Origin of the sequence: Pseudomonas alcaligenes, from assembly GCF_041729615.1 — a bacterium.
Taxonomy (GTDB): domain Bacteria; phylum Pseudomonadota; class Gammaproteobacteria; order Pseudomonadales; family Pseudomonadaceae; genus Aquipseudomonas; species Aquipseudomonas alcaligenes_B.
In genome coordinates this window covers 1,340,385-1,452,745 of sequence record NZ_CP154874.1, presented here as the reverse complement: position 1 = coordinate 1,452,745, position 112,361 = coordinate 1,340,385, and the positions used below count along the sequence as shown (strand labels likewise).

At 66.9% G+C, this 112,361-nt stretch carries 103 protein-coding genes and 3 tRNA genes (2 of these 106 cut by a window edge); 65 read left to right on the top strand and 41 right to left on the bottom strand.

The features are described from left to right. The 11 genes from secG to AAG092_RS07000 form a co-directional block, all read left to right on the top strand. On the top strand, positions 1–62 hold the 3' end of the coding sequence (gene secG, locus AAG092_RS07050) for a preprotein translocase subunit SecG (protein ID WP_110680901.1). 319 nt of this gene lie to the left of the window's left edge; only the last 62 of its 381 coding nucleotides appear in the window; its start codon lies off the left edge, out of view; its stop codon occupies positions 60–62. A 10-nt stretch (positions 63–72) separates the two neighbouring features. Further along, positions 73–158, top strand: a tRNA-Leu gene (locus AAG092_RS07045). Between the two features lie 94 nt (positions 159–252). Then, a tRNA-Val gene (locus AAG092_RS07040) sits at positions 253–327 on the top strand. 129 nt (positions 328–456) lie between these two features. Beyond that, entirely contained in the window at positions 457–915 is a 459-nt protein-coding gene (rimP, locus tag AAG092_RS07035) for a ribosome maturation factor RimP (protein WP_110680902.1), read from the top strand. A 47-nt stretch (positions 916–962) separates the two neighbouring features. Next, positions 963–2,444: a transcription termination factor NusA gene (gene nusA / locus AAG092_RS07030; RefSeq protein WP_110680903.1), complete on the top strand. Its 1,482-nt coding sequence runs from the start codon at positions 963–965 to the stop codon at positions 2,442–2,444. Positions 2,445–2,471: 27 nt separating this feature from the next. Next, complete coding sequence (gene infB / locus AAG092_RS07025; protein WP_110680904.1) at positions 2,472–4,973, top strand: translation initiation factor IF-2; 2,502 nt, start codon at positions 2,472–2,474, stop codon at positions 4,971–4,973. A gap of 99 nt (positions 4,974–5,072) precedes the next feature. Next, positions 5,073–5,450, top strand: coding sequence for a 30S ribosome-binding factor RbfA (rbfA, locus tag AAG092_RS07020; protein ID WP_110680905.1), 378 nt, complete (start codon positions 5,073–5,075; stop codon positions 5,448–5,450). Between the two features lie 2 nt (positions 5,451–5,452). Continuing rightward, entirely contained in the window at positions 5,453–6,373 is a 921-nt protein-coding gene (truB, locus tag AAG092_RS07015) for a tRNA pseudouridine(55) synthase TruB (protein WP_110680906.1), read from the top strand. Positions 6,374–6,516: 143 nt separating this feature from the next. Continuing rightward, positions 6,517–6,786, top strand: coding sequence for a 30S ribosomal protein S15 (gene rpsO, locus AAG092_RS07010; RefSeq protein ID WP_011914369.1), 270 nt, complete (start codon positions 6,517–6,519; stop codon positions 6,784–6,786). A gap of 165 nt (positions 6,787–6,951) precedes the next feature. After that, positions 6,952–9,057, top strand: coding sequence for a polyribonucleotide nucleotidyltransferase (gene pnp, locus AAG092_RS07005; protein WP_110680907.1), 2,106 nt, complete (start codon positions 6,952–6,954; stop codon positions 9,055–9,057). 104 nt (positions 9,058–9,161) lie between these two features. Beyond that, the gene (locus AAG092_RS07000; RefSeq protein WP_373389116.1) at positions 9,162–10,577 is read left to right on the top strand and encodes a hypothetical protein; all 1,416 of its coding nucleotides are present in this window, start codon (positions 9,162–9,164) and stop codon (positions 10,575–10,577) included. A 1-nt stretch (position 10,578) separates the two neighbouring features. Here the strand turns inward: AAG092_RS07000 and AAG092_RS06995 are convergent, their stop codons facing one another. The 20 genes from AAG092_RS06995 to dksA form a co-directional block, all read right to left on the bottom strand. Then, entirely contained in the window at positions 10,579–12,033 is a 1,455-nt protein-coding gene (locus AAG092_RS06995; RefSeq protein WP_373389115.1) for a rhomboid family intramembrane serine protease, read from the bottom strand. Between the two features lie 18 nt (positions 12,034–12,051). Next, positions 12,052–12,345 (bottom strand): DUF2845 domain-containing protein, encoded by a 294-nt coding sequence (locus AAG092_RS06990; RefSeq protein WP_373389114.1) that lies wholly within the window; start codon positions 12,343–12,345, stop codon positions 12,052–12,054. Positions 12,346–12,374: 29 nt separating this feature from the next. After that, positions 12,375–12,674 (bottom strand): DUF2845 domain-containing protein, encoded by a 300-nt coding sequence (locus tag AAG092_RS06985; protein WP_110680911.1) that lies wholly within the window; start codon positions 12,672–12,674, stop codon positions 12,375–12,377. Between the two features lie 51 nt (positions 12,675–12,725). Then, the gene (locus tag AAG092_RS06980; protein WP_373389112.1) at positions 12,726–13,013 is read right to left on the bottom strand and encodes a DUF2845 domain-containing protein; all 288 of its coding nucleotides are present in this window, start codon (positions 13,011–13,013) and stop codon (positions 12,726–12,728) included. Then, positions 13,013–16,021 (bottom strand): DUF748 domain-containing protein, encoded by a 3,009-nt coding sequence (locus tag AAG092_RS06975; protein WP_373389111.1) that lies wholly within the window; start codon positions 16,019–16,021, stop codon positions 13,013–13,015. Before AAG092_RS06975 ends, AAG092_RS06980 begins: the two co-directional genes overlap by 1 nt. 90 nt (positions 16,022–16,111) lie before the next feature. After that, positions 16,112–17,125, bottom strand: coding sequence for a class I SAM-dependent rRNA methyltransferase (locus tag AAG092_RS06970; protein ID WP_373389110.1), 1,014 nt, complete (start codon positions 17,123–17,125; stop codon positions 16,112–16,114). 215 nt (positions 17,126–17,340) lie between these two features. Beyond that, on the bottom strand, positions 17,341–18,519 hold the full coding sequence (locus tag AAG092_RS06965; protein ID WP_373389109.1) for an acetyl-CoA C-acetyltransferase: 1,179 nt from the start codon (positions 18,517–18,519) through the stop codon (positions 17,341–17,343). A gap of 43 nt (positions 18,520–18,562) precedes the next feature. Continuing rightward, positions 18,563–19,462 (bottom strand): oxygenase MpaB family protein, encoded by a 900-nt coding sequence (locus tag AAG092_RS06960; protein ID WP_373389108.1) that lies wholly within the window; start codon positions 19,460–19,462, stop codon positions 18,563–18,565. Between the two features lie 59 nt (positions 19,463–19,521). Further along, positions 19,522–21,459 carry an acetate--CoA ligase gene (gene acs, locus AAG092_RS06955; protein WP_373389107.1) on the bottom strand — a complete coding sequence of 646 codons (1,938 nt, stop codon included), beginning with the start codon at positions 21,457–21,459 and terminating at the stop codon, positions 19,522–19,524. Positions 21,460–21,581: 122 nt separating this feature from the next. Continuing rightward, a complete protein-coding gene (gene pgi / locus AAG092_RS06950; protein WP_373389106.1) occupies positions 21,582–23,246 on the bottom strand; it encodes a glucose-6-phosphate isomerase in 1,665 nt (554 codons plus the stop codon). Positions 23,247–23,333: 87 nt separating this feature from the next. Next, a complete protein-coding gene (gene panD / locus AAG092_RS06945; protein WP_110680919.1) occupies positions 23,334–23,714 on the bottom strand; it encodes an aspartate 1-decarboxylase in 381 nt (126 codons plus the stop codon). An 82-nt stretch (positions 23,715–23,796) separates the two neighbouring features. After that, complete coding sequence (panC, locus tag AAG092_RS06940; RefSeq protein WP_373389105.1) at positions 23,797–24,645, bottom strand: pantoate--beta-alanine ligase; 849 nt, start codon at positions 24,643–24,645, stop codon at positions 23,797–23,799. Continuing rightward, complete coding sequence (gene panB, locus AAG092_RS06935; protein ID WP_373389104.1) at positions 24,642–25,442, bottom strand: 3-methyl-2-oxobutanoate hydroxymethyltransferase; 801 nt, start codon at positions 25,440–25,442, stop codon at positions 24,642–24,644. The genes panC and panB overlap by 4 nt, the downstream gene beginning before the upstream one ends. A gap of 150 nt (positions 25,443–25,592) precedes the next feature. After that, positions 25,593–26,084 carry a 2-amino-4-hydroxy-6-hydroxymethyldihydropteridine diphosphokinase gene (folK, locus tag AAG092_RS06930; RefSeq protein ID WP_373389103.1) on the bottom strand — a complete coding sequence of 164 codons (492 nt, stop codon included), beginning with the start codon at positions 26,082–26,084 and terminating at the stop codon, positions 25,593–25,595. Further along, the gene (locus tag AAG092_RS06925) at positions 26,084–27,490 is read right to left on the bottom strand and encodes a polynucleotide adenylyltransferase PcnB (protein WP_373389102.1); all 1,407 of its coding nucleotides are present in this window, start codon (positions 27,488–27,490) and stop codon (positions 26,084–26,086) included. Before AAG092_RS06925 ends, folK begins: the two co-directional genes overlap by 1 nt. A 671-nt stretch (positions 27,491–28,161) precedes the next feature. Then, positions 28,162–29,577 (bottom strand): sigma-54-dependent transcriptional regulator, encoded by a 1,416-nt coding sequence (locus AAG092_RS06920; RefSeq protein WP_373389101.1) that lies wholly within the window; start codon positions 29,575–29,577, stop codon positions 28,162–28,164. Between the two features lie 65 nt (positions 29,578–29,642). Further along, on the bottom strand, positions 29,643–32,597 hold the full coding sequence (locus AAG092_RS06915; RefSeq protein ID WP_373389100.1) for an ATP-binding protein: 2,955 nt from the start codon (positions 32,595–32,597) through the stop codon (positions 29,643–29,645). Continuing rightward, complete coding sequence (locus tag AAG092_RS06910) at positions 32,581–32,757, bottom strand: hypothetical protein (RefSeq protein WP_110680926.1); 177 nt, start codon at positions 32,755–32,757, stop codon at positions 32,581–32,583. The genes AAG092_RS06915 and AAG092_RS06910 overlap by 17 nt, the downstream gene beginning before the upstream one ends. A 58-nt stretch (positions 32,758–32,815) precedes the next feature. Beyond that, the gene (gene gluQRS, locus AAG092_RS06905) at positions 32,816–33,703 is read right to left on the bottom strand and encodes a tRNA glutamyl-Q(34) synthetase GluQRS (RefSeq protein ID WP_373389099.1); all 888 of its coding nucleotides are present in this window, start codon (positions 33,701–33,703) and stop codon (positions 32,816–32,818) included. A 93-nt stretch (positions 33,704–33,796) separates the two neighbouring features. After that, positions 33,797–34,240, bottom strand: coding sequence for an RNA polymerase-binding protein DksA (gene dksA / locus AAG092_RS06900; protein WP_043308772.1), 444 nt, complete (start codon positions 34,238–34,240; stop codon positions 33,797–33,799). 197 nt (positions 34,241–34,437) lie between these two features. Here dksA and AAG092_RS06895 point away from each other — a divergent pair, with 197 nt between their 5' ends. Genes AAG092_RS06895 through AAG092_RS06885 form a run of 3 tightly spaced genes read left to right on the top strand, consistent with a single transcriptional unit; the run spans position 34,438 to position 36,831 of the window. After that, positions 34,438–35,619, top strand: a complete 1,182-nt coding sequence (locus AAG092_RS06895) for a pyridoxal phosphate-dependent aminotransferase (protein ID WP_373389098.1) — start codon at positions 34,438–34,440, stop codon at positions 35,617–35,619. Then, the gene (gene sfsA / locus AAG092_RS06890; protein WP_373389097.1) at positions 35,609–36,313 is read left to right on the top strand and encodes a DNA/RNA nuclease SfsA; all 705 of its coding nucleotides are present in this window, start codon (positions 35,609–35,611) and stop codon (positions 36,311–36,313) included. The genes AAG092_RS06895 and sfsA overlap by 11 nt, the downstream gene beginning before the upstream one ends. Next, positions 36,313–36,831, top strand: a complete 519-nt coding sequence (locus tag AAG092_RS06885) for a GNAT family N-acetyltransferase (protein ID WP_373389096.1) — start codon at positions 36,313–36,315, stop codon at positions 36,829–36,831. The genes sfsA and AAG092_RS06885 overlap by 1 nt, the downstream gene beginning before the upstream one ends. Here AAG092_RS06885 and AAG092_RS06880 read toward each other — a convergent pair. Beyond that, a complete protein-coding gene (locus AAG092_RS06880; protein WP_373389095.1) occupies positions 36,828–37,145 on the bottom strand; it encodes a Rieske (2Fe-2S) protein in 318 nt (105 codons plus the stop codon). The genes AAG092_RS06885 and AAG092_RS06880 overlap by 4 nt on opposite strands. A 72-nt stretch (positions 37,146–37,217) precedes the next feature. Further along, complete coding sequence (locus AAG092_RS06875) at positions 37,218–39,518, bottom strand: TonB-dependent hemoglobin/transferrin/lactoferrin family receptor (RefSeq protein WP_373389094.1); 2,301 nt, start codon at positions 39,516–39,518, stop codon at positions 37,218–37,220. A 201-nt stretch (positions 39,519–39,719) separates the two neighbouring features. On the opposite strand from AAG092_RS06875, the gene AAG092_RS06870 reads away from it, so the two are divergent. The 5 genes from AAG092_RS06870 (at position 39,720) to AAG092_RS06850 (ending at position 44,492) form a co-directional block, all read left to right on the top strand. Next, positions 39,720–40,787 (top strand): hemin-degrading factor, encoded by a 1,068-nt coding sequence (locus AAG092_RS06870; RefSeq protein ID WP_373389093.1) that lies wholly within the window; start codon positions 39,720–39,722, stop codon positions 40,785–40,787. Between the two features lies 1 nt (position 40,788). Then, positions 40,789–41,676, top strand: a complete 888-nt coding sequence (locus AAG092_RS06865) for a hemin ABC transporter substrate-binding protein (RefSeq protein WP_373389092.1) — start codon at positions 40,789–40,791, stop codon at positions 41,674–41,676. Next, entirely contained in the window at positions 41,673–42,710 is a 1,038-nt protein-coding gene (locus AAG092_RS06860) for a FecCD family ABC transporter permease (protein ID WP_373389091.1), read from the top strand. The genes AAG092_RS06865 and AAG092_RS06860 overlap by 4 nt, the downstream gene beginning before the upstream one ends. Continuing rightward, entirely contained in the window at positions 42,710–43,477 is a 768-nt protein-coding gene (locus tag AAG092_RS06855) for a heme ABC transporter ATP-binding protein (RefSeq protein WP_373389090.1), read from the top strand. Before AAG092_RS06860 ends, AAG092_RS06855 begins: the two co-directional genes overlap by 1 nt. A 127-nt stretch (positions 43,478–43,604) precedes the next feature. Then, entirely contained in the window at positions 43,605–44,492 is an 888-nt protein-coding gene (locus AAG092_RS06850; protein WP_373389088.1) for a ChaN family lipoprotein, read from the top strand. A 201-nt stretch (positions 44,493–44,693) separates the two neighbouring features. On the opposite strand, the gene AAG092_RS06845 is transcribed toward AAG092_RS06850, so the two are convergent. Further along, positions 44,694–45,452 (bottom strand): SDR family oxidoreductase, encoded by a 759-nt coding sequence (locus tag AAG092_RS06845; RefSeq protein WP_110680939.1) that lies wholly within the window; start codon positions 45,450–45,452, stop codon positions 44,694–44,696. A 108-nt stretch (positions 45,453–45,560) separates the two neighbouring features. Here AAG092_RS06845 and AAG092_RS06840 point away from each other — a divergent pair, with 108 nt between their 5' ends. From AAG092_RS06840 to AAG092_RS06815, 6 genes are all read left to right on the top strand, one after another. Further along, complete coding sequence (locus AAG092_RS06840) at positions 45,561–46,292, top strand: HugZ family protein (RefSeq protein ID WP_373389565.1); 732 nt, start codon at positions 45,561–45,563, stop codon at positions 46,290–46,292. A gap of 65 nt (positions 46,293–46,357) precedes the next feature. Further along, complete coding sequence (locus AAG092_RS06835; RefSeq protein WP_373389087.1) at positions 46,358–46,807, top strand: FxsA family protein; 450 nt, start codon at positions 46,358–46,360, stop codon at positions 46,805–46,807. A 231-nt stretch (positions 46,808–47,038) separates the two neighbouring features. After that, the gene (locus AAG092_RS06830) at positions 47,039–47,332 is read left to right on the top strand and encodes a co-chaperone GroES (protein ID WP_021700385.1); all 294 of its coding nucleotides are present in this window, start codon (positions 47,039–47,041) and stop codon (positions 47,330–47,332) included. Positions 47,333–47,378: 46 nt separating this feature from the next. Beyond that, positions 47,379–49,019, top strand: a complete 1,641-nt coding sequence (gene groL, locus AAG092_RS06825; protein ID WP_110680942.1) for a chaperonin GroEL — start codon at positions 47,379–47,381, stop codon at positions 49,017–49,019. A 150-nt stretch (positions 49,020–49,169) separates the two neighbouring features. Next, positions 49,170–49,862, top strand: coding sequence for a lipopolysaccharide kinase InaA family protein (locus AAG092_RS06820; protein WP_373389086.1), 693 nt, complete (start codon positions 49,170–49,172; stop codon positions 49,860–49,862). Between the two features lie 137 nt (positions 49,863–49,999). Further along, on the top strand, positions 50,000–50,236 hold the full coding sequence (locus AAG092_RS06815; RefSeq protein WP_110680944.1) for a hypothetical protein: 237 nt from the start codon (positions 50,000–50,002) through the stop codon (positions 50,234–50,236). Positions 50,237–50,287: 51 nt separating this feature from the next. Here AAG092_RS06815 and AAG092_RS06810 read toward each other — a convergent pair whose 3' ends face one another. The 7 genes from AAG092_RS06810 to AAG092_RS06780 form a co-directional block, all read right to left on the bottom strand. After that, positions 50,288–53,341: a multidrug efflux RND transporter permease subunit gene (locus AAG092_RS06810; RefSeq protein WP_373389085.1), complete on the bottom strand. Its 3,054-nt coding sequence runs from the start codon at positions 53,339–53,341 to the stop codon at positions 50,288–50,290. A 90-nt stretch (positions 53,342–53,431) separates the two neighbouring features. Further along, positions 53,432–54,583: an efflux RND transporter periplasmic adaptor subunit gene (locus tag AAG092_RS06805; RefSeq protein ID WP_110680946.1), complete on the bottom strand. Its 1,152-nt coding sequence runs from the start codon at positions 54,581–54,583 to the stop codon at positions 53,432–53,434. Positions 54,584–54,795: 212 nt separating this feature from the next. Then, positions 54,796–56,421 carry a methyl-accepting chemotaxis protein gene (locus AAG092_RS06800; RefSeq protein WP_373389084.1) on the bottom strand — a complete coding sequence of 542 codons (1,626 nt, stop codon included), beginning with the start codon at positions 56,419–56,421 and terminating at the stop codon, positions 54,796–54,798. A 186-nt stretch (positions 56,422–56,607) separates the two neighbouring features. Further along, positions 56,608–57,702, bottom strand: a complete 1,095-nt coding sequence (locus AAG092_RS06795) for a DUF1513 domain-containing protein (protein WP_373389083.1) — start codon at positions 57,700–57,702, stop codon at positions 56,608–56,610. Next, complete coding sequence (locus tag AAG092_RS06790) at positions 57,703–58,764, bottom strand: imelysin family protein (protein WP_373389081.1); 1,062 nt, start codon at positions 58,762–58,764, stop codon at positions 57,703–57,705. A 10-nt stretch (positions 58,765–58,774) separates the two neighbouring features. Further along, positions 58,775–60,187 (bottom strand): di-heme oxidoredictase family protein, encoded by a 1,413-nt coding sequence (locus AAG092_RS06785; protein WP_373389080.1) that lies wholly within the window; start codon positions 60,185–60,187, stop codon positions 58,775–58,777. Between the two features lie 204 nt (positions 60,188–60,391). Next, positions 60,392–61,720 carry an imelysin family protein gene (locus AAG092_RS06780; protein WP_373389079.1) on the bottom strand — a complete coding sequence of 443 codons (1,329 nt, stop codon included), beginning with the start codon at positions 61,718–61,720 and terminating at the stop codon, positions 60,392–60,394. 170 nt (positions 61,721–61,890) lie between these two features. Between AAG092_RS06780 and AAG092_RS06775 the strand changes: the two genes are divergently transcribed. Both AAG092_RS06775 and AAG092_RS06770 read left to right on the top strand, forming a co-directional pair. Further along, the gene (locus AAG092_RS06775) at positions 61,891–62,463 is read left to right on the top strand and encodes a LemA family protein (RefSeq protein ID WP_110680952.1); all 573 of its coding nucleotides are present in this window, start codon (positions 61,891–61,893) and stop codon (positions 62,461–62,463) included. 1 nt (position 62,464) lies between these two features. Continuing rightward, the gene (locus tag AAG092_RS06770; protein WP_373389078.1) at positions 62,465–63,388 is read left to right on the top strand and encodes a GIDE domain-containing protein; all 924 of its coding nucleotides are present in this window, start codon (positions 62,465–62,467) and stop codon (positions 63,386–63,388) included. Between the two features lie 6 nt (positions 63,389–63,394). Here the strand turns inward: AAG092_RS06770 and AAG092_RS06765 are convergent, their stop codons facing one another. The 3 genes from AAG092_RS06765 to AAG092_RS06755 all read right to left on the bottom strand — a co-directional run bounded on the left by AAG092_RS06765 (position 63,395) and on the right by AAG092_RS06755 (position 64,548). Further along, a complete protein-coding gene (locus AAG092_RS06765; RefSeq protein ID WP_110680954.1) occupies positions 63,395–63,889 on the bottom strand; it encodes an RDD family protein in 495 nt (164 codons plus the stop codon). A gap of 108 nt (positions 63,890–63,997) precedes the next feature. Further along, positions 63,998–64,210, bottom strand: a complete 213-nt coding sequence (locus AAG092_RS06760) for a cold-shock protein (protein WP_021700367.1) — start codon at positions 64,208–64,210, stop codon at positions 63,998–64,000. Positions 64,211–64,463: 253 nt separating this feature from the next. Continuing rightward, a tRNA-Leu gene (locus AAG092_RS06755) sits at positions 64,464–64,548 on the bottom strand. A gap of 290 nt (positions 64,549–64,838) precedes the next feature. On the opposite strand from AAG092_RS06755, the gene AAG092_RS06750 reads away from it, so the two are divergent. The 7 genes from AAG092_RS06750 (at position 64,839) to AAG092_RS06720 (ending at position 71,794) form a co-directional block, all read left to right on the top strand. Then, positions 64,839–65,507 (top strand): substrate-binding periplasmic protein, encoded by a 669-nt coding sequence (locus AAG092_RS06750; RefSeq protein ID WP_373389077.1) that lies wholly within the window; start codon positions 64,839–64,841, stop codon positions 65,505–65,507. A 72-nt stretch (positions 65,508–65,579) separates the two neighbouring features. Beyond that, positions 65,580–66,635, top strand: coding sequence for a tRNA preQ1(34) S-adenosylmethionine ribosyltransferase-isomerase QueA (gene queA, locus AAG092_RS06745; protein WP_373389076.1), 1,056 nt, complete (start codon positions 65,580–65,582; stop codon positions 66,633–66,635). A gap of 5 nt (positions 66,636–66,640) precedes the next feature. Continuing rightward, positions 66,641–67,759 carry a tRNA guanosine(34) transglycosylase Tgt gene (gene tgt, locus AAG092_RS06740; protein WP_373389564.1) on the top strand — a complete coding sequence of 373 codons (1,119 nt, stop codon included), beginning with the start codon at positions 66,641–66,643 and terminating at the stop codon, positions 67,757–67,759. Positions 67,760–67,878: 119 nt separating this feature from the next. Continuing rightward, positions 67,879–68,220, top strand: a complete 342-nt coding sequence (yajC, locus tag AAG092_RS06735) for a preprotein translocase subunit YajC (RefSeq protein WP_110680957.1) — start codon at positions 67,879–67,881, stop codon at positions 68,218–68,220. 60 nt (positions 68,221–68,280) lie between these two features. Next, entirely contained in the window at positions 68,281–70,149 is a 1,869-nt protein-coding gene (gene secD, locus AAG092_RS06730) for a protein translocase subunit SecD (RefSeq protein ID WP_373389075.1), read from the top strand. 13 nt (positions 70,150–70,162) lie between these two features. Further along, on the top strand, positions 70,163–71,071 hold the full coding sequence (secF, locus tag AAG092_RS06725) for a protein translocase subunit SecF (RefSeq protein ID WP_373389074.1): 909 nt from the start codon (positions 70,163–70,165) through the stop codon (positions 71,069–71,071). Positions 71,072–71,245: 174 nt separating this feature from the next. Next, entirely contained in the window at positions 71,246–71,794 is a 549-nt protein-coding gene (locus tag AAG092_RS06720) for a glycine zipper 2TM domain-containing protein (RefSeq protein WP_110680960.1), read from the top strand. Between the two features lie 52 nt (positions 71,795–71,846). Here the strand turns inward: AAG092_RS06720 and suhB are convergent, their stop codons facing one another. After that, positions 71,847–72,662, bottom strand: coding sequence for an inositol-phosphate phosphatase (gene suhB, locus AAG092_RS06715; RefSeq protein ID WP_373389073.1), 816 nt, complete (start codon positions 72,660–72,662; stop codon positions 71,847–71,849). Positions 72,663–72,810: 148 nt separating this feature from the next. Here suhB and trmJ point away from each other — a divergent pair, with 148 nt between their 5' ends. From trmJ to AAG092_RS06610, 21 genes are all read left to right on the top strand, one after another. Next, positions 72,811–73,590: a tRNA (cytosine(32)/uridine(32)-2'-O)-methyltransferase TrmJ gene (gene trmJ, locus AAG092_RS06710; RefSeq protein ID WP_373389072.1), complete on the top strand. Its 780-nt coding sequence runs from the start codon at positions 72,811–72,813 to the stop codon at positions 73,588–73,590. Then, positions 73,583–74,362: a serine O-acetyltransferase gene (gene cysE, locus AAG092_RS06705; protein WP_110680963.1), complete on the top strand. Its 780-nt coding sequence runs from the start codon at positions 73,583–73,585 to the stop codon at positions 74,360–74,362. The genes trmJ and cysE overlap by 8 nt, the downstream gene beginning before the upstream one ends. A 134-nt stretch (positions 74,363–74,496) precedes the next feature. Continuing rightward, positions 74,497–74,988, top strand: a complete 492-nt coding sequence (gene iscR, locus AAG092_RS06700) for a Fe-S cluster assembly transcriptional regulator IscR (RefSeq protein WP_110680964.1) — start codon at positions 74,497–74,499, stop codon at positions 74,986–74,988. Between the two features lie 32 nt (positions 74,989–75,020). After that, complete coding sequence (locus AAG092_RS06695) at positions 75,021–76,235, top strand: IscS subfamily cysteine desulfurase (RefSeq protein WP_373389071.1); 1,215 nt, start codon at positions 75,021–75,023, stop codon at positions 76,233–76,235. A gap of 48 nt (positions 76,236–76,283) precedes the next feature. Then, the gene (gene iscU / locus AAG092_RS06690; RefSeq protein ID WP_021700354.1) at positions 76,284–76,670 is read left to right on the top strand and encodes a Fe-S cluster assembly scaffold IscU; all 387 of its coding nucleotides are present in this window, start codon (positions 76,284–76,286) and stop codon (positions 76,668–76,670) included. Positions 76,671–76,685: 15 nt separating this feature from the next. Next, positions 76,686–77,009 carry an iron-sulfur cluster assembly protein IscA gene (iscA, locus tag AAG092_RS06685; RefSeq protein WP_110680966.1) on the top strand — a complete coding sequence of 108 codons (324 nt, stop codon included), beginning with the start codon at positions 76,686–76,688 and terminating at the stop codon, positions 77,007–77,009. Positions 77,010–77,020: 11 nt separating this feature from the next. Next, the gene (gene hscB, locus AAG092_RS06680; protein ID WP_110680967.1) at positions 77,021–77,542 is read left to right on the top strand and encodes a co-chaperone HscB; all 522 of its coding nucleotides are present in this window, start codon (positions 77,021–77,023) and stop codon (positions 77,540–77,542) included. A gap of 42 nt (positions 77,543–77,584) precedes the next feature. Next, on the top strand, positions 77,585–79,453 hold the full coding sequence (gene hscA / locus AAG092_RS06675; RefSeq protein WP_373389070.1) for a Fe-S protein assembly chaperone HscA: 1,869 nt from the start codon (positions 77,585–77,587) through the stop codon (positions 79,451–79,453). After that, on the top strand, positions 79,453–79,794 hold the full coding sequence (gene fdx / locus AAG092_RS06670) for an ISC system 2Fe-2S type ferredoxin (protein WP_373389069.1): 342 nt from the start codon (positions 79,453–79,455) through the stop codon (positions 79,792–79,794). Before hscA ends, fdx begins: the two co-directional genes overlap by 1 nt. A 14-nt stretch (positions 79,795–79,808) precedes the next feature. After that, a complete protein-coding gene (gene iscX / locus AAG092_RS06665) occupies positions 79,809–80,009 on the top strand; it encodes a Fe-S cluster assembly protein IscX (RefSeq protein WP_373389068.1) in 201 nt (66 codons plus the stop codon). A gap of 98 nt (positions 80,010–80,107) precedes the next feature. Beyond that, positions 80,108–80,539 carry a nucleoside-diphosphate kinase gene (gene ndk, locus AAG092_RS06660; protein ID WP_110680971.1) on the top strand — a complete coding sequence of 144 codons (432 nt, stop codon included), beginning with the start codon at positions 80,108–80,110 and terminating at the stop codon, positions 80,537–80,539. A gap of 24 nt (positions 80,540–80,563) precedes the next feature. Then, positions 80,564–81,706 (top strand): 23S rRNA (adenine(2503)-C(2))-methyltransferase RlmN, encoded by a 1,143-nt coding sequence (gene rlmN / locus AAG092_RS06655; RefSeq protein WP_110680972.1) that lies wholly within the window; start codon positions 80,564–80,566, stop codon positions 81,704–81,706. Positions 81,707–81,720: 14 nt separating this feature from the next. After that, positions 81,721–82,482 carry a type IV pilus biogenesis/stability protein PilW gene (pilW, locus tag AAG092_RS06650; protein ID WP_110680973.1) on the top strand — a complete coding sequence of 254 codons (762 nt, stop codon included), beginning with the start codon at positions 81,721–81,723 and terminating at the stop codon, positions 82,480–82,482. Continuing rightward, on the top strand, positions 82,482–83,528 hold the full coding sequence (locus AAG092_RS06645) for a RodZ domain-containing protein (protein ID WP_373389067.1): 1,047 nt from the start codon (positions 82,482–82,484) through the stop codon (positions 83,526–83,528). Before pilW ends, AAG092_RS06645 begins: the two co-directional genes overlap by 1 nt. Before the next feature lie 8 nt (positions 83,529–83,536). Then, positions 83,537–84,649, top strand: coding sequence for a flavodoxin-dependent (E)-4-hydroxy-3-methylbut-2-enyl-diphosphate synthase (gene ispG / locus AAG092_RS06640; RefSeq protein WP_076580592.1), 1,113 nt, complete (start codon positions 83,537–83,539; stop codon positions 84,647–84,649). A gap of 12 nt (positions 84,650–84,661) precedes the next feature. After that, a complete protein-coding gene (gene hisS, locus AAG092_RS06635) occupies positions 84,662–85,948 on the top strand; it encodes a histidine--tRNA ligase (RefSeq protein WP_110680975.1) in 1,287 nt (428 codons plus the stop codon). Between the two features lie 33 nt (positions 85,949–85,981). Then, positions 85,982–86,617 carry a tetratricopeptide repeat protein gene (locus tag AAG092_RS06630; RefSeq protein ID WP_110681365.1) on the top strand — a complete coding sequence of 212 codons (636 nt, stop codon included), beginning with the start codon at positions 85,982–85,984 and terminating at the stop codon, positions 86,615–86,617. Continuing rightward, positions 86,610–87,761: an outer membrane protein assembly factor BamB gene (bamB, locus tag AAG092_RS06625; protein WP_110680976.1), complete on the top strand. Its 1,152-nt coding sequence runs from the start codon at positions 86,610–86,612 to the stop codon at positions 87,759–87,761. Before AAG092_RS06630 ends, bamB begins: the two co-directional genes overlap by 8 nt. Positions 87,762–87,829: 68 nt before the next feature. Further along, entirely contained in the window at positions 87,830–89,320 is a 1,491-nt protein-coding gene (der, locus tag AAG092_RS06620) for a ribosome biogenesis GTPase Der (protein ID WP_110680977.1), read from the top strand. A 118-nt stretch (positions 89,321–89,438) separates the two neighbouring features. Continuing rightward, the gene (locus AAG092_RS06615; protein ID WP_373389066.1) at positions 89,439–90,587 is read left to right on the top strand and encodes a pyridoxal phosphate-dependent aminotransferase; all 1,149 of its coding nucleotides are present in this window, start codon (positions 89,439–89,441) and stop codon (positions 90,585–90,587) included. 78 nt (positions 90,588–90,665) lie between these two features. Further along, positions 90,666–91,448, top strand: a complete 783-nt coding sequence (locus AAG092_RS06610; protein WP_373389065.1) for an amidohydrolase — start codon at positions 90,666–90,668, stop codon at positions 91,446–91,448. A 1-nt stretch (position 91,449) separates the two neighbouring features. Here the strand turns inward: AAG092_RS06610 and AAG092_RS06605 are convergent, their stop codons facing one another. The 5 genes from AAG092_RS06605 to xseA all read right to left on the bottom strand — a co-directional run bounded on the left by AAG092_RS06605 (position 91,450) and on the right by xseA (position 97,680). Then, entirely contained in the window at positions 91,450–92,199 is a 750-nt protein-coding gene (locus tag AAG092_RS06605; protein ID WP_373389064.1) for a substrate-binding periplasmic protein, read from the bottom strand. 86 nt (positions 92,200–92,285) lie between these two features. After that, complete coding sequence (locus AAG092_RS06600) at positions 92,286–93,329, bottom strand: NAD(P)-dependent alcohol dehydrogenase (RefSeq protein WP_373389063.1); 1,044 nt, start codon at positions 93,327–93,329, stop codon at positions 92,286–92,288. A gap of 146 nt (positions 93,330–93,475) precedes the next feature. Next, complete coding sequence (leuA, locus tag AAG092_RS06595; protein ID WP_373389062.1) at positions 93,476–95,152, bottom strand: 2-isopropylmalate synthase; 1,677 nt, start codon at positions 95,150–95,152, stop codon at positions 93,476–93,478. 278 nt (positions 95,153–95,430) lie between these two features. Beyond that, positions 95,431–96,252 (bottom strand): peptidoglycan DD-metalloendopeptidase family protein, encoded by an 822-nt coding sequence (locus AAG092_RS06590; RefSeq protein ID WP_373389061.1) that lies wholly within the window; start codon positions 96,250–96,252, stop codon positions 95,431–95,433. 48 nt (positions 96,253–96,300) lie between these two features. Further along, positions 96,301–97,680 (bottom strand): exodeoxyribonuclease VII large subunit, encoded by a 1,380-nt coding sequence (gene xseA / locus AAG092_RS06585; RefSeq protein ID WP_373389060.1) that lies wholly within the window; start codon positions 97,678–97,680, stop codon positions 96,301–96,303. 84 nt (positions 97,681–97,764) lie between these two features. Between xseA and AAG092_RS06580 the strand changes: the two genes are divergently transcribed. The 7 genes from AAG092_RS06580 (at position 97,765) to tadA (ending at position 105,004) form a co-directional block, all read left to right on the top strand. Beyond that, positions 97,765–98,313 carry a sugar ABC transporter ATPase gene (locus AAG092_RS06580; RefSeq protein ID WP_373389059.1) on the top strand — a complete coding sequence of 183 codons (549 nt, stop codon included), beginning with the start codon at positions 97,765–97,767 and terminating at the stop codon, positions 98,311–98,313. A gap of 80 nt (positions 98,314–98,393) precedes the next feature. Further along, positions 98,394–99,863, top strand: a complete 1,470-nt coding sequence (gene guaB / locus AAG092_RS06575; protein WP_373389058.1) for an IMP dehydrogenase — start codon at positions 98,394–98,396, stop codon at positions 99,861–99,863. A gap of 75 nt (positions 99,864–99,938) precedes the next feature. After that, on the top strand, positions 99,939–101,519 hold the full coding sequence (gene guaA / locus AAG092_RS06570) for a glutamine-hydrolyzing GMP synthase (RefSeq protein ID WP_373389057.1): 1,581 nt from the start codon (positions 99,939–99,941) through the stop codon (positions 101,517–101,519). Between the two features lie 159 nt (positions 101,520–101,678). Next, complete coding sequence (locus AAG092_RS06565; RefSeq protein ID WP_110680986.1) at positions 101,679–102,317, top strand: DUF1326 domain-containing protein; 639 nt, start codon at positions 101,679–101,681, stop codon at positions 102,315–102,317. Positions 102,318–102,354: 37 nt separating this feature from the next. Continuing rightward, a complete protein-coding gene (locus AAG092_RS06560) occupies positions 102,355–103,053 on the top strand; it encodes a DUF2182 domain-containing protein (RefSeq protein WP_373389056.1) in 699 nt (232 codons plus the stop codon). Positions 103,054–103,148: 95 nt separating this feature from the next. Further along, the gene (locus AAG092_RS06555; RefSeq protein ID WP_373389055.1) at positions 103,149–104,519 is read left to right on the top strand and encodes a multicopper oxidase family protein; all 1,371 of its coding nucleotides are present in this window, start codon (positions 103,149–103,151) and stop codon (positions 104,517–104,519) included. Continuing rightward, complete coding sequence (tadA, locus tag AAG092_RS06550; RefSeq protein WP_110680989.1) at positions 104,519–105,004, top strand: tRNA adenosine(34) deaminase TadA; 486 nt, start codon at positions 104,519–104,521, stop codon at positions 105,002–105,004. Before AAG092_RS06555 ends, tadA begins: the two co-directional genes overlap by 1 nt. 68 nt (positions 105,005–105,072) lie before the next feature. On the opposite strand, the gene mltF is transcribed toward tadA, so the two are convergent. Then, on the bottom strand, positions 105,073–106,548 hold the full coding sequence (gene mltF / locus AAG092_RS06545) for a membrane-bound lytic murein transglycosylase MltF (RefSeq protein WP_373389054.1): 1,476 nt from the start codon (positions 106,546–106,548) through the stop codon (positions 105,073–105,075). Between the two features lie 146 nt (positions 106,549–106,694). On the opposite strand from mltF, the gene purL reads away from it, so the two are divergent. From purL to AAG092_RS06530, 3 genes are all read left to right on the top strand, one after another. After that, positions 106,695–110,591, top strand: coding sequence for a phosphoribosylformylglycinamidine synthase (purL, locus tag AAG092_RS06540; RefSeq protein WP_373389053.1), 3,897 nt, complete (start codon positions 106,695–106,697; stop codon positions 110,589–110,591). 36 nt (positions 110,592–110,627) lie between these two features. Next, positions 110,628–110,921, top strand: coding sequence for a CDGSH iron-sulfur domain-containing protein (locus AAG092_RS06535; RefSeq protein ID WP_373389052.1), 294 nt, complete (start codon positions 110,628–110,630; stop codon positions 110,919–110,921). A gap of 172 nt (positions 110,922–111,093) precedes the next feature. Next, positions 111,094–111,411: an NGG1p interacting factor NIF3 gene (locus AAG092_RS06530; RefSeq protein ID WP_373389051.1), complete on the top strand. Its 318-nt coding sequence runs from the start codon at positions 111,094–111,096 to the stop codon at positions 111,409–111,411. Between the two features lie 57 nt (positions 111,412–111,468). On the opposite strand, the gene AAG092_RS06525 is transcribed toward AAG092_RS06530, so the two are convergent. Further along, a protein-coding gene (locus AAG092_RS06525; RefSeq protein ID WP_373389050.1) for an alpha/beta hydrolase crosses the window boundary here: on the bottom strand, positions 111,469–112,361 show its 3' portion. 127 nt of this gene lie beyond the right edge of the window; the window shows 893 of its 1,020 coding nt (coding positions 128–1,020); the start codon falls outside the window, past its right edge; its stop codon occupies positions 111,469–111,471.

Here is a 112,361-nt window from a genome sequence, read left to right as displayed (position 1 = left end):
TCGAAGAGCAGAAGACGGCAGTCGAACAGGCTGATGTTCCGCAGGCTCCGGAGCAGAAGTAATACCCTCTTTGCCGAGGTGGTGGAATTGGTAGACACGCTACCTTGAGGTGGTAGTGGCCATAGGCTGTAGGGGTTCGAGTCCCCTCCTCGGTACCATACAAGACAGAGCCCGCTTTCGCGGGCTCTGTCGTTTCCAGGGCGTTGGTTGACCCTGTGGGTCATGATCCGTATACTTCTGGCCCAGCTTTGGCGCGGGGTGGAGCAGTCTGGTAGCTCGTCGGATTCACTATCCGAAGGTCGTTGGTTCATCCAGCCCCCGCAACCAGTAGTAGTGAAGCCCCTTTTCAGGGGCTTTTTGCTAGCTGGACAGTCCGCCGCCGACTCTGGTCGGGCGGCACGATGGATGGGCGTTTCGCCCATTTTTTATTTCTACGACATGCGCGGAGGGCTTCGGGTGTCGAGCAAGCTGGAACAGTTGCAGGCCATGCTGGCCCCGGTGGTCGAGTCTCTCGGCTACCAGTGCTGGGGGATCGAGTTCATTTCCCAGGGGCGGCATTCGTTGCTGCGTGTGTATATCGATCGCGAAGGCGGCATTCTGGTAGACGACTGCGAGGTGGTTAGTCGCCAGGTCAGTGCTGTGCTGGATGTCGAGGATCCGATCAGCAGTGAGTACACCCTGGAGGTGTCGTCGCCGGGCATGGATCGGCCGCTGTTCACTCTCGAGCAGTTCGCCCAGCATGCCGGAGAGCAGGTGAAGATCAAGCTGCGTTCGCCCTTCGACGGGCGGCGCAATTTCCAGGGCCTCCTCCGCGGAGTGGAGGAGCAGGACGTGGTGGTGCTGGTGGATGACCACGAATTCCTGTTGCCGATCGATCTGATCGACAAGGCCAATATTATCCCCCGTTTTGACTGAGACGCGGATCCCGCGGGTCCAATGGATTGCGAAAGGCGAGGCGTACGATGAGTAAAGAAGTACTGCTGGTTGTAGAGTCGGTATCCAACGAAAAAGGCGTACCGGCCGGTGTGATTTTCGAGGCACTGGAACTGGCGCTGGCGACAGCGACCAAGAAACGTTTCGATGACGAGGTCGAGCTGCGCGTGGCGATCAATCGTCATAACGGCAGCTATGAGACTTTCCGCTGCTGGACCGTGGTCGAGGAAGACGATCTGGAGAACCCGGCGGCCCAGCTGACCGTGGAGCAGGCCCAGGAGCGTCAGCCCGGCGCCAAGGTCGGCGATGTCATCGAGGAGCCTGTCGAGTCCATCGAGTTCGGCCGCATCGCCGCGCAAACCGCCAAGCAGGTGATCGTGCAGAAAGTGCGCGAGGCCGAGCGTGCCCAGGTGGTCGATGCCTACCGCGAGCGCGTCGGCGAGATCATCTCCGGCACCGTGAAGAAGGTCACCCGCGACAGCGTGATCGTCGACCTGGGCAATAACGCCGAGGCTCTGCTGGCCCGCGAGGACATCATCCCGCGCGAAACCTTCCGTGTCGGCGCCCGCGTGCGCGCCCTGCTCAAGGAGATCCGCACCGAGAACCGCGGTCCGCAGCTGATCCTGTCGCGCACTGCGCCGCAGATGCTGATCGAGCTGTTCACCATCGAGGTTCCGGAAATCGCCGAAGGTCTGATCGAAGTGATGGCCGCCGCTCGTGACCCGGGTTCGCGCGCCAAGATCGCCGTGCGCTCCAAGGACAAGCGTATCGATCCGCAGGGCGCCTGCATCGGCATGCGTGGCTCGCGCGTACAGGCCGTTTCCGGCGAGATCGGTGGCGAGCGCGTAGACATCGTGCTGTGGGATGAGAACGTCGCCCAGTTCGTGATCAACGCCATGGCTCCGGCCGAAGTGGCGGCGATCATCGTCGACGAAGATGCCCATGCCATGGACATCGCCGTGGCCGAGGACAACCTGGCCCAGGCCATCGGTCGCGGTGGCCAGAACGTGCGCCTGGCCAGTCAGCTTACGGGCTGGACCCTGAACGTGATGACCGAGGCCGACATCCAGGCCAAGCAGCAGGCCGAGACTGGCGACATCCTGCAGCGCTTCGTCGAAGAGCTGGATGTCGACGAGGAGCTGGCCCAGGTACTGGTCGAGGAAGGCTTCACCAGCCTGGAAGAGATCGCCTACGTGCCGATGGAGGAGATGCTTAGCATCGACGGTTTCGACGAGGACATCGTCAACGAACTGCGTGCTCGTGCCAAGGATCGTCTGCTGACCAAGGCCATCGCCAACGAAGAGAAACTGGCCGATGCGCAACCGGCCGAAGACCTGCTGTCCCTGGACGGCATGGACAAGACCCTGGCCCAGGAACTGGCGGTGCGTGGTGTGGTTACCCGCGAAGACCTGGCCGAGCAGTCGATCGACGACCTGCTCGACATCGACGGCATCGACGAAGAGCGTGCCGGCAAGCTGATCATGGCCGCCCGAGCCCATTGGTTCGAGTAAGCGGTTGCGGCCTGAGGAGAGAAATGCATGACGCAAGTCACGGTGAAAGAACTGGCCCAAGTGGTCGACACACCGGTGGAGCGCCTGCTGCAGCAGATGCGTGAGGCGGGACTGCCGCACACCAGTGCCGAGCAAGTGGTGACCGATAACGAGAAGCAGGCCCTGCTGGCCCATCTGAAGAGCAGCCACGGCGAGAAGCTGGAAGAGCCGCGCAAGATCACCCTGCAGCGCAAGACCACCACCACCCTGAAGGTTGCCGGTAGCAAGACCATCAGCGTGGAAGTGCGCAAGAAGAAGACCTACGTCAAACGCAGCCCGGCCGAAATCGAGGCCGAGAAGCAGCGCGAGCTGGAAGAGCAGCGTGCCGCCGAAGAGGCCGCGCGCCTGAAGGCCGAGGAAGAGGCGCGCAAACAGGCCGAGGCGGAAGCCCGCAAGCAGCAGGATGCAGCTGCCCTGGCCGCTGTTGCGCCTGCTGCGGGCGTTGATGCGCCGGCCCCCGCCGTGGTGGTCAACGAAACCGCTGCTGCGGCCGTGGAGCGCAAGAAGGAAGAGGCGCGTCGCGCCGAGAAGGACAAGCCTGTGCGCAGCGACGATGACGAGCGCCGCGACCGCAAGCATGCTCAGCACCGTCCGACCCTGAAAGACAAGGCACCGGCTCCGCGTGTCGCTCCGCGTAGCACCGACGAGGAAGTCGATGACTTCCGTCGTGGCCGTGGCGGCCGGATGAAGCCGAAGAAGCGTAATCAGCACGGGTTCCAGAGCCCGACAGGACCTATAGTGCGCGAAGTTGCGATCGGCGAGACCATTACCGTTGCCGAGCTGGCCGCCCAGATGTCGGTCAAGGGCGCCGAAGTGGTCAAGTTCATGTTCAAGATGGGCTCCCCGGTGACCATCAACCAGGTCCTGGACCAGGAGACCGCGCAGCTGGTCGCCGAGGAAATGGGCCACAAGGTCAAGCTGGTCAGCGAGAACGCCCTCGAAGAGCAGCTGGCCGAGTCGCTGAAGTTCGAAGGCGAGGCTTTCTCCCGTGCGCCGGTGGTGACCGTGATGGGTCACGTCGACCACGGCAAGACCTCCCTGCTCGACTACATCCGTCGCGCCAAGGTGGCCGCGGGCGAAGCCGGCGGTATCACCCAGCACATCGGTGCCTATCACGTGGAAACCGACCGCGGCATGGTCACCTTCCTCGACACCCCCGGCCACGCCGCGTTCACCGCCATGCGTGCCCGTGGTGCCAAGGCCACCGACATCGTCATCCTGGTGGTGGCGGCTGACGACGGCGTGATGCCGCAGACCCAGGAAGCGGTGCAGCACGCGAAAGCGGCTGGCGTGCCGATCGTGGTTGCGGTGAACAAGATGGACAAGCCGGAAGCCAACCCGGACAACATCAAGAACGGCCTGGCCGCGCTGGATGTGATCCCGGAAGAGTGGGGCGGCGATACCCCGTTCGTGCCCGTTTCGGCCAAGGCCGGTACCGGCGTCGACGAGCTGTTGGAGGCAGTGCTGCTGCAGGCCGAGATGCTCGAGCTGAAAGCCACTCCGGCGGCCCCGGGCCGCGGCGTGGTGGTCGAATCGCGCCTGGACAAGGGCCGCGGCCCGGTGGCCACCGTGCTGGTGCAGGACGGTACCCTGCGCCAGGGCGACATGGTGCTGGTCGGCGTCAACTACGGCCGCGTGCGCGCCATGCTCGACGAGAACGGCAAGACCATCAAGGAAGCCGGTCCGTCCATCCCGGTCGAGATCCTCGGCCTGGACGGCACCCCGGATGCCGGTGACGAAATGATGGTGGTGGCTGACGAGAAGAAGGCCCGCGAAGTCGCCCTGTTCCGCCAGGGCAAGTTCCGCGAGGTCAAGCTCGCCCGCCAGCACAGCTCGAAGCTGGAGAACATCTTCGAGACCATGGGCCAGGACGAGAAGAAGACCCTCAACATCGTGCTCAAGTCCGATGTGCGTGGCTCCCTCGAGGCCCTGCAGGGTGCCCTGGCCGACCTCGGCAACGAGGAAGTCCAGGTGCGCGTGATCGGTGGCGGCGTCGGTGGTATCACCGAGTCCGATGCCAACCTGGCGCTGGCCTCCAATGCCGTGCTGTTCGGCTTCAACGTGCGTGCCGATGCCGGTGCGCGCAAGATCGTCGAGCAGGAAGGCATCGACCTGCGCTACTACAACGTCATCTACGACATCATCGAGGACGTCAAGAAGGCGCTCACCGGTATGCTCGGCAGCGACGTGCGCGAGAACATCCTGGGCACCGCCGAGGTGCGCGACGTGTTCCGTTCGCCGAAGTTCGGCGCCATCGCCGGCTGCATGGTCATCGAGGGCACCGTCTACCGCAACCGTCCGATCCGCGTGCTGCGCGACGACGTGGTGATCTTCGAAGGCGAGCTGGAATCCCTGCGTCGCTTCAAGGACGACGTCGCCGAAGTGCGTAACGGCATGGAGTGCGGTATCGGCGTGAAGAGCTACAACGACGTCAAGGTCGGGGACAAGATCGAGGTGTTCGAGAAGGTCCAGGTGGCTCGTACGCTCTAAGCGCGAGTTGCAACACGCGACGCCCGGCCCCGCATGTGCGCGGCCGGGCGTTTGCCGCTTTTGAGCCCGCACGCGAAGGCGGCGGGAGAGGTAGGAAAAATGGCCAAAGAATACAGCCGTACCCAGCGCATTGGTGACCAGATGCAGCGCGAGCTGGCGCAGATGATCCCGCGCGAGGTGCGCGACCCGCGCCTGGGCTTCGTCACCGTCACTGCCGTGGATGTCAGCCGCGACCTCGGTCACGCCAAGGTGTTCATCACCCTGATGGGCGAGAACGCTGCCGAGAAGATCAAGCTCAACCTGGAAATCCTCAACGAGGCCGCCGGCTACCTGCGCATGCTGCTGGGCAAGTCGATGAAGGTGCGCAGCGTGCCGCAGCTGCACTTCCACTTCGACGAGAGCATCTCGCGTGGCGTGCACCTGTCGGCGCTGATCGAGCGCGCCGTGGCCGAAGACAGCAAGCATCAGGACGATTGAGCGTGGCCCAGGTCAAACGTATCCGCCGCCAGGTCAGCGGCATTCTGGTGCTCGACAAGCCGCGTGGCATGAGCTCCAACCAGGCCCTGCAGAAGGTGCGCTGGCTGCTCAACGCCGAGAAGGCCGGGCACACCGGTAGCCTCGATCCGCTGGCCACCGGCGTGCTGCCGCTTTGCTTCGGCGAGGCGACCAAGTTCTCCCAGTACCTGCTGGACGCCGACAAGGGCTACGAGACCCTGGCCCAGCTCGGCGTCACCACCACCACCGGCGATGCCGAGGGCGAAGTCCTCGAGCGCCGCGAAGTGACCGTCGGTCGGGAGGCCGTGGAGGCTGTCCTGCCGCGTTTTCGTGGTGAAATCAAGCAGATACCGCCGATGTACTCGGCCCTGAAGAAGGACGGCCAGCCGCTCTACAAGCTGGCCCGCGCCGGCGAGGTAGTGGAGCGCGAGCCGCGATCTGTTACTATCGCGCGCCTGGATTTACTGGCCCTGGAGCAGGCGCAGCTGCGCCTGGCCGTAGCCTGCAGCAAGGGTACCTATATCCGTACCCTGGTCGAGGACATCGGCCAGCAGCTGGGCTGCGGTGCCCATGTGGCCGAGCTGCGGCGTACCCAGGCCGGGCCTTTCGGCCTGGCCCAGGCCATCAGCCTGGAGACGCTGGAGAAGGTCCATGCCGAAGGCGGCAGCGAGGCCCTCGATCAGTTCCTCCTGCCGGTGGACAGCGGCCTGGAGCACTGGCCGCTGCTGCAGCTGTCCGAGCACAGCGCCTACTACTGGCTGCACGGTCAGCCGGTGCGGGCGCCGGAAGCGCCCAAGTTCGGCATGCTGCGGGTGCAGGATCATACCGGCCGCTTCATCGGCATCGGTGAGGTGAGCGAGGACGGGCGCATCGCGCCCAAGCGTCTGATTTCGACCGGCGCCTAGCGTCGGCAGGCGCCCCGGGTTGCGGCTCGGGGCGATGGATTCGGTCGGTGCGACCGGAGCGAGGGTGGCTGTCAGCAGGCACGGTCATTCCTCTTTTTAAAACACGGGACTGGTTCCCGGCCTGTTCACTCAAGGAGCCCATCATGGCACTGAGCGTTGAAGAAAAAGCCCAGATCGTTAACGAGTACAAGCAAGCTGAAGGCGATACCGGTTCTCCGGAAGTGCAGGTTGCCCTGCTGACCGCCAACATCAACAAGCTGCAGGATCACTTCAAAGCCAACGGCAAAGACCACCACTCCCGTCGTGGCCTGATCCGCATGGTCAACCAGCGCCGCAAGCTGCTGGACTACCTGAAGGGTAAGGACACCACTCGTTACAGCGCCCTCATCGGTCGCCTGGGTCTGCGTCGCTAAGACGTGCACCTGAAGTGAGAAGCTGGGAGCACGGGGTTGCAGGACGGTTGATACCGGCCGGCGGCTTCGGGCTTCCAGCTTCTGGCTTTTCAGGGGTATGACAACGGGTCCGACTCCCGGCATTCCCCCCGATTTCCCCAAGGCAACAAAGAGAAGGAAAACACCGTGAATCCGGTTATCAAGCAATTCAAGTTCGGTCAGTCGACCGTCACCCTGGAAACCGGCCGCATCGCCCGCCAGGCCTCTGGCGCCGTGCTGGTCAGCATCGACAACGACGTCAGCGTGCTGGTCACCGTGGTCGGCGCCAAGCAGGCCGATCCGAGCAAGGGCTTCTTCCCGCTGTCCGTGCACTACCAGGAAAAGACCTATGCCGCCGGCAAGATCCCGGGTGGCTACTTCAAGCGTGAAGGCCGTCCGAGCGAGAAGGAAACCCTGACCTCGCGCCTGATCGACCGCCCGATCCGCCCGCTGTTCCCGGAAGGCTTCATGAACGAAGTGCAGGTCGTCTGCACCGTGGTCTCCACCAGCAAGAAGACCGATCCGGACATCGCCTCGATGATCGGTACCTCGGCCGCCCTGGCCATCTCCGGCATCCCGTTCAACGGCCCGATCGGCGCCGCCCGCGTGGCCTTCCACGAGGACACCGGTTACCTGCTGAACCCGAACTACGAGCAGCTGAAAGCCTCCAGCCTGGACATGGTGGTGGCCGGTACCGAGACCGCCGTGCTGATGGTCGAGTCCGAAGCCGACGAGCTGACCGAAGACCAGATGCTGGGCGCCGTGCTGTTCGCCCACCAGGAATTCCAGGCCGTGATCCAGGCCGTCAAGGAATTTGCCGCCGAAGCCGGCAAGCCGACCTGGAACTGGACCGCCCCGGCCGAGAACACCGCGCTGCTCAGCGCCATCAAGGCCGAGTTCGGCGAGGCCATTTCCCAGGCCTACACCATCACCATCAAGCAGGACCGCTACAACCGTCTGGACGAGCTGCGCGACCAGGTCGTGGCCAAGTTCTCCGGCGAGGAAGGCCAGCCGTCCGCCGGCGAGGTCAAGGATGCCTTCGGCCTGATCGAATACCGCACCGTGCGCGAGAACATCGTCAACGGCAAGCCGCGTATCGACGGTCGTGACACCCGTACCGTGCGCCCGCTGAAGATCGAAGTCGGCGTGCTGGACAAGACCCACGGCTCCGCCCTGTTCACCCGTGGCGAGACCCAGGCCCTGGTGGTCGCCACCCTCGGCACCGCCCGCGATGCCCAGCTGCTGGACACTCTGGAAGGCGAGAAGAAAGACCCCTTCATGCTGCACTACAACTTCCCGCCGTTCTCGGTGGGCGAGTGTGGCCGCATGGGCAGCGCCGGTCGCCGCGAGATCGGCCACGGCCGTCTGGCCCGCCGCGGTGTAGCCGCCATGCTGCCGAAGGGCGACGAGTTCCCCTACACCATCCGCGTGGTGTCGGAGATCACCGAGTCCAACGGTTCCTCCTCCATGGCCTCCGTGTGCGGCGCCTCCCTGGCGCTGATGGACGCCGGCGTGCCGATGAAGGCGCCGGTGGCCGGTATCGCCATGGGCCTGGTGCTGGAAGGCGAGAAGTTCGCCGTACTGACCGACATCCTGGGTGACGAAGACCACCTGGGCGACATGGACTTCAAGGTCGCCGGTACCGCCAAGGGCGTCACCGCCCTGCAGATGGACATCAAGATCCAGGGCATCACCGAGGAAATCATGGAGATCGCCCTGGGCCAGGCCCTGGAAGCCCGTCTGAACATCCTCGGCCAGATGAACCAGGTCATCTCCCAGTCGCGCAGCGAGCTGTCGGCCAACGCCCCGACCATGCTGGCGATGAAGATCGACCAGGACAAGATCCGCGACGTGATCGGCAAGGGCGGCGCCACCATCCGCGCCATCTGCGAAGAGACCAAGGCCTCGATCGACATCGAGGACGACGGTTCGATCAAGATCTTCGGCGAGACCAAGGAAGCGGCCGAGGCGGCCAAGCAGCGCGTGCTCGGCATCACCGCCGAGGCCGAGATCGGCAAGATCTACGTCGGCAAGGTCGAGCGCATCGTCGACTTCGGCGCCTTCGTCAACATCCTGCCGGGCAAGGACGGTCTGGTGCATATCTCGCAGATCAGCGATCAGCGCATCGACAAGGTCACCGACGTGCTCAAGGAAGGCCAGGAAGTGAAGGTCCTGGTGCTGGACGTGGACAACCGCGGCCGCATCAAGCTGTCGATCAAGGACGTCGCCGCAGCGGAAGCCTCGGGCGTCTAAGCCGAGACCATGCTGCAAAGGAGGGCCCTGCGGGGCCCTCTTTTTTTGCCCGCGGTTTGCCCCGACAATGGCGCCAAGTGCAGTACCCACAAGGACGTCAGGCGATGGAAATCAGCCACTGCCGCTATCACCCCGCGCAACCCGCCACCTGGCATTGCCCGCCCTGCCAGCGCGACTACGGCGATTGCTGCATCCCGCTGAATGCCGAGGCCCCCGAGCAGGATCCGAGCTGCCCGCTGTGCCATGGCCAGCTGCAGTTCCTCGGCGCGGCCAACACCGCGCAGCCCTTCTGGCAGCGCATCCCGGCCTTCTTCCGCTACGGCCTGCAGCCGGCTCCGCTGGCCTTCGCCGCCCTGCTGGGCCTGGCCAGCCTGTTCATGCCGCCCTGGAAGCTGCTGTGGCTGGCATTGTTCTGCGTCGCCACCAAGTACCTGCAGAGCGTGATCGAAAGCGCCAGCCTGGGCGCACGCGAGGCTCCCAGCCTGCGCGGGGCGCTGGATGGCGAGGGCTTCAGCCTGTTCTGGCGGCTGCTGGTGATCTTCTTCGTCGGCTTCGCCGTTGTCTGGCTGGCGGCCGACTTCGACAGCGAGGCGCTGTTCTGGGCGGCCACCCTTGGCGTGCAGCTGGTGCTGCCGGCCAGCATCATCCGCCTGGCCCTGGACAAGACCCTGGGCGCGGCGCTGAGTCCCGACCAGGTGGGGCTGGTGATCAAGGCCATGGGCTGGCGCTACCTGATCCTCTGGGCCTTCCTGTTCATTCTCTGGCAGTCGCCGGGCTGGGTCGCCTACATGCTGGCCGGCGGCCTGCCGCAGGTGGTGCTGGTGCCGCTGGCGACCCTGCTGTTCGGCTACTTCAGCGTGGTGATGTGCGCCATGATGGGCTATGCGGTGTTCCAGTATCAGGGCGCCCTGGGCTATGTGGCGGTGGAGGAGGGGGCGCCGCGCGGCCTGCCCGCCGAGGAGTATCGGCGGCGCCGGGCGCTGGCCGAGGCCGAGATTCGCCTCAAGGAGGGGCAGAGCGAGCGGGCCCTGGAGCTGCTGGCCCAGGCGCTGAACGGCATGCCCGATGACTTCGTCCTCAACGAGCGCTTCCATCGCCTGCTGTTCGGCCTGAATGCCCGCGAGCGCTGCCTGCGCCACCTGCAGCACTACCTGCCGCTGGCCGCGCGACTCAACCCGGCGCAGGCGGCCACGGCCCTGCTCAATGCCCGCCAGTTCAAGGCCGACTACCTGCCGGAGGATGCCCAGGTCTGCGAGCGGGTCGCCCAGGCGCTGCTGGAGCGGCACAAGACCCGCGAGGGCCTGAGCCTGTTGCGCAACCTGCATCGGCGCTTCCCCGACTATCCGCATATCCCGCGGGCCTACCTGCTGGCCGCGCGCGGCTTCGCCGAGGGGCTTGGCCAGGTGGAGCCGGCGCAGCAGCTGCTGGGCTACATTCGTGCGCGCTATCCACAGTCGCCGCTGCTCGGCGAGGTGGAGCGCCTGGAGGAAACCCTGCGCCGGCTGGCGGCGCAGGCCTGAATCAGCGCGCCAAGTGCTGCTGGAGCAGGGCCAGCTGGCGCGTCTGCTCGGCTTCCGGGTAACTGTCACGCAGGAAACGGCTGAGCTCGGTGACGCCGCGCAGGTCCCGGCCCTGGCCTAGCAGGCGCGCCAGCTGCAGGGTCAGCCCGGGGAGCTGGGCCGGGCGTTGCGCGCCCTGGCTCAGGCGCCGCCAGGCGCCCAGGGCACGCTGGCCCTCGCCGGCGCGGATCAGGGGGGCAAGCAGGTGCAGCTGCACGGCCGGGTGCAGCAGCAGGCGCTGCCCTTCCTCGCCGCTGTCGTCGGCGATGCGCCTGAGCAGTGGCAGGGCCTGCTGGCCGTCTGCCAGGGCGAACAGCTGCTTCAGCACGCTGCCGAGCAGCACCTTGTCCTGGCGTCCGCGGGCCACGGCATAGAGCCGCTCCAGCAGCTCCGCACGGCCCGGATAGCGATTCAGCAGCTCGGGCCCGCGGGCCGCGGCCTCGGCCAGGGCGAACTGGCCGAGCTGCCGGTCCAGCGCCACCAGCTCGCGCTTGAACGGTGCGTCCGGGTCTTGCTTGTGCAGGTAGGCTTCGTCCACCTTCAGGCGTCCACCCTGGCGCGGCAGCCAGACGGCCAGGAAGCCGGCCAGCAGGCCGCCTAGGTGGGCCAGGTAGTTGACGTTGTCCTCGGCCTGCAGCAGGCCGAACACTTCCTTGCCGATCCACACCGGCAGTATCCACAGGGCCGGCGCCTTGAAGTAGCCGATCAGCGGACCCAGCCAGTAGAAGAAGTTGATCCGCCGCAGGCCGAAGACACCGACGTACATGCCCATCAGCCCGGAAATGGCACCCGAGGCGCCCACGCCGGTGACCCAGGCCGGATCCACGGCCCACCACAGCAGGTGCGCGGCGACCCCACTGAGCAGGTAGAGGCCTAGGTAGGCCCAGCGGCCCAGGGCGATCTCCAGGGCGAAGCCGAAGATGAACAGGAACAGCATGTTGCCCAGCAGGTGCATGAAGTCGCCATGCAGGAACATGGCGCCGAACAGGCCTTCGAGGCTGAAGCGCGCCGGAACGAAACCGAAGCGGTAGGCACTGATGCGGTCACGGGCCCGTTCGGCCTTGTCGCGGGCTGCCTGCCAGGCCCGGTCGGCACGGAAGTCGGCACGCTGGTGCAGCTGCTGCTCGAACTCCAGGTCGTGGAGAATCCAGGCGGCCAGCTCCTGGCGGCGCAGGCCGTCGACATAGGCGCGCTGGTCACCGTCCAGCTGCTCGCGGCGGGCGACGTCCTCGAGGAACAGCGCCCGCTCGCGACCGAGCAGGCCGCCGTCCAGGTAGACCTGCACGGCCAGCGTACGGCGTTCCTCGTCGCCACCCTGGTAGGCGAAATAGATCAGGGTATTGAGCAGGATCAGCAGGAGGGTGATCAGCGGTGGCCGCTTCCAGTCCAGCGGGTGCTCGGCGGGAATGATCAGCATGCGCGGATGCCTTTGCGCTTAGCCGCGCCGACTGTCGATGCGCTTGAGCACGCCGCCTTCGATCAGCAGAAAGTACTGCATGCCGCCTTCGGGGGTGTAGACCCATTCCTCCTGCGGCACCTCGATGTTGTGCCGGTCGCTGACGACGTAGCCGACCACGCTCTTGCTGACCGGCTGGCCGCACTTGTTCAGTACTTCGACGCTGCGGTCGCCGGTGCTGGCGATGCCCTTGGCGCAGCGCAGCGAGTCGGCACGGGCATCCAGGCTGGCGATGGCCAGCAGGCCGGCGATAAGGGGGGCATGCAGTTTCATGAGGGTCATCCTTGAGTGACGAGCGGGCTTCAATTGCCCCGTTTGCTTTCGATCCTGACCAGGCGGTTACCCTCCAGGCGCAGGAAGTAGTACATGCCGCTGCGGGGCCCGTAGACCCACTCCTCGATGGCGACTTCGCTGAGGTAGCCGTAGTAGTCGCGCACTTCGCGATAGCCGAGCAGGTCCGCGCTGACCGGCTCGCCGCACTTGTCGCGGATTTCGCTGGCGAGATCGCCGGTGCTGATCAGGGCGCTGCCGCAGCGCAGGGTGGAACCGGCGTGGGCGGCGACGGGCAGCAGGGCGAGGCTGAGGATGAGCGCGCGGTACATCGGGGGCTCCGGGAGGCAACGGCGCCAGCCTACACCGGCGCCTCGCGGCTGTCAGCGGTTGCGTTTGCGCTCGATGCGGGTCAGGCGGTTGCCCTCGAAGGTGAGGATGCTGAGCATACCGTTGTCGGGGCCGTAGACCCACTCCTCGATCTTCAGCTCGCGGCGATCGTAGCCGCCGAGGGTGTAGCCCACCAGGTCACGGTAGGCCGGAACGCCGCACTTGCGCTCCACCTCGAAGGCGCGGTCGCCGACGCTGACCAGCTGGGTGCCGCAGCGCAGCGTCTCGGCCTGGGCGGCACCGGCCAGCAGTGCGCCGAGCAGCAGGGTCAGGCCGCGCATCACTGGCTGCCCAAATGCAGGGCCGTGGCGACCTGGCCATCGGCCTGGGCCTCGGCGAGGGCGACATCGAGCAGGTAGATGCGCTGGTCTTCCAGGCCACCACGCTCTACCAGGTAGTCCTTGATGCTGGCGGCGCGGGCCTGAGCGAGCTGGCGCAGCAGCAGTTCACTCTGGCCCCAGGACTGCAGCACGGCGTCGCGCATCTTCGCCGTGCGCTCCTCGTCCGGCAGCTCCTTCCACTCCGCTGGCGGCTGCTGCTTGAGGCGGCTGCGGTAGATGCCTTCCAGCAGCACCGACTTGTCGTCCTCGTCCACCACCAGCTCCGCGGGCTCGGCGGGGACCTGCTCGCCGCTGCGCTGGAGCATCTTGTACTGGGTGTTCTGGTACTCGCGCTCGAGGCGGGCGAGGGCCAGCGGCGGGCCGTCGCTGGCCTGGGCGCTCATGCCTTCGACCTCCAGGCGCAGCACCGGGCGCTCCTTGAGGGCAGCGGCCAGGGTGTCCAGGGCCTTCTGCGCACTGCCGTCGAGCTCGTCGCTGCCGGCGGCGAAGCGGATCTGGCTGAGGTCGGTATCGCTGCCGCCGACCAGCCCGGCGATGAACTTGAACGGCGCCTGGGCCGCGCGCAGCACCAGGTTGCGCAGGGTCTGCCAGACGATGGGCATGACGCTGAACTCGGGATTGTTGAGGTCGCCCTGCACCGGCAGCTGGATGTCGATATTGCCCTGGGTGTCCTTGAGCAGCGCCACGGCCAGGCGGATCGGCAGGTCCACGGCGTCCTTGCTGTCCACCTGCTCGCCCAGCTGCAGGTCTTCCAGCAACAGCTTGTTCTCGGCGTTCAGCTGGCCCTTCTCGATGCGGTAGTGCAGGTCGAGGTTGAGCCGGCCCTTGCGGATGCGGTAGCCGGCGAACTTGCCGGAGTAGGGGGTCAGGGTGGTCAGCTCGACATTCTTGAAGCTGGTGGCGATGTCGAGGCTGTTCATCGGGTCGAACGGCGTCAGCTGGCCCTTGATGCTGACCGGCGCGTACTTGTCGACCTTGCCCTTGATATCGACGCCGGCGGTTTTCGGGCTCTGGTTGTCGAGGGTACCGATCTGGCCGTTGAGCTGCTGAATGGCGGTGGCGAAGTTGGGCGTCAGGCTGAAGTCGGCGAAGTTGGCCGAGCCATCCTGGATGGCGATGCCGCCGATACGGATCGGCAGCGGCTTGCCGGCCGGCTCGGCCTTGGCATTGGGCTGCGCGGGCTGCGGGATCATCAGGTCGTTGACGTTGGTGGTCAGGTCTTCGTTGATGATGAAGCGCACGTAGGGCTGCTGCAGGTTGACCTTGCCAATGGCCAGGCCCTCGCCATGGCGATAGTCGAGGCCCTCGACGACCAGCTGCTGCCACTTGAGGAAGTCGCGCTCCTTGAGGGTGTCCAGGGTATGCAGCTGGTTGACCTCGGCCTTGCCGCCGATGCTGAAGGCCAGCGGCTCGACGCTCTTCAGGTCGACGGCCAGGTCGCTGCCGAGCAAGCCGCTACGCAGCTCCAGGCGCACGAAGGGGCTGATGTAGGCCTGCGCCAGGCGCAGGTCGATGTCGCGGGTGGCGACCTGCAGCTTGGCCCAGGTCGGGCTGATCTGCACCTGGCCGGCGACCTGGATCTGCCCGTTCTTGTTGACCCCGGTGTCCAGCTTGAGGCCGAAGGGCGAGGTACCCAGGCTGTCGAAGTCGCGGATGTCGAGGTTGAGCGGGGCCAGGTCGAGCTTGACCTCCTGTGCGCCGGCTGCGCGGTCGGCCAGGTGGATCTGGTACTCGCGCAGCTGCACGTCGCGCAGCAGCACCTGCCAGGGCTTGGCCGGCTCCTGTGGCTTTTCCGCGTTGGCACTCTGTTGCTGGGCGACGGGCTCGGCTTGTTCCGCACTAGCTGGTGCGGGCGCGGAACCGGTGCCACCTTCGCTCGGAGCCGGAGCCTCGGGCGCGGGAGGTTGTGCGGCGGCGGGCGTGGTCGATGGCGCCGGTTTGCTATGGCTGGCGAACAGTTTCTGCCAGTCCAGCTGGCCGTCCTTCTCGCGGGCCGCCCAGGTCTCCAGCTTCTGGCTGCGGATGGTGCCGATCACCACCTGCTGCTTGGCCAGGTCCAGGCTGGTGTCGCCGACTTCCAGGCGCTCCAGGCGCAGCAGGGGTTTGTCCTCCGGGCTCTTGATGGCGAAACGGGCGAGGGTGGCGCTGACCTGGCTCAGCTGCAGCTCGGTGCCCTTGGCCAGGTTCAGCGAATACTCGGTGCTGAGGTCGAGCACGCCGTCTTCCAGCACCAGCGGCACGGCGTCGCGCACGTAGGGCCAGACGCCCCTGAGCTGGCCGTCGCTGATCTTCAGCTGGCCTTTGGAGGCGATGGGGGAAAGGCTGACCTGGCCCTGCCAGTCGATGCGCCCGCCGCGCGGGCCGATGGCGACCATCTGCATGTCGGCGTTGTCGTCGGGCAGGGTGCTGAGGTTGGTCAGCTCCAGGTTCAGCGAGTCGTAGACGAACTCCACCGGCTCGCTCGGGCGCAGGTCCTCGAAGTGCAGGCCGTTCTCGATCAGGGCGATGCGGCCGATGCGCAGCGGGAAAGGCTCGCTCGGCTCTTCCGTAGCGGGCTTCTCCTCGGACGGCGGCAGCTTGAACAGGCCGGTCAGGTTGAGCGTGCCGTCCTTGGCGAACAGCACTTCGGTGTGGGCCTTTTCCAGCTCGATATCGGCCAGGTGCAGGGCGCCGCTCCACAGGCTGTCCAGCTGCAGGTTGGCATACAGGCGCTGGAAGGCGATCTGCGGCTGTTCCGCCTCGCCGATGTGCAGGCCCCAGAGCTGCAGCTCCAGGCTGAAGGGGTTGAGCTCGACGCGCGCGAGGTGCGCCGGAACGGTGGCCAGCTGCGCCAGCTGCTGGTTGGCGACCCGTTGCCCGATGCCGGGCAGGATCAGGAAGCCGAGCAGGCTATACAGGCCGAGGGCGATTGCCAGGGCGTAGGCGGTACGTTGCAATCCTTTGAGCATGGTACGGCGTCATCTTCCAGTCTGTGGAGCCTGGAGTATGGCATGGCCGTTGCCGCTTTGTGGGCCATCAGAGTGCCGCTGGCAGGTGCCTCAGAAGCGCAGGATCAGGGTCTTCAGCGGTGGCCTTCCATCGCGCGAGGGGAAGTCGGCGGCCGGCAGCAGCTGCGCGCAGTCGCGCACCGGCCGGCCGAGTTTCTCGGCGCAGCGCAGCACCTGGTTGCGCCACTCCTCCAGCTCGACTTTTGCCAGGTTGTTGCAACAGATCAGCACGCCGTCGTCGGCGATGGTGAGGATCGCCGGCTTGAGCAGGCTCTGGTAGTCGCGCAGCAGGTCGACGGTGCCGAAGGCGCTCTTGGCCCAGGCCGGTGGGTCGAGCAACACCAGGTCGAACTGCTGCTGTTGCAGGCGCGGGTAGCTCGGCAGTTTGTGCCCGCGGCGAGTGGCGATGGGCAGGCCGGCCAGCTGGCGGATGGCCGGGAAGTAGTCGGACTGCACGAAGTCCATGGCCAGGCCTGGGTTGAGCGCCAGATTCTCCCGGCCCACCGCCAGGTTGCCCTCGGCGAAGTCCAGGTTGAGCACCGCGCGCGCGCCGCCGGCCGCCGCGCACAGGCCGACGCCGCAGGTGTAGGCGAACAGGTTGAGCACGCGCTTGCCGGCGCTGTGGCGCTTGACCCAGCCGCGCGCCTCGCGCAGGTCGAGAAACAGCAGCGGGTCCTGCCCCGGATGGCGGCCGCGCACCCGGTAGTTGAGGCCCCACTCCCGGCCGATGCCGTCCTCCAGCGCCTCGGGCGTGGCCTGGTACACCGGATCGCGCCGGTCGATGCGCGAGTTGCCGCCGGAGCGGTCGTTGTAGACCAGCTGCAGGTCGAGGCCGAGGTGTTCGTTGACGGCAGCGTGCAGGTCGAGCAGTTCATCGTGCGCGAGGGGCTGGTGGAAGCTCTGCACCATCAGCTGCGCACCGTAGCGGTCGATGGTCAGGCCCGGAGCGCCTTCCTGGCTGCCATGGAACAGGCGGTAGCAGTCGGTCTGCTGCTGGTGCAGCTCGGCCAGCAGCGGCTGGCGAGCGTCGAGGGCGGCGCGCAGCGCCTGGTCGAGAGAGGACATGCGCGGCGTCTCGGAACGGGGAGGGCGCGCAGTTTACCAAGAAAAACGCCGGCTCTCGGCCGGCGCTAATCGGGGTAGCAGGAGCAATCGCGTCGCGAGCGCAGGTCAGGCTAGGCGAAAGCTGGCGAGGGCGCGGAGTTTACTTGTGTGTAAATGAGCAGCCCGAGCCTGCTTTCAATAATGTCTGATCAAGCGCAGCAGCGATTGACCTGCTATCAGCGTTCGATGGCCAGGGCCACGCCTTGCCCGCCGCCGATGCACAGGGTGGCCAGGCCTTTCTTGGCGTCACGCTTGATCATCTCGTGCAGCAGGGTCACCAGCACGCGGCAGCCGGAGGCGCCGATCGGGTGGCCGAGGGCGATGGCGCCGCCGTTGACGTTGACCTTGGCGGCATCCCAGCCCAGCTCCTTGCCCACCGACAGGGCCTGGGCGGCGAAGGCCTCGTTGGCCTCGATCAGGTCGAGGTCGGCCAGCTGCCAGCCGGCCTTGTCCAGGCAGCGGCGGGTGGCGGAGACCGGGCCGATGCCCATGATCGCCGGGTCGACGCCGGCGTTGGCATAGGCGGCGATCCGCGCCAGCACCGGCAGGCCGAGGGCCTTGGCCTTCGCGGCGCTCATCAGCAGCACGGCGGCGGCGCCGTCGTTGAGGCTGGAGGCGTTGCCGGCGGTGACGCTGCCGTCCTTCTTGAACGCCGGCTTGAGCTTGGCCAGGGCCTCGGCGGTGGTGCCGGCGCGCGGCTGCTCGTCGCTGGCGAAGCTGACCGGCTCGCCCTTGCGCGAGGGGATCAGGATCGGGGTGATCTCGTCGGCAAAGCGGCCGGCTTCGATGGCGGCCACGGCCTTCTGCTGCGAGGCGGCGGCGAAGGCGTCCTGCTCCTCACGGCTGATGCCGTACTTGTCCACCAGGTTCTCGGCGGTGATGCCCATGTGGTAGTCGTTGAAAGCATCCCACAGGCCATCCTGGATCATGCTGTCGATCAGCTTGCCGTGGCCCATGCGCTGGCCGGTACGGGCCGCAGGCATCACGTAGGGCGCCTGGCTCATGTTCTCCATGCCGCCGGCGATGATGACGTCGGCGTCGCCGCAGCGGATCGCCTGGGCGCCCAGGTGCAGGGCCTTGAGGCCCGAGCCGCAGACCTTGTTCAGGGTCATGGCCGGTACGGCATTCGGCAGGCCGGCCTTGATCGCGGCCTGGCGGGCGGTGTTCTGCCCGGCACCGGCGGTCAGCACGTGGCCGAGGATCACTTCGTCGACCTGGCTGCCGTCGAGGCCGGCCTGCTCCAGCAGGCGCTTGATCACGGCGGCGCCCAGGTCGACGGCGGGAACGCCGGCCAGGGAGCCCTGGAAGCTGCCGATGGCGGTGCGGGTGGCGGCAACTATGACAACGTCTTGCATGTTCATGTCCTCGATGCGGTTCAGGCTGTGACCGGAAAGGCGCTTATGGTCGCATAGCGGATTCTGACCGGCCAGCCACCAGCAGGCGGCGCCGGGCGCGCTGCGCCGCGCTGTTGTCGGCCACGGCCCAGCGCAACAGCTGGGCAGTGCGCTGCACGCTGGCGCGCAGCAGCGGGCGGCGCCAGGCCGGGACGCTCTCGCCGAGCAGGGCACTGGCCCAGGTGGGCAGCAGGTCGAAGCTGGCCTGCATCATCAGCCCGCCGAAGGGGCGGGCCAGCAGGCTGGGCATGGGTGCGGCGTGCAGCAGGCGCACCACTTCGCGGGTGCGCTCGTCGCAGCGCAGCTGGGGGCGCATCGCCGCGAGGTAGGCCGCGACCGCCTGGCGCGAATCGGGGACCTCCTGCGCGCCGAGGCGCCGGGCGATCAGCGCCACTTCGGCGTAGTAGCGGTCCTGCTCGGCGCCCGGCAGCTCGGGATTGCAGTAGCGCAGGTAGCCGTTGAGGAAGCAGTGCACCTCGGCCACGTGCACCCAGGTCAGCAGGGCCGGGTCGCTGGCGGCATAGGGGCGCCCATCGGGCGCCTGGCCCATCACCTGCTGGTGGATGCTGCGCACCTTGTCGATCAGGCGCTCGGCGTCCGCGACGCCGCCGTAGCTGGTGCCGGCGATGAACAGGCTGGTGCGACGCAGGCGGCCGATCAGGTCCTGACGGAAGTTGGAGTGGTCCCAGACCCCGGCCAGGGCCAGCGGATGCAGCATCTGCAGGAGCAGGGCGGCGATGCCGCCGACCATCATCGAGGTGAAGTCGGCGTGCACTTCCCAGACCATCGAGGCGGGCCCGAACAGGCCGGGGTCGCCTCGTGGCTGGTCGAGGTCGAGCTGGTTGAGCGAGGCGCCCGTGAGACTGTGCACCTGGGCGGCGATCTGGCGGCGGAGGCTTTCCATGGCCGCCAGTGTCGGTGCTGGCGCCGGGCGGAGCAAGCGGGGCAGGGCCCCGCCGCCACTCAGCGGTTGAGGCGCCGTTCGATCAGGCTGTCGACCACCGAGGGGTCGGCCAGGGTCGAGGTATCGCCCATGTTCTCCAGCTCGTTGCAGGCGATCTTGCGCAGGATGCGCCGCATGATCTTGCCCGAGCGGGTCTTGGGCAGGCCCGGTGCCCACTGGATCAGCTCCGGCTTGGCGAAGCTGCCGATCTCCTTGCCGACCAGGGCCAGCAGCTCCTTGGTCAGCGCCTCGCTCGGCTCGCTGCCTTTCATCAGGGTGACGTAGGCATAGATGCCCTGGCCCTTCACGTCGTGCGGGTAGCCGACCACCGCCGCCTCGGCCACCGCATCGTGCAGGACCAGGGCGCTCTCCACCTCGGCGGTACCGATGCGGTGGCCGGAGACGTTGATCACATCGTCGACGCGGCCGGTGATCCACCAGTAGCCGTCCTCGTCGCGGCGCGCGCCGTCGCCGGTGAAGTAGTAGCCGGGGTAGGGCTTGAAGTAGGTATCGATCATCCGCTGGTGGTCGCCGTAGACGCTGCGGATCTGGCTCGGCCAGCTGGCCTTGATCGCCAGCACGCCGGCGCCGGGGCCCTCGATTTCCTTGCCCTGTTCGTCGAGCAGCACCGGCTGCACACCGAAGAACGGCCGGGTCGCCGAGCCGGGCTTGAGGTCGGTGGCGCCGGGCAGCGGGGTGATCAGGATCGAGCCGGTCTCGGTCTGCCACCAGGTGTCGACGATCGGGCAACGGGTCTCGCCGACCACGTGGTAGTACCACTCCCAGGCTTCCGGGTTGATCGGCTCGCCCACCGAGCCGAGCAGGCGCAGGCTCGAGCGCGAGGTGGTCTTGACCGGGCCTTCGCCTTCGCGCATCAGCGCGCGCAGGGCAGTCGGCGCGGTGTAGAAGATGTTCACCTGGTGCTTGTCGATCACCTGCCAGAAGCGCGAGGCGTCCGGGTAGTTGGGCACGCCCTCGAACATCAGGGTAGTGGCGCCGTTGGCCAGCGGTCCGTAGACGATGTAGCTGTGCCCGGTGACCCAGCCGACGTCGGCGGTGCACCAGTAGATGTCGCCCTCGTGGTAGTCGAACACGTACTTGTGGGTCATGGCCGCGCCCAGCAGGTAGCCGCCGGTGGTATGCAGCACGCCCTTCGGCTTACCCGTGGAGCCCGAGGTGTAGAGGATGAACAGCGGGTCTTCGGCATCCATCGGCTCGGCCGGGCAGTCGCCGCTGGCCTCCTTGAGGGCCTGGTGGTACCAGAGGTCGCGGCCCTCCACCCAGGCGATCTCGCCCTGGGTGCGCTCGACCACCACCACGGTGGAGACGTTCGGGCAGCTCTGCAGGGCCTGGTCGACGTTGGCCTTGAGCGGAATGTACTTGCCGCCGCGCACGCCCTCGTCGGCGGTGATCACCGTGCGGCAGTCGGCATCGAGGATGCGGTCACGCAGGGCGTCCGGGGAGAAGCCGCCGAATACCACCGAGTGGATGGCGCCGATGCGTGCGCAGGCCAGCATGGCGTAGGCCGCTTCGGGGATCATCGGCATGTAGATGCACACCCGGTCGCCCTTCCGCACGCCACGGCTCTTCAGCACGTTGGCCAGGCGGCTGACGTTGTGGTGCAGCTTGTTGTAGGTGATGTGCGCCGACTCGGCCGGGTTGTCGCCTTCCCAGATGATGGCGATCTGTTCGCCGCGCTGCGGCAGGTGGCGGTCGATGCAGTTGTGGGCGACGTTGAGCCGGCCGCCGGCGAACCACTGCGCCTCGCCCTGGGCCAGGTCGCTGTGCTGCACGCGGTCCCAGGGCTTGAACCAGTCGAGGAACTGCCGGGCCTGCTCGCTCCAGAACGCGTCCGGCTGTTCGATGGACTGGCGGTAGAGCTGCTGGTACTGCTCGTTGTTCAGGTGGGCGCGCCGGCGCACCTCGTCCTTGACCGGGTGAAGGCTGATTTCGAACATGGCGGGTCCTTGTTGTTATCGTGCCGCGATGCCCGCTAGGGTGCATCCAAGCAGTTGCTTGGTTCAAGCCCCGGCCGCCCGAAAGCGCAGAGCCCGGCGCTGGGCCGGGCTCTGCGGGGCGATCAGCCGCGATGACGGCCGCGGAAGAAGTCGATCAGGCCCTGGGTCGAGGCGTCCTCGGCCGGCGGCTGGTCCCAGCCGGTGAGGCGCTGGTAGACGCCCTTGCCGAGCTCCTTGCCCAGTTCCACGCCCCACTGGTCGAAGGCGTTGATGCCCCAGATCACGCTCTGCACGAACACCTTGTGCTCGTACATGGCCACCAGCGCACCCAGGCGCCGCGGGCTGATGCGCTCCAGCACCAGGGTATTGCTCGGCCGGTTGCCCGGAATCACCTTGTGCGGCGCCAGGCGCTGCACTTCGTCCTCGCCCAGGCCGCGGGCACGCAGCTCGGCCTCGGCCTCGGCGCGGGTCTTGCCGAGCATCAGCGCCTGGCTCTGCGACAGGCAGTTGGCGTACAGCCACTGGTGATGGTCGGCGACCGGGTTGTAGCTGACCACCGGCACGATGAAGTCCGCCGGAATCAGCGCGGTGCCCTGGTGCAGCAGCTGGTGATAGGCGTGCTGGCCGTTGCAGCCGACGCCGCCCCAGATCACCGGGCCGGTCTCGGTGCTGACCGGGCTGCCGTCCTGGCGCACGCTCTTGCCGTTGGATTCCATGTCCAGCTGCTGCAGGTGCTTGGTGATGTTGCGCAGGTAGTGGTCGTACGGCAGGATGGCGTGGCTCTGCGCGCCCCAGAAGTTGCCGTACCAGACGCCGAGCAGGGCCAGCAGCACCGGCATGTTCTTCTCGAACGCGGTGCTGCGGAAGTGCGTGTCCATGCTGTAGGCGCCGGAGAGCAGCTCCTTGAAGTTGGACATGCCGATGGCCAGGGCGATCGGCAGGCCGATGGCCGACCACAGCGAGTAGCGCCCGCCGACCCAGTCCCACATGGGGAAGACATTCTTCTCGCGGATGCCGAAGGCGATGGCCGCTTCCTTGTTGCTAGTCACCGCGATGAAGTGGCGGTACAGGCGCTCCTCGGTACCGCCGCGGGCCAGGTACCAGGTGCGCGCGGCCTGGGCGTTCTTCAGGGTTTCCAGGGTTCCGAAGGATTTCGACGAGACGATGAACAGGGTGGTCTCGGCATTCAGCTTGGCGGCCAGTTCGTGGAACTCGCTGCCATCGATATTGGCCAGGTAATGGCAGCGCACGCCGTGCTGGGTGAAGGGCAGCAGCGCCTCGGAGACCAGCTGCGGGCCGAGGAAGGAGCCGCCGATGCCGATGTTGACCACGTCGGTGATGGCCTTGTCGCTGTAGCCGCGCCACATGTTGCTGTGGATGCGCCCGACCAGGTCGGTCATCTGGTTGAGCACGCGGTGCACTTCCGGCATCACGTTGACGCCGTCTACCTTGACGCAGTCGCCGATCGGTCGGCGCAGGGCGGTGTGCAGCGCCGGGCGGCCTTCCGAGACGTTGACCCGCTCGCCATTGAACAGCGCCTCGATGGCCTCCTGCAGGCCGGCCTCGCGGGCCAGGTCGACCAGCAGGGCGCGGGTCTGCTCGCTGAGCAGGTTCTTCGAGTAGTCGAGGAAGATGCCGCTGGTGCTCATGGAGAAGCGCTCGAAGCGCTGCGCATCGCTGGCGAAGGCCTCGCGCATGCTGAAGCCCTGCATGGCCTGGCGGTGCTGGAGCAGGGCCTGCCAGGCGGGCAGGGTGGTGACGTCGAGCGGCTGCTGATGGTACGCCATGGGCGGCAAATTCCTTGTTGTGCGGCGTTTCGGGCATTAAAAAGCCCGGCAGGTTCCGGGCTTGGAGTTTAGCGGTACGTGGCGGCGTCAGGCGACCTGTACCGGAATCGCATTGCTGGTGTGGCTCAGCTCGCCACCTTCGCCCATGTACAGCACGCGCGGCTGGAAGTTGGCCAGCTCGGCCTCGCTGTAGTGGGCATAGGCGCAGATGATCACGCGCTGGCCGACGCCGGCCTTGTGCGCGGCGGCGCCGTTGACCGAGATGATCCGCGAGCCTTCCTCGCCACGGATGGCGTAGGTGGTGAAGCGCTCGCCGTTGTCCACGTTGTAGATCTGGATCTGCTCGTACTCGCGAATGCCGGCCAGGTCCAGCCACTCGCCGTCGATGGCGCAGGAGCCTTCGTAGTCGAGCACCGCGTGGGTGACGATGGCGCGGTGCAGCTTGGCCTTGAGCATGATGGCGTGCATGGCGGAGGCTCCTGTAGGGAAATCGGCGGCGGCAGAGTGTGCCCGAAGCCCCGAGGGGCTTCAAGGCCGGTGGTCGCGCGGGTTACAGCTCGAAGGCCAGGTTGTCGATCAGGCGCGTGGTGCCGAGGAAGGCGGCGGCCAGGATCACCAGCTGGCGGTCCTCGGCGGTTGCCGGACGCAGGCTGTTGGCCTCGCGGATCTCCAGGTAGTCGGGGCGCAGGCCGGCGTCCGCCAGGCGGGCCTTGCCGCTGTCGATCAGCCGGGCGAAGTCGCGCTCGCCACTGTGGATGGAGGCGGCCAGCTGTTGCAGGGTGGCATACAGGGCCGGCGCCTGCGCGCGTTGCTCGGCGCTCAGGTAGCCGTTGCGCGAGGACAGGGCCAGGCCGTCCTCGGCGCGCACGGTCGGCTCGCCGATGATCTGGATCGGCATGTTCAGGTCGCGCACCAGGGTGCGGATCACCGCCAGCTGCTGGAAGTCCTTCTCGCCGAACACGGCGAGGTCCGGCTGGACCATGTTGAACAGCTTGGTCACCACGGTGGCGACGCCCTCGAAGTGACCGGGGCGGCTGGCGCCGCACAGACCCTCGGAAACGCCGGGCACGCTGACCCGGGTCTGGCCGTCCTGGCCGTGGGGATACATCTCCTCCACGTCCGGGTGGAACAGCAGGTGGCAGCCGGCGGCGACCAGCTTGTCCTGGTCGGCCACGAGGGTGCGCGGGTACTTGGCCAGGTCTTCGCTGGGGCCGAACTGCAGCGGGTTGACGAAGATGCTGGCGACCACGAAGTCGGCGCGCTGGCCAGCCTTCTCCACCAGGGCGACGTGGCCCTCGTGCAGGTTGCCCATGGTCGGCACGAAGGCGATGCGCTTGCCTTCGCCACGCGCGCGCGCCACGGCGGCGCGCAGTTCGAGTACGGTTTTGACGGTGTTCATGCGGAGAATCCGTGTTCCTCGGCGGGGAAGCTGGCGTCCTTCACGGCGCGTACATAGGCGGCGAAGGCGGCCTGCACGCTGGGCTGGCCTGCCATGAAGTTCTTCACGAACTTCGGCGTACGCCCGGTCAGCGACAGGCCGAGCAGGTCGTGCATCACCAGCACCTGGCCGTCGGTGGCATTGCCCGCGCCGATGCCGATCACCGGGATCTTCACCGACTGGCTGATCTCGGCGGCCAGCTCGCTGGGCACGCACTCGAGCAGCAGCATGGCCGCGCCGGCCTGTTCCAGGGCCATGGCGTCGGCGCGCAGCTGGCGTGCGGCGGCGTCGCCACGGCCCTGCACCTTGAAGCCGCCGAACACGTTGACCGCCTGCGGGGTCAGGCCCAGGTGGGCGCACACCGGTACGCCGCGCTCGGCCAGCTGGCGGATCGGCTCGGCCAGCCAGCCGGCGCCTTCCAGCTTGACCATGTGGGCGCCGGCCTGCATCACCGTGGCGCAGCTGGCGAAGGTCTGCTCCAGGGTGGCGTAGGCCATGAACGGCAGGTCGGTGAGGATCAGCGCGCCCTGGTTGCCACGCTTCACCGCGGCGGTGTGGTAGGCCATATCGGCCAGCGACACCGGCAGGGTGCTGTCGTGGCCCTGCAGGACCATGCCGAGGGAGTCGCCCACCAGCAGCACTTCCACCCCGGCCTGGCAGGCTGCCTGGGCGAAGGTGGCGTCGTAGGCGGTCAGCATGGCGATCTTTTCGCCCTTCTGCTTCATGCCCAGCAGGGTGCTTACGGTTACATCAGGCATCGGAGAGTCCTCATCAGCGGGCCGTTTCGCGGCGCTTGTGGCGCCTCTGCTCGGCCTCTTGGGCAGCGCTGTCTGTGCTGCCTCGGGGCAACGGGACGCCTATAGTCCCGATGGGGGGGCGTGAAGTCAATCGCGGGTGTTACCGCGCTGTTACGGCGTTACCAGGCGCTCCAGGCCCGCATAGGGACAGGCGGCGAGCAGTTCCGGCAGGCGGCGGCCGTCCGGCAGCTGCAGGTCGGCCGGGGCGATCTCGGCCAGCGGGTAGAGGACGAAGGCGCGGGCGTGCATGTGGTAGTGCGGCACGGTCAGGCGCTCCTCGGCGAGCAGGCGTGAGCCGAACAGCAGGATGTCCAGGTCCAGGGTGCGCGGGCCCCAGCGCTCGGCCTTGCGCTCGCGGCCCTGTTCCAGCTCGATGCGCTGCAGGGCGTCGAGCAGCTGCAGCGGTGCCAGCTCGGTGTCCAGCGCGGCCACGGCATTGACGTAGCGCGGCTGGTCGGGCGGGCCCAGCGGGTCGCTGGCATAGAAGGAGGAGGTGGCCGCCAGGCGGCTGGCCGGCAGTTCGGCAAGCGCGGCCAGCGCCGCCCGCAGCTGCTGGAGCGGCTCGGCCAGGTTACTGCCGAGGCCGATATAGACCCTTTCCATCATTCCCCGGCCGGCGCGTCGCTGCGCGGACCGCGGCGGCGGTTGCGCCCGCCGCGGCGGCGCTTGCGTGCCGGCGCGCTGTCGTCGCCGTCATCCGCGCGGCTGCTGAGGTCGCGGATCATGGCGCGGCGTTCGCTATCGCTGGCGTCCTGGTAGTCGGTCCACCAGTCGCCCAGGCCGCCGGTCTGCTCGCCGGCCTCTTCGCGCAGCAGGAGGAAGTCGTAGCCGGCGCGGAAGCGCGGGTTCTCCAGCAGCAGGTCGGCACGCTTGCCCTGGCGCCGTGGCAGGCGCTCCTGCATGTCCCAGATCTCGCGGATCGGGATGGTGAAACGCTTGGGCACGGCGATGCGCTTGCACTGCTCGACGATCAGGTCGTGGGCCGCTTCCTGCATCGCCGGGATCGGCGGCATGCCGCGCTCCTGCAGCTGCGCGGCGCGCGCCGGCAGGGCCGGCCAGAGCAGGGCGGCGAAGAGGAAGGCGGGGGTCACCGGCTTGCCCTGGGCGATGCGTTCGTCGGTGTTGGCCAGGGCCTGGCGGATCAGCTCGCCGGCATAGTCGGGATTGCGCTCCAGGGCGCGGGCGCTGGCCGGGAACAGCGGGGCGAACAGGTCGTACTCGAGCAGCAGTTCGAAGGTGCGCTCGGCGTAGCCGGCGAGGAACAGCTTGAGCACCTCGTCGAACAGGCGCGCGGCAGGGATGTCGCGCAGCATCGGCGCCAGGCGGCGGATCGGCGCGGCGCTGTGTTTCTCGATGTCGAAGTCCAGCTTGGCGGCGAAGCGCACGGCGCGCAGCATGCGTACCGGGTCTTCCAGGTAGCGCTGCTCGGGGTCGCCGATCAGGCGGATCAGGCGGTTGCGAATGTCGTGCACGCCGTGGGCGTAGTCCAGCACGCGCTCGCCGCTGACGTCGAAGTACAGGGCGTTGATGGTGAAGTCGCGGCGCTGGGCATCGCTCTCCTGGCTGCCGTAGACGTTGTCGCGCAGGATGCGCCCGCTCTCGTTACGGGCGGACTGGTGGCTGTCTTCCTCGTCGTCGCCTTGCGGGTGGTTGCTGCGGAAGGTCGCCACCTCGATGATCTCGCGGCCGAAATGCACATGCGCCAGCTTGAAGCGGCGGCCGATCACCCGGGCGTTGCGGAACTCGGCCCGTACCTGCTCGGGGGTGGCGCTGGTGGCCACGTCGAAGTCCTTGGGTTGCACGCCGATCAGCAGGTCACGTACGCAGCCGCCGACCAGATAGGCCTGGTAGCCGGCGTTCTGCAGGCGCTCCACCACGTTTACCGCATTGCGGCTGAACTGGCTGCGTTGCAGGGAATGCTGGCGCGGGCCGAGAATTTCCGGCGTGCTGCGGGGGCGGGCTTGGCGCTTGAGAGGTGAGCGGAACGACTTGAACAGCTTTTTCAGCATGGGATGCACTGTTTGCAGGGATAGGCGGCCACAATTGCAGATCGCCGCAGGATTGGCGCGGATTCTAGCATCGGGAAGGGGGATGGTGGAAAAGGCAGGCTGGGGAAGGCGAGGTGGGGTGAAGCTACTGGGGGAGCCGAAGCTCCCCCCCAAATAGGTGCGTGCTTTGTTTTTATTATTGTGCGGGCCTGTTGTTTTTGTTGTAGGCCCGTTTCGGGTAGCCCAAATCGGGTACCAGGAGCAAACGGATTGCTTTGGATGCTGATGCTGCCTTGATCATTCCGTGACCCAACCAGTGCAGGCGCTGCTTTAGTGCAGTTTTTGTTGTTCTCGGCCTGGTTGTGGGGCGAACCCCAAGGGCAAATCCTCTCCAAAAGAATCAGTTAGCTGCGCCTCCGCGTTGTTGTTTTTGTTGTGCTGGAGTCGTTCTGTATTGTTTTTATTGTTGAGGTTTCGAGCGTTGTTATTGTTGTTGTGCCAGAGATAAAGCAGAAGCCGTGCCAGTTTTTAAAATCACTTGTTTTTCAATGGTTTATGATTTTCTGGTGCAGACGGCGGGCAGAAAAAAGCCGGGTTCCCGTTACCGATGAACCCGGCTTTTGTTACGCGATATTTGTGCGGGGTAACAGGCGCGGAACCTTTTGCGGCGAGACCTGTCACCGTCGTCCCGCTCAGGAGCCGGTCGCCGCGCCCGACTTGCGCCGCGGAATGCCCAGGCGCTGACGGCGCTCCCACAGGCACTTGCGGCTGATGCCGAGCTTGCGCGCCAGCTCGGTCTCGGTCATGTGATCCTGGTGCTCCAGCACGAAGTGCTGGAAGTAGTCCTCCAGCGACAGGTCCTCGGTCGGTTCGTGGTTGGCCGCGGTCTGCTGTGGCTGTTCGCTGAAGTCGCCGTCCTCCAGGTCGTCCAGCTCGATGTCGATGCCCAGCAGCTCGGCAGAAATTTCCGCGCCCTCGCAGAGGATCACCGCGCGCTCGATGGCATTCTCCAGCTCGCGCACGTTGCCCGGCCAGGGGTAGTGGCGGATCGCCTGCTCGGCATCCTGGGCGAAGCGCAGGTCCTCGCGGCCCATGCGCTGGCACTGGCGGACGAGGAAGGCGCGGGCGATCTCGTTGACGTCGGCGCCGCGCTCGCGCAGTGGCGGCAGCTTGAGGGCGATGACATGCAGGCGGTAGTAGAGGTCCTCGCGGAACTGGCCGGTCTTGGCCAGCGTCTTGAGGTCGCGGTGGGTAGCGGCGATCAGGCGTACATCGACCTTCTGTGACTGCACCGAGCCGACCCGACGGATCTCGCCCTCCTGCAGCACGCGCAGCAGGCGGGCCTGCGCCTCCAGCGGCAGCTCGCCGATCTCGTCGAGGAACAGGGTGCCGCCGTCGGCCGCTTCGACCAGGCCGGCGCGGCCGGCGCTGGCGCCGGTGAAGGCACCTTTCTCGTGGCCGAACAGTTCGGATTCGATCAGGGTCTCGGGGATGGCAGCGCAGTTCACCGAGATCAGCGGTGCCTTGGCGCGACGCGAGAGGTTGTGCAGCGCACGCGCGACCAGCTCCTTGCCGGTGCCGGACTCGCCCTGGATCAGTACGTTGGAATCGGTGGGAGCGACCTTGCGGATCTTGCCGTAGAGGTCCTGCATGGCGGCGCAGGAGCCGATGATGCCGATCTCGCCCTCGGCGGCGGCGCCGTTGCCCTTGCCGGCGGACTTGCTGGGCGCCTCGCTTGGCGGGTTGCGCTTGGCCTCCTGGTGATCGCGCAGGATACGCGCCACGGCCTGGAGCATCTCGTCGTGATCGAAGGGCTTGGCGATGTAGTCCACCGCACCCATCTTCATCGAGTCCACCGCCGAGCGCAGGCTGGCATAGCTGGTCATGATCAGTACCGGGGTGCCGTCGGCCAGCTTGATCAGCTCGGTGCCGGGGGCGCCGGGCAGGCGCAGGTCGCTGACCACCAGGTCGAAGGTCGGAATGCTGTAGCGCTCCTGGGCCTCCTGAACCGAGCCGGCCTCGCTGACCTGGTACTGGTTGCGTTCCAGCAGGCGGCGCAGGGCGGAGCGGATGATGGTTTCGTCTTCGACGATGAGGATATGCGGCATTGTGTTCTCTCGACGGTCTCCGAATCCGCCGGGCTCGTGGCCCCTCGGCGGTTCTAGGTCACTACTCAGGTCGCTGTGGACGTCGCTTCGACATAGCGCGGCAGGGTCACGCGGAAACGGGTTCCGCGCTGGCGCTCGGGATCGGCCGGGCTGTCGATGGTGATCTGCCCATAATGCTCTTCCACGATCGAATAGACCAGCGCGAGCCCCAAACCGGTGCCCTTGCCGGGGTCCTTGGTGGTGAAGAAGGGTTCGAACAGGCGGTCCATGATCGCCTGCGGAATGCCCGTGCCCTCGTCCTCGACGATCAGCACCACGCTCTGCTCCTCGGCCTCGCTGCGCACGCGGATGGCACCGCCGGCGGGCGAGGCATCGCGGGCGTTGGACAGCAGGTTGATCAGCACCTGGGCCAGGCGCTGTGGGTCGCCCTTGGCCAGGTGCTCGGGATCGCACAGGTTGTAGAACTGCACCTCGGTGCCATGGCGGTTCAGCGACAGCAGGCCGATGGCGTCCTGCGCCACTTCGGCCAGGCTCACCGGGTATTCGGCGCGCTGCTGCTGGCCGGCGTGGGCGAAGTTCATCAGCGACTGGACGATGCGCGAGATGCGCTTGGTCTGGTCGAGGATCTGGTTGCTGATCTCGCCGAGCTCCTCGTCGCCCTCGCGCTCCTCGCGCAGGTTCTGCGCCAGGCAGGCGATGCCGGTGACCGGATTGCCGATCTCGTGGGCCACCCCGGCGGCCAGGCGGCCGATGCTGGCCAGACGCTCGGAGTGCACCAGCTGGTCTTCCAGCACGCGGGTCTCGGTGACGTCCTCGACCAGCAGCACCAGGCCGCTGTTGCCCGGCGCCAGCGGCTCGTCGATGGCCGCCTTGTGCAGGTTGAGCCAGCGCACCTCGCCGTCCAGTTGCAGGTGCTGCTTGTGCAGGTGCTCCTCGTCCTGGGCGATGAAGTCCTGCAGCAGCTCGCGCCAGGGGTGCTCCAGGCTGAGCAGGCGCGAGCCGACCACCTGCTGCGCGCTGATGCCGGTGAGTTCCTCCATGGCGCGGTTCCACATCAGCACTTCCTGGTCCTTGGCCAGCGAACATACGCCCATCGGCAGTTCCTGCAGGGTCTGGCGGTGGAAGCGGCGCAGGGCATCCAGTTCGGCGGCCAGGCCGGTGAGGCGCGACTGGTAATCCTCCAGGCGACTCTCGATGAAGTGGATGTCTTCGCTGACATAGGCCTCGCTGCCGGCCTTGTAGGGCAGGAAGGTCTCGACCATGTCCTGGGCCACGCTGGGGCCCATCAGGCCGGAGAGGTTGGCCTCGATGCGGTCGCGCAGACGGCGCAGGGCGTAGGGGCGGCGCTCGTCGAAGGGCAGGTGCAGGTCGCGCAGGGCGCGCTCCACTTCCTTCTGTGCGGTCACCGCGCCCAGCGGCTTGGCCAGCTCGGCGGCGAATTCCTGCGGCGAGCCGGCCACCAGCTCGCGGCGCTGCGGGCGGCGCACGTTGTCCACGGTGCAGGCCTCGGCGGCGCTTTTTTCTTCATCGCTGGCTTCTGTGAACAGCGACACCAGGGTGAACACCAGCACGTTGGCCGCCAGCGAGCCGACGGCGGCCAGGTGCCAGCTGTTCTCGTCGAGCACGTAGACGATGTCCAGCAGCGGCAGGTGCACGCCCTGCAGGTTGCTCACCAGCGGCAGCAGCATGCTCACCGTCCAGGCGGCGATGCCGGTGAGCAGGCCGGCGATGAAGCCGCGGCGGTTGGCGGTCGGCCAGTACAGCACCGAGAGCACGCCGGGGAGGAACTGCAGGGTGGCGACGAAGGCGACAATGCCGAGGTTGGCCAGGTCCTGCTCGGCGCCCAGCAACAGGTAGAAGCCATAGGCGGCGGCGATGATGGCGAGGATCAGGCCGCGTCGCGTCCACTTCAGCCAGCGGTAGATGTTGCCTTCGGCCGGCGGCTGGTAAACCGGCAGCACCAGGTGGTTGAGCGCCATGCCAGACAGCGCCAGGGTGCTGACGATGATCAGGCCGCTGGAGGCCGACAGGCCGCCGACATAGGCGAGCAGGGCCAGGCTGCGGTCGCCGACGGCCAGGCCCAGGCCCAGGGTGAAGTATTCCGGGTTGGTGGTGGCGCCGATCTTCAGGCTGGCCCAGAGGATCAGCGGCACCGACAGGCTCATCAGCAGCAGGAGCAGCGGCAGGCCCCAGCTGGCGCTGACGATGGCGCGCGGGTTGAGGTTCTCGGTGAAGGTCATGTGGTACATGTGCGGCATGACGATGGCCGAGGCGAAGAACACCAGCAGCAGGGTGCGCCAGGGGCCTTCCTGCAGCGGCGTGTGCAGGGTGGCCAGGGCCTGCTGGTTCTGCAGCAGCCACTGCTCCAGTTCGGCCGGGCCGCCGAACACGCCATACAGGGCGTAGAGGCCGATGCCGCCCAAGGCGATCAGCTTGACCACCGATTCGAAGGCGATGGCGAACACCAGGCCTTCGTGCTTCTCGCGGGTGGCGATATGGCGGGCGCCGAAGAGGATGGTGAACAGGGTGATCAGGGCGCAGAAGCCGAGGGCGAAGCGGTCCTGCAGCGGCTCGCGGGTGAGGATGCCGATGGAGTCGGCCACCGCCTGGATCTGCAGGGCCAGCAGCGGCAGCAGGCCGACCAGCATGAACAGGGTGGTGAGCACGCCGGCCCAGGTGCTGCGAAAGCGGAAGGCGAACAGGTCGGCCAGCGACGACAGCTGATAGGTGCGGGTGACGCGCAGGATCGGGTAGAGCAGCACCGGCGCCAGGAGGAAGGCGCCGGTCACCCCCAGGTAGCTGGCGAGGAAGCCGAAGCCGTACTGGTAGGCCAGGCCGACCGTACCGTAGAAGGCCCAGGCACTGGCGTAGACGCCCAGCGACAGGGTGTAGGTCAGCGGGTGGCGGATCACCCAACGCGGGATCAGGCCCTTCTCGCTGGTCCAGGCCACGCCGAACAGCAACAGCAGGTAGGCGGCGCTGATCAGGATCAGCTGGCTGAGGTCAAAGCTCGTCGGCATCGCGCTGGCTCTGCAGGATCAGGGTGACGACGATGAGGATCAGCCACAGCAGGTAGGGCCTGTACCAGGCGCCCTGGGGGTCGATCCACCAGTCCATGATGGCGGGGGAGAACAGATAGATGCCCACCACCAGGATCAGTACCAGTCGGTAGATATACATAGGTCGGGTCCAAGCGCGATGGCCGGATGGTACGGGAGCCGGTCGCGCCGCGAAAGCGTCAGCGCAACTGCGCTTCGGCCAGGGTGCGGCTGCACGGGATGCGCGCGGCGTCCCAGTGGGCGATGCCCCAGTCCAGCACTGCGCGCGGCGTGGCGTCGGCCAGTTCGGCCGGTGGCTGCTGGCCGAGGGCGCGCAGGGCGCGCACCAGCAGCGGCGGCGCCTGGTCGGCCGGCAGCGGCGGCGAGCGGTAGCTCTTGCCCAGCTTGTGGCCGTCCGGCTGGATGATCAGCGGCACATGAAGGTAGCGCGGCTGCGGCAGGCCGAGCAGCTCCTGCAGGTACAGCTGGCGCGGCGTGGAGTCGAGCAGGTCGGCACCGCGCACCACGTCGCTGACGCCCTGCCAGGCGTCGTCCAGCACCACGGCCAGCTGGTAGGCATACAGGCCGTCGCGGCGGCGGATGACGAAGTCGCCGACCTCGCGGCCCAGGTGCTGGCGGAACTCGCCCTGCACCCGGTCGGTGAAGCGGTACTCCAGCTCCGGCACGCGCAGGCGGATGGCGGCATCGTGATCGGGATGGCCGGCGTTGCGGCAGGTGCCTGGGTAGATGCCGCCCGTGCCTTCCAGCTGCTTGCGCGAGCAGGTGCAGGCGTAGGCCAGGCCCTGGGCGAACAGGCGCTGGATCAGCGCGGCGTACTCGGCATGGCGCTCGCTCTGCCGTACCAGTGCGCCGTCCCATTCGAATCCGTAGGTTTCCAGGCTGCGCAGGATGGCGTCCTGGGCGCCGGGCATCTCGCGCGGCGGGTCGAGGTCCTCCATGCGCAGCAGCCAGCGGCCGCCGACACTGCGGGCATCGAGGTAGGAGGCGAGGGCGGCCACCAGCGAGCCGAAGTGCAGGTAGCCGCTGGGCGTGGGGGCGAAGCGCCCGATGTAGGAGGAGTCTTTCATGGGCGGGAGGCTATCGGCTGGAGCCACTTGGCGCCAGCCCGCTTATCGGCGGCCATAAATGAAGCGGGGCGCCGTGGCGCCCCGTTGTGCAACTCAGGAACCGAGCTGCTTTTCCTTGATTTCCGCGAGGGTCTTGCAGTCGATACACAGGGTCGCGGTGGGGCGGGCTTCCAGACGGCGGATGCCGATTTCCACGCCGCAGGAGTCGCACCAGCCGTACTCGTTGTCCTCGATCAGCTGCAGGGTCTCGTCGATCTTCTTGATCAGCTTGCGCTCGCGGTCGCGGGCGCGCAGCTCGAGGCTGAATTCCTCTTCCTGGCTGGCACGGTCGGCCGGGTCCGGGAAGTTGGCGGCTTCGTCCTGCATGTGGTGCACGGTGCGATCCACTTCCTGCATCAGCTCCAGCTTCCACTTGTTGAGAATGCTGGTGAAGTGAGCACGCATCGGATCGCTCATGTACTCCTCGCCCTTCTTCTCTTTATAGGGTTCGAAGCCACGAATCAGCTGGTTGCCGTTCTGTTTTGCTTTGGTGGGCATGGATGACCGCCTCTCACTCTCTCTGATCCATTGCGCAGGATCTGTTCCTTTGCCGGCAAGTGGCGCCGGGCCTGCGGCTGCAAGCGGGCGAACTTACCAGATCGATTCCGGCGATGCTACTCCCGGTTGTCACGCTTCCTACAAGCCCTGAGGGTAGTTGGTTAGAATCCCCCCTTTTCCTCAATAAAGGAAGGCCAATGGCCCAGTCCTTCAGTGCGCGCAGCCGCGCCATCGAGCCCTTCCACGTCATGGCCCTGCTGGCCCGGGCCAACGAGCTGCAGGCCGCCGGCCATGACGTGATCCACCTGGAGATCGGCGAGCCGGACTTCAGCACCGCCGCGCCGATCGTCGCCGCCGGGCAGGCCGCGCTGGCCGCCGGGTACACCCGCTACACCGCGGCGCGCGGCATTCCGCAGCTGCGCGAGGCGCTGGCCGGCTTCTATGCCCAGCGCTATGGCGTGTCGCTCAACCCCGAGTGCATCCTCATCACCCCCGGCGGCTCCGGTGCCCTGCTGCTGGCCGCCAGCCTGCTGGTCGACCCCGGCAAGCACTGGCTGCTGGCCGACCCCGGCTACCCGTGCAACCGCCACTTCCTGCGCCTGGTCGAGGGCGCCGCACAGCTGGTGCCGGTCGGCCCGGAGAGCCGCTACCAGCTGACCCCGCAGCTGGTCGAACGGCACTGGGATGGCGACAGCGTCGGCGCCCTGGTCGCCTCGCCGGCCAACCCGACCGGCACCCTGCTGCACAAGGCCGAGCTGGCGGCGCTGGCGAGCAGCCTGAAACAGCGCGGTGGCCATCTGGTGGTGGACGAGATCTACCACGGCCTGACCTATGGCTGCGATGCGGCCAGCGTGCTGGAGGTGGACGACGACGCCTTCGTGCTCAACAGCTTCTCCAAATACTTCGGCATGACCGGCTGGCGCCTGGGCTGGCTGGTGGCGCCGGAGAACGCGGTGCCGGAGCTGGAAAAGCTGGCGCAGAACCTCTACATCAGTGCGCCGAGCATGGCCCAGTACGCCGCGCTGGCCTGCTTCACGCCTGAGAGCCTGGCGATCTTCGAGGAGCGTCGCCACGAGTTCCAGCGTCGCCGCGACTACCTGCTGCCGGCCCTGCGCGAGCTGGGCTTCCGCATCGCCGTGGAGCCGGAAGGCGCCTTCTATTTATATGCCGACATTTCCGCCTTCGGCGGCGACGCCTTCGCCTTCTGCCGGCACTTCATCGAGACCGAGCACGTGGCCTTCACCCCGGGCCTGGATTTCGGCCGCCACCTGGCCGGGCACCATGTGCGCTTCGCCTACACGCAGAGCGTCGAGCGCCTGCAGCAGGCGGTCGAGCGCATCGCCCGCGGCCTCAAGACCTGGCAGCCCGATGCGCTTTGAGCCGGCGCTGGAGGAAGGACGGCTGGTGCGGCGCTACAAGCGCTTCTTCGCCGATATCGAGACGGCGAGCGGGCCGCTGACCATCCACTGTCCCAACACCGGCTCCATGCTCAACTGCCTGCATCCGGGCGGGCGGGTCTGGTTCAGCCGCAGCGACGACCCGAAACGCAAGCTGCGCGGCACCTGGGAGCTGGGCGAGACGCCACACGGGCGCCTGGCCTGCTTCAACACCGGGCGCGCCAATGCGCTGGTGGAGGAGGCGCTGCATGACGGGGTGATCGCCGAGCTGGCCGGCTTCTCCGAGCTGCGCCGCGAGGTGCGCTATGGCGCGGAGAACAGCCGGGCCGACTTCCGCCTGGAGTTCGCCGGCGGGCCGGCCTATGTCGAGGTCAAGAGCGTGACGCTGGGCTATGCCGACTCGGCCGTGGCGGCTTTCCCCGATGCGGTGACCGAGCGTGGCAGCAAGCACCTGCGCGAACTGGCGGCACTGGCGCGGCAGGGCGTGCGCGCGGTGCTGCTGTACTGCGTGAACCTGTCCGGCATCGAGGCGGTGCGGGTGGCGCGGGAAATCGACCCGACCTATGCGGCTGCCTGGCAGGAGGCGCGGGCGGCGGGTGTCGAGATGCTGGCTTACGGCGTGCAGCTCGCTCCCGACGAACTGCGTCTGGCCCGACGCCTGGCGCTGGAGGAGTGATGCGCATTCTGCCGTTGGACGCCAGGCAGGCGCAGGCATTCGACGCGGCCGAGAACGAGTTCGAGGTGCGCGAGGTGTACGACCTGGGCTTCGAGCAGGGCGACTGGTTGCTCCGCGTGCGAGCGGTCGAGCCTTATCTCAAGCGCTATATCGGCGACCTGGAGGACACGGTCGGGGCCCAGTATTTTGCTGCGCGCGAGGGTGATGAGCTGGTCGGCATGCTGGCGCTGAGCGACTCCTGGAACGACCTGGCCTCGCTTGACCAGCTGCTGGTCGCGCGGGCCTGGCGTGGGCGCGGGGTGGCCACCGCGCTGCTCGACTTCGCGAAAGCCTGGGCGCGGCAGAGCGGCTTGGCCGGTGTGCGCCTGGAGACGCAGAGCACCAATGTGCCGGCCTGTCGCCTGTACCAGCGCCATGGCTTCGTCCTCGGTGGTGCCGACCGCCTGGTCTATCGTGCCGACCCGGCGCTGGCTCATGAGGTGGCGCTGTACTGGTACTGGTTCGACACGCGCGCCTAGAGCGTCAGCCACAGCCCCGCGGCATCCTCGTGGCAGGCGATCTTCTCCAGCGTCTGGCCGGCGCAGGGGCCGGTCACGCACTCGCCGCTTTCGATCAGGAACAGCGCGCCGTGATGGGCGCATTGCAGCAGGCTGCCGCTGGCGTCGAGAAAGTCGTCGGCGCGCCATTCCAATGCCAGGCCACGATGCGGGCAGCGGTTCAGGTAGGCATAGGCGCGGCCGTCACGGCGTACCGCCAGCACCTTGCGCCCTGCAACGACAAAGCCCCGGCTCTGGCCTTCGACCAGCTCATCCGGGGCGCATAGATGAATCATGAGCATCTCCACGCCGGAGCGGGGATTATCCCGCATGGGCGTGGGGGCGCGCATCCCTGCGCGAAGTGGAACTCAGTACTGCCAGGAGGCGGAAACGCGGAAGTTGCGGCCGACCTCGCTGTAGTAGTCGTCCGGCTGCGCCAGGGTGCCGGTGGGCACGTTCAGCGCGTTCCAGTACTTCTTGTCGAGGGCGTTGAACAGGCCGGCCTGGAATTTCAAGCCTTTCAGCTCGGCGGGTTGCCACCAGCCGGTCATGTCGACCACGCCGTAGCCTGGGGCCTCGAAGTCGCCTGCGTTCTCCACCTTGTCGCGGGCCGCGGCGGCGCGCAGCATCAGGTCGGCGCCGTACTGGTCTCGTGTGTAGCTCAGGCCGAGCAGGCTGGTGATCGGCGCCACCGAACTCAGACGCTGGTTGCTTTCCAGGTCTTCGCCGTTGGCCCAGGCCACGGAACCCCAGAGCTTCCAGTGCGGCACGAACTCCCAGTGCGCGGCCACCTCAGCGCCGTAGATCTGCACGCGGGCGCGGTTTTCGGTGCGGGTCACGCCCATCGGGTAGTCGGCGGCGCTGAGGCCGATGGCGGCCAGTTCGGCGGTGCTCATCGCCACGTCATCGTCGATGAAGTTCTTGTAGTGGTTGTCGAACAGGCTCAGCGAGCCGCCCAGCTTGTCGTTGCCCAGTTGCGCGCCGATCTCGTAGCCGTTGCTTTCCTCCGGCTTGAGGTCGGCGTCGCCCAGGCGCAGGTAGCTGCCTTCGGCGCCGTAGTTCATGTACAGCTGGGTGGCGTCCGGCGCCTTGAAGCCCTGGGCCCATTGCGCGTAGAGCAGCGCTTCCTCGGCCACCTGCCAGGTCGCCAGCAGGCTGGCGGACAGCTTATGGTCGCTGCTGGCCTGCAGGGTCTGGTCGTTGGCCGGGTTGATGTTGTTGGCGAAGTCGCCGGTGGCTTTCGGGTCCTGCTGGTAGTGGTCATAGCGCAGGCCCGGGGTCAGCTTGACGCGGCCATCGGCGAAGCTGATTTCGTCGGTGGCGTAGAGTGCCCACTGGGTGCCTTCGGCCTTGGGCATGTCGGCCTGGTTGGTGTGCAGGAAGTCACAGGCGGCCGGGCCCATGTACATCGGATGGCTGGGCGAGATGCTGAAGCCCGGGCAGTTGTCGTAGCCCTCGGAAACCTGCTCGGTGTTGATCTGGTAGAGCTCGCCGCCCAGCGTCAGCCTGTTCGACAGCCCGGCGATATCGAGGGTCTTGCCCAGATTGCCGGAGACGCCGTACAGCTCTTTCTCGATCTGGTTGTCGCGGCCGAAGTTGCCGCTCGGGTACTTGTAGGGATTGCCCGGCAGGCCGAAGAACAGGAAGTCCGGCACGGCGGCGCGGCTGTCGGCGGCGCGCACGCCGTTCTGGTCGTCATGGCGGCGCAGCTTCTGCCAGTAGACGATGGCGTTGGCGCTGTCGATCAGGCCCTGGTCGTCCTCGGCCTGGAAGGCGTAGTCGACGGACAGGCGCTGGCGCTTGTTGTGTTCCTCGGTGCTGTTTTCGCCGATCAGATAGGTGCTGCCCTGGCTGGTGCGGCTGTCGATGTCGTTCTGCCGCTCGAACAGCTCGGCGGTGAAGCCGACCTTGTGGCCGCCGTCGAAGCGCTGCTGCAGTTTGACCAGCAGGCTCTGCTGTTCGGTATCGGCCGGGTTGGCTTCGCTGCGGCGGGTGCCGTAGCTGTTGGCATCGCCGCCGCTCTCCAGCTCATGGCCCTGGCGCTGGCCGGCCTGCAGCAGCCACGCGGTGTCCTGGTAGCGGCCGGCCAGGGCGCCGTTGAGGCCCCAGCTATGGTCGGCGCTGTCGTAGTCGCTCTTGACCAGACTGCCGAAGTCCTTGCCCTCGGACAGCAGGTCTTCCGGGTTGAGGGTGAACAGCTGCACGGCGCCGCCCAGGGCGCCTGAGCCCACCAGGCTGGAGTTGGCGCCACGGACGATATCCACTGCGGACAAGCCGTTGAAGTCGATCGAATCCAGGCCGCCCTGAGCACCGCCGGTCGGGCCCTGGCTGCGCGCGCCATCGGTCAGCCAGGGCACGCGGATGCCGTCGAGAGTGGTCAGCACGCGGTCGCGGTCCAGGCCGCGGATGTTGATGCTCTCGCTGGTGCGGCTGTAGTTCACGCCGGGCTCTGCGCGCTTGCCGAGATCATCGAAGCTGCGGATCTGGCGCTCGTCCAGGGTCTTGGCGTCGGTGCGGGTGGTGGTGGGCAGCTCTTCCTGCACGGCATTGCCGGTGACCAGGGTGGTGTCGAGCGTGGCGCTGCCGGTGCTGGTCTGTGCGAACGCCAGCGACGGGCTGAGCAGCAACAGCGCCAGCCAGGGGCGCAGGGCGAAGGGTGGGGTGGGCATGGCATGACTCCCGCAAATGGCTCTTGGTGGCCGGTGGATTTGGCGGGCAGCACGTTACTGGATTGCTTTCTTCAAATGCAAACAATTCTCACAAGCATTGGAAAATGATTGTTGTTGGTGTAGCCTGCGTCGACTCGAACGAGCCGCCGTATCCATGGGGGTAGGGGGCGTGCTCGCCAAACAGCGCCAAGAGGTAGCACCATGACCATGCCGATCACCCTTTCCAATGCCAGCCATCTTTACCAGGACTGGCAGCGCCTGCGTGCCGCGCAACCCGGCCTGCGTGCCCGCGAGGCTGCCGCCCGGCTCGGCGTCAGCGAGGCCGAGCTGGCCGCCAGCCGCCTCGGCGTGGATGCCGTGCGCCTGCGCACTGACTGGGCCACGTTGCTGCCGGCCCTGGGCGAGCTGGGCTACATCATGGCGCTGACGCGTAACGAGCACTGTGTGCACGAGCGCAAGGGCCATTACCGCGAGGTCTCGGTCAGCGCCAACGGCGCCATGGGCCTGGTGGTGTCCGCCGATATCGACCTGCGCCTGTTCATGACCCAGTGGGCCAGCGTGTTCGCCATCGCCGAGCAGACCGAGCGCGGCCTGCAGCGCAGCATCCAGGTGTTCGACCGGCAGGGCACGGCCGTGCACAAGGTCTACCTGACCGAGCGCAGCGAAGAGGCGGCCTGGGCGCCGCTGGTCGAGCGTTTCCGTGCCGAGGTGCAGAGCGCCGAGCTGGACCTGCAGCCGCTACCCGCGGCCAAGGCCCCGCGTGCCGATGCCGAAGTGGATGCCGCCGCCCTGCGCGCCGACTGGGTGCAGCTGCAGGACACCCATCACTTCTTCGCCATGCTCAAGCGCCATGACGTGGCGCGCACCCAGGCCCTGCGCCTGGCCGGTCGCGAGTGGGCCGAGCCGCTGGCCACCGGCGAGCTGCCCAGGCTGCTGGAAGAAGCGGGGGCGCGTGAAGTGCCGATCATGGTGTTCGTCGGCAACCCGCACTGCATTCAGATCCACTCCGGCACCGTGAGCAACCTGCGCTGGATGGGCGATTGGTTCAACGTGCTTGATCCCGAGTTCAACCTGCACCTGAAGACATCGGGCGTGGTCGAGCTGTGGCGCGTACGCAGGCCCAGCTACGACGGCATCATCACCAGCTATGAGGCGTTCGATGCCGCCGGCGAGCTGGTGGTGCAGCTGTTCGGCGCGCGCAAGCCGGGCATTCCGGAACTGGTCGAATGGCGTGACCTGGCCGAAACCGCCGTCGCTCTGGAGGCCTGAGATGCGCCTCGCCAACTGCGTTCTGCTGTGCAGCAGCCTCTTGTTCAGCCATGCCGCCGCGGCCGCCGAGCTGCCGCAGCGCTGGGTCAGCTCGGGGGGCTCGCTCAGCGAGTGGGTGGTGCGCCTCGGGGGTGAAGGCAAGCTGGTCGGCGTTGACACCACCAGCCTGCACCCGCAGTCGCTACGCCAGTTGCCGAGTGTCGGCTATCAGCGTGCGCTGTCCGCCGAAGGCGTGCTGTCACTGCGCCCGGATATCCTGATCGGCAGCGAGGAAATGGGCCCGCCGCCGGTTGTAGCGCAGATCGTGGCGGCCGGGGTGCGGGTGGAGAGCCTGTCGGCCAAGCCTGACCTTGCGACCCTGGAGCGCAATGTCCTGCGCCTGGGCGAGTTGCTCGGCGTGCCCGCGCAGGCGCGCGAGCAGATGGCCGCCTACCGCCAACAGCTGCAAGACCAGGCGCAGTGGGTGGCCGAGGCCCGGCGCACGCAGGCGCCACCACGGGTAGTGATGCTGCTCGGGCACGCCGGCAGCAACCTCATGGCGGCCGGCCAGGGCAGCCTGGCGGTGTGGCTGATCGAGCAGGCCGGTGGCGAGAGCCCGGTGGCGCACCAGGGCTACAAGGCGCTCTCCAACGAGGCGCTGCTGGCGCTGGACCCGCAGGTGCTGATCTTCGCCGACCGCAGTCTGCACGGCGAGGAGGCGCGCCAGGCGCTGCTCAAGCATAATCCGCTGCTGCAGCAGACCCGTGCGGTGCGCGACGGCCGCCTGCTGGCCCTCGACCCGACCCTGCTGGTTGGTGGCCTGGGGCCGCGTCTGCCCGAGGGGCTGGCCGAGCTGTCGGCGGCCTTTTATCCTTCCGCGCAAGCACTGACGGCCGAACTCGACCGATGAATCCTGTTTTCCGACCCCGCCCCTTGCTGCTGGCGCTGGGCGCGCTGCTTCTACTCGCGTTCTGGCTGTCGCTGGCCCTGGGGCCGGTGAGCCTGCCGCTGGGCGATACCCTGCTGGCCGCGCTGCGCCTGCTCGGCCTGCCGGTCGGCGGCGCCGAGCTGCAGCAGGCCGAGCTGATCCTCGGCCAGATCCGCCTGCCGCGCAGCCTGCTCGGTCTCTGCGTGGGCGCGGTGCTGGCCCTGTCCGGCGTGGCCATGCAGGGCCTGTTCCGCAACCCGCTGGCCGACCCCGGCCTGGTCGGCGTGGCCGGCGGTGCGGCGCTGGGGGCGGCCATTGCCATCGTCGGTGGCAGCCTGATCGGTGGCCTGCCGGCGGCCTGGTCGCCCTACCTGCTGTCGATCTGTGCTTTCGGCGGCGGCCTGCTGGTCACGGCGATCGTCTACCGCTTCGGCCGCCGCGACGGGCAGACCCATGTCGCCACCATGTTGCTGGCCGGTGTGGCGATGACCGCCATGTCCGGTGCCGGCGTTGGCCTGTTCACCTATCTGGCCGACGATGCCACCTTGCGCAGCCTGACGTTCTGGAACCTCGGCAGCCTCAACGGTGCCAGCTACCCAAGGCTGTGGCCGTTGCTGCTGGTGACCCTCGGCGTGACGCTGTGGCTGCCGCGCCGCGCCGATGCGCTCAATGCCCTGCTGCTGGGGGAATCGGAGGCGCGCCACCTGGGCTTCAACGTCGAACGGATCAAGCTGGAGCTGGTGCTGTGCACCGCCCTCGGCGTCGGTGCCGCCGTGGCGGCCGCCGGCCTGATCGGTTTCATCGGCCTGGTGGTACCGCACCTGATGCGCCTGCTGGTCGGGCCGGATCACCGCGTGCTGCTGCCGGCTTCCCTGCTAGCCGGAGCCAGCCTGCTGCTGCTGGCTGACCTCGCCGCACGCCTGGTGCTGGCGCCGGCCGAGCTGCCGATCGGCATCATCACGGCGCTGCTCGGCGGGCCCTTCTTCCTTTATCTGCTGGTGCGGGGGCGAGCCTGATGCTGCGTGCCGATAATCTAAGTGTTCGGCGCGGGCACTGCACCGTGCTGGCCGATATCGACCTGCACCTGCAGCCGGGCCAGGTGCTGGGCGTGCTCGGCCCCAACGGGGCAGGCAAGAGCACGCTGCTCGGTGCCCTGAGTGGCGAGCTGGAGGCCGCCGCCGGCAGCGTGACCCTGGACGGGCGCGCGCTGGGTGCCTGGTCTGGCCAGGAGCGTGCGCGGCGCCTGGCGGTGCTGCCGCAGAGTTCAACGCTGAATTTCGCCTTTCCGGTGCTCGACGTGGTCGGCATGGGGCGCCTGCCGCATGCCAGCGGCCGCGTACGCGATGGCGAAATCGTCGACGCGGCGCTGCGTGCCGCAGACGCCGAGCACCTGCGTGGGCGCAGCTACCTGGCGCTGTCCGGCGGGGAGCGCCAGCGCGTGCACCTGGCGCGGGTGCTGGCACAGCTGTGGCCGGGCGGGGCAGGGCAGGTGTTGCTGCTCGATGAGCCGACCTCGGCGCTCGACCCGCTGCACCAGCACACCACCCTGCAGGCCGTGCGCGATTTCGCCTGCCAGGGCGCGGCGGTGCTGGTCATCCTGCACGACCTCAACCTGGCGGCGCGCTACTGTGACCGTATCCTCCTGCTGCAGCGCGGGCGGCCACACGGTTACGGCACGCCGGACGAGGTGCTGCAGGCCGAGCCGCTGCGCCAGGTGTTTGGCCTCGACGTGCTGATCCAGCGCCACCCGGAGCGTGGCCATCCGCTGATAGTGGCACGATAAATATGTAGCCCGAACGAACTCCCCACGCCCACTTGTGGGAGAGGGGCCGGGGGAGAGGGTTGGGCTCTGCCCTCTCCCTAGCCCTCTCCCGTAAACGGGAGAGGGAACCTATCCATAAGGAACCTGCATGCGCATCCTGCTGCTCTGCCTCATTCCCCTGATGGCTGCCTGCCAATCGCGTGGCGTGCTGCCGCCGCCGGCGCCCATCGCGGCCGAGGGGCGAGACCATGCCCAGCTGGGGCAGATCGTCGAGCTGGCCAGCGGCCAGGTCATCACCCCGCAGCAACTGGTCGAGCGCCTGGCCAAGGCGCCGCGGGTGCTGGTCGGCGAACAGCACGACAACCCCGATCATCACGCCCTGCAGCTGTGGCTGTCGCGCGAACTGGCCGCCCAGCGGCCGCAGGGCAGCCTGCTGCTGGAGATGCTCAACCCCGACCAGCAGGCCAGGGTCGAGCAGGTACAGGCCGAGGTGCGCGCCGGCCGTGCACCGCGGGATACCTTCGCCGCGCTGGCCTGGCAGCCTGGCTGGGACTGGGGGCTTTACGGCGCGCTGGTGCAGTACCAGTTGCGCCAGCCCTATCCGCTGCTGGCGGCCAACCTGGATCGGGCCGAGATCATGCAGATCTATCGGGCTCGCCCGACCTTGCAGGGCACGGCCTCCACCGCGCCGGCGGTGCAGGAAAAGCTGCAGGCAGACATTCGCGAGTCGCATTGCGGCCTGCTGCCGGACAGCCAGATCCCGGCCATGCTTGCCGTGCAGCAGCAGCGCGACCGACGCATGGCCGAGCACCTGCTCGCCGCGCCGCAGCCGGCCATGCTGCTGGCCGGTGCCTTCCATGTGCGCAAGGACCTCGGCGTGCCGCTGCACCTGGCCGACCTCGGGGCCGGCGAAGGCAACCTGGTACTGATCCTCGCCGAAGTCGGCAAGCAGCCGGCTGCCGACAGCGCCGATTATGTCTGGTACACCGCCGCCAATGCGCCGGAGGATCACTGCGCCAAGTTGCGTAAGAAGTAGCGCTCCTTGGAATGCAAAAAGCCCCGCAATGCGGGGCTTTTTACGGACTGGCGGATCGATCTCGCGAGCTAGAGCCAGGCTAGGCGGAGAAGGGCCGAGGGCGCGGAGTTTACTGAGTGTAAATGAGCAGCCCGACCGGGCTGGCGACCCAGGGCCTTCTCCAACAACGCCTGGCCGACGCGCAGCAGATCGAAACCCAAGTTAAAGGCGCAGGCCGCCGTCGAGCTCCAGGATCCGGCCGGTGTAGTAGTCGTTCTCCATGATGTAGGCCACCGAGTGGGCGATCTCGGCCGGCTTGCCCATGCGCCGCAGCGGGATGCCGGAAGTCATCTTTTCCAGGGCTTCCGGCTTCATGCTGGCGGTCATCTCGGTCTCGATGAAGCCCGGAGCGACGCCCGCCACGCGGATGCCGTAGCGTGCCAGTTCCTTGGCCCAGACCACGGTGTCGGCGGCGACGCCGGCCTTGGCCGCGGAGTAGTTGGCCTGGCCGATGTTGCCGGCGCGGGAGATGGAGGAGATGTTGACGATGGCGCCGGTGTTCTTCAGCTCGATCATCTTGGCCGCCACTTCGCGGGTGCAGAGGAACACGCCGGTCAGGTTGACGTCGATCACCGACTGCCACTGGGCCAGGCTCATCTTGCTCAGTTCGCCGTCCTTGACCTTGATGGTCAGGCCGTCGCGCAGGATGCCGGCGTTGTTGACCAGGCCGTTGATGGCGCCGAAGTCCTCGGCCACCTGGGCGACCATGTGGGTCACCTGCTCTTCGTTGGCCACGTTGCACAGGTAGGCGCGGGCGTCGCCACCGGCGGCCTTGCAGGCGGCCACGGCGTCATCCAGCTTCTCCTGGTTGAGGTCGACCAGGGCCAGCTTGGCGCCCTTGGCGGCCAGGTATTCGCCCATGGCGCGGCCCAGGCCCTGGCAGCCGCCGGTGATGATGATGACTTTGTCTTTGAGTTCCATAACACTACCCCTCTAAGGTCTTACAGGTGGCCTCGCTGGCGCGGTAGCGGGCTATGCCGGGCGCTTGTCCGTTTCGTTTCCGACGGATTCTCTGCGAGGAGTCATAAACTGAGCGTGACAGCCGGCAAGCATGCCCGAGAAATGCTGCTCAAGGAATACCGCGGGGTGCTTTCCACCCATTCCAAGAGCATGCCGGGCTTCCCTTTCGGATCGGTGGTGCCCTATTGCCTGGATGCCCAGGGCCGGCCGCTGATCCTGATCAGCCGCATCGCCCAGCACACCCATAATCTGCAGCAGGATGCCAGGTGTTCGCTGCTGGTCGGCGAGCGCGGCGCCGAGGACGTGCAGGCTGCCGGGCGCCTGACCCTGCTGGCCGAGGCGCGGCAGCTCGACGAACCGGCCGCCATCGCGGCCGCCGCCGAGCGCTACTACCGCTACTTCCCCGATGCGCAGGACTACCACAGCACCCACGACTTCGACTTCTGGGTGTTGCAGCCGGTGCGCTGGCGCTTCATCGGCGGCTTCGGCGCGATCCACTGGCTGCAGGAGGTCGAGCTGGCCAACCCGCATGCCGGCGAGGCCGAGCGCGGCATGCTCGAGCACATGAACGCCGACCACGCCGACGCCATCGCCCACTACGTGCAACTGGCCGGGCTGCCCACGCAGGAGGCGGCGCAGCTGGTCGGCATCGACAGCGAAGGCTTCCACCTGCGCATCGGCAAGGGCCTGTACTGGCTGGCCTTCCCAACATCCTGTAACAACCCCGGCGCCGTGCGCCAGGCCCTGGTATTGCTGGCTCGGGCCGAGGTCTTGCCGACCGCCGGGCAGGTGTCAGCTTGAATTAAGCCGCCGGCCCCATACTTCTCTCCCATCGGAAGCCGTTCTTCCGCCAAGGACTCCTCGCGATGCGCGCTTTTCTGTTTCTGTTCCTGCTGTTCCCCATCCTCGAACTGGCCGTGCTGATCCAGGTCGGCAGCGCCATCGGCGTGCTGCCCACCCTGCTGCTGGTGATCGGCACCGCCATCCTCGGCAGTGTGCTGCTGCGCGTGGCCGGTGTGGCCACCGCCTGGCGGGCCCGCGAGAAGCTGGCGCGCGGCGAGATGCCCGAACAGGAGATGTTCGAAGGGTTGCTGATCGCCGTCGGTGGCGGTCTGCTCCTGCTGCCGGGCTTCATCAGCGATGTGTTCGGCCTGCTCTGCCTGATTCCCTTCACCCGTCGCCTGCTGATCGGCAAGTTGCAGCGCCGCGCCCAGGAGCAGGCGCTGCGCCAGCGTGCGTTCTTCGATGACCCGGCCGCGCGCAGCGGCCAGACCCGCCCGCAGGTCATCGAAGGCGAATACCAGCGCCGCGATTGAGCGGTGCTGCATGCCGGGCGGCGGTGAGGCATAAAAAATTTCACCCGCCGCCCTTGAAATGCCCTTGAGCGCCCCTATCTAGCGATCACCGCAAGGTTTCTGTCGCATTGCGGCGGCAGAACAGTCTTTCGCGGTGCGCCCCTGGCGTGCCGCGTCCGGCCCCAAGCCGGTTTTGCCTAACCCGCCGGCGCATTCGCCGGCCAGTGAAACCACTATCAGGAGAGATCGACAATGAAGCTTCGTCCTCTGCATGACCGCGTCGTCATCCGTCGCAGCGAAGAAGAGACCAAAACCGCTGGCGGCATCGTGCTGCCGGGCTCGGCCGCCGAGAAGCCGAACCAGGGTGAAGTCGTCGCCGTCGGTACCGGCAAAGTCCTGGACAACGGCGAAGTTCGCCCGCTGGCCGTCAAGGTCGGTGACAAGGTGGTGTTCGGCCCGTACAGCGGCAGCAACACCGTCAAGGTCGACGGCGAAGACCTGCTGGTGATGGGCGAGCACGAAATCCTCGCCGTCATCGAAGCCTGATCCGACGCATCTCCGTCCTAACGTACAGAATTGAGGAACAAGCAAAATGGCTGCTAAAGAAGTCAAATTCGGCGATTCCGCTCGCAAGAAAATGCTGGTTGGCGTCAACGTCCTGGCCGACGCCGTCAAAGCCACCCTCGGCCCGAAAGGCCGCAACGTGGTCCTGGATCGCAGCTTCGGTGCTCCGCTGATCACCAAGGACGGCGTGTCCGTGGCCAAGGAAATCGAGCTGAAAGACAAGTTCGAGAACATGGGCGCCCAGCTGGTCAAGGACGTTGCGTCCAAGGCCAACGACGCTGCCGGTGACGGCACCACCACCGCCACCGTACTGGCCCAGGCCATCGTCAACGAAGGCCTGAAGTCGGTTGCCGCCGGCATGAACCCGATGGACCTGAAGCGCGGCATCGACAAGGCCACCGCGGCCATCGTTGCCCAGCTGAAGGACCTGGCCAAGCCGTGCACCGACACCAAGGCCATCGCCCAGGTCGGCACCATTTCCGCCAACTCCGACAACTCCATCGGCGACATCATCGCCGAGGCCATGGAGAAGGTCGGCAAGGAAGGCGTGATCACCGTTGAAGAAGGCTCGGGCCTGGAAAACGAACTGTCCGTCGTAGAAGGCATGCAGTTCGACCGTGGCTACCTGTCGCCGTATTTCATCAACAAGCCGGACACCATGGTGGCCGAGCTGGAAGGCCCGCTGCTGCTGCTGGTCGACAAGAAGATCTCCAACATCCGCGAGCTGCTGCCGGTGCTGGAAGCCGTGGCCAAGTCCGGCCGTCCGCTGCTGATCGTGGCCGAGGACGTGGAAGGCGAAGCCCTGGCCACCCTGGTGGTCAACAACATGCGCGGCATCGTCAAAGTGGCTGCCGTCAAGGCTCCGGGCTTCGGCGACCGCCGCAAGGCCATGCTGCAGGACATCGCCATCCTGACCGGCGGTACCGTGATTTCCGAGGAAGTCGGCCTGTCGCTGGAAGGCGCCACCCTGGAGCACCTGGGTAACGCCAAGCGCGTTGTGCTGAACAAGGAAAACACCACCATCATCGACGGTGCCGGCGCTCAGGCCGACATCGAAGCCCGCGTAGCGCAGATCCGCAAGCAGGTCGAGGAAACCACCTCCGACTACGACAAGGAGAAGCTGCAAGAGCGTCTGGCCAAGCTGGCCGGCGGTGTTGCCGTGATCAAGGTCGGCGCGGCCACCGAAGTCGAGATGAAAGAGAAGAAGGCCCGTGTCGAAGACGCCCTGCACGCCACCCGTGCTGCCGTCGAAGAAGGCGTGGTACCTGGCGGCGGCGTTGCCCTGGTGCGTGCCCTGCAGGCCATCGAAGGCCTGAAAGGCGACAACGAAGACCAGAACGTCGGTATCGCCCTGCTGCGTCGCGCCGTCGAGGCTCCGCTGCGCCAGATCGTCTCCAACGCCGGCGGCGAGCCGAGCGTGGTGGTCGACAAGGTGAAGAACGGCTCCGGCAACTTCGGCTTCAACGCCGCTACCGACACCTACGGCGACATGATCGAGATGGGCATCCTGGACCCGGCCAAGGTCACCCGTTCCGCCCTGCAGGCTGCGGCCTCCATCGGCGGTCTGATGATCACCACCGAAGCCATGGTCGCCGACATCGTCGAAGACAAAGCCGCTCCGGCCATGCCGGACATGGGCGGCATGGGTGGCATGGGCGGCATGATGTAAGCCGACCGTCAGCCCTGGCTGTAACGAAAGAGCCCCGCCTTGTGCGGGGCTTTTTCATGGGGGCGGCCAACCGGGCGTCGCCGTTGCTTGCGATGCGGGGCAAATGATGTTTCTGTTACGCCTTGTTTCACAGGGGCCTAATAACAAGAAATGAATCCGAGTCAGTCTTCGCTGCCCGATGGCAGCGCTTTCGATCGCTGGTGGCAGCTGCAGGGCGAGTGGGTGGAGGCGCCCAATCAGCGCCGTGGTGGTGCCAGTGGCGTACAGCGGGTCAGCGCCGAGCAGGGGCTGTGGTATGCCAAGCGGCAGACCGGCCATCTCTACCGTAGTCCTCTCCACCCGTTCGGCCGGCCGACCGTGCTGCGCGAGCGCGATGCACTGCTGGCCCTCGGCCGTCTGGGGGTGCGCGTACCGCGCCTGGTCTACTGTGGCGCCGCGCATTGTCCGCAGGAGGGCTGGCGCGGCCTGCTGGTGACCGAGGCGCTGGAGGGCTTCGAGGATATCGACAGCTTCTATGCCAATGGCGCTCGCGAGCGCTATGACCAGGCCCTGCAGCAGCGCCTGCTACAGGCCGTTGGCGCGACGCTGGCGCGTATGCACCAGGGACGCTGGCAGCATGGCTGCCTGTATGCCAAGCATGTGTTCGTACGGGTGGTCGGCATGGAGGTCGAGGTGGCCCTGCTCGATCTGGAGAAGAGTCGGCGCCGTCTCAATCGCCGCCGCCTGGTGCGGCACGATCTGCGTCAGCTACGCCGCCATTCGCCGTGGAATGACCAGGAGTGGCAGCAGTTGCTGCAGGGTTACCGGCAACAGTACGGATATTCCCTGCCGGAATTGGGCTAGTCGCGGAACTGTCATGGGCCTTTGTCAGACTAAGCTCGGCCGTGCCCATTGCCGTTGGTCAGCCGGAGCGGCCATGGTGTCCTGGCTAGGCTAGTGTTCATTCAGGCGTTTGGCAGCGCTTTCAAGGGGTTATCGAGATGAAGTTAGAAATTGCCCGAGGATTGTTCCTCGTCGGTGCCCTGAGTGTCACGGCCCTGGCCGCTGCCGCCTGGCAGGAACCGGCGCCGCAGGTCGTGGACCTGGTCAGCTGTGCCGACCAGCGGTGTCCGGCCGTTTCCTCCCGCCATGCGGTCGATCGGCCCGTCAGCGCGGACAGCGACAACCTGGTGCTACTGATCTTCGGCCTGAGCCACGCGATGAAAGGCGCGCAGTAACAGGCGCCAATAAAAAAGCCCCGCCTAGGCGGGGCTTTTTGTTGTCCGCCCTCAGTGGGCCGCCGCGCTTGCCGGCGCCGGCGCCTTGTCCGGGCTGGCCAGCAGGGTATAGACGCAGGGCAACACGAACAGGGTGAACAGGGTGCCGATCGACATGCCAGTGGCGATCACCAGGCCGATGTCGAAGCGGCTGACCGCGCCGGCGCCGCTGGCCAGGATCAGCGGCACCATGCCGAACACCATGGCGGCCGTGGTCATCAGCACTGGGCGCAGGCGGATCGCCGCGGCTTCCTCGATGGCCGCGCGGATCGACAGGCCCTTGTCGTGGCGCAGCTGGTTGGCGAACTCGACGATCAGGATGCCGTGCTTGCTGATCAGGCCGATCAGCGTCACCAGGCCCACCTGGGTGTAGATGTTCATGCTGGAGAAGCCGAGGAAGATCGGGATCAGCGCACCGCAGATCGACAGCGGCACGGTGACCAGGATCACCAGCGGGTCGCGGAAGCTCTCGAACTGCGCGGCCAGCACCAGGAAGATGATCGCCAGGGCCAGGGCGAAGGTGACATACAGCGCGCTGCCTTCCTGGATGTACTGGCGCGAGGCGCCGGCGTAGTCGAAGGAGTAGCCGCGTGGCGCCTCCTCGCGGGCGATGCGGGTGATGGTCTCCACCGCCTCGCCCATGCTGACGATCGGCACGCCCTCGATGATCGCCGAGTTGAGCTGCTGGAACTGCTTGAGCTTGGTTGGCCGCGCACGGTCGCTGACCTTGATCAGGGTGGCCAGCGGCACCATCTGCCCGCTCTCGCTCTTCACGTAATAACTGCCCAGCCAGCCCGGGTTGTCGCGATAGGCGCGTTCGACCTGGGCGATCACCTTGTAGCTGCGCCCGTCGATGGTGAAGCGGTTGATCTCGCCTTCGCCAAGCAGGGTGGCCAGGGTGGCGCCCAGGTCCTGCATGGACACGCCCATCTGCGCCGCCTTCTCGCGGTCGATGTCGACCACCACCTCGGGCTTGTCGAAGGCCAGGTCGACATTGAGGAAGGCGAACTGCCCCGACTCCATGGCCCGCGCCTTGATGCGGTCGGCCACCTGCAGCAGCGACTCGTAGTCGTTCGGCGTGTTGACCACGAACTGGAACGGCAGGCCCTGGCCGGTGCCCGGCAGCGACGGCAGGTTGAAGCCGAAGATCTGCAGGCCGGGGATGTCGTTGAGGCGCCCCTGGACGATCGGCAACAGCTCCATCTGGGTGCGCTCTCGCTCGTCCCAGGGCTGGAGCAGGAAGCCGCCGATGCCCGACTGCACGCCATCGAAGCCGTTGATCTGGAAGGACGAGTAGTACTCGGGGAACTCCTTGAAGATCTTCACGAACTGGTCGGTGTAGGCGTTCACGTAGTTCAGGTTGGTCGGCTGCGGCGCGTTGGCGAACAGGAACACGATGCCCTGGTCCTCCTCCGGCGCCAGCTCGTTCTTGCTGAACATCAGCAGCACCGGGATCAGGCACAGCACGATCACGGCGAACACCAGCACCACCGGGCGGGTGTTGAGGGTGCCGTGCAGGGCCGCCTGGTAGCGGCGCTTGAGCCTGTCGAAGATCAGGTCCAGCTTGTGCGCCAGGCCCGAGGGGTTTTCCTCGTGGCGCAGCAGCTTGGAGCACATCATCGGCGACAGGGTCAGCGCCACCACACCGGAGATGATCACCGCGCCGGCCAGGGTCAGGGCGAACTCCTTGAACAGGGCGCCGGTCAGGCCCTCGAGGAAGCCGATGGGCGCGTACACCGCGGCCAGGGTGATGGTCATCGAGATCACCGGCACGGCGATCTCGCGGGCCCCTTCGATGGCGGCGTCGAACGGCGTCTTGCCCTCCTCGATATGGCGATGGATGTTTTCCACCACCACGATGGCGTCGTCCACCACCAGGCCGATGGCCAGCACCATGGCCAGCAGGGTCAGCAGGTTGATCGAATAGCCCATCAGCTGCATGAAGAACAGCACGCCGATCATCGACAGCGGGATGGTGATCACCGGGATCAGCACCGAGCGGAACGCGCCGAGGAACAGGAAGACCACGACGATGACGATCAGCACCGCCTCGCCCAGGGTCTTCACCACTTCCTCGATGGAGGCGCGGATGAACTCGGTGGCGTCATAGGCGATCGAGACTTTCAGATTCGGCGGCAGTTGCGCCTCCAGTTCAGGCAGGATCGCGCGCACATGCTTGATCACGTCCAGCGGGTTGGCGCTGGGCGTGCCCTTGATGGCGATGTACACCGACGGGATGCCGTCGAAGGAGCTGATCGAGTCGTAGTTGGCCGCGCCCATCTCCACCCGGGCGATGTCGCGCACCAGCACGCGGCTGTCGCCGTCGGTCTTCACCGGAATGGCGGCGAAGGCCTCGGCCGACTTGAGGTCGGTGGTGGCATTGATGCTGGTGACCACGTACTGGCCCTTCACCTCGCCGGCGGCGGCGAGGAAGTTGTAGCGGCGCACGGCATCGGTGACGTCGCCGGCGGTGATGCCATAGGCGGCCATCTTCACCGGGTCCAGCCACAGGCGCATGGCGAACACCTGGTTGCCGAGGATCTCGGCCTCGGCCATGCCGGGCAGGGTGGCCAGCTTGGGCTGGATCACCCGCGAGAGGTAGTCGGTGATCTGCGGATTGCTCAGCTCGTCGCTGTAGAAGCTGACGTACATCAGCGCCGAGGCATCGGCTGCCTCCTTGGACAGCACCGGGTCCTCGGCGTCCTGCGGCAGCTGGTTCTTCACCTCGTTGGCCTTGGCCAGCAGCTCGGTGAACAGGCGGTCGGTGTCGGCGCCGATACGCGCATAGATGGAGATTACCGAGAGGTTCTGCTGGCTCGACGAGGTCATGTAGTCGATGCCCTCGGCGCTGGCCAGGCTCTGCTGCAGCGGCTGAGTGATGTAGCCCTGGATGGTCTCGGCGTTGGCCCCGGGGTAGGCGGTGGTCACCGTGATCAGGGCGTTCTCCATCTGCGGGTACTGGCGGATCACCAGCTTGCCGAAGGCCTGCATGCCCAGCAGGATGATCAGCAGGCTGACCACGGTTGCCAGCACCGGGCGACGGATGAAAGGATCTGTAAAAGCCATAACGAATTCCTTGGCTGCCGCGGGGCGGCCGGTGAAACTGCGGGTCACGCGCCTGGCCGGCCCCGGTGGAGCCGGCCGGCGCCGGGACTCTTACGGGGCGGCTGGTGCCGGGGCGCTCTGGCGCTCCAGGGCCTGGTCGTCGATCACCTTGACGTGGGCGCCGTTGTCCAGCTTGAGCTGGCCGGCGGTGACCACCTGCTCGCCGGCCTGCAGGCCCTTGCGGATCAGAACCTGGCCATCGCGGCGCTCGCCGGTCTCTACGAAGCGGCGTTCCACCACCAGCTGGGGCTGGCCTTGGTCGTCTTTCACCACCTGGCCCTGGTCGTCCTTCTTCTCGCCGATCACGTACACCGAATTGCCGTACAGGGTGTAGGTGATCGCGGTTTCCGGCACCACCACCTGTGGTTTGTCGCCGGGTAGCAGCACGTCCAGGTTGGCGAACATGCCCGGCAGCAGTTTGCTGTCCGGATTGGCCAGCATGGCGCGGACCTGCACGTTGCGGGTGGTTTCCTCGACCTTGGGGTTGAGCGCGCTGATCTCGCCCTCGAACACCTCGCCGGGGTAGGCCGCCACGGACAGGCTCACGCGCTGGCCGATGGCCAGCTGCGGGTAGGCCTGCTCCGGCAGGAAGAAGTCGACGTACAGCCTGGACAGATCCTGCAGGGTGGCGAAAGAGGTGCCGGGGCTCAGGTAGTCACCGACGTCCACCTGGCGGATGCCGATGGTGCCGGCGAAGGGCGCGAGGATGCGTTTCTTGTCCAGCTCGGCCTTGAGCTGGGTGACGCTGGCCTCGGCCTTGAGCAGCTCGGCATTGAGACGGTCGAACTCGCTCTTGGAGATGGCCTGACGCTTGATCAGGTCCTGCCCGCGCTGGTATTCGACGCGGGCCAGGGCGCGCACCGCCTCGGCGGTGGCGAGGATGGCGCGCTCGACTTCGCTGTCCAGCTGCAGCAGCGGCTGGCCGAGGGCGACCTTCTCGCCGGACTGGAACAGCACTTCCTTGACCGTGCCTTGCACCTCGGCGGTCAGGTCCACGCCCTGAAAGGCCTTGAGCGTGCCGATCGCCGGTAGGCGGCTCTGCCAGTTCAGGGTCTCGGCACGGGCGGCGGACACGCTGATGGCCGGCTGCGGCGCCGAGAACATCTGGATCTGCTGATAGATGGAGAAGCCTTTGTAGGCGGCGAGGGCGAGCACCACGACGAGTACGACGCCCAGCATGATGAGCATGCGGCGGAGCAACATATTCCGGTTCCTTGGCAGGTCAGGGAGTGGCCTGGGAATAGGCGAAGCGGGCACGTTAGTACCGCTTGACGGTCAAGTCAAAAAAACCCATTTGCAAAAGGTTGCCGATGCATTATCGCGCAACGGTTTGTCGCGCAAACCGCACAGATGGCCGCATTTTCGCGACCATTCTGTGTCACCGATGCCCCGGACTTGCGCCGGGGCGTCTTGCTTCAGGCGCCCAGGCGCTGGGTCACTTCATTCAGTTCGCCGGACAGGCTGCGCAGGGTGTGGCTGGCGGCCTGGGTGCGCTCGACGTTTTCCTGGTTGGCGCTGGCGATGGCGGTGATCTCGGTAAGGTTGCGCGAGATGTCCTCGGCCACCGAGGTCTGCTCCTCGGCGGCGGTGGCGATCTGCCGGTTCATGTCGCGGATCGCCTCCACCGCGCCGGTGATGCGCTCGAGCATGGCACCGGCCTCGGTCACCTGGGTCACGCCTTCCTCGCTGCGGCTCTGCCCGCTCTCGATGGCGCGCACGGCGTTCAGCGCGCCGGTCTGCACGGTATCGATGATCTGGTTGATCTCGGCGGTGGACTCGGCGGTGCGCTGGGCCAGGTGGCGCACCTCGTCGGCCACCACGGCGAAGCCGCGGCCCTGCTCGCCGGCACGGGCGGCCTCGATGGCGGCGTTGAGGGCGAGCAGGTTGGTCTGCTCGGCGATGCCGCGGATCACTTCCAGCACCTTGCCGATGCGCCCACTGTCGGCCTCCAGGCGACGGATCACCTCGGCGGTGTTGGCGATCTCGCCGCGCATGCCGGTGATGGTCTGGATGGTCGACGCCATCACCTTGCCGCCCTGGCGCGCCGAGCTGTCGGCGTCGTCGGCGGCATGCGCGGCCTCGGCGGCGTGGCGCGCCACTTCCTGGGCGGTGGCGGACATCTCGTGCATGGCGGTGGCGACCTGATCGGTACGCTCGAACTGCTCGTTGATGCCCAGGGTCATGCGCGAGGCGATCTGGTTCAGCTCGCCGCTGGCACTGTCCAGGTTGCCGCTGCTCAGGCGCAGGCTCTCGGTGGTGCTGGCGAGGAAGTCGCGCAGGGTATTGGCGGCACGGGCCAGCATGCCCAGCTCGTCCTTGCGGGCAACCTCGACGCGCTGGCCGAAGCGGCCGTGGCTGAGCTGGTCGACATGGTTGATCAGATGGCGGATCGGGATGATCAGGTGGCGGTTGACCAGCCACAGGCTGAACAGGGCGATCACCACGCTGGCGGCCAGCATGACCAGGGTGCCGAGCAGAATGGTGCGTTCGGCGCCGGCGTTGATCTGCGCGGCCTGCTCCAGGCTCAGCGCATGCAGCTGGTCGACCAGCACACTCATCTGTTCGCTGGCGGCGCGGTCGATGCCCTTGACCGCGGCATCGCCGGCCTTGGCATCGCCGCCGGCGGCGACGAAGGCGTCGCGGCCCTTGCGGTAGTTGGCGCCGAGGGTCTGGTGCTCGCTGCGCAGGCGCTCGACCTGGCTCTTCAGGGCGGCATCGCCACTGGCCAGGGTGGAGAGTTCGCCGAGGATGTCCTGCACCTTGCGCTCCTGGGCCTCGAACTGGCCCCAGTACTTGTTCAGGCTGTCGCTGTCCTGGCCGCGCAGCAGGACGTTCTTCCACTCCTGCACCTGGATCTTGAATTCGACGTTGGCCGAGTCGATCAGCCGGGAGGCTTCCAGCGGTCCCTCGAGCAGGCCGCGATAGGCCTGCAGGCCGCCGGAAAGGAAGCTGAAGCAGGCCAGGGCGGTGATCAGGATCAGGGCCAGGCTGCCGCCGAGCAGGGCGAGGATCTGCGCACGCAGGGATTTTTGCAGAAACATGGGGAGGACCTCTTGGCGGGTAGTAACCCTCCGCCACACGAGTGGGCGGCGGAATTGCGGATATCCCTATCCGCCGGCAATGACAGGCCGGTGACAGTGGCTGATGCTGCCTGTTGCAGTATAGGTCGGCAGCGGACTGCTGGCCTTAAGCCATTGGCCGGTATTTTCCTCTCTGCAGCGGTGCTTTCAGGCCAGGCGCAGGTGGTTGTCCCAGAGTCCGGCTGGTAGCTGCAGCGGCTCGGCGGTGATGCGCTCGCCGTGGCAGCGGTACAGGCGGCAGCGACCCTGCCCGGAGGTGACCACGAAGCCGTCCGCCACCGCCCCGACGCCGGCGCAGTCCGGCAGCGGGGCGTCGAGCAGCAGCTCGGCGCTGTCCAGGTGCCAGATGAAGAAGCGGTTGCCGCGCGGCGCGGTCAGCGCCAGCAGGCGCAGCTCGTCGTGGATGGCCAGGCTGGCGGTGTACTGGTTCATTGCCGCGCGCTGCGCTTCGCCCAGGGGGAAGGGCTGGAAGGCCAGGCCGGGGCGCTTGATCGCCAGCAGCGGCACGCTGTCCTGCGGATCACCCTCGTACTGCTGGCCGGAGACGATGGTGCCGTCGGCGGCCACGGCCAGGTGACGCACGCTGTTCATCCGCTGCGGCAACTGTTCCTTGCTGATCAGGCTGCCATCGCGGCGCATCAGCACCAGGCTCGGCTCCATGGCGTCGAGGTTCATCATCACCCGGCTGTCGGCCTCGGTGCGGATGCCGCCGTTGGCCACCACCAGGCTTTCGCCGCCGGGCAGCCACAGCAGCTGGTGCGGTCCGACGCCGTGGCTCGAGTGTTCGCCGACGCGCTGCAGCTGGTTGTCCTGCAGGCGATACACGCCGAGCACGCCACGGCCGGGCTCGGCGGTGTCGTTCTCGGTGCTGTAGAACCACTCGCCGCTGTGGTGGAACAGGCCGTGGCCGTAGAAGTGGCGGTCAGCGGGCGAGGCCAGGGTCTGCAGCAGGCGGCCGTCGCGGGTGTCGATCAGGTAGCTTTCGCGGCTCGGGCGGCGGCCGACGAACACCGCCAGCGGCAGGCCGGGGTGCGGCACCACGTCGTGGCAGCGCTCGGCCACGCGGGTGGCGAAGGCCTTGCTGCCGTCCAGCCGGTAGCCGACCGCATAGTGCTGGCCGTCGCCATCGTCGCGGGCCGACAGCAGCAGCGGCTGGGGGCCGTGGCCGATCAGCTTCCAGCCGCCGAATGCGGTGGCGGCCAGGCCCAGGCCACCGAGGCCGAGTAAGGTTCTGCGCTGCATTCAGTCACCATCGTGGGCATTGAAGCCCAGCTGGATGCCGAGCAGCTTGGCCAGCTCGCTCTCGTGCAGGCGGTGCAGGGCGTTGAGGCTGTCGTAGAAGGCGTTCAGCTCGGCGCGGCCGGCCTCCTCGCTCAGCAGCTCGCCGAGCGGGCGCTGCAGGGTGGCCAGCTGCTGGCGGGTGGCGGCGTACTGCTGGTCGAGGCGGGTGGCCAGCTCGGCCTGTTCGGTGCTGAGCAGCGTGCGCATGCCGTCGTTGTTGGCCCCCAGCCAGACGCGCTCGGCGCTGGCCAGGCTGGCGGCGAGGCTGGCCAGGCTGGCGTTGCTGCGCCAGAACTCGGCCTGGTATGGCTGCGGCAGGCCCTTGCTCTGCCGGCCGAGGGCGGCGCCGAGCTTCTTCTTCATGCCGTCGAGGGCGTTGACCTGGGCGCGCAGCAGTTCCGCCAGCGCCTCCTGCGAATCGGCATAACGGGGGTTGGGGAATTCACGCAGCTGGCTGGCCATGCCGGCATCGCCCTGCCACTGGGCGAGGATGTCGCCGGACAGCTGCTGCTGGTGCGCACCGATGCTCACCAGCAGCGGGCAGTAGCGCGCTTTCTGGGCGGCGTCGGCTAGGTCGATGGCGGCATCGAAGAGCACGTACTCGTAGGCGCTCAGGCCCTGTACCACCACGCTGGCCTGGTCCAGGTCGGCCCGGGTCAGCTGTGGCTTGCTGTTGAGCAGGGCCTCGACCTGGCGCTGCACCAGGTTCTTCTTGTCCGGCCAGAACTGTACCTGCCAGGCGCGGTTGCCTTCGGCCAGCGGGCCCACCAGCAGCGGCTGCAGGGCAGCCCAGCTGGCGACATCGGCGAGGAAGGCCTGCTGGGTGGCACCGAGGTCCTGGTTGCCGGCGCAGAAGGCCGCGGCGCTCTCGGCCAGTTGCTGGTTGGACTGGTGCCAGGCGCTGTAGGCCGGCAGCAGCACGCCGTCGACCAGGGCGGCGCTGGCCTGCTGTTGCGGGTCCTGCGGGCCGCAGGCGGTGAGGCCGAGGGCGAGCAGGGCGATGGCGAGGGGCGAACGGATCATGCCGGACTCCTTACAGGGAGTTGAGGAAGGCCAGCAGCGCGTCGCGCTCGCCGGCATCGAATTCGAGTACGGCCTGTCTGGCACGCTGCGCTTCGCCGCCGTGCCAGAGGATGGCTTCCAGTAGGTTGCGCGCGCGGCCGTCGTGGAGGAGCTGGGTGTGGCCGTTGACCGCCTCGGTCAGGCCGATGCCCCACAGCGGCGCGGTGCGCCACTGGCGGCCGCTGGCGAGGAACTCGGGGCGGTCGTCGGCCAGGCCCTCGCCCATGTCGTGCAACAGCAGGTCGGTGTAGGGGCGGATGGTCTGCCGGGCCAGCTCCGGCTCGGCGGCGTCGGCGGCGGTGACGAAGCTCGGGGTGTGGCACTGGGCGCAGCCGGCATCCATGAACAGCTGCTTGCCACGGCGCACGTCCAGCCGGTCCACGCCGCGGCGGGCCGGCACGGCCAGGTTGCGGCTGTAGAACAGCACGCTGGCGAGAATTTTGTCGCTCACCTCCGGGCTGCCGCCAGGCGCCGTGGCGCGGCAGTCGACCTGCGCCGGGCTGCAGTCGTCGCGCGGCAGCAGGGTGGTGGTCAGGCCGAGGTCGCCGGAGAAGGCGTGGGCGTTCTGCTGGCTGAGGTTGGGCTGGCCGGCCTTCCAGCCGAAGCGGCCGAGCACCGTGGCGCCGCGGGCATCGTCCCAGACCCGGTTGGGCACGCCGCGGATGCCGTCGCCGTCGCGGTCATCGGGGTCGGCATTGGCCAGGATCGCTGCCTCGGGAATCGCCTCGAGCAGGCCCAGGCCGATCATCGGCGGCGCCACCCGCGCGGAGAACAGGGTATCCGGGCGCAGCTCGCCATAGCCCAGGCGGTCGATCTGCAGGCGCGGCTTGCGCAGCTCGACCCGCGTGCCATCGGCGAAGCGCACCGGCACGCTCTCGTAGCTCACCCGTACCCGGCCTTCGGGAGCATGGCCGGGATTGCCCATGTCCTGCAGCTGCCCGCCGTAGACCGGCTCGGGCACCACGCCCAGGCGCCGGCGCAGCTCGGTGTGGGCCGGCGAGTCGTCACCGGGGATCGACAGGCGCACCAGCATGGACACGGCGCTGACGGCGTCGGCCGCCGGCGGATGGCCACGGCCGTCCTTGATATGGCAGTTCTGGCAGGCGTTGGTGTTGAACAGCGGGCCCAGGCCGTCTCGCGCGGTGGTGGTGGAGGGCGCGATCACCCAGGGATTGCGGAAGAAGCTGTTGCCCACGGCGAAGTCGAGGCGGCGCGAAGGGGCCAGGTTGGCCGAGGGCAGGGAGAAGGCGTTGTGGTCGCTCTGGCGCACCGTGGTGGCACCGCCCGACAGGGCTTCGCCGGGCTCGGCCGGCGCCGGCGTGCGCTCGCAGGCCGCCAGGGCGAAGGCCAGCGGCAATAGGCAAAAGCGCAGCGTGGAGGACATCGGAACTCACCCGGCAGTCGATCAGGCGGGCAATCTTAGCAGGCTAATGGAGTTCGAATAAGAGGAATTAGCATTTGCGAAAGGGGCGGATTGTCGCGGCCACGCCAAGCCGCCGGGAGCATTTCCCGCGCGTGCCTGGCGCGGACAGCAATAAAAAACGGATGCGCCTTGTGGGCGCATCCGTCCTGGACAGCTCTGCGGGTATCAGAACTGGTGATCGGCGGTGTCCGGGTTCAGATCGCTGATGCCCAGAGCGGCGGAGGCCTTCTCGATGGCGGCGGTCTGCTTGACCAGGGCGGCGATGGCGTCGCGCACCAGCTGCTGGCCGGCGGCGTTGTCGGCGGCGATCAGCTGGTCGAAGTGCACGTTGTTCTTCTCGGCGCTGTCGACCAGGGCCTGCAGCCTGGCTTCGCTGGCTTCCAGATCGGCCTTCAGGGTGGCGTCGGCCTGGGCGTCCAGCTTGGCCACCAGGGCGGACAGGCTCGGGCCGCTCAGCACGGTGCCGTCGACCTTCTTGTACTCGCCGAGGTAGACGTTGCGGATACCCTTGCCGTTATAGAAGTGCGAGTTGTGGGTGTTGTCGCTGAAGCAGTCGTGCTCGTCCTCGGTGGAGCCGGCTTCCAGGGCGACCTTCATGCGCTCGCCGGCCAGCTCGCCGAGGGACAGGCTGCCCATGCCGAACAGCATCTTGCGCAGGCCGCTCTCGGCCGGCTCGGCCTCCAGCTTGGCGCGGTAGTTGTCGGCGTTGCCGGCCTGCCACTGCACGACCATGCTGTCGAGGTCGGCAACCAGCAGGTCGGTGGCGGCTTTCAGGTAGGCACGACGGCGTTCATTGTTGCCACCGGTGGCACCTTCGCCGACCAGGAAGTCGCTGGCCGGACGCGCGCCGGCACCCGGGTTGGTACCGTTGAGGTCCTGGCCCCAGAGGAGGAACTCGATGGCGTGGTAGCCGGTGGCGACGTTGGCTTCGGAGCCACCCAGCTCGTTCAGCTCGGCCAACTTCTCGCCAGTGATTTCGCTGACGTCGATCTGGTCTTCGCCGACCTGGATGCTGGTGTTGGCGATGATGTTGGCGCTGGCGCCGGGGTTGCCCAGGGCGTGCTGGTAGTCCTTGGCGACGTAGTCGATCAGGCCCTCGTCCAGCGGCCAGGCATTGAGCTGGCCTTCCCAGTCATCGACCACGGCGTTGCCGAAACGGAACACTTCGGTCTGCATGTAGGGCACGCGGGCGGCCAGCCAGGCCTGCCTGGCGGCCTTCAGGGTGTCTTCGCCGGGGTTGGCCAGCAGGGCGTCGATGGCGCTCTGCAGCTGCTTGCCGGTGCTGGCGGCGTCGCTGAACACGGCGAGGGCGAGGTCGGCATAGTGGCTGACCACGGCCTTGGCGGCGGTTTCCTCGACCTTGGCCGGAGCGCTGCTGGCGGCGGCCGGGGCGCTGGCCTGGGGAGCGGCGGCTTCCTGCTTGTCGTCGCCGCAGCCGGCGAGGGAAATGGCGAGGGCCAGCAGGCTGGCGGTGGCCAGGGGCATGCGAGTCATGGCGGAGTCCTTAGCTTCTTGGTGTTGGGAAGGCCGTGCGAATGCACTGGAAAACCGCACAATAATGCGAAAGATTTGCATTTTGTGTAAAGCATTTTCGTGATCGCGACTTCTATGGACGCCCGCCTCGCTGTCGCTAGAATGCCGGCAGTTCACAAGGAGCGTTGCCCATGAGTCTCACCGCCGTCGCTGTACTCGTCGTGCTGTTTCTTCTCGCCGCCTGGGCGGTGGTCCTCTACAACGGCCTGGTGCGCCTCAAGCACGGGGTGAGCAAGGCCTGGTCGAACATCGACGTGTTGCTCAAGCAGCGCCACGACGAACTGCCCAAGCTGGTGGAGACCTGCAAGCAGTACATGCAGCACGAGCGCACCACCCTGGAACGGGTGATCGCCGCGCGCAGCGCCGTGGCCAGTGCCCGCGAGCAGCACGACGTGGGTGCCCTGGGCAAGGCCGAGAGCACCTTGCGCGCCGGCCTCGGCCAGTTGTTCGCCCTGGCCGAGAACTACCCGGAGCTGAAGGCCAACGAGAGCTTCCAGCACCTGCAGCAGCGCATCTCCGGCCTGGAGAACGCCATCGCCGATCGCCGCGAGCTGTACAACGAGGCGGTCAACCTGAACAACGTGCGCATCGAGCAATTCCCCGATGTGATCCTGGCGCGGCTGTTCGCCTTCCAGGCGGCCGAGCTGCTGCAGTTCAGCGAGGAAGAGAAGGCCGACGTCGACCTCAAGTCGCTGTTCAACTGAGATGGGTGTCGGCGGCCTGGCCATCAGCATGGCCTTCAGCGTCGGCGCCTGCGTCGGCGGCGGCTGGTGGTGCATCAAGCGCCTGTCCGAGGCGCGCTTCCTGCTCAACACGCCGACCTCGAAGATCCGTTCCGCGGCCCAGGGCTATGTCGAGTTGTATGGCGTGCTGCATGCGCTGGACGAAGGCGAGGTACGTGCGCCGCTGACCGGCACGCCCTGCCTGTGGTGGCGCTTCAAGATCGAGGAGTACGAGCGCAGCGGCAAGCAGCGCCGCTGGCGGGTGGTGGAGAGCGGCTCCAGCGAGGCCTGGCTGCGGCTCAGGGATGCCACCGGCGAGTGCCTGGTCAATCCGCGGGGCGCCGAGGTGCGGCCTGCCACGCGCCAGGTCTGGCATGGCAGCGAGCGTCGCCCGCTGGGCGGCAGCGAGGGGGGCGGGCTGGGCCTGCTCGGCATGCTGCTGATGGGCGATGGTCAGTACCGCTACACCGAGGAACGTCTGCACGCCGGCCAGCCGCTCTACGCCATCGGCGACTTCCGCACCCAGGGCGGTGCCGAGGCGTTCGACCTGACCCTGGCCCAGGGGGCCGTGGTGCGCGAGTGGAAGAGTGATTTCGCCGGTCTGCTGCAGCGCTTCGACAGCAATGGCGACGGTCAGCTCGATCAGCGTGAGTGGGAGCGCATGCGCGAGTCGGCGTGCGCCGAGGCGCAGCGTCGGCAACTGGGGCGTGGCGAGGTGCCGGTGCACCACCAGCTGCGCAAGCCGGGCGAATCCTATCCCTTCATCCTCTCCAGCCATGGCGAGGACGTGCTGGCGCGCGGCTTCTACTGGCAGGCCGCCGGCGGCGCGCTGCTCTGCCTGGCCGGCGCGCTGGCTACTGCCTGGCTGGTCGGCAACGTGCTGCTGCCGGGGCTGGCCGCCGGCTGAGGCCGGTTACTTCTTGTGGATGTTCTTCGGCAGCTGCACGACGCGACTCTCCGAGTAGATGTCGTGCCAGCTGCGCTTGTCCTTGTCCCACAGTACCCAGAGGAAGCCCAGGCCGCAGAACAGCCAGGAGCCGATCGCCACGACGAAGCGCAGCAGCGCCTGCCACAGGCTGATGGCCGTGCCGTCGGCATTCTGGATGCGCAGGCCCCAGACCTGCATGCCGAGGGTCTGGCCGTTGTGGGTCCAGAACTTGGCGAAGAAGCCGAACAGGCTCATCACCAGCAGGGTGGACAGCAGCGGGTCGCCGTCCAGGGCACCGGCATCGGACATCTGGCGCAGCCGCTCCTCGCCATAGATGGCCATCTGCACCCCCTTGTACAGCAGAGTGACCACCATCAGCAGGGCGATGCACAGCAGGAAGTCGTAGAAGATCGCGGCGAAGCGACGGATCGGGCCGGCGGAAGGAAAGTCGCCCTGGGGGCGCAGCAGGTGCTTGGGCATGGATGGCTCGCGGCGGATAGAGACTGCGCGCGATTGTACGGGGTGCGTGCGACGGGCACAAAAAAGCCCCTGATGTTGCCATCAGGGGCTCTTTCTTAGCAGCAGCGATTAGCCCAGAACCTGGACCTTGTCGGCTTGCATGCCTTTCTGGCCTTGCACGGCTTCGAAGGTGACCTTCTGGCCTTCTTTCAGGCTACGGAAGCCCGAACCTTCGATAGCGCGGAAGTGCACGAACAGATCCGGACCGCTCTCGGGGGTGATGAAGCCGAAGCCCTTCTCGTCGTTGAACCATTTGACGGTGCCGGTTTGACGATTCGACATTGTCTTATTTCCTTGAAACTAGAGTTGATGACAGCCTCTTGCGTTGTGCGCGAGAGGGCTGGAACTGGTTGCAGAGAGTAAGAGAAGTCGAGCGGGATGTAGCGGATCTAGGATCTACTGCACCAGGTCACGATTCAAGGCGACCCATGCAAACACAGTTGACCCACTCTACGCTAACTCAATCTGATTTGCCAACCCCTCCGGAACAGGCGATTCCAGAGGCTTTGCAGGCAATTTGGGAGGGAGAAAAACGTGGTGCCCCGGGAGAGACTCGAACTCTCACTTCTTTCGAAAACGGATTTTGAATCCGCCGCGTCTACCGATTCCGCCACCGAGGCACGATGGGCGCGCAGTATAGGGAGGCGTCCTGGGGTGGTCAATCGCGCCGAGGCAGCGAGACAGGCGCTCCGAGAGCCATCCGGGCTCTCCGGGTTTCCGCCTGCGGTGGCTTTGATTCAGGGGGGGCTGAGGGGGTTGCGGTAGCCCGTTCACGAGGGTTGTCGGCTATGCTCGGGCAGGCGGGGTATCGATGGGGGAAATTCGGGTGCGTGGAGTCGTTCGCCGTGGGCTGGTCGGTCTGATCTGCGCGCTGCCATGGGCTGTGTCGGCTGACACCTTGACCTATGCCGTGACCAACGAAAGCTGGGCGCCTTACTGGATAGTGCGTGAGGGGCAGGTCAGCGGCGTGTTCAGCGACTTCATGGAGGCGCTGGATGAGCGGCTGGCGGTCGATCTGCAGGCCGCGCGTCCGGCCCCGCCGCTGCGCGCCCAGAAGATGTTCCGCGAGGGCCGGGTGCAACTCGAATGCTGCGTCAGCAAGGGCTGGCGCTCGGCGCCCGAACAGGTCGCGGTTACGCTGTGGACGGAGCCGGTGCTTGAGGTCGAGGAGGTGCTGGTCTTCGCCCCGGACCGGGCTTTCGCGTTTGCCCGGCTCGAGGACCTGCGCGGCAAGACGATTGCGACCGTGCGCGGCTATGGCTACGCCGGCAGCGAGTATTTTCGCCGTCACGACAGTCCCGATGCCATCGCCTTGCTGCACAAGGTGGCGCAGGGGCGCAGCCAGGCTGGCATCATCGACCGGCTGGAGCTGGCCTATCTGCGCCATGCGCATCCCGAGTTGCAGGCGGGCAAGGAGCGGTTGGAGGAGGGGCCGGTGATCAACAGTTCCGAGCTGCGCATTCGCCTGCATCGCTCGCGTGCCGAGCTGCTGCCGGCGCTGAATGCCGCCATTGCGGCCATGCGCCGGGATGGCAGCCTGCAGCGTATCATGGCCACCTACTCACCCCCGCAGCCTTAGTCGCGACGGCCGGCGCGTGGCCGTGCGAGGGGCTTTCCGGTAAGCTTGGCGCCCCCCGGAGATGTACCAGCCATGCGTGTTGCCGACTTCCATTTCGACCTTCCCGATTCCCTGATCGCCCGCCACCCTCTGGCCGAACGGCGTGCCAGCCGCCTGCTGGTGCTCGATGGCCCGACGGGGGCGCTCGCCCATCGGCAGTTCGCCGACCTGTTGGAGTACCTGCGTCCCGGCGACCTGATGGTGTTCAACGACACCCGGGTGATCCCCGCGCGCCTGTTCGGCCAGAAGGCCTCCGGCGGCAAGCTGGAGATCCTCATCGAGCGCGTGCTCGACGAGCATCGCGTGCTGGCCCATGTGCGTTCGAGCAAGTCGCCCAAGCCGGGTTCGCTGATCCATATAGAAGGTGGTGGCGAGGCCGAGATGCTGGCCCGTCACGACGCGCTGTTCGAGCTGCGCTTCGGCGAGCCGGTGCTGCCGCTGCTGGATCGCGTCGGCCACATGCCGCTGCCGCCCTACATCGATCGCCCCGACGAGGCCGCCGACCGCGAGCGCTACCAGACCGTCTATTCCGACAAGGCCAAGGCCGGCGCCGTGGCCGCACCCACGGCCGGCCTGCATTTCGACGAGGCGCTGCTGGTGGCGATCCGCGCCAAGGGCATCGACACCGCCTTCGTCACCCTGCATGTCGGCGCCGGCACCTTCCAGCCGGTGCGGGTGGAGCGTATCGAGGACCATCACATGCATCAGGAGTGGCTGCAGGTCGGCCAGGCCGTGGTCGATGCGGTGGCCGCCTGCCGCGCCCGTGGCGGCCGGGTGATCGCCGTCGGTACCACCAGCGTGCGCTCGCTGGAAAGCGCCGCGCGCGATGGCGAGCTGAAGGCCTTCAGCGGCGATACGGATATCTTTCTCTACCCGGGCAAGCGCTTCCATGTGGTAGATGCCCTGGTCACCAACTTCCACCTGCCGGAGTCGACCCTGCTGATGCTGGTCTCGGCCTTCGCCGGCTACCCGGAGACCATGGCCGCCTATGCGGCGGCCGTGGAGCAGCGCTACCGCTTCTTCAGCTACGGCGATGCCATGTTCATCACCCGCAATCCCGACCCGCGCGGTCCCGAGGAGACCCCATGAGCCATATGTCCTTCGAGCTGCTGGCCACTGACGGCCGTGCCCGCCGCGGCCGCCTGACCTTCCCGCGCGGCGTGGTGGAGACCCCGGCCTTCATGCCGGTCGGCACCTATGGCACGGTCAAGGGCATGCTGCCGCGCGACATCGAGGGCATCGGTGCGCAGATCATCCTCGGCAACACCTTCCACCTGTGGTTGCGTCCGGGCACCGAGGTGATCAAAAGGCACGGCGACCTGCACGATTTCATGCAGTGGCAGGGGCCGATTCTCACCGACTCCGGCGGCTTCCAGGTGTTCAGCCTGGGCGCCATGCGCAAGATCAAGGAGGAGGGCGTGTATTTCTCCTCGCCGGTGGACGGCGCCAAGGTGTTCATGGGCCCCGAGGAGTCGATGCAGGTGCAGCGCGAGCTGGGTTCGGACATCGTGATGATCTTCGACGAGTGCACCCCGTACCCGGCCGACTTCGACACCGCCAAGCGCTCCATGGAGCTGTCGCTGCGCTGGGCCAAGCGCTCGAAGAACGCCCACGAGGGCAACCCCTCGGCGCTGTTCGGCATCGTCCAGGGCGGCATGCACGAGGAACTGCGCCTGCGTTCGCTGGAGGGGCTGCTGGAGATCGGCTTCGACGGCCTGGCCATCGGCGGCCTGTCGGTCGGCGAGCCGAAGGAAGAGATGATCCGTGTGCTGGACTTCCTGCCGCCGCATCTGCCCACCGACAAGCCGCGCTACCTGATGGGCGTGGGCAAGCCGGAGGACTTGGTCGAGGGCGTGCGCCGTGGCGTGGACATGTTCGACTGCGTGATGCCGACACGCAACGCGCGCAACGGCCACCTATTCATCGATACCGGGGTGATCAAGATCCGCAATGCCGTGCACAAGCACGACGACTCGCCGCTGGACCCGAGCTGCGACTGTTACACCTGCAAACACTTCTCCCGCGCCTACCTGCATCACCTGGACAAGTGCGGCGAAATGCTGGGCAGCATGCTCAATACCATCCATAACTTGCGCCATTACCAGCGCCTGATGGCTGGTTTGCGCGAGGCAATTCAACAGGGTACATTGGCCGCCTTTGTCGATGCCTTCTACGCCCGGCGCGGCCTGCCGACGCCGCCGCTGGAGCCCTGACGGGATTGAAATAGGCCGGGACGCATCCCATCTCGGAGGTGCCCCAGTTCCTGCCAGCGCCCGCACATCGTGCGGGCGCCGACCACAACAGTTTCCAGACCTTGCAATAGGAGTTTGCCATGAGCTTTCTGATTCCCGCCGCCTACGCCGATGCCGCCGCTCCGGCCGCCGCCGCCGGCCCTGCCGGCAGTGGCTTCGAGTGGGTGTTCCTGATCGGCTTCCTGGTCATCTTCTATCTGATGATCTGGCGTCCCCAGGCCAAGCGCGCCAAGGAGCACAAGAACCTGCTCGGCAGCCTGCAGAAAGGCGATGAAGTGGTCACCAGCGGCGGCATCGCCGGCAAGGTCACCAAGGTGACCGACGATTTCGTGGTGATCGAGGTTTCCGACAACGTCGAACTGAAGTTCCAGAAGCAGGCCATTGCTGCGACCCTGCCGAAGGGCACCCTGAAAGCCATCTAACGATTCTTCGTTCACCACTACGGGGCGCATCAGGCGCCCCGTGTCATAACGGGCGGCGTCATGCTCAATAAGTTCCCCCTGTGGAAGTACCTGCTGATCCTGGCTGTGCTGGTGGTCGGTTTCATCTACTCCGCACCCAATCTCTATCCGGACGATCCGGCGATCCAGATCAGCGGTGCCAGTACGGCGCTGGAGGTCGGCCAGGCCGACCTCGATCGCATTGGCAAAGCGCTGAACGATGCCGGTATCGCGGTCAAGTCGGCCACTCTGAGCAAGCAGGGCAAGGGTGCACTGCTGCGCCTGAGCAAGCAGGAAGACCAGCTGCCGGCCAAGGAGCTGGTGCGCAAGCTGCTCGGTGACGACTACGTGGTGGCCCTCAACCTGGCGCCGACCACGCCCGAATGGCTGCGCAGCCTGGGTGCCGGCCCGATGAAGCTGGGCCTGGACCTGTCCGGTGGTGTGCACTTCCTGCTGGAAGTGGACATGGACAAGGCCATGGACGCTCGCCTGAAGGTCTACGAGAGCGAGATCAAGAGCCTGCTGCGCAAAGAGCGCGTGCGCTATCGCAGCCTGCCGCAGCAGGACGGCGCCATCCAGCTGGGCTTCGCCGACGGCGAGGCGCTGGACAAGGCCCAGGAGCTGGTGCGCAAGAGTTTCAGCGACTTCGACCTGACCACTGCCTCGCGCAACGAGTTGCAGGTGCTGCGTCTGGCGCTGACCGAGGCCAAGCGCGCGGAAATCCGCGAATACTCGATCAAGCAGAACTTGACCACCGTGCGCAACCGGGTCAACGAGCTGGGCGTGGCCGAGCCGCTGGTTCAGCGCCAGGGCGCCAACCGCATCGTGGTCGAGCTGCCGGGCGTGCAGGACACCGCCGAGGCCAAGCGTATCCTCGGCAAGACCGCCAACCTGGAGTTCCGCCTGCAGGCCGAGCCGGACGCGGCGCGCGCCTCCACCGAGTCCTTCGAGTTCCGCGAAGCCGGCCGCCCGCCGGTGGATCTGGAGCGCAGCCTGATCATCACCGGTGACCAGGTCACTGATGCCCAGGCCAGCTACGACGAGAACGGCCGTCCGCAGGTGAACATCCGTCTGGATGGCCACGGTGGCGACCTGATGAACCGTGCCACCCGCAACAACGTCGGGCGCAGCATGGCGGTGATCTTCATCGAGCAGAAGCCGCTGACCCGCTACGTCAAGCAGGTGGTCGACGGCGTCGAGAAGGAAGTCGCGGTTCAGGCCTTCAAGGAAGAGAAGAAGATCATCAGCCTGGCGACCATCCAGTCGGCGCTGGGCAGCAGTTTCCGCATCACCGGCCTGGACGGCCAGGGCGAGTCTTCCGAGCTGGCCCTGCTGCTGCGCGCCGGTGGCCTGGCGGCGCCGATGTACTTCGCCGAGGAGCGCACCATCGGCCCGAGCCTGGGTGCCGACAACATCGCCAAGGGTATCGATGCGTCGATCTGGGGCATGATCTTCGTGTCGCTGTTCATCATCGCTATCTACCGCTTCTTTGGCGTGCTGGCGACTGTGGCCCTGGGCTTCAACATGGTCCTGCTGCTGGCGCTGATGTCGGTGCTGGGCGCGACCCTGACCCTGCCGGGCATCGCCGGTATCGTGCTGACCATGGGCATGGCGGTGGACGCCAACGTGCTGATCTTCTCGCGTATCCGAGAGGAGATCGCCAACGGCCTGTCGGTGCAGCGCGCCATTCACGAGGGCTTCGATCGCGCCTTCTCGGCGATTCTCGACGGCAACCTGACCACCCTGCTGGTCGGTGGCATCCTGTTCGCTATGGGCACCGGGCCGGTCAAGGGCTTCGCCGTGACCATGTCGCTCGGCATCATCACCTCGATGTTCACGGCCATCTTCGTGACCCGTGCCATGGTCAACCTGATCTTCGGTGGCCGTGATTTCAAGAAGCTGTGGATCTAAGGGGCGGCCTGCGATGAAACGTGTAATCAACTTCATGGGCATTCGCCACCTGGCGTTTGCCGTGACCGTACTGCTGACCCTGGTGTCGCTCGGCAGCCTGGCGATCAAGGGCCTCAACTTCGGCCTGGACTTTACCGGCGGTGCGCTGATCGAGCTGACCTACGAGCAGCCAGCCGATCTGGCCAAGGTGCGCGGGCAGCTGGCCGAAGCCGGCTACGGCGATGCCGTGGTGCAGCACTTCGGTGCCACCACCGATGTGGTGGTGCGCCTGCAGGGCGACGATCCGCAGCTAGGCAACAGGCTTGCGGCGGACCTGGACAAGGTCAGTGCCGAGCAGTTCAGCGTCAAGCGGGTCGAGTTCGTCGGTCCCGCGGTAGGCGAGGAACTGCGCGACCAGGGTGGCCTGGGCATGCTGCTGGCTCTCGGCGGCATCCTGCTCTACGTGGCCTTCCGCTTCCAGTGGAAGTTCGGCTTCGGTGCCATCGTCTCGTTGATCCACGACGTGATCGTCACTCTCGGCGTGTTCTCCTTCTTCCAGATCCCCTTCGATCTGACTGTGCTGGCCGCGGTGCTGGCGCTGATCGGTTACTCGCTGAACGACACCATCGTGGTGTTCGACCGTATCCGCGAGAACTTCCGCGTGCTGCGCAAGGCCGATCTGATCGAGAACATCAACATTTCCACCACCCAGACCCTGCTGCGTACCCTGGCGACCTCGATTTCCACCCTGCTGGCGATCATTGCGCTGATGGTGTTCGGTGGCGAGAACCTGTGGGGCTTCTCCCTGGCGTTGTTCATCGGCGTCACCGCCGGTACCTACTCCTCGGTATACATCGCCAGCATTCTGCTGATCTGGCTGAAGCTGACGCGTGACGATCTGATTCCGCCGGTGGAGGCGGAAGAGGTGGATGATCGCCCCTGATCTCGTTGCTCCTCGCAAGGCCCGGCATATGCCGGGCCTTGTCGTTTCCGGGGTGTGAAGGGGCTCCCATTTGTCGGTGTTGCCGGAGCGCCTGAGGAACTCATCTGTCGGGCGTCCATCCAAGGCAGGGAAGAGGGCGAAAATAACGCTCGGTCAGAGCCTGAGGAGGGCCAGATGAACAAGTCGATGATCGTGGGTGCGGTGCTGGGCGCGGTGGGCGTTACTGCCGGCGGTGCCGTGGCGACCTATAGCCTGGTCAGCGGCCCGCAGTATGCCGAAGTGCTGGCCGTACAGCCGGTCAAGGAAACCATCAAGACACCGCGCGAGGTGTGCAAGGATGTGGCCGTGACCCGCCAGGCACCGGTCAAGGACCAGCACCAGATCGCCGGTACCGTGATCGGTGCCGTGGCCGGTGGCCTGCTGGGCAACCAGATCGGTGGCGGCAGCGGCAAGAAGATCGCCACCGTGGCAGGCGCCGTCGGTGGTGGTTATGCCGGCAACAAGGTGCAGGAGGGCATGCAGGAGCGCGATACCTACACCGCCACGGAAACCCGTTGCAGCACGGTGGTCGATACCAGCGAGAAGGTGGTCGGCTACGACGTGAAGTATCAGTTGGACGGCAAGATCGGCCAGGTACGCATGGATCGCGATCCGGGCGCGCAGATTCCGGTGAACAAGGAAGGGCAGCTGGTACTGGTGCAGCAATCCCAAGCCGTGCAGTAACGGTTCGAGAATAAAAAACCGCCCCTCGGGGCGGTTTTTTATTGGCTGGCGATCAGCGTTTCATCGAGGGCGCCAGGTGCGGCTGGATGGCGGTCAGCACTGCCTTGAAGCACTTGGTGTTGCCGGCGACGATCTGGCCCTTCTCGAGGAAATCGTGGCCGCCGCTGAAGTCGCTGACCAGACCGCCCGCTTCCTGGATCAGCAGGGCGCCGGCGGCCATGTCCCACTCGGAAAGGCCGAACTCCCAGAAGGCGTCGTAGCGACCGGCGGCGACGTAGGCCAGGTCCAGGCTGGCGGCGCCGGCGCGGCGGATGCCGGCGGTCTGCCCGACCAGGCTGCGGAACATGCCCAGGTAGTTGTCCAGGTTGTCCACCTGTTCTGCGCGGAACGGGAAGCCGGTGCCCAGCAGGGCGCCGTCCAGGCTCTTGCGGTTGCTCACGCGCAGGCGGCGGCCGTTGATCGCGGCGCCGCGGCCACGGCTGGCGGTGAATTCCTCCTGGCGCACCGGGTCGAGGACCACGGCGTGCTCCAGGCGGCCACGGTACTTGCAGGCGATGCTGACGGCGAAGTGCGGGACGCCGCGCAGGAAGTTGGTGGTGCCGTCCAGAGGGTCGATGATCCACTGGTAGTCGGCACCTTCGCCGCTGCCGGCGATGCTGCCGCTTTCCTCGCCGAGGAAGCCGTGGGTCGGGTAGGCCTTCTGCAGTGCCTGGATGATGGTCTGCTCGGCGGCGCGGTCGACTTCGCTGACGTAGTCGTGGGCATCCTTCTCGTTGACCGAGATGACGTCCAGGCGTTCGATGGAGCGGATGATCAGTTCGCCGGCACTGCGCGCAGCGCGCAGCGCGATATTCAGCATGGGCTGCATGGAAGGTTCACCTGGGTCGTTAAAGAAGAAAGCCGGCCATTCTAGCAGACTAGCTTTTCCTGTGCAGCCGGCTCGTTGCGGTGCATGGCATTGGCTCGGGGGCTTCTGTAACATTCATGGCCCTTTGCGTTCTTGTTGGAGCTTCCAGGTGCTGCAGAACATTCGCGTGGTGCTGGTCAATACCAGCCATCCCGGCAACATCGGTGGGGCCGCGCGGGCCATGAAGAACATGGGCCTGTCGCGCCTGGTGCTGGTCGATCCCGAGGACTTCCCCAGCAGCGAGGCGGTGGCGCGCGCCTCCGGTGCCACCGACATCCTCGACAATGCCGTGGTGGTCGAGACCCTCGAGGAGGCCCTGGCGGGCTGCAGCGTGGCACTCGGTACCAGTGCGCGTGATCGGCGCATTCCCTGGCCGCTGCTCGATCCGCGCGAATGCGCGACCACTTCGCTGCAGCATGTCGAGACGGGTGGCGAGGTGGCGCTGGTGTTCGGTCGCGAGTACGCCGGCCTGACCAACGAGGAGCTGCAGCGCTGTCAGTTCCATGTGCACATCCCGTCCAACCCGGAGTTCAGCTCGCTGAATCTGGCGGCTGCGGTACAGGTGCTGGCCTACGAGGTGCGCATGGCCTGGCTGGCTGCCCAGGGGCAGCCGACCAAGATGAACAAGCTGGAAACCACGGCGATGCTCAATACCCAGCCGGTCACCACCGATGAGCTGGAGCTGTTCTACGGTCATCTGGAGAGTACGCTGGTGGAGATCGGCTTCCTCGATCCGGCCAATCCGCGCCACCTGATGTCCCGCCTGCGCCGCCTGTACGGGCGCGCCGGTATCAGCAAGCTGGAAATGAACATCCTGCGCGGCGTCCTCACGGAAACCCAGAAGGCGGTGCGTGGCGAGTCCCACAAGCGGAGCAAAGACGATGTTTGAGCGTGTGCGCGAAGATATCCAGAGCGTTTTCCATCGTGATCCGGCGGCGCGCAACGCCTTCGAGGTGGTGACCTGCTACCCGGGCCTGCATGCCGTCTGGCTGCACCGGGTCGCCCATGGCCTGTGGGTGCGTGGCTGGAAGTGGCTGGCGCGCCTGGTCTCCAACTTCGGGCGCTGGCTGACCGGCATCGAGATCCATCCGGGGGCGAAGATCGGTCGGCGCTTCTTCATCGATCACGGCATGGGCATCGTCATCGGCGAGACCGCCGAGATCGGCGACGACGTCACCCTCTACCAGGGCGTGACCCTGGGCGGCACCAGCTGGAACAAGGGCAAGCGCCATCCGACCCTGGAAGACGGCGTGGTGGTCGGTGCCGGTGCCAAGGTGCTCGGCCCCTTCACCGTCGGTGCCGGTGCCAAGGTCGGCTCCAATGCGGTGGTGACTAAGGCGGTGCCGCCGGGGGCCACCGTGGTCGGCATTCCGGGGCGGATCATCGTCAAGAGCGACGACGAGCAGGAGGCCAAGCGCCAGGCCATGGCCGAGAAGCTGGGCTTCGATGCCTACGGTGTCAGCCAGGACATGCCGGACCCGGTGGCGCGCGCCATCGGTCAGCTGCTCGATCATCTGCATGCGGTGGATGGGCGCCTGGAGGGCATGTGCTCGGCGCTCAAGGCGCTGGGTAGCGACTACTGCGCCAAGGAGCTGCCAGCACTGCGCGACGAGGACTTCGCCGACGTGTGCAAGGAGCAGGGCGACAAGCCGGCTGCCTGAGAACGCGTAGTCTGCTATCATTTGCGCCCCGATTTGTCGCTATACCCGACTGTTTTAATTGGTCTTATAGTTGACCTAAATAGTCGGAAAAGGCGATACTTGCCGCAACTCAGCTAAACCGTGGTGCGAGTGCCATGCGTCTGACCACCAAAGGCCGTTACGCCGTCACAGCCATGCTCGATCTGGCGCTGCATGCGCAGAACGGGCCTGTGTCGCTTGCCGACATCTCCGAGCGGCAGGGCATTTCCCTGTCCTATCTGGAGCAGCTGTTCGCCAAGCTGCGCCGTGGCAACCTGGTCAGCAGCGTGCGCGGTCCGGGTGGTGGTTACCAGTTGTCGCGCGACATGCGGGTGATCCAGGTGGCCCAGGTCATCGATGCGGTCAACGAGTCGGTCGATGCGACCCGCTGCCAGGGCATGGGCGATTGCCACTCCGGCGATACCTGTCTGACCCACCACCTGTGGTGCGACCTCAGTCAGCAGATTCACGAATTCCTCAGCGGCATCAGCCTGGCTGACCTGGTGACCCGGCGCGAAGTGCAGGAAGTCGCCCAGCGCCAGGACCTGCGCCGCTGCAACGGCAGGATGCCGCAGCTGGACAAGATCGAAGCGTCCGCCATCGAGTGAGCAGGGCGCCTGCCTGATATAGGAGATACCTGATGAGATTGCCGATTTACCTCGACTACTCCGCCACTACTCCGGTCGACCCGCGCGTGGCGCAGAAGATGAGCGAGTGCCTGCTGGTGGATGGCAACTTTGGCAACCCAGCATCGCGCTCCCACGTGTTCGGCTGGAAGGCCGAGGAAGCGGTGGAGAACGCCCGTCGCCAGGTCGCCGAGCTGGTCAATGCCGACCCGCGCGAGATCGTCTGGACCTCCGGTGCCACCGAGTCCGACAACCTAGGCATCAAGGGTGTCGCGCACTTCTATGGCAGCAAGGGCAAGCACATCATCACCTCGAAGATCGAGCACAAGGCAGTGCTGGACACCTGCCGCCAGCTGGAGCGCGAAGGCTTCGAGGTGACCTACATCGAGCCGGGCGAAGACGGCCTGATCACCCCGGCCATGGTCGAGGCGGCGCTGCGCGAGGACACCATCCTGGTGTCGGTCATGCACGTCAACAACGAGATCGGCACCATCAACGACATCGCCGCCATCGGCGAGCTGACCCGTTCGCGCGGCGTGCTGCTGCATGTCGATGCTGCCCAGTCCACCGGCAAGGTGGAGATCGACCTGGAGAAGATGAAGGTCGACCTGATGTCCTTCTCCGCGCACAAGACCTATGGCCCCAAGGGCATCGGCGCCCTTTATGTGCGTCGCAAGCCGCGCGTGCGTCTGGAAGCCATGATCCATGGCGGCGGCCACGAGCGCGGCATGCGCTCCGGCACCCTGGCCACCCACCAGATCGTCGGCATGGGTGAGGCTTTCCATATCGCCAAGCAGGAGATGGTGCAGGAGAACCAGCGCATCCTCGCCCTGCGCGACCGCTTCTACAAGCAGGTCGAAGGCATGGAGGAGCTGTACGTGAACGGCAGCCTGACCCAGCGCGTGCCGCACAACCTGAATCTGAGCTTCAACTACGTGGAAGGCGAGTCGCTGATCATGGCGCTCAAGGATCTGGCGGTCTCCTCCGGTTCCGCCTGTACCTCCGCCTCGCTGGAGCCCTCCTACGTGCTGCGCGCCCTGGGCCGCAACGACGAACTGGCACACAGCTCGATCCGCTTCACCTTCGGCCGCTTCACCACCGAGGAAGAAGTCGACTATGCCGCGTCGAAGATTCGCGAAGCCGTCGACAAGCTGCGCGAGCTGTCGCCGCTGTGGGACATGTTCAAAGAAGGTGTCGACCTTTCCAAGGTCGAATGGCAGGCACACTGATTTTCGAGTCGCCTGTAGAGCGGCACCTGATGAGAGAGGAATTGCAGCATGGCATACAGTGAAAAGGTCATCGACCACTACGAGAACCCGCGCAACGTCGGCAAGCTCGACGCCGAGGACCCCAATGTCGGTACCGGCATGGTCGGCGCCCCGGCCTGCGGCGACGTGATGCGCCTGCAGATCAAGGTCAACGAGCAGGGCGTGATTGAAGACGCCAAGTTCAAGACCTACGGCTGCGGCTCGGCCATCGCCTCCAGCTCCCTGGCCACCGAGTGGATGAAGGGCAAGACCCTGGACGAAGCCGAAACCATCAAGAACACCCAGCTGGCCGAGGAGCTGGCCCTGCCGCCGGTGAAGATTCACTGCTCCGTGCTCGCCGAGGACGCCATCAAGGCGGCCGTGCGTGACTACAAGCAGAAGAAAGGTCTGCTCTGATTTCGAGGAGTCGCTATGGCCATCACCATGACTGAAGCCGCCGCCCGCCACGTGCAGCGTTCCCTGGACGGGCGCGGCAAGGGCGAGGGTATCCGCCTCGGCGTGCGTACCACCGGCTGCTCGGGCCTGGCCTATGTGCTGGAGTTCGTCGACGAGGTGGCGAACGAGGATCAGGTGTTCGAGAGCTTCGGCGTCAAGGTGATCATCGACCCGAAGAGCCTCACCTACCTCGACGGTACCGAGCTGGACTTCGTCCGCGAGGGCCTCAACGAAGGCTTCAAGTTCAACAACCCCAACGTGCGCGGCGAATGCGGCTGCGGCGAGAGCTTCAACGTCTAAGGCGGGTTGTTGTGGGCAGTCCCTGTCATTTCGCGCTATTCGAGCTGCAGCCGACGTTCCGCCTGGATCAGGCGCAGCTGTCGGCGCGCTATCGCGAGTTGGCCAAGGCCGTGCACCCGGATCGCTTCGCCGATGCCGGCGAGCGCGAGCAGCGCCTGGCGCTGGAGCAGTCGGCGCGCCTCAACGAGGCCTACCAGACCCTGAAGAGTGCGCCGCGGCGCGCCCTCTATCTGCTGGCCCTGCGCGGCCGCGAGCTGCCGCTGGAAGTGACGGTGCAGGATCCCGAGTTCCTCCTGCAGCAGATGCGCTGGCGCGAGGAGCTGGAGGACCTGCAGGACAGCGCCGACCTGGCCGGCGTGGCGGCGTTCAAGAAGCGCCTGAAACTGGCTCAGGACGAGCTGGATGCGGGCTTCGCCGCCTGCTGGGACGATGCCGCGCGCCGCGACGAGGCGGAACGCCTGGTGCGGCGCATGCAGTTCCTCGACAAGCTGGCCCACGAAGTGCGCGACCTCGAAGAGCGCCTCGACGACTAACCGCGCTGCAGCCCGTGCTGCACGCCTGATGATCGGAACACCATGGCCCTACTGCAGATCGCCGAGCCCGGGCAGAGCCCGCAACCCCACCAGCGCCGCTTGGCGGTGGGTATCGACCTGGGTACCACCAATTCGCTGGTTGCTGCCGTGCGCAGCGGTCTCGCCGCGCCGCTGGCCGACGCCGAGGGGCAGGTGATTCTGCCGTCGGCGGTGCGCTACCACGCCGAGCGGGTCGAGGTCGGCCAGTCGGCCAAGGCCGCCGCCGCGCAGGACCCCTTCAATACCGTGATGTCGGTCAAGCGCCTGATGGGGCGCGGCGTGGCGGACATCAAGCAGCTTGGCGACCAGCTGCCCTATCGTTTCGTCGAGGGCGAATCGCACATGCCGTTCATCGACACCGTGCAGGGCGCCAAGAGTCCGGTGGAGGTCTCCGCCGATATCCTCAAGGTGCTGCGCCAGCGTGCCGAGGCCAGCCTCGGTGGCGAGCTGGTCGGTGCGGTGATCACCGTGCCGGCCTATTTCGACGATGCCCAGCGCCAGGCCACGAAGGATGCCGCCCGTCTGGCCGGCCTCAATGTGCTGCGCCTGCTCAACGAACCGACCGCTGCCGCCGTGGCCTATGGCCTGGACAAGGGCGCCGAGGGGGTGGTGGCCATCTATGACCTGGGTGGCGGTACCTTCGACATCTCCATCCTGCGCCTGACCCGCGGCGTGTTCGAGGTGCTGGCCACCGGCGGCGACAGCGCCCTGGGTGGCGATGACTTCGACCACGCCATCGCTGGCTGGATCATCGAGCAGGCCGGCCTGTCCAGTGACCTCGATCCCTCCATGCAGCGCAGCCTGTTGCAGGCCGCCTGTGCCGCCAAGGAAGCCCTGACGAGCAGTGCTGCGGTCGAGGTGCGCCATGGCGGCTGGTCCGGTGAGCTGAGTCGCGCCCGCTTCGAGGCGCTGGTCGAGCCGCTGATCGCACGCAGCCTCAAGGCCTGTCGCCGCGCGGTGCGCGATGCCGGCATCGAGCTCGAGGAGGTCGAGGCGGTGGTCATGGTCGGCGGCTCCACCCGGGTGCCGCGTGTGCGCGCGGCGGTGGGCGAGCTGTTCGGTCGCGAGCCGCTGACCGACATCGATCCGGATCAGGTGGTGGCCATCGGTGCCGCCATCCAGGCCGATACCCTGGCCGGTAACCAGCGTGGCGCCGGGGACGAGTTACTGCTGCTCGACGTGATCCCGCTGTCCCTGGGGCTGGAGACCATGGGGGGGCTGATGGAGAAGGTGGTGCCGCGCAACACCACCATCCCGGTGGCGCGGGCCCAGGACTTCACCACCTACAAGGATGGCCAGACCGCCATGGTCATCCATGTCCTGCAGGGCGAGCGCGAGCTGGTCAAGGACTGCCGCTCGCTGGCGCGCTTCGAGTTGCGCGGGATTCCGCCGATGGTCGCCGGTGCGGCGAAGATCCGCGTGACCTTCCAGGTCGATGCCGATGGCCTGCTCAGTGTCGCCGCCCGCGAGCTGGGCTCGGGTGTGGAGGCGAGCATCCAGGTCAAGCCGTCCTATGGCCTGACCGACGGCGAGATCGCCCGCATGCTGCAGGACTCCTTCCAGAACGCCGGGGGGGACAAGGTCGCCCGCGCCCTGCGCGAGCAGCAGGTCGAGGCCGAGCGGCTGCTCGAGGCCGTGCAGTCGGCGCTGGATGCCGATGGCGAGCGGCTGCTCAGCGAGGAAGAGCGCATCGCCATCCTTGCCGCCATGGACGAGCTGCGCGAACAGGCGGCCGGCAACGACGCCCACGCCATCGAGCAACAGGCCAAGCGCCTGGCACAGATTACCGATGCCTTCGCCGCCCGGCGCATGGACGCCACCGTCAAGGCGGCGCTGTCCGGGCGCAAGCTCAACGAAATCGAGGACAACTGATGCCGCAGGTCATTTTTCTGCCACACGAGAAATTCTGCCCCGAAGGCATGGTCGTCGAGGCCGAGCCGGGCACGTCCATTCTCGAGCTGGCGCATGCCAATCACATCGAGATGGAAAGTGCCTGTGGTGGCGTCTGCGCCTGTACCACCTGCCACTGCATCATTCGCGAGGGCTTCGACTCGCTGGAAGAGGCGGACGAGCTGGAGGAGGACTTCCTCGATCGCGCCTGGGGCCTGGAGGCGCAGTCGCGCCTGGCCTGCCAGGCCAAGGTCGGCACCGAAGACCTGACCGTCGAGATCCCGAAATACTCGCTCAACCACGCCGCCGAAGCGCCGCACTGATTCGAGGAGCCGTCATGAGCCTGAAATGGACCGATGTGCTGGATATCGCCATCGAGCTGGCCGAGAGCAAGCCGGAGGTCGATCCGCGCTACGTCAACTTCGTCGACTTGCATCGCTGGGTGCTGGCCCTGCCGGACTTCGCCGACGATCCGCAGCGTGGCGGCGAGAAGGTGCTGGAGGCCATTCAGGCGGCCTGGATCGAAGAGCTCGACTGAGCGCCGCAGCATCGCCTCAGGGCGCGGCCCTACGCATTTCCCCCTAACCCGCGTATAATTCGCGGGTTTAATTTTTCGCTTTAACTCTGGAGCTTCAAATGGCTGTTCAACGTACTTTCTCCATCATCAAGCCGGATGCCGTTGCCAAGAACGTCATCGGTGAAATCACCACCCGTTTCGAGAAGGCCGGCCTGCGCGTCGTCGCTTCCAAGATGGTCCAGCTGTCCGAGCGCGAAGCTGCCGGCTTCTACGCCGAGCACAGCGAGCGTGGCTTCTTCAAGGATCTGGTCGCCTTCATGACCTCCGGTCCGGTCATCGTCCAGGTTCTGGAAGGCGAGAACGCCGTTGCCAAGAACCGTGAGCTGATGGGCGCCACCAACCCGAAAGAAGCCGCTCCGGGCACCATCCGCGCCGATTTCGCCGTTTCCATCGACGAAAACGCCGTGCACGGTTCCGACTCCGAGGCTTCCGCCGCTCGCGAGATCGCCTACTTCTTCTCCGCCACCGAGGTGTGCGCTCGCATTCGCTAAGCGCGAACCGGCGAGGGTGAATCCATGACTGATGTAGCCAAGACCAACCTGCTGGGGCTGACCCAGCCCGAGCTGGAAAGCTTCTTCGAGAGCATCGGGGAAAAGCGTTTCCGCGCCGGTCAGGTCATGAAATGGATTCACCACTTCGGCGTCGAGGATTTCGACGCCATGAGCAATCTCGGCAAGGCCCTGCGCGAAAAGCTCAAGGCCTGCGCCGAGATTCGCGGTCCCGAGATCGTCAGCCAGGACATCTCCGCCGACGGCACCCGCAAGTGGGTGGTGCGTGTGGCGTCCGGCAGCTGCGTCGAGACCGTGTACATCCCGCAAGGCGGCCGCGGCACCCTCTGTGTGTCCTCGCAGGCCGGCTGTGCGCTGGATTGCAGTTTCTGCTCCACCGGCAAGCAGGGCTTCAACAGCGACCTGACTGCCGCGGAAATCATCGGCCAGGTGTGGATTGCCAACAAATCCTTCGGCACCGTACCGGCCAAGATCGACCGTGCCATCACCAACGTGGTGATGATGGGCATGGGCGAGCCCCTGCTGAATTTCGACAATGTCGTGCCGGCCATGCAGATCATGATGGACGACCTCGGCTACGGCATTTCCAAGCGCAAGGTGACTCTGTCCACCTCCGGCGTGGTGCCGATGATCGACAAGCTGGCGACCGTCACCGACGTGTCCCTGGCCCTGTCGCTGCACGCACCGAACGACGAGCTGCGCAACCAGTTGGTGCCGCTCAACAAGAAATACCCGCTGGACGTTCTGCTGCCGGCCTGTCGTCGCTACATCGACGGCCTGGGCGAGAAGCGCTACCTGACCGTCGAGTACACCCTGCTCAAGGACGTCAACGACCAGCCGGAACACGCTGCGCAGATGATCGCACTTCTCAAGGATTTCCCTTGCAAGATCAATCTGATTCCGTTTAATCCCTTCCCCTTCTCCGGTTACGAACGGCCGAGCAACAACGCCATCCGTCGCTTCCAGGACCTGTTGCACAAGGCCGGCTTCAACGTCACCGTGCGCACCACCCGTGGTGACGACATCGACGCCGCCTGCGGGCAGCTGGTCGGCCAGGTGCAGGACCGCACCCGTCGCAGCGAGCGTTATATCGCCGTACGTCAGCTGGGTAGCGAGGCCGAAGAGCCCCGCACCGCCAACCGAAATTGAAGGGGAGGAACTCCATGACCTTGCGCACTGCGCTCTATCTGTCTCTTGTCTGCCTGTTGGCAGGGTGTGTCAGGATCGGTGGGCAGACGGACCCGCTGAAGTCCGACCAGGGGCGGGACGCGGCACGCGATGCCTATATCCAGCTCGGTCTCGGGCACCTGCAGCAGGGCTCTACCGAGAAGGCCAAGGAACCGCTGAAGAAGGCCCTGGAACTGGACTCTTCCAGCGCCGACGCGCACGGTATCCTGGGGCTGGTGTTCCAGCAGGAAATGGAGCCCAAGCTGGCCGACCAGCATTTCCGCAAGTCGATCTCCCTGAGTAAGGGCGAGGCACGCCTGCACAACAACTATGGTGGCTTCCTCTACGAGCAGAAGCGCTATCCGGAAGCCCTGGAGCAGTTCACCATCGCGTCCCAGGACACCCTCTATCCGGAGCGTTCGCGGGTCTTCGAGAACCTCGGCCTGACTTCCCTGCAGATGGGCCAGCGCGAGCAGGCCAAGCAGTATTTCGAGCGGGCCCTGCGGATGAACAGCAATCGTCCGATCGCCCTGCTGAACATGGCCCAGCTATCCTTCGAGGATGGCCAGTACGTACCGGCGCGCGGCTATTACAAGAACTTCAGCGATCAGGCCCGGCAGACGCCGCAGAGCCTGCTGCTGGGCATTCGCCTGGCCAAGGTGTTCGATGACCGCGACCAGGCGGCCAGCCTCGGCCTGCAGCTGAAGCGCTTCTATCCGGGTACCCCGGAATATCAGCAATACCTGTCGGAGCAGTGATGAAAGCCTCGCATCCTGAAGTTGTTGCCGCGCACCGGGTCAACCCTGGCGAGACGCTGCGCAAGGTGCGCGAAAGCAAGAGCCTGGCGCTCGGCGACGTCGCCGTGCAACTTAACCTGACCGCGCAGGCGCTGCGCAATCTCGAGGCCGGTGCTTTCGAGCTGCTGCCCGGGCATACCTTCGCCCGCGGCTACGTGCGTGCCTATGCCAAGCTGATGGGCCTGGATCCCAGCCGCCTGGTCAGCGAGTTCGACCAGTACACCGGCACCGATGCCAGTGGCAGCAGCGTCGCCAGCCTGGCGCGCATCGAGGAGCCGGCGCGGGTGTCGCAGAGCCTGGTCAAGTTCTTCAGCGTGGTGGCCCTGGTCGCCCTGGCCGGTGTCGGCTTCTTCTGGTGGCAGGGTGAGACGGCGCGCCTGGGTGGCGAAGTCGCCAACGGCAGCATCGAGCATGTGGAGGTCGAGGCCGCCGACGGCACCACCGAGATCCACCCGCTCGACGAGCCGGAAGACCAGGCCGTGGTCGAAGCGCAGGCCCAGGTGCCGCTGGCCGAGCTGCCGCCGGTGGTAGCGCCGGTCCCCGCCGACCAGCCCCCGGCCGGCGAGACGCCGGCCGCTGCCGCGACCCAATCGTCCCCGGTCGCCCCGGGTGAGGTGCAACCGCCAGTGGTCGCCGAGGTGCCGCCGAGCGCCCCGCAGGCCAGCGCGCCGTTAGCCGTCGAGCCCGCCCCGGTCACCGAGCCTGTTCCGTCGGCCGAGGCGCCGAGCACACCGGCACCTGCCGCCCCCGTGACTGCCGCAGCCGGCCAGGCCCTGGTCAACCTGCAGTTCACCGCCGATTGCTGGACCCAGCTGACCGATGCCGATGGCAAGGTTCTGCTCAGCGCCCTCAAGCGCCGCGGCGACAGCGTCGAGCTGGCCGGCAAGGCGCCGCTGGAGCTGCGCCTGGGGTATGCCCGTGGCGCCGTGGTACTGGTCAATGGCCAGGCGGTCGACGTCGCCCCCCACATCCACGGCGAGACCGCCCGCCTCAAGCTGGGGCAGTGAGCCAGACCATGCATTGCGAATCCCCCATCAAGCGTCGCCCGTCCCGCAAGATCTGGGTCGGCTCGGTACCGGTCGGTGGCGATGCGCCGATCGCGGTCCAGAGCATGACCAACACCGAGACCTGTGACGTCGAGGCCACCGTCGGCCAGATCCGTCGCCTGGAAGATGCCGGCGCCGACATCGTGCGCGTCTCGGTGCCCTCCATGGAGGCGGCCGAGGCCTTCGGCAGGATCAAGCAGCAGGTGCGCGTGCCGCTGGTTGCCGACATCCATTTCGACTACCAGATCGCCCTGCGCGTGGCCGAGCTGGGCGTCGACTGCCTGCGCATCAACCCGGGCAATATCGGCCGCGAGGACCGGGTCAGGGCTGTGGTCGAGGCCGCCCGTGACAAGGGCATCCCGATCCGCATCGGGGTCAACGCCGGCTCCCTGGAGAAGGACCTGCAGAAGAAGTACGGCGAGCCGACGCCCGAGGCGCTGGTGGAATCCGCGCTGCGCCATGTCGAGCACCTGGACCGCCTGAACTTCCCGGACTTCAAGGTCAGCGTGAAGGCTTCCGACGTGTTCATGGCCGTCGCAGCCTATCGCCTGCTGGCCAAGCAGATCGAGCAGCCGCTGCACCTGGGCATCACCGAGGCTGGTGGCCTGCGTTCCGGCACCGTGAAGTCGGCGGTGGGCCTGGGCATGCTGCTGGCCGAGGGCATCGGCGACACCATCCGCATCTCCCTGGCCGCCGATCCGGTGGAGGAGATCAAGGTCGGTTACGACATCCTCAAGTCCCTGCGCCTGCGCTCGCGCGGCATCAACTTCATCGCTTGCCCGAGCTGCTCGCGGCAGAACTTCGACGTGGTCAAGACCATGAACGAGCTGGAGCAGCGGGTCGAGGACCTGCTGGTGCCGCTCGACGTCGCGGTGATCGGCTGCGTGGTCAACGGCCCGGGCGAGGCCAAGGAGGCGCATATCGGCCTCACCGGCGGCACGCCGAACAACCTAGTGTACATCGACGGCGCCCCGGCCTCGAAGCTGACCAACGACAATCTGGTGGATGAGCTGGAGAAGCTGATCCGCCGCAAGGCGGCCGAGAAGGCCGAGGCCGACGCGGCTGTGATCGCCCGCGGCTGACAAGGAATATTCGTGAGCAAGTCCCTGCAAGCCATCCGTGGCATGAACGACATCCTGCCGGAGCAGACCCCGGCCTGGCGCTATCTGGAAGGTACCCTGGCCAGCCTGCTCGACGGCTACGGCTACAAGGAAATCCGCCTGCCCATCCTCGAGTTCACCGAGCTGTTCGCCCGTGGTATCGGCGAGGGCACCGACGTGGTGGACAAGGAGATGTACACCTTCCTCGATCGCAACGAGGAGTCGCTGACCCTGCGTCCGGAAGGTACCGCCGGCTGCGTGCGCGCCGTACTCGAGCATGGCCTGTCCGGCGGTGGTCAGGTGCAGAAGCTGTGGTACGCCGGCCCGATGTTCCGCTACGAGAAGCCGCAGAAAGGGCGTTACCGCCAGTTCCACCAGATCGGCGTGGAGGCCTTCAACCTGCCCGGCCCGGACGTCGACGCCGAGCTCATCGTGCTGACCTGGCGCCTGTGGCAGCGCCTCGGCCTGGCCGATGCGGTGACCCTGCAGCTCAACAGCCTGGGTTCCAGCGAGGCCCGCGCGGCCTATCGCGACGCCCTGGTGGCCTATCTCAACGAGCGCTTCGCGCAGCTCGATGAGGACAGCCAGCGCCGTCTGACCACCAACCCGCTGCGCATCCTCGACAGCAAGAACGCCCAGACCCAGGCCCTGCTGGCCGATGCGCCGACCCTGGCCGACTACCTCGACGAGGAGTCGCGCCTGCACTTCGAAGGTGTCAAGGCGCGCCTGGATGCCGTGGGCATCCGCTACGAGATCAACCACAAGCTGGTGCGCGGCCTCGACTACTACAACCGCACCGTGTTCGAGTGGGTCACCGACAAGCTCGGCGCCCAAGGTACGGTGTGCGCTGGCGGCCGCTACGACGGCCTGGTCAGCCAGCTGGGCGGCAAGCCGACCCCGGGCGTGGGCTTCGCCATGGGCGTCGAGCGCCTGGTGCTGCTGCTGGAGACCCTGGAACTGCTGCCGGCCGAGCTGCACAGCCCGGCGGACGTCTACCTGTGTGCCTTCGGCGAGGCAGCCGAGCTGGCCGGTCTGGGCCTGGCCGAACGCCTGCGCGATGCCATCCCGGGCCTGCGCCTGCTGGTCAACGCCGGTGGTGGCAGCTTCAAGAGCCAGTTCAAGAAGGCCGACAAGAGCGGCGCGCGCTTCGCCCTGATCCTGGGTGAGGACGAACTGGCCGCCCGCGTGGTAGGTTGCAAACCCCTGCGCGACGATACCGAACAACAGAACATTGCCTGGGATGCGCTGGCGCAGCATCTCGCTGCCTGCCTGCAGGCCTGAGAACAGAGCGAATAAGGAGTTATCGGGGTGAGCATGACCGAAGAAGAACAGATTGCGCAGATCAAGGACTGGTGGCAGCGCAACGGTAAGCCCCTGCTGACCGGTGGTGCCCTGGCCCTGGCCCTGGTATTCGGCTGGCAGGCCTGGCAGCAGTACCAGACCAACCAGGCGCACGGCGCCGGCATGCTCTATCAGCAGCTGCTGGAGAGCAGCCTGACGCCCTCCGGCGAACCGGATGTCGCCAAGGTCGCCGAGCTGGCTGGCAAGCTCAAGCAGGACTACGCCGGCTCCAGCTATGCCCAGTACGGCAGCCTGTTCGTCGCCAAGGTGGCGGTGGACAGCGGCAAGTTCGACGATGCCGTGGCCGAGCTCAAGCCGCTGGTGGACAAGCCGGCCGACGCCACCCTCGGCGAACTGGCCCGTCAGCGCCTGGCCCGCGTGCTGGCCGCCCAGGGCAAGGCCGAGGAAGGCCTCAAGCTGCTCGAGGGCGAGGCCGGCAAGGCCTGGCTGGCCAGCCGCGAAGAACTCAAGGGCGACCTGCTGGTGCAGCTCGGCCGCCACGACGAGGCCCACGCGGCCTACCAGAAGGCCAAGGGTGCCCTGGCCGAGGATGCCGCCGTCGGCGGCCTGCAGATGAAACTCGACGACCTGGCGAAAGGGGATGCCTGACGTGATGCGCTGGAAGAATGCCGCAGTGCTGGCCCTGGCCGTGATGGCCGTGGGTTGCAGCAGCAACAGCAAGAAGGAACTGCCGCCGGCCGAGCTGCCCGACATCCAGGAAGAAGTGCGCCTGGATGCCCAGTGGAGCCGCTCCATCGGTAACGGCCAGGGCGAACTGTACAACCAGCTGACCCCGGCCGCCGATGGCGAGCGACTGTTCGCCGCTGCCGCGGACGGCGAGGTGGTGGCCCTGGATCGCCTGACCGGTGACAAGTTCTGGGAAGTCGACCTGGACCTGCCGATCTCCGGCGGCGTCGGCGCCGGCTACGGCCTGGTGCTGGTCGGCACCCTGAAAGGCGAAGTGGTCGCTCTCGACGCCAGCAATGGCGAGGAGAAGTGGCGTGCCCGCGTCACCAGCGAAGTGCTGTCGGCGCCGGCCACCAATGGCGACATCGTCGCGGTGCAGACCCAGGATGACCGCCTGATCGCCCTCGATGCCAGCACCGGCGAGCAGCGCTGGATCTATGAGAACAGCCCGGCCGTGCTGACCCTGCGCGGCACCAGCAGCCCGGTGCTGACCAACCGCCTGGTGGTCGCCGGCCTGTCCAGCGGCAAGGTCCTGGCTCTCGACGCCAGCCGCGGCATCCCGGTGTGGGAGCAGCGCGTGGCCGTGCCGCAGGGCCGTTCCGAACTGGAGCGCGTGGTCGACATCGACGGCAACCTGCTGCTCTCCGGCGGCACCCTGTACGTGGTGACCTACCAGGGCAAGGTGGCGGCCATCGACGTGGAGAGCGGTCGCCCGCTGTGGAACCGCGATGCCTCCAGCTACGTGGGCCTGGCCCAGGGCTTCGGTACCGTCTACGTGAGCCTGGCCAACGGCGCCGTGGAGGGGGTCGACGAGCGCTCCAATTCCGCCCTGTGGAACAACGATGCCCTGCAGCGTCGCCAGCTGTCGTCGCCGGAGGTGTTCTCCAGCTACGTGGCGGTTGGCGACCTGGAAGGATACCTGCACCTGCTGAGCCAGGTGGACGGCCACTTCGTCGGCCGCAAGAAGATCGACGGCGACGGCCTGCGTGCCCGTCCGCTGGTGATCGGCGACTGGATCTACGCCTACGGCAACAGCGGCAAGCTGGTCGGCCTGACCATCCGCTAAGCTGAGTTGCAAAGCCCGGCCGCTGCCGTTCGACGGCAGCGGCCTTTGTGTTTTCTGAGGAGGAGCCGATGGTTCCGGTAATCGCCCTGGTGGGCCGCCCCAATGTCGGCAAGTCGACGCTGTTCAACCGCCTGACCAAGACCCGCGACGCCATCGTCGCCGAGTACGCGGGGCTGACCCGCGATCGCCAGTACGGCGAGGCCAAGTGGCAGGGGCGTACCTATATCGTCATCGATACCGGCGGCATCTCCGGCGACGAGGAAGGCATCGATGCGAAGATGGCCGAGCAGTCGCTGCAGGCCATCGAGGAAGCCGATGCCGTGCTGTTCATGGTCGACTCGCGTGCCGGCATGACCGCCGCCGACCAGATGATCGCCGAGCACCTGCGCAAGCGGAACAAGCGCAGCTTCCTGATCGCCAACAAGGTCGACACCGTCGACCCGGACATCGCCCGCGCCGAGTTCAGCCCGCTGGGCCTGGGCGACGCCCTGCCGATCGCCGCCGCCCATGGCCGTGGCATCAGCCAGATGCTGGAAGCCGCGCTGGGTATCTTCCCCAAGGACAACGCTGGTGAAGAGGCGCTCGAAGGTGAGGAGGGCGACGCCGAGGAAGTGGTCGCCGAGGGCCAGGAGGCCAAGCGCATCCCCGGTCCGAGCGAGAAGGATGGCATCAAGATCGCCATCATCGGCCGTCCCAACGTGGGCAAGTCGACCCTGGTCAACCGCATGCTCGGCGAGGAGCGGGTGATCGTCTATGACCAGGCCGGCACTACCCGCGACAGCATCTACATCCCCTTCGAGCGCGACGACGAGAAGTACACCCTGATCGACACCGCCGGCGTGCGCCGCCGCGGCAAGATCTTCGAGGCCGTCGAGAAGTTCTCGGTGGTCAAGACCCTGCAGGCCATCCAGGACGCCAACGTGGTGATCTTCGTGATGGACGCCCGCGAGGGCGTGGTCGAGCACGACCTCAACCTGCTCGGCTTCGTGCTGGAGACCGGCCGCGCGCTGGTCATCGCCCTGAACAAGTGGGACGGCATGGAGCAGGGCGAGAAGGACTACGTGAAGACCGAGCTGGAGCGCCGGCTGATGTTCGTCGACTGGGCGGACATCCACTTCATCTCCGCCAAGCACGGCACCGGCGTCGGCCACCTGTACAAGTCGGTGCAGACTGCCTTCAAGGCTGCCGTCACCCGCTGGCCGACCAACCGCCTGACGCAGATCCTCGAGGATTGCGTGCAGGAGCACCAGCCGCCGACCGTCAACGGCCGCCGCATCAAGCTGCGCTACGCCCACCTGGGTGGCGCCAACCCGCCGCTGATCGTGATCCACGGCAACCAGGTCGACTCGGTACCCAAGACCTACACCCGCTACCTGGAAAACACCTACCGCCGGGTGCTCAAGCTGGTCGGCACGCCGATCCGCATCGAGTACAAGGGCGGCGAGAACCCCTACGAGGGCAAGAAGAACAAGCTCACCGAGCGCCAGGTGAACCGCAAGAAGCGCCTGATGAGCCACCACAAGAAGGCCGAGAAGAAGCGCAAGGACAAGAAGCGCTGATTCTCCCGGCGGGCCACGCGAAAGGCGCAGCAGCATAAGCTTCTGCGCCATTTTCATTTCTGCCGCTGCCGGCCATCGGCTATCCTCGCGGCTCGCACCATGCCAGCAGGAAGTCCCGATGCTCGCCAGCAAGCTGCCCAATGTCGGCACCACCATCTTCACCCGCATGTCCCAGCTCGCCGCGGAAGTCGGCGCCATCAACCTGTCCCAGGGCTTCCCCGACTTCGATGGCCCACAGGCCCTGTGCGAGGCCGTGGCCCGCCACGTGCTGGAGGGGCGCAACCAGTACAGCCCGATGACCGGCCTGCCGGCCCTGCGCCAGCAGGTGGCGGCCAAGATCGCGCGCAGCTACGGCGTGCGGTGCGATGCCGACAGCGAGATCACCATCACCCCCGGCGCCACCGAGGCGATCTTCTGCGCGGTGCAGGCGCTGATCCATCCGGGCGACGAGGCCATCGTTCTCGATCCCTGCTACGACAGCTACGAGCCCTCGGTGGATCTGGCCGGCGGTCGCTGCGTGCACGTGCCGCTGGCCCTGCCGGACTTCGCCGTGGACTGGCAGCGCCTGGCCGATGCCATCACCCCGCGTACCCGCCTGATCTTCCTCAACTCGCCGCACAACCCCAGCGGCGCGCTGCTGTCGCGGGCCGATCTGGACCAGCTGGCGGCGCTGATCCGTGGCCGCGATATCCATGTGATCAGCGACGAGGTCTACGAGCACCTGATCTTCGACGGCGCCCGCCACGCCAGCGTGCTGGCTCACGAGGAGCTGTATGTCCGTTCCTTCGTGGTCAGCTCGTTCGGCAAGACCTACCACGTCACCGGCTGGAAGACCGGCTACGTGGTGGCGCCGCCGGCGTTGACCGCCGAACTGCGCAAGATCCACCAGTACGTGAACTTCTGCGGCGTGACTCCGCTGCAGCACGGCCTGGCCGACTTCATGGCCGCCCATCCCGAGCATGTCGAGGAGCTGCCGGCCTTCTACCAGGCCAAGCGCGACCTGTTCTGCGACCTGCTGGCCGGCTCGCGTTTCCGCTTCACCCGCGCGCCCGGCACCTATTTCCAGCTGGCCGACTACTCGGCGATCCGCCCGGACCTGGACGACGTGGCCATGGCCGAGTGGCTGACCCGCGAGCACGGCGTGGCGGCGATTCCGGTGTCGGTGTTCTATCAGCAGGCACCGGCGGGGATGCGCCTGGTGCGCTTCTGCTTCGCCAAACGCGAGGAAACATTGCGCCAGGCCGCCGCCAAGCTCTGCGCGGTGTAGGGTGGATAACCGCGAAGCGTTATCCACCAAGGCGTGGTGGATGTGAAAAGCGACATCCACCCTACGACGAGAGATGAGATGAGCGATAAACCCGACCTCGAACTGGCGCTGATCCAGAGCGAACTGGACTGGCACGACCCCGCCGCCAACCGCGCGCGCTTCGAGCCGCTGCTCGACCAGGCCCGTGGCGCCGACCTGGTGGTACTGCCGGAGATGTTCAGCACCGGCTTTTCCATGCACTCGGCCGAGCTGGCCGAGGCGGAAGACGGCCCGACCACGCAGTGGCTGCGTGAGCAGGCCGCGCGTATCGGCGCGGTAGTGACCGGCAGCCTGATCATCCAGGCCGCCGATGGCAGCTACCGCAACCGCCTGCTGTGGGCACGCCCGGATGGGTCGCTGGCGCACTACGACAAGCGCCACCTGTTCCGCATGGCCGGCGAGCACAAGCATTACGCCGCCGGTGACGAGCAGGTGCTGCTGGACGTGAAGGGTTGGCAGGTGCGCCCGCTGATCTGCTACGACCTGCGCTTCCCGGTATGGAGTCGCGACCCGCATAACACCGACCTGCTGCTCTATACCGCCAACTGGCCGGGCGCGCGCCGCCACCACTGGAACCGCCTGCTGCCGGCACGGGCCATCGAGAATCTGTGCTATGTCGCGGCGGTCAATCGTATCGGCACGGATGGCAAGGGCCATGCCTACACGGGTGACTCCCAGGTGTTGGATTTCCAGGGCGAGTCCCTGCTGGCACCGGGCGCTGCCGCCGGCGTGTTCCGCGTGCGCCTGTCGGCCGCCGAGCTGGCGGCCTATCGCGAGCGCTTTCCGGCCTACCTGGATGCGGATGCCTTCGAGCTGCAGTAAGTCAGGGCTGCTTCAGGTAGCTGTCGTAGATGGCCTGATAGCGGCCGCTGGCCTTGAGGTGGCGCAGGCCGGCGTTGAAGTCGTCGCGGATCTTCGCTGAGCGAAACAGCGGACGGTAGTCCTGCGGGTCTTCCTCGACGAAGGGGTGGAACTCCACCGTCTTGGCCTTGAACAGGGTGGTGCGTTCGAGCAGTTGCTCGAAATACTGGTAGATGCGCTGATCGCTCAGCACCACGTCGTAGCGGCCCTTGTTCAGGCCCAGCACCTGCAGTTCCTGGTTGTTCTGCTCGAAGTACAGCCCGGCGGCCTGGCTGGCGCTCAGCCACTCCGGATAGCGCCTGGCGGCGCCCTGGAAGGCGACGATGCTCAGTCCCTGCAGGTCTTCGGGCTTTTCCATCTGCAGGCGGCGTCCCTGCAGGCTGATCAGCACATTGCGATAGAGCACGGCCGGCTCGCCATAGTGGGCGCCCTGGGCGCTCAGATCCTGGCCGAGGTCGGTCATCGCTGCCTGCACTTCGCCCTGGCGAAAGGCCAGGGGCACGCGGGCCAGCGGGTAGTAGCGTGGTTTCAGGCGGTGGCCGCGATAGGCCAGGGCCTCGCCGATGACGTCCAGTTCGATGCCGCTGTCGCTTTCCGGAAAGCAGTAGGGCGGAATCTTCTCGCCGAAGGCCATCACTATGTCTTCCGCCAGAACAGGTCCCGTGCAGGCCAGCGTCAGGACAAACAGCAGACTGCGCAGCGGCGAGAACATGGCATCGCTCCTTGACGGGGTCTTTTCCAGTCTAGAGCGTCTCGCCGTGGCAGCACGACCGCCGGGCAGGGCGGTCGTGCGTTCACTCAGAGCGAAGCCATATCGATGACGAAGCGATACTTCACATCGCTTTTCAGCATGCGTTCGTAGGCCTGGTTGATCGCCTGCATGGGGATCATCTCGATGTCCGCGACGATCTTGTGCGCGGCGCAGAAGTCGAGCATCTCCTGGGTCTCGGCGATGCCACCGATCAGCGAGCCGGCGATGCGGCGGCGCTTGAAGATCAGGCCGAACACGTCCGCCGGCGGGTGCGGCGAATCCGGCGCGCCGACCAGGCACAGGGTGGCGTCGCGCTTGAGCAGGTTTAGGAAGGGGTTGAGGTCGTGCGGCGCGGCCACGGTGTTGAGGATGAAGTCGAAGCTATTGGCGTGGGCCGCCATCTCCTCGGCGTTCTTCGACACCACCACGTCGCTGGCGCCCAGGCGCAGGGCGTCTTCGCGCTTGTTCGGCGAGGTGGTGAACAGCACCACGCGGGCGCCCATGGCGGCGGCGATCTTCACCCCCATGTGGCCGAGGCCGCCAAGGCCGACGATGCCGACCTTCTGCCCCGGGCCGACCTGCCACTGGCGCAGCGGCGAGTAGGTGGTGATGCCGGCGCACAGCAGCGGGGCGACGGCCGCCAGGTTGTCGGTATGGCTGATGCGCAGGACGAAGCGCTGGTCGACCACTATGTGCTGGGAGTAGCCGCCGAAAGTGTTCTCGCCGCCGAACACCGGGCCGTTGTAGGTGCCGGTGAAGCCGCTCTCGCAATACTGCTCGAGACTGTCGTGGCAGGAGGTGCAATGCCGGCAGCTGTCGACCATGCAGCCGACGCCGGCGACGTCGCCGAGCTTGAACTTCGACACGTTGCTGCCGACGGCGGTGACGCGGCCGACGATCTCGTGGCCCGGCACCGAGGGGTACAGGGTGTTGTGCCATTCGTTACGCGCGGTGTGCAGGTCCGAATGGCAGACGCCGCAGTAGAGAATGTCGATGGCCACGTCATCCGGGCCGACGGCGCGGCGCTGGATCTCGAAGGGGGCCAGCGGGGTGTGGGGGGCCTGGGCGGCGTAGGCGAGGGTCTTGTGCATGGGGGTCTCCTGGGCGATGCGATGAGCCGAGGGAGAGGCTAGGCCAATGGCGAGGCAGGCGCTTGCCCAATCCTGCCGACTGCATGCCCAAAGATGCGGACAGCAAAAAGGGGGCCTAGGCCCCCTTGCTCGCTACCGCTGGCCGATCAGGCCGCGGCGGCCTTGTCGGCCTCCTGGGCCAGGGCGCGGTTGAGCGCGCTGAACAGGGCGCGGAAGGTCGCGGTGGTCAGGTTCTCGTCGATGCCGATGCCGTGCAGCGGGCGGCCACCGTTCAGGCGGACCTCGATGTAGGCCACGGCCTGGGCGTTGGTGCCGGCGCTGATGGCGTGCTCGTGGTAGTCCATGATCTCGATGTTCTGCGGCAGGGCTGCGACCAGCGCCTCCAACGGACCCTTGCCGCTGCCGTGCTTGCGCCGCGCCTCGCCGTCGAAGGTGACGTCGACGTCGACGGTGCAGATGCCGTTCTCTTCCTGCAGGCGATGGCCCTTGAGCGCGTAGGGCGCATCGGCTTGCAGGTATTCGCTCTGCAGCAGGCCGTAGATCTGCTGGGCGGTCATTTCCAGGCCAAGGCGGTCGGTCTCGCGTTGCACCACCTGGCTGAACTCGATCTGCAGGCGGCGCGGCAGGCTGATGCCGTATTCCTGCTCGAGCAGGAAGGTGATGCCGCCCTTGCCGGACTGGCTGTTCACCCGGATCACCGCCTCGTAGTCGCGGCCGATGTCGGCCGGGTCGATCGGCAGGTACGGCACTTCCCAGATGCCTTGCGGGTCCTGCTGGGCGAAGCCCTTGCGGATGGCGTCCTGGTGCGAGCCGGAGAAGGCGGTGTGGACCAGGTCGCCGACGTACGGATGACGCGGGTGCACCGGCAGCTGGTTGCACTCCTCGACCACCTTGCGCACGGCATCGATGTCGGAGAAGTCCAGCTGCGGGTCGACGCCCTGGGTGTACATGTTCAGCGCCATGGTCACCAGGCAGAGGTTGCCGGTGCGCTCGCCGTTGCCGAACAGGCAGCCTTCCACGCGGTCGGCACCGGCCATCAGTGCCAGCTCCGAGGCGGCCACGCCGGTGCCGCGGTCGTTGTGGGTGTGCAGGCTGATGATCAGGCTGTCGCGCTTATCGACATGGCGGCAGAACCACTCGATCTGGTCGGCGTAGTGGTTCGGCGTGGCGCACTCGACGGTGGCCGGCAGGTTGAGGATCAGGCGCTTGGCCGGGGTCGGCTGGAACACGCCGATCACCGCGTTGCACACCTCGACGGCGAAGTCGGTCTCGGTGGAGCTGAACACTTCCGGGGAGTACTCGAAGCCCCACTGGGTTTCCGGCTGCGCGGTGGCCAGGCGCTTGATGATCTGCGCGGCGTGTGTGGCGATCTCGATCACGCCGGCCTTGTCCTGGTTGAAGACGATGCGGCGGAAGCTCGGCGCGGTGGCGTTGTAGTAGTGGACGATGGCCTTCTTCGCGCCCTTGAGCGACTCGAAGGTGCGGGTGATGAGGTCCTCGCGGGCCTGGGTCAGCACCTGGATGGTCACGTCATCGGGGATATGGCCGCCCTCGATCAGTTCGCGGACGAAGTCGAAGTCGGTCTGCGAGGCGGACGGGAAGCCCACTTCGATTTCCTTCAGGCCCACGGCGACCAGGCACTTGAAGAAGCGCATCTTCTTCTCGGCATCCATCGGCTCGATCAGCGACTGGTTGCCGTCGCGCAGGTCGGTGGACAGCCAGATCGGCGCCTTGTCGATGGTCTTGTCCGGCCAGGTGCGGTCCGGCAAATGGATCGGGGTGAAGGCGCGGTACTTCTTCGACGGGTCTTTGAGCATGGTCATGGTGGAAATCCTTGGGCAGCAGCAGGCCGGGTCAATCGAAAGAGGGCGAATGGCAGGGGAGGCGGTTCAGCCACGCAGTCGCGGACTGACCAGGCGCTGGCAGGCGTGTTGACGCAGAAGAATGAGGGTATGGGCCGTTTTCATGCTGACAACCCTACTGCCAGAGGTTAAAGCTGGCAAGGCTTGTTGAGAAAACGCAAATTGATTGCGCTGGTCTCTCTTGTGAAATGAATAATTGCTCTTGAGTCGGCTTGAGTAGCAAATTATTGCGCAGTGGTTCAGGGCTTGAATGCGCCGATGAAGATCGCCGGATCGACCCGGGCGTCGTTGAGGCTGACGTTCCAGTGCAGGTGCGGGCCGGTGGCGCGGCCGGTGGCGCCGACGCGGCCGACCAGGCCGCCGCGCGGCAGCTCCTGGCCCAGTTGCACATCGACCTTGGACAGGTGGCAGAACATGCTGATCAGGCCCTGGCCGTGGTCGACGAATACGGTCTTGCCGTTGAAGAAGTAGTCGCCGACCAGGATCACCCGGCCGGCCGCCGGAGCCTTGATCGGCGTGCCGGCACCGACGGCGAAGTCCAGTCCGGAGTGCGGGTTGCGCTCCTCGCCGTTGAAGAAGCGGCGCAGGCCGAAGGGCGAGGACAGTGGGCCGTCGACCGGCTGGTCGAATAGCAGGTTGCTCGGCTGGCGCGGGCTGAACTGCTGGTAGGCGCGGGTCTGCTCGGCCAGCTCGCGCTCGATGCGCGCCAGGTTCTGTGGGCTCGGGCTGACCTGCTCGCGGTTCTTCAGGGTGATGCGCTGCTCGCGGTAGTACTTGGTGCTGACTGTGAAACTCAACGCCTGGCCGTTCGCCTCGATCTGCTGCGTGCCCGGCTTGACCGTCAACGGGATGCCGACGATGGCGATCCAGCGCCGGCCTTCTTCCTTCACCACCAGCACCGGCTTGCCCTGGTAGCGCGCCTGCGGTGCGCTGGGGGCGTCGCCCAGGTCGAGCACGGCGACGCCGCCGGGCACCGGCTTGTGCAGCAGGCGGGTGAGGAAGCCTTCGGCATGCACGGGCAGGGCGAGGCAGCAGAGGAGGGTCAGGCTGAGCAGGCGCATCGGGTGTCCGTAGGGGGATGGCGCCAGGCCTATCCACCCGCATGAGGGTTAATCGAGCAGCGACAGGGTCACCGGGGTGAGATGGTTGTCCTCGACCCGTACCTCCAGCTCGCCTTCGCCCAGGCGTGCCTTGAGGCGCTGCCCGGGGCGGGTCTGGCTGGCGGCGCGCACGGCCTGGCCGCGCTCGTCGAGGAGGATGCTGTAGCCGCGGCCGAGGGTGGCCAGCGGGCTGACGATATGCAGCTGCTGGCCGAGCGCGGCAAGCTGCTGGCGCTGCTGGCGCAGTTGCAGTTCGATGGCGCGCGGCAGGCGCGCGCCCAGGCTGTCCAGGCGCTGGCGCAGCAGGGCCAGGGCGCGGCCCGGGTGCTGCGCGGCCAGGCGGGTATCCAGGCGCGCCAGGCGTTCGTGGCGGCTGTGCAGCTGCTGTTGAAATGCCCTGCGCAGGCGCATGTCCAGGTCGTCCAGGCGTTGGGCCTGCTGGCGCAGGCGCTCGCCGGGGTGGCGCAGGCGTCGGCTCAGGCTGTCCAGGCGCAGCTGCTCGCGGCTCAGGCGGGTCTGCAGGGTCAGGGCCAGGCGGCGGCTGAGGCTGTCCAGGCGGCGCTGCAGGTCGGAACTGTCCGGGGCCAGCAGCTCGGCGGCGGCCGAGGGCGTCGGCGCGCGCACGTCGGCGACGAAGTCGCTGATCGACACGTCGGTCTCGTGGCCGACGGCGCTGACCACGGGGGTGGCGCAGGCCGCCACGGCGCGTGCCACGGCTTCCTCGTTGAAGCACCAGAGGTCCTCCAGCGAGCCGCCACCACGGGCCAGGATGATCGCGTCGAAGCCGGCGCGGTCGGCCAATTGCAGGGCGCGGACGATCTGCGCGGTGGCCTCGCGGCCTTGTACGGCGGTGGGCACCAGGGTCAGCGCCACCTGCGGCGCGCGGCGGCGGAACACGCTGATGATGTCGCGGATCACCGCACCGGTCGGCGAGCTGACGATGCCGATGCGCTGCGGGTGGGCGGGCAGGGCGCGCTTGCGCTCGCTGGCGAACAGACCTTCGGCGGTCAGTTTCTCCTTGAGCGCCTCGAAGGCCAGGCGCAGGGCGCCGTCGCCGGCCGGCTCGACGCTGTCGAGGATCAGCTGGTAGTCGCCACGCCCCTCGAACAGCGAGACCTTGCCGCGCACCCTGACCGCCAGGCCGTCGCGCAGGGCCTGGCGCACGCGCGCGGCGTTCTGCCGGAACAGCGCGCAGCGCACCTGGGCCTGGCTGTCCTTGAGGGTGAAGTAGATGTGGCCGGAGGCCGGCCTGGCCAGGTTGGAGATTTCGCCTTCGACCCACACCTGGGCGAACACGTCCTCCAGCAGCAGGCGGGCGCGGTTGTTCAGCTGGCTGACGCTGAGTACGTCGCGGTCGAGGCCGAGACGCTGGAAGGGGTCGTTGATCATGCCGGCATCATAGCGGTTTGCCCGGCGTGCCCAAAGTCGCGCGGGGCATTAGACTGCGCGGCCGTTTCGGCCATCCTTGCAGTCATGAGTGCGATACAGAGCATCCTGGTACCGACGATTTCCAGCCTGCCCGAGGCCGAGGCCAGGGCGCGCCTGATGCTGCGCTGGCTTGCGGGTCAGCGCCTGGTGGCGGCGCAGCAGAGCACCTGCGGGCGCCTTGGCAACGGCATGGGGCATGCCATCGACGAGGGCGCGCGGCGCCTGCCGCATGCCGAGCGCCTGCCGTTCGGCCAGCCCTGCAACGGCCTGCAGGTGGTGACCAAACGCTGCATCTACACACCGACCCATGACTTCCTCGAGGAGGCCGGCTGCCCGGAGTGCCGCCAGGAAGTCGGCGTGGCGCTGTTCGAGAGCCTGGATGAGTGGTCGGCCGGGGTGAGCGACAACTTCACCTGCCCCGAGTGCGGCCATGAAGACGATATCAACGGTTTCCTGTTCCTGCAGCCCTGCGCCTTCTCCAACCTGGCCTTCGTCTTCAATGGCTGGCCGCCCGAGTGCTTTTCGCCGGCCTTGCTGGAGCAGTTCGCCGAGCGCCTGGGCTTTCCCGTGCGCCTGGTTCGGGTGGACGGCTGAGCGGCGAGTCGGCATTGAGCGAAGGGCGGTGGCTGGGTATAATGCCGCGCTTCTTATTTTTCCCTCCCGGGAGCCCCGCCATGCTGCGCATCAGCCAAGAAGCACTGACCTTCGACGACGTTCTGCTCATCCCCGGTTATTCCGAAGTCCTGCCCAAGGACGTCAGCCTGAAGACCCGCCTGACCCGTGGCATCGAGCTGAATATCCCGCTGCTGTCCGCAGCCATGGATACCGTCACCGAGGCGCGCCTGGCCATCGCCATGGCCCAGGAAGGCGGCATCGGCATCATCCACAAGAACATGACCATCGAGCAGCAGGCTGCCGAGGTGCGCAAGGTCAAGAAATTCGAGGCCGGCGTGGTCAAGGACCCGATCACCATCGAGGCCGACGCCACCGTGCGCGACCTGTTCGAGCTGACCCGCCAGCACAATATCTCCGGCGTGCCGGTGCTCTCCAACGGCGACCTGGTCGGCATCGTCACCTCCCGCGACGTACGCTTCGAGAACCGCCTGGACGCCCTGGTGCGTGACGTGATGACGCCGAAAGAGCGCCTGGTCACGGTCAAGGAAGGCGCCACCAAGGAAGCCGTGCGCGAGCTGCTGCACAAGCACCGCATCGAGAAGGTGCTGATCGTCGACGACGCCTTCGCCCTCAAGGGCATGATGACCGTCAAGGACATCGAGAAGGCCAAGGCCTACCCGCTGGCCAGCAAGGACGACCAGGGTCGCCTGCGCGTCGGCGCCGCCGTCGGCACCGGTGCCGATACCGCCGACCGCGTCGGCGCGCTGGTCGCCGCCGGCGTCGACGTGATCATCGTCGACACCGCCCACGGCCACTCCAAGGGCGTGATCGACCGCGTGCGCTGGGTCAAGCAGAACTTCCCCGAGGTGCAAGTCATTGGCGGCAATATCGCCACCGGCGACGCCGCCAAGGCCCTGGTCGAAGCTGGTGCCGACGGCGTCAAGGTCGGCATCGGTCCGGGCTCGATCTGCACCACCCGCATCGTCGCCGGTGTCGGCGTACCGCAGATTTCCGCCGTGGCCAACGTCGCCGCGGCCCTGGCCGGCACCGGCGTACCGCTGATCGCCGACGGTGGCATCCGCTTCTCCGGCGACCTGTCCAAGGCCATAGTCGCCGGCGCCTCCGCCGTGATGATCGGCTCCATGCTGGCCGGTACCGAAGAGGCCCCGGGCGAGGTCGAGCTGTTCCAGGGCCGTTCCTACAAGGCCTACCGCGGCATGGGCTCGCTGGGCGCCATGGCCCAGGCCCAGGGTTCCTCCGACCGCTACTTCCAGGACTCCTCCGCCGGCGCCGAGAAGCTGGTGCCGGAAGGCATCGAAGGCCGCGTGCCGTACAAGGGCGCGATGAGCGCCATCGTGCACCAGCTGATGGGTGGCCTGCGCGCCTCCATGGGCTACACCGGCTGCGCCACCATCGACGAGATGCGCACCAAGCCGGAGTTCGTGCGCATCACCGGCGCCGGCATGGCCGAGTCGCACGTGCACGATGTGCAGATCACCAAGGAAGCCCCGAACTACCGCGTGGGTTAATCCACGGCATTGAATCGACACGGGGCTGACTAATCAGCCCCGTGTCATTTGTGAATTCCGCTACGAGAGACGGCCATGGCCCATCATGACATTCACGCCCACCGCATCCTGATCCTGGATTTCGGTTCCCAGTACACCCAGCTGATCGCCCGCCGCGTGCGCGAGATCGGCGTGTACTGCGAGATCCACCCGTTCGACATGGACGACGCCGCCATCCGCGCCTTCGCCCCGCGCGGCATCATCCTCGCCGGCGGCCCCGAGTCGGTGCACGAGGCGGGCAGCCCGCGCGCGCCGCAGGCGGTGTTCGACCTGAACGTGCCGCTGTTCGGCATCTGCTACGGCATGCAGACCATGGCCGAGCAGCTCGGCGGCAAGGTGGAAGGCTCCGACCTGCGCGAGTTCGGCTACGCCCGCGTTGACGTGGTCGGCAAGGCCCGCCTGCTCGACGGCATCGAGGACCACGTGGACGCCGACGGCGTGCTCGGCCTCGACGTGTGGATGAGCCACGGCGACAAGGTCACCGCCATGCCCGCCGGCTTCCACATCCTCGCCAGCACCCCGAGCTGCCCGATCGCCGCCATGGCCGACGACAGCCGCGCCTACTACGGCGTGCAGTTCCACCCGGAAGTGACCCACACCAAGCAGGGCGGGCGCATCCTCTCGCGCTTCATCCTCGACATCTGCGGCTGCGCGGCCCTGTGGACCCCGGCCAACATCGTCGAAGACGCCATCGCCACCGTGCGTGCCCAGGTGGGCTCGTCCAAGGTGCTGCTGGGCCTGTCCGGCGGCGTCGACTCCTCGGTGGTCGCGGCCCTGCTGCACAAGGCCATCGGCGACCAGCTGACCTGCGTGTTCGTCGACAACGGCCTGCTGCGCCACCAGGAAGGCGACCAGGTGATGGCCATGTTCGCCGAGAACATGGGCGTCAAGGTGATCCGCGCCAACGCCGAGGACCTGTTCCTCGGTCGCCTGGCCGGCGTGTCCGATCCGGAAGAGAAGCGCAAGATCATCGGTCGCACCTTCATCGAGGTGTTCGACCAGGAAGCCACCAAGCTCAAGGACGTGAAGTTCCTCGCCCAGGGCACCATCTACCCGGACGTGATCGAGTCGGCCGGCGCCAAGACCGGCAAGGCCCACGTGATCAAGAGCCACCACAACGTCGGCGGCCTGCCGGAAGACATGCAGTTCTCCCTGGTCGAGCCGCTGCGCGAGCTGTTCAAGGACGAAGTGCGCAAGATCGGCCTGGAGCTGGGCCTGCCCTACGACATGGTCTACCGCCATCCGTTCCCGGGCCCGGGCCTGGGCGTGCGCATCCTCGGCGAAGTGAAGAAGGAGTACGCCGACCTGCTGCGTCTGGCCGACCACATCTTCATCGAAGAACTGCGCAACTTCGACTGGTACCACAAGACCAGCCAGGCCTTCGTGGTATTCCAGCCGGTGAAATCGGTCGGCGTGGTCGGTGACGGCCGGCGCTATGCCTGGGTCGTGGCCCTGCGCGCCGTGGAGACCATCGACTTCATGACCGCGCGTTGGGCGCACCTGCCCTACGAGCTGCTGGAGAAGGTCTCCAACCGCATCATCAACGAGATCGAAGGCATCTCCCGGGTCACCTACGACGTGTCGAGCAAGCCGCCGGCGACCATCGAGTGGGAGTGATCCGCCAGGGGCGAAAAGGGCAGCGCGAGCTGCCCTTTTTGTTGCCCGCAATTATTCGCTGCGTGGCTGAGCAGCTTGGGCCAGATGCCGATTCCGTCTAATGCCGGACCTGGTGCGCCATAAGCTGAAACTAGGATTCCCTGCTGCTGAGGAATGCTCATGGCCACTTATGTCGATTGGCGTCTGCGCGGCCCCGGAGTGGACCTGTGCAACTGCGATTTTGGTTGCCCCTGCCAGTTCAATGCCTTGCCCACCCACGGCAAGTGCGAGGCGGCGGTGGGCTTTCACATCGTCGAGGGGCACTTCGCCGACACTCCCCTGGATGACCTGAACGTGGCCTGCACCTTTGCCTGGCCTGGGCCGATCCACGAGGGGCAGGGGCAGTGCCAGGCTTTCATCGACGAGCGGGCCAGCGAGGCGCAGCGCCAGGCCCTGCTGACCATCCTCAGTGGCCAGGAGCAGGAGCCGACGGCCTTCTTCGCCATCTTCGCCAGCACGGTGGTGACCATGCATGCGCCGCAGTTCGTGCCGGTCGAGGTGCGCACCGATCGCACCGCGCTTACCGCCAGCATCCGTGTGCCCGGCGCCATCGACGGGCGGGTCGAGCCGATCCGCAACCCCATGGATGGCTCCATGCATCGGGCCAAGGTGGTGCTGCCGGAGGGTTTCGAGTTCGCTGAGGCCGACTGTGCCAGTGCCACCTTCCGCACCACCGGGGCCATCGCCCTGGACTATGCCGGCAGCAACGCCATGCTCTACGACCTGCACATGGGGCCCAGTGGCATCATTCGCGCCTAGTCGCCTCGATTGGGGCGCCGCTGTCGCGGCCGCCGGCGTGCTGTTGCTCGGCGCGCTCGGCTGGTACTGGACGGCCCGCGAGGCGGCGCGCATGGCGGCCATGGGCGAGATGCACATGCCGCCGACCGACTGGCTGTCGCTGCAGGGGCTGCTGGCCTTCGCCATGTGGCTGGCGATGATGCTGGCGATGATGCTGCCGGCGGCCCTGCCGATGATCCTCCTGTACCGCCGTTGTCTGTTGCGCGACCGCCTGCGGGTGGCCAAGCTGTGGTTGTTCTGCCTGGCCTACGCAGCGATCTGGGCGGGCTTCGCCCTGCTCATGAGCGCCCTGCAGGCGCTCGGCGAGCGTGCTGGAATACTCGACCCGATGAGCCTGCGCCTGCCGCCGGCGTTGGGCGCCGCGGCCCTGGCGCTGGCCGGGCTGTACCAGCTGAGCCAGGCCAAGGCGGCCTGCCTCCAGCATTGCCAGAGTCCGCTGCAATTCCTCCAGCACCATGCCCGCCCGGGCCTGGCTGGGGCCTGGCGGACCGGCCTGCACCACGGTCTGTACTGCCTGGGTTGCTGCTGGGTGCTGATGCTGGTGTTGCTGGCGGTCGGCGCCATGAGCCTGTGGGGGATGGCACTGCTCAGCCTGCTGGTGCTGGTGGAGAAGCTGCTGCCGCTGGGCGCCGGCTGGCGGCATTGTAGTGGAGCGCTGCTGATCGCTGCCGGGGCGTTGCTGCTGGCACAGCCATAGCTTTGCCGTTGCGACAATCAGACGCCTGTCCCATTCGCACAAGGTCGGGCGTTAATGAGAAACTATGTCGTCTCCGCAGTCAGGATCACCGGCCCATGCCGTTTACCCGCAGACAGATACTCGCCGGCCTCGCCGGGCTGGGCGTTGCCGGCCTCGGTGCCGGTGGCGTGCGCTACTGGCTGGGCCGTCCCGAGAATGTGGCGAGCCACGACTACGAGCTGATCGCCGCGCCGCTGGACCTGGAGCTGGTGCCGGGGCACAAGACCCCGGCCTGGGCCTACGGCGGTCAGGCCCCGGGCCTGGAGCTGCGCTGCCGCCAGGGCGAGCGCTTGCGCGTGCGCTTCGTCAACCGGCTGGAAGTGGAGACCACCATCCACTGGCACGGCATCCGCCTGCCGCTGGAGATGGACGGCGTGCCCTATGTCTCGCAGCTGCCGGTCAAGCCCGGCGAGTACTTCGACTACGACTTCGTCTGCCCGGATGCCGGCAGCTACTGGTACCACCCGCACACCGCCAGCGCCGAGCAGCTGGGCCGCGGTCTGGTCGGCCCGTTGATCGTCGAGGAGCGCGAGCCGAGCGGCTTTCGCCACGAGCGCACGCTGTGCCTGAAGACCTGGCACGTGGACGAGCAGGGCGCCTTCAGCGACTTCCTGGTGCCGCGCCAGGCCGCCCGCGAGGGCACCCGCGGGCGCCTGTCGACCGTCAATGGCGTGCCCAACCCGACCCTGGAGCTGCCGGCCGGACAGGTGGTGCGCCTGCGTCTGATCAACGTCGACAACACCATCACCTACCGCCTCAACCTGCCCGGTGGCGAGGCGCGCATCTACGCGCTGGATGGCAATCCCGTGGCGCCGCGGCCGTTGGGCAAGGACTACTGGCTGGGCCCGGGCATGCGCCTCGATCTGGCGCTGAAGGTGCCGGCTGCCGGCGGCGAGCTGCCGCTGCGCAACGGCCCGCTGCGCCTGGCGACCATCAGGAGTGTGCCCAGCACCGAGGCGCCCGGCGACTGGCCGCCGGCGCTGCCGGCCAACCCGCTGGTCGAGCCGGATCTGTCCCGTGCCGAGACCCTGCGCTTCAACTTCGAGTGGGCCGCCGCGCTGTCCGGCGACGTGAGCAAGGGCGGCAGCTACAAGTACTGGCAGATCAACGGCCAGGCCTGGGACATCAACGACAAGACCTGCGCCGAGCGGCCCATCGCCAGCCTCAAGCGCGGCGGGCATTACATCTTCGTGCTGCGCAACATGGCCCAGTACCAGCACCCCATCCACCTGCACGGCATGAGCTTCAAGGTGCTGGATTCCGATCGCAAGGACATCGTGCCGTACTTCACCGACACCTATCTGCTGGGCAAGAACGAGACGGCGCGCATCGCTTTCGTCGCCGATAATCCGGGGGTGTGGATGTTCCACTGCCATGTGATCGACCACATGGAAACCGGCCTGATGGCCGCCATCGAGGTGGTCTGATGCGCCAACCGAAGATCATCGACCGCAGCCAGGACGAGCGTTTCATGCGCGAGGCGCTGGCGCTGGCCGCGGAGGGGGCACAAAGGGGCGAGGTGCCGGTGGGCGCCGTGCTGGTGCAGGATGGCGAGGTGATCGGCCGCGGTTTCAACTGCCCGATCTCCACCAGCGACCCCAGCGCCCACGCCGAGATGGTGGCGATCCGCGCCGCCGCCAGTGCCGTGCAGAACTACCGGCTGCCCGGCAGCACCCTGTACGTGACCCTGGAGCCCTGCAGCATGTGCGCCGGGCTGATCGTGCATTCGCGCGTCAGTCGGGTGGTGTACGGCACCACCGAGCCCAAGGCCGGGGTGGCGGTCAGTCGGGGCCAGTTCTTCACCCAGGATTTTCTCAACCACCGGGTGCTGATCGAGGGCGGGCTGCTGGCGCAGGAATGCGGCGAGATGCTCAGCGCCTTCTTCAAGGCGCGGCGCAGCGGCGACAGGTAGTCTTCGGGGCTGGCGTTGCCGATCCCGGGACAGAAGCAGGTCACAGCCTTTCCCGGATTGCATCCGGGCTACAGTTGGGTCGGCTCTTCCTTGGGAATGGTCTTGTTCACCCCCGGCACATGCAGGCCGCTCTCGGCCACGCGGGTGCCTTCCAGTTGCGGCTGGGTCACCCAGTTGAGGATGTCGTAGTAGCGCCGCACGTTGCGCACGAAGTGCACGGTCTCGCCGCCGCGCGCGTAGCCATAGCGGGTCTTGCTGTACCAGCGCTTCTGCGCCAGGCGCGGCAGCATCTTCTGCACGTCCAGCCACTTGTTCGGGTTGAGGCCCTCGGCCTGGGCCAGCTTGCGCGCGTCCGCCAGGTGGGCGATGCCGATGTTGTAGGCGGCCAGGGCGAACCAGGTGCGGTCCGGCTCGCTCATGTCCTCGGTCAGGCCGCTGTGCACCAGGGCGAAGTACTTGGCACCACCGGCGATGCTCTGCCGCGGGTCCAGGCGGTTGACCACGCCCATGGCCTGTGCGGTGTTCTGGGTCAGCATCATCAGGCCGCGCACGCCGGTCTTGGAGGTGGCGTCCGGGGTCCACAGTGACTCCTGGTAGCCGATGGCGGCGAGCAGGCGCCAGTCCACCTTGTACTTCTCGGCGGCCTGCCTGAAATGTTGCTCATAGCGTGGCAGGCGCTGCTGCAGGTGCTTGGCGAAGGTGTAAGCGCCGACGTAGCCGAGCACGTCGACGTGGCCGTAGTAGCGCTCCTTGAGGCGCTGCAGGCTGCCGTTCTCCTCGACCAGGGCGAGGAAGTGGTCGGCCTCGCGCAGCAGGCTGTCGTCCGTGCCGGCGGCTACCGCCCAGCCCAGGCTGCGCGCTTCGCCCAGGTCGAAGGCGACCCGTACGTTGGGGAAGTACACCTGGTTCATCGCCAGTTCGTTGGAGTCGACCAGGGTCAGGTCGACCTGGCCCTCGTCGACCATGCGCAGCAGGTCGACCACCTCGACGTCGGTGGATTCCTCGTACTGCAGGTCCGGCAGGGTCTTCTTCAGCTCGGCCAGCTGCTCGGCATGGCTGCTGCCCTTGAGCACCAGGATGCGCCGGTCGATTAGGTCCTCGGGGCGGCTGGGGCGGCGCTGGCCGTTGCGGTAGATGATCTGCGGGGTGACATCCAGGTAGGCGCGGGTGAAGTTGGCCTGGGCCTTGCGCCCGTCGCTGGCCACCAGGCCGGCCGCGGCCAGCACCGGGCCGTTCGGCTGGTTGAGGCGGGCGAACAGGTCGTCGAGGTTGTCGGCGGTCTCGATCTTCAGCTCGACGCCCAGGCTCTCGGCGAAGCGCTTGGCCAGCTCGTACTCGAAGCCGGTTTCGCCGCTGCGGTCCTGGAAGTAGGTGGTCGGGCTGTTGCGGGTGACCACGCGAAGCACACCCTCCTCCTGTACGCGCTCGAGGGTGCTGGGTTGGCGGGTCTCGGAAGCCCCGTCGCAGCCAGCGAGCAGCAGGAGGATGCAGGCCGCCAGACAGCAGGCGGCCGAGCGGATGCGCAACGCGGTGTGTGCAAACATCGGCGCAGTATACGCAAAGCCCGGAAGGCGCCATATCTCGACAGATTTCCGCCGCTTTGCTAGCGCACGCCACGGGTGCCGTCGCGCGGCGCTTTAGGCTAGAATGCACGGCCTCTAAGCACACCCCTTCCCAGAGGCTGTTCACGATGTTGATCCTGCGCGGCGCGCCCGCTCTTTCCGCCTTCCGCCACGGCAAACTGCTTTCGCAACTGACCGCCAAGGTCCCCGCCGTGACCGGGCTGTACGCCGAGTTCGCGCACTTCGCCGAAGTGACCGGCGTGCTCGATGCCTCCGAAGAGCAGGTGCTGGCCCGGCTGCTGAAGTACGGTCCGAGCGTGCCGGTGCAGGAGCCCGCCGGCCAGCTGTTCCTGGTCATTCCGCGCTTCGGCACCATCTCGCCCTGGTCGAGCAAGGCCACCGACATCGCCCGCAACTGCGGCCTGGCCAAGATCGAGCGCCTGGAGCGCGGCATCGCCTACTACGTCAGCGGCGAGCTGAGCGACGCCGACCGCCAGACCGTCGCCGCCGTGCTGCACGACCGCATGACCCAGCTTGTGCTGGGCGCCCTGGAAGAGGCCGCCGGCCTGTTCAGCCATGCCGAGCCCAAGCCGCTGACCGCGGTGGACGTGCTCGGCGGCGGCCGCGCCGCCCTGGAGCAGGCCAACGTCGAGCTGGGCCTGGCCCTGGCCGAGGACGAGATCGACTACCTGGTGAAGAGCTTCGTCGAGCTGGGCCGCAACCCGCACGACGTCGAGCTGATGATGTTCGCCCAGGCCAACTCCGAGCACTGCCGTCACAAGATCTTCAATGCCAGCTGGGACATCGATGGCCAGAGCCAGGACAAGTCGCTGTTCGGCATGATCAAGAACACCTACGAGATGCACCGCGAGGGCGTGCTGTCCGCCTACAAGGACAACGCCTCGGTGATCGAGGGCTTCACCGCCGGGCGCTTCTTCCCCAACCCGGCCACCCGCGAGTACGGCGCTACCCAGGAGCCGGTGCACATCCTGATGAAGGTGGAAACCCACAACCACCCGACCGCCATCGCCCCCTTCCCCGGCGCCTCCACCGGCTCCGGCGGTGAGATCCGCGACGAAGGCGCCACCGGTCGCGGCGCCAAGCCCAAGGCCGGCCTGACCGGCTTCACCGTGTCCAACCTGAACATCCCCGGCTTCGTGCAGCCCTGGGAGAAGCCCTACGGCAAGCCCGAGCGCATCGTCACCGCGCTGGACATCATGATCGAGGGCCCGCTGGGCGGCGCCGCGTTCAACAACGAATTCGGCCGCCCGGCGCTGAACGGCTACTTCCGCACCTTCGAGCAGGCCGTGCAGAGCCCGCGCGGCGAGGAAGTACGCGGCTACCACAAGCCGATCATGCTGGCCGGCGGCCTCGGCAACATCCGTGCAGACCATGTGCAGAAGGGCGAGATCTCGGTCGGCGCCAAGCTGATCGTGCTCGGCGGCCCGGCCATGCTGATCGGCCTGGGCGGCGGCGCCGCCTCGTCGATGGCCACCGGCGCCAGCTCCGCCGACCTGGACTTCGCCTCGGTGCAGCGCGACAACCCGGAAATGGAGCGGCGCTGCCAGGAAGTCATCGACCGCTGCTGGCAGCTGGGCGCCGACAACCCGATCAAGTTCATCCACGACGTCGGCGCCGGCGGCATCTCCAACGCCCTGCCGGAGCTGATCAACGACGGCGGTCGTGGCGGTCGCTTCGAGCTGCGCGCGGTGCCCAACGACGAGCCGGGCATGGCGCCGCTGGAAATCTGGTGCAACGAGTCGCAGGAGCGCTACGTGATGAGCGTGGACGCCGCCGACTTCGAGCGCTTCAAGGCCATCTGCGAGCGCGAGCGCTGCCCCTTCGCCGTGGTCGGCGAGGCCATCGCCGAGCCGCACCTGACCGTCACCGACAGCCACTTCGGCAACAAGCCGGTGGACATGCCGCTCAATGTGCTGCTCGGCAAGCCGCCGCGCATGCACCGCAGTGTGCAGCGCGAGGCGGAGCAGGGCGATGACTTCGATGCCGCCACCGTGAGCATCGACGAGGCGGTGAGCCGCGTGCTGCGCCACCCGGCCGTGGCCAGCAAGAGCTTCCTGATCACCATCGGCGACCGCACCATCACCGGCCTGGTCAACCGCGACCAGATGGTCGGCCCCTGGCAGGTGCCGGTGGCCGACTGCGCGGTGACCGCCACCAGCTTCGACGTCTATACCGGCGAGGCCATGGCCATGGGCGAGCGCACCCCGCTGGCCCTGCTGGATGCGCCTGCGTCGGGCCGCATGGCGGTCGGCGAGACCATCACCAACCTGGCCGCTGCGCGCATCGAGAAACTCTCCGACATCAAGCTGTCGGCCAACTGGATGGCGGCCGCCGGCCACCCGGGCGAGGACGCCCGCCTGTACGACACCGTCAAGGCGGTGGGCATGGAGCTGTGCCCGGCGCTGGGCATCACCATCCCGGTGGGCAAGGACTCCATGTCCATGAAGACCCGCTGGCAGGACAACGGCCAGGACAAGAGCGTCACCTCGCCGCTGTCGCTGGTGATCTCCGGCTTCGCCCCGGTGCAGGACGTGCGCCAGAGCCTGACCCCGCAGCTGCGCCTGGACAAGGGCGAGACCGACCTGATCCTGATCGACCTCGGCCGCGGGCAGAACCGCATGGGTGGATCGATCCTGGCGCAGACCTTCACCCAGCTCGGCCAGGCCGTGCCGGACGTCGACGACGCCGAGGACCTCAAGGCTTTCTTCGCGGTGATCCAGGGCCTCAACGCCGATGGCCACATCTTGGCCTACCACGACCGTTCCGACGGCGGCCTGCTGACCACCACCCTGGAAATGGCCTTCGCCGGCCACTGCGGCCTCAACCTGTTCCTCGATGCCCTGGCCGATTCCGCCAGCGAGCTGCCGGCCGTGCTGTTCAACGAGGAGCTGGGCGCGGTGATCCAGGTGCGCCAGGACGCCACCCCGGAAATCCTCGCCCAGTTCAGTGCCGCCGGCCTCGGTGACTGCGTGGCGGTGATCGGCCAGCCGGTCAACGGCAGCGACGTGGCCATCAGTTTCAACGGCGAGCCGGTGTTCGGTGCCCAGCGCAGCCTGCTGCAGCGCCAGTGGGCCGAGACCAGCTACCAGATCCAGCGCCTGCGCGACAACGCCGAGTGCGCCGACCAGGAATTCGACCTTATCCTCGACGAGGACAATCCGGGCCTGTCGACCAAGCTGAGCTTCGACGTCAACCAGGATATCGCCGCGCCCTACATCAAGAAGGGTGTGCGTCCGCAGGTGGCGATCCTCCGCGAGCAGGGCGTCAACGGCCAGGTGGAGATGGCCGCGGCCTTCGACCGCGCAGGGTTCTCCGCAATTGACGTGCATATGAGCGACATCCTTGCCGGCCGCGTCAGCCTGGACGAGTTCAAGGGCCTGGTGGCCTGCGGCGGCTTCTCCTACGGCGACGTGCTCGGCGCCGGCGAGGGCTGGGCCAAGTCGATCCTGTTCAACGCCCGCGCCCGTGACGGCTTCCAGGCCTTCTTCGAGCGCAAGGACAGCTTCGCCCTCGGCGTGTGCAACGGCTGCCAGATGATGAGCAACCTGCACGAGCTGATTCCCGGTACCGAGTTCTGGCCGCACTTCGTGCGCAACCGCTCGGAGCAGTTCGAGGCGCGCGTGGCCATGGTCCAGGTGCAGGAGTCGGCGTCGATCTTCCTACAGGGCATGGCCGGTTCGCGCATGCCGATCGCCATCGCCCATGGCGAAGGCCATGCCGAGTTCGAGAGCGAGGAGGCGCTGCTGGAGGCCGATCTGTCCGGCACCGTGGCGCTGCGCTTCATCGACAACCACGGCAAGGTCACCGAGAACTACCCGGCCAACCCCAACGGCTCGCCGCGTGGCATCACTGGTCTGTGCAGCCGCGACGGCCGCGTGACCATCATGATGCCGCACCCGGAGCGGGTATTCCGCGCCGTGCAGAACTCCTGGCGCCCGGACGAGTGGCAGGAAGACGGCGGCTGGATGCGCATGTTCCGCAACGCGCGCGTCTGGGTCGACTAACACCGGCCGTTGCCCCTCTCCCAGCCATGGGGGAGGGTGCCCGACAGGGCGGGAGAGGGTGTGTCAGACCCGCAAGATCCCAAGCTTCCCGAAGTCCGCCAGGTCAACCCTGGCGAGACCCATCTGCTGTGCCGCTGCGGGCGCTCGCCCGTGCTTCCCGACTGCCCTCCCGGTTGCGCCCAGGCCCTGTGCCTCGAGCCCGTGCGCCAACAGTTGCTCCTGCTGTGCCGCTGCGGGCTGTCGCGGCGCCTGCCCTATTGCGACGGCAGTCACAGCCCGCCAACCGAGGGTCTGGCGGCGCGCTGGCGACGTTTCGCGAAGGGTGATTAACTCGCTTCGGCTTATGCACAAAGGCTCTATTGAGCCAATGGACGATTTGCCGGCGACGCACTCCAATGCAGAGTTGCGAACTAGGCCACGCGCCATCGATAAGGCAGAATGCCATTATCGCTGTGGCAGAGCGGCTCAGGTCGCTGTATTCGTCGATGCTGGGAGGGGCTGGATGTACAAATTCTGTTTCTACGTGCCGGAAGGCCATCTCGAGGAGGTGAAGACCGCGGTCTTCGCCGCCGGGGCCGGGCGCATCGGTCAGTACGACAGCTGCTGCTGGCAGGTACTGGGCAAGGGCCAGTTCCGACCCTTGCAGGGCAGCGAACCCTTCATCGGCCAGCCTGGGCGGGTGGAAGAGGTGGCGGAGTGGAAGGTCGAGCTGGTGGTGGCCGACGAGCTGATCCACGACGTGGTCAAGGCGATGAAGAAAGCCCATCCCTACGAGACGCCGGCCTTCGATGTGTGGCGGCTGTCCGACCTGCAATTCTGATAGTCCCCAATAAAAGAAGCCCCGGCATGCCGGGGCTTCTTCGTTTGCGCCTGACGCTTACTGCAGGTGCTGCTTGAGCTCGGCGCCGGCCTGGCGCAGGGCGGCCTGCACGGCCGGGATGTGCGCCAGCGGGTTGAGCAGGCCGTAGTCGTGGATCATGCCGTTGTAGCGCACCGCGGTGACGGTGACGCCGGCGGCATCCAGCTTGCGTGCGTAGGACTCGCCCTCGTCCCGCAGCACGTCGAACTCGGCGGTCTGGATCAGGGTCGGCGGCAGGCCCTTGAGCTGCTCGCTGGTGGCCCGCAGCGGCGAGGCGAAGCGTTCGGCGCGTTGCTTGGGATCGGTGGTGTAGCTGTCCCAGAACCACTTCATCATATTGCGGGTGAGGAAGTGGCCCTCGGCGAACTGGTTGTACGAGGCGTTATCGAAGCTGGCGTCGGTCACCGGCCACAGCAGCAGCTGGAAGCGCAGTTTCGGCGTGCCGGCTTCTTTCGCCTTGAGCGCGACCACTGCGGCCATATTGCCGCCGACACTGTTGCCAGCCACGGCCAGGCGCGAGCTGTCCACATTGATGTCCTTGCCGTGCTCGCCGACCCACTGGGTGGCGGCGAAGGCCTGGTCGATGGCGGTCGGATACTTGGCTTCCGGCGACGGCGTGTAGCCGACGTAGACGGCCACGGCGCCGGAGTTCACCACCAGGTCGCGGATCAGGCGGGCGTGGGTCGGGTAGTCGCCGAGCACCCAGCCGCCGCCGTGGAAGAACATGAACACCGGCAGCTCGCCCTTCGCACCTTCGGGGCGGACGATGGTCAGCGGGATCGACTGGCCGGAAGCTTCGATGGTCTTCTCGCTGACGGTCACGCCGGACAAATCGACCTTGACCGAGGCCTGGGCGCCGACCAGCACGGCGCGGGCATCCTGCGGGCTGAGGGTTTCCAGCGGCTGGCCGC

What these genes read in the sequence shown, in the direction of transcription:
- AAG092_RS06760 (WP_021700367.1), bottom strand. Translation starts at nt 64,210, where the DNA reads ATGTCGAATCGTCAAACCGGCACCGTCAAATGGTTCAACGACGAGAAG.
- AAG092_RS06990 (WP_373389114.1), bottom strand. Translation starts at nt 12,345, where the DNA reads ATGAAACTGCATGCCCCCCTTATCGCCGGCCTGCTGGCCATCGCCAGC.
- AAG092_RS06780 (WP_373389079.1), bottom strand. Translation starts at nt 61,720, where the DNA reads ATGACTCGCATGCCCCTGGCCACCGCCAGCCTGCTGGCCCTCGCCATT.
- cysE (WP_110680963.1), top strand. Translation starts at nt 73,583, where the DNA reads ATGTTTGAGCGTGTGCGCGAAGATATCCAGAGCGTTTTCCATCGTGAT.
- hscA (WP_373389070.1), top strand. Translation starts at nt 77,585, where the DNA reads ATGGCCCTACTGCAGATCGCCGAGCCCGGGCAGAGCCCGCAACCCCAC.
- fdx (WP_373389069.1), top strand. Translation starts at nt 79,453, where the DNA reads ATGCCGCAGGTCATTTTTCTGCCACACGAGAAATTCTGCCCCGAAGGC.
- AAG092_RS06765 (WP_110680954.1), bottom strand. Translation starts at nt 63,889, where the DNA reads ATGCCCAAGCACCTGCTGCGCCCCCAGGGCGACTTTCCTTCCGCCGGC.
- panC (WP_373389105.1), bottom strand. Translation starts at nt 24,645, where the DNA reads ATGAACACCGTCAAAACCGTACTCGAACTGCGCGCCGCCGTGGCGCGC.
- acs (WP_373389107.1), bottom strand. Translation starts at nt 21,459, where the DNA reads ATGTTCGAAATCAGCCTTCACCCGGTCAAGGACGAGGTGCGCCGGCGC.
- iscU (WP_021700354.1), top strand. Translation starts at nt 76,284, where the DNA reads ATGGCATACAGTGAAAAGGTCATCGACCACTACGAGAACCCGCGCAAC.
- AAG092_RS06775 (WP_110680952.1), top strand. Translation starts at nt 61,891, where the DNA reads ATGAGTCTCACCGCCGTCGCTGTACTCGTCGTGCTGTTTCTTCTCGCC.
- dksA (WP_043308772.1), bottom strand. Translation starts at nt 34,240, where the DNA reads ATGCCCACCAAAGCAAAACAGAACGGCAACCAGCTGATTCGTGGCTTC.
- yajC (WP_110680957.1), top strand. Translation starts at nt 67,879, where the DNA reads ATGAGCTTTCTGATTCCCGCCGCCTACGCCGATGCCGCCGCTCCGGCC.
- AAG092_RS06785 (WP_373389080.1), bottom strand. Translation starts at nt 60,187, where the DNA reads ATGTCCTCCACGCTGCGCTTTTGCCTATTGCCGCTGGCCTTCGCCCTG.
- pgi (WP_373389106.1), bottom strand. Translation starts at nt 23,246, where the DNA reads ATGGCGTACCATCAGCAGCCGCTCGACGTCACCACCCTGCCCGCCTGG.
- secF (WP_373389074.1), top strand. Translation starts at nt 70,163, where the DNA reads ATGAAACGTGTAATCAACTTCATGGGCATTCGCCACCTGGCGTTTGCC.
- panB (WP_373389104.1), bottom strand. Translation starts at nt 25,442, where the DNA reads ATGCCTGATGTAACCGTAAGCACCCTGCTGGGCATGAAGCAGAAGGGC.
- AAG092_RS06630 (WP_110681365.1), top strand. Translation starts at nt 85,982, where the DNA reads ATGACCGAAGAAGAACAGATTGCGCAGATCAAGGACTGGTGGCAGCGC.
- guaB (WP_373389058.1), top strand. Translation starts at nt 98,394, where the DNA reads ATGCTGCGCATCAGCCAAGAAGCACTGACCTTCGACGACGTTCTGCTC.
- tgt (WP_373389564.1), top strand. Translation starts at nt 66,641, where the DNA reads ATGTCCTTCGAGCTGCTGGCCACTGACGGCCGTGCCCGCCGCGGCCGC.
- gluQRS (WP_373389099.1), bottom strand. Translation starts at nt 33,703, where the DNA reads ATGAAAGACTCCTCCTACATCGGGCGCTTCGCCCCCACGCCCAGCGGC.
- AAG092_RS06870 (WP_373389093.1), top strand. Translation starts at nt 39,720, where the DNA reads ATGACCATGCCGATCACCCTTTCCAATGCCAGCCATCTTTACCAGGAC.
- AAG092_RS06580 (WP_373389059.1), top strand. Translation starts at nt 97,765, where the DNA reads ATGAGTGCGATACAGAGCATCCTGGTACCGACGATTTCCAGCCTGCCC.
- AAG092_RS06695 (WP_373389071.1), top strand. Translation starts at nt 75,021, where the DNA reads ATGAGATTGCCGATTTACCTCGACTACTCCGCCACTACTCCGGTCGAC.
- AAG092_RS06565 (WP_110680986.1), top strand. Translation starts at nt 101,679, where the DNA reads ATGGCCACTTATGTCGATTGGCGTCTGCGCGGCCCCGGAGTGGACCTG.
- AAG092_RS07000 (WP_373389116.1), top strand. Translation starts at nt 9,162, where the DNA reads ATGGAAATCAGCCACTGCCGCTATCACCCCGCGCAACCCGCCACCTGG.
- groL (WP_110680942.1), top strand. Translation starts at nt 47,379, where the DNA reads ATGGCTGCTAAAGAAGTCAAATTCGGCGATTCCGCTCGCAAGAAAATG.
- AAG092_RS06800 (WP_373389084.1), bottom strand. Translation starts at nt 56,421, where the DNA reads ATGTTTCTGCAAAAATCCCTGCGTGCGCAGATCCTCGCCCTGCTCGGC.
- leuA (WP_373389062.1), bottom strand. Translation starts at nt 95,152, where the DNA reads ATGACCATGCTCAAAGACCCGTCGAAGAAGTACCGCGCCTTCACCCCG.
- AAG092_RS06805 (WP_110680946.1), bottom strand. Translation starts at nt 54,583, where the DNA reads ATGTTGCTCCGCCGCATGCTCATCATGCTGGGCGTCGTACTCGTCGTG.
- AAG092_RS06865 (WP_373389092.1), top strand. Translation starts at nt 40,789, where the DNA reads ATGCGCCTCGCCAACTGCGTTCTGCTGTGCAGCAGCCTCTTGTTCAGC.
- AAG092_RS06820 (WP_373389086.1), top strand. Translation starts at nt 49,170, where the DNA reads ATGAATCCGAGTCAGTCTTCGCTGCCCGATGGCAGCGCTTTCGATCGC.
- suhB (WP_373389073.1), bottom strand. Translation starts at nt 72,662, where the DNA reads ATGCAGCCCATGCTGAATATCGCGCTGCGCGCTGCGCGCAGTGCCGGC.
- AAG092_RS06895 (WP_373389098.1), top strand. Translation starts at nt 34,438, where the DNA reads ATGGCCCAGTCCTTCAGTGCGCGCAGCCGCGCCATCGAGCCCTTCCAC.
- iscR (WP_110680964.1), top strand. Translation starts at nt 74,497, where the DNA reads ATGCGTCTGACCACCAAAGGCCGTTACGCCGTCACAGCCATGCTCGAT.
- ndk (WP_110680971.1), top strand. Translation starts at nt 80,108, where the DNA reads ATGGCTGTTCAACGTACTTTCTCCATCATCAAGCCGGATGCCGTTGCC.
- xseA (WP_373389060.1), bottom strand. Translation starts at nt 97,680, where the DNA reads ATGATCAACGACCCCTTCCAGCGTCTCGGCCTCGACCGCGACGTACTC.
- AAG092_RS06530 (WP_373389051.1), top strand. Translation starts at nt 111,094, where the DNA reads ATGTACAAATTCTGTTTCTACGTGCCGGAAGGCCATCTCGAGGAGGTG.
- AAG092_RS06845 (WP_110680939.1), bottom strand. Translation starts at nt 45,452, where the DNA reads ATGGAACTCAAAGACAAAGTCATCATCATCACCGGCGGCTGCCAGGGC.
- nusA (WP_110680903.1), top strand. Translation starts at nt 963, where the DNA reads ATGAGTAAAGAAGTACTGCTGGTTGTAGAGTCGGTATCCAACGAAAAA.
- AAG092_RS06965 (WP_373389109.1), bottom strand. Translation starts at nt 18,519, where the DNA reads ATGCAAGACGTTGTCATAGTTGCCGCCACCCGCACCGCCATCGGCAGC.
- AAG092_RS06830 (WP_021700385.1), top strand. Translation starts at nt 47,039, where the DNA reads ATGAAGCTTCGTCCTCTGCATGACCGCGTCGTCATCCGTCGCAGCGAA.
- AAG092_RS06975 (WP_373389111.1), bottom strand. Translation starts at nt 16,021, where the DNA reads ATGCTCAAAGGATTGCAACGTACCGCCTACGCCCTGGCAATCGCCCTC.
- AAG092_RS06960 (WP_373389108.1), bottom strand. Translation starts at nt 19,462, where the DNA reads ATGGAAAGCCTCCGCCGCCAGATCGCCGCCCAGGTGCACAGTCTCACG.
- AAG092_RS06880 (WP_373389095.1), bottom strand. Translation starts at nt 37,145, where the DNA reads ATGATTCATCTATGCGCCCCGGATGAGCTGGTCGAAGGCCAGAGCCGG.
- AAG092_RS06915 (WP_373389100.1), bottom strand. Translation starts at nt 32,597, where the DNA reads ATGCCGACGAGCTTTGACCTCAGCCAGCTGATCCTGATCAGCGCCGCC.
- AAG092_RS06590 (WP_373389061.1), bottom strand. Translation starts at nt 96,252, where the DNA reads ATGCGCCTGCTCAGCCTGACCCTCCTCTGCTGCCTCGCCCTGCCCGTG.
- AAG092_RS06860 (WP_373389091.1), top strand. Translation starts at nt 41,673, where the DNA reads ATGAATCCTGTTTTCCGACCCCGCCCCTTGCTGCTGGCGCTGGGCGCG.
- AAG092_RS06850 (WP_373389088.1), top strand. Translation starts at nt 43,605, where the DNA reads ATGCGCATCCTGCTGCTCTGCCTCATTCCCCTGATGGCTGCCTGCCAA.
- guaA (WP_373389057.1), top strand. Translation starts at nt 99,939, where the DNA reads ATGGCCCATCATGACATTCACGCCCACCGCATCCTGATCCTGGATTTC.
- AAG092_RS06720 (WP_110680960.1), top strand. Translation starts at nt 71,246, where the DNA reads ATGAACAAGTCGATGATCGTGGGTGCGGTGCTGGGCGCGGTGGGCGTT.
- tadA (WP_110680989.1), top strand. Translation starts at nt 104,519, where the DNA reads ATGCGCCAACCGAAGATCATCGACCGCAGCCAGGACGAGCGTTTCATG.
- AAG092_RS06815 (WP_110680944.1), top strand. Translation starts at nt 50,000, where the DNA reads ATGAAGTTAGAAATTGCCCGAGGATTGTTCCTCGTCGGTGCCCTGAGT.
- der (WP_110680977.1), top strand. Translation starts at nt 87,830, where the DNA reads ATGGTTCCGGTAATCGCCCTGGTGGGCCGCCCCAATGTCGGCAAGTCG.
- AAG092_RS06970 (WP_373389110.1), bottom strand. Translation starts at nt 17,125, where the DNA reads ATGTCCTCTCTCGACCAGGCGCTGCGCGCCGCCCTCGACGCTCGCCAG.
- AAG092_RS06885 (WP_373389096.1), top strand. Translation starts at nt 36,313, where the DNA reads ATGCGCATTCTGCCGTTGGACGCCAGGCAGGCGCAGGCATTCGACGCG.
- panD (WP_110680919.1), bottom strand. Translation starts at nt 23,714, where the DNA reads ATGCACGCCATCATGCTCAAGGCCAAGCTGCACCGCGCCATCGTCACC.
- AAG092_RS06855 (WP_373389090.1), top strand. Translation starts at nt 42,710, where the DNA reads ATGCTGCGTGCCGATAATCTAAGTGTTCGGCGCGGGCACTGCACCGTG.
- AAG092_RS06795 (WP_373389083.1), bottom strand. Translation starts at nt 57,702, where the DNA reads ATGCAGCGCAGAACCTTACTCGGCCTCGGTGGCCTGGGCCTGGCCGCC.
- rbfA (WP_110680905.1), top strand. Translation starts at nt 5,073, where the DNA reads ATGGCCAAAGAATACAGCCGTACCCAGCGCATTGGTGACCAGATGCAG.
- AAG092_RS06875 (WP_373389094.1), bottom strand. Translation starts at nt 39,518, where the DNA reads ATGCCCACCCCACCCTTCGCCCTGCGCCCCTGGCTGGCGCTGTTGCTG.
- secD (WP_373389075.1), top strand. Translation starts at nt 68,281, where the DNA reads ATGCTCAATAAGTTCCCCCTGTGGAAGTACCTGCTGATCCTGGCTGTG.
- AAG092_RS06985 (WP_110680911.1), bottom strand. Translation starts at nt 12,674, where the DNA reads ATGTACCGCGCGCTCATCCTCAGCCTCGCCCTGCTGCCCGTCGCCGCC.
- AAG092_RS06790 (WP_373389081.1), bottom strand. Translation starts at nt 58,764, where the DNA reads ATGATCCGTTCGCCCCTCGCCATCGCCCTGCTCGCCCTCGGCCTCACC.
- rlmN (WP_110680972.1), top strand. Translation starts at nt 80,564, where the DNA reads ATGACTGATGTAGCCAAGACCAACCTGCTGGGGCTGACCCAGCCCGAG.
- AAG092_RS06995 (WP_373389115.1), bottom strand. Translation starts at nt 12,033, where the DNA reads ATGCTGATCATTCCCGCCGAGCACCCGCTGGACTGGAAGCGGCCACCG.
- infB (WP_110680904.1), top strand. Translation starts at nt 2,472, where the DNA reads ATGACGCAAGTCACGGTGAAAGAACTGGCCCAAGTGGTCGACACACCG.
- AAG092_RS06645 (WP_373389067.1), top strand. Translation starts at nt 82,482, where the DNA reads ATGAAAGCCTCGCATCCTGAAGTTGTTGCCGCGCACCGGGTCAACCCT.
- bamB (WP_110680976.1), top strand. Translation starts at nt 86,610, where the DNA reads ATGCCTGACGTGATGCGCTGGAAGAATGCCGCAGTGCTGGCCCTGGCC.
- AAG092_RS06925 (WP_373389102.1), bottom strand. Translation starts at nt 27,490, where the DNA reads ATGCTGAAAAAGCTGTTCAAGTCGTTCCGCTCACCTCTCAAGCGCCAA.
- ispG (WP_076580592.1), top strand. Translation starts at nt 83,537, where the DNA reads ATGCATTGCGAATCCCCCATCAAGCGTCGCCCGTCCCGCAAGATCTGG.
- purL (WP_373389053.1), top strand. Translation starts at nt 106,695, where the DNA reads ATGTTGATCCTGCGCGGCGCGCCCGCTCTTTCCGCCTTCCGCCACGGC.
- queA (WP_373389076.1), top strand. Translation starts at nt 65,580, where the DNA reads ATGCGTGTTGCCGACTTCCATTTCGACCTTCCCGATTCCCTGATCGCC.
- AAG092_RS06835 (WP_373389087.1), top strand. Translation starts at nt 46,358, where the DNA reads ATGCGCGCTTTTCTGTTTCTGTTCCTGCTGTTCCCCATCCTCGAACTG.
- AAG092_RS06605 (WP_373389064.1), bottom strand. Translation starts at nt 92,199, where the DNA reads ATGTTCTCGCCGCTGCGCAGTCTGCTGTTTGTCCTGACGCTGGCCTGC.
- rpsO (WP_011914369.1), top strand. Translation starts at nt 6,517, where the DNA reads ATGGCACTGAGCGTTGAAGAAAAAGCCCAGATCGTTAACGAGTACAAG.
- mltF (WP_373389054.1), bottom strand. Translation starts at nt 106,548, where the DNA reads ATGTTTGCACACACCGCGTTGCGCATCCGCTCGGCCGCCTGCTGTCTG.
- iscA (WP_110680966.1), top strand. Translation starts at nt 76,686, where the DNA reads ATGGCCATCACCATGACTGAAGCCGCCGCCCGCCACGTGCAGCGTTCC.
- sfsA (WP_373389097.1), top strand. Translation starts at nt 35,609, where the DNA reads ATGCGCTTTGAGCCGGCGCTGGAGGAAGGACGGCTGGTGCGGCGCTAC.
- AAG092_RS06910 (WP_110680926.1), bottom strand. Translation starts at nt 32,757, where the DNA reads ATGTATATCTACCGACTGGTACTGATCCTGGTGGTGGGCATCTATCTG.
- AAG092_RS06770 (WP_373389078.1), top strand. Translation starts at nt 62,465, where the DNA reads ATGGGTGTCGGCGGCCTGGCCATCAGCATGGCCTTCAGCGTCGGCGCC.
- AAG092_RS06810 (WP_373389085.1), bottom strand. Translation starts at nt 53,341, where the DNA reads ATGGCTTTTACAGATCCTTTCATCCGTCGCCCGGTGCTGGCAACCGTG.
- AAG092_RS06610 (WP_373389065.1), top strand. Translation starts at nt 90,666, where the DNA reads ATGAGCGATAAACCCGACCTCGAACTGGCGCTGATCCAGAGCGAACTG.
- AAG092_RS06615 (WP_373389066.1), top strand. Translation starts at nt 89,439, where the DNA reads ATGCTCGCCAGCAAGCTGCCCAATGTCGGCACCACCATCTTCACCCGC.
- AAG092_RS06600 (WP_373389063.1), bottom strand. Translation starts at nt 93,329, where the DNA reads ATGCACAAGACCCTCGCCTACGCCGCCCAGGCCCCCCACACCCCGCTG.
- iscX (WP_373389068.1), top strand. Translation starts at nt 79,809, where the DNA reads ATGAGCCTGAAATGGACCGATGTGCTGGATATCGCCATCGAGCTGGCC.
- AAG092_RS06920 (WP_373389101.1), bottom strand. Translation starts at nt 29,577, where the DNA reads ATGCCGCATATCCTCATCGTCGAAGACGAAACCATCATCCGCTCCGCC.
- AAG092_RS06555 (WP_373389055.1), top strand. Translation starts at nt 103,149, where the DNA reads ATGCCGTTTACCCGCAGACAGATACTCGCCGGCCTCGCCGGGCTGGGC.
- AAG092_RS06980 (WP_373389112.1), bottom strand. Translation starts at nt 13,013, where the DNA reads ATGCGCGGCCTGACCCTGCTGCTCGGCGCACTGCTGGCCGGTGCCGCC.
- folK (WP_373389103.1), bottom strand. Translation starts at nt 26,084, where the DNA reads ATGGAAAGGGTCTATATCGGCCTCGGCAGTAACCTGGCCGAGCCGCTC.
- pilW (WP_110680973.1), top strand. Translation starts at nt 81,721, where the DNA reads ATGACCTTGCGCACTGCGCTCTATCTGTCTCTTGTCTGCCTGTTGGCA.